This is a genomic window from Microbacterium sp. P03 (assembly GCF_043556235.1).
GTDB lineage: Bacteria > Actinomycetota > Actinomycetes > Actinomycetales > Microbacteriaceae > Microbacterium.
Genome location: NZ_JBIGIM010000001.1, coordinates 1,067,093 through 1,180,842 on the forward strand (window position 1 = coordinate 1,067,093; position 113,750 = coordinate 1,180,842).

The 113,750-nt window shown below is 68.8% G+C and carries 113 protein-coding genes and 2 tRNA genes (2 of these 115 running past the window's edge); 83 read left to right on the plus strand and 32 right to left on the minus strand.

Features of this window, described 5'->3' with window-relative positions; translation table 11 throughout:
• The 9 genes from ACFXOO_RS05175 to ACFXOO_RS05215 form a co-directional block, all read left to right on the plus strand.
• Positions 1-753 carry the end of an acetolactate synthase large subunit gene (locus ACFXOO_RS05175; protein WP_378838934.1) on the plus strand. It extends 1,050 nt beyond the left edge of the window, so 753 of the gene's 1,803 nt are visible here — the last part of the coding sequence; the start codon falls outside the window, past its left edge; its stop codon occupies positions 751-753.
• A 3-nt stretch (positions 754-756) separates the two neighbouring features.
• The gene (ilvN, locus tag ACFXOO_RS05180) at positions 757-1,266 is read left to right on the plus strand and encodes an acetolactate synthase small subunit (RefSeq protein WP_378838937.1); all 510 of its coding nucleotides are present in this window, start codon (positions 757-759) and stop codon (positions 1,264-1,266) included.
• Positions 1,267-1,330: 64 nt separating this feature from the next.
• The gene (gene ilvC / locus ACFXOO_RS05185; RefSeq protein WP_378838939.1) at positions 1,331-2,356 is read left to right on the plus strand and encodes a ketol-acid reductoisomerase; all 1,026 of its coding nucleotides are present in this window, start codon (positions 1,331-1,333) and stop codon (positions 2,354-2,356) included.
• 165 nt (positions 2,357-2,521) lie between these two features.
• Positions 2,522-3,673, plus strand: coding sequence for a lamin tail domain-containing protein (locus ACFXOO_RS05190; protein WP_378850864.1), 1,152 nt, complete (start codon positions 2,522-2,524; stop codon positions 3,671-3,673).
• A gap of 40 nt (positions 3,674-3,713) precedes the next feature.
• Positions 3,714-4,256 (plus strand): DNA polymerase III subunit gamma/tau, encoded by a 543-nt coding sequence (locus ACFXOO_RS05195; protein ID WP_394562941.1) that lies wholly within the window; start codon positions 3,714-3,716, stop codon positions 4,254-4,256.
• The gene (locus ACFXOO_RS05200) at positions 4,253-4,606 is read left to right on the plus strand and encodes a hypothetical protein (RefSeq protein WP_378838946.1); all 354 of its coding nucleotides are present in this window, start codon (positions 4,253-4,255) and stop codon (positions 4,604-4,606) included. The genes ACFXOO_RS05195 and ACFXOO_RS05200 overlap by 4 nt, the downstream gene beginning before the upstream one ends.
• Positions 4,607-4,802: 196 nt before the next feature.
• The gene (gene serA, locus ACFXOO_RS05205; protein WP_394562942.1) at positions 4,803-6,407 is read left to right on the plus strand and encodes a phosphoglycerate dehydrogenase; all 1,605 of its coding nucleotides are present in this window, start codon (positions 4,803-4,805) and stop codon (positions 6,405-6,407) included.
• Positions 6,408-6,753: 346 nt separating this feature from the next.
• Complete coding sequence (locus ACFXOO_RS05210) at positions 6,754-7,497, plus strand: ABC transporter ATP-binding protein (protein ID WP_378839481.1); 744 nt, start codon at positions 6,754-6,756, stop codon at positions 7,495-7,497.
• Positions 7,479-9,059 carry a transporter gene (locus ACFXOO_RS05215; protein ID WP_394562943.1) on the plus strand — a complete coding sequence of 527 codons (1,581 nt, stop codon included), beginning with the start codon at positions 7,479-7,481 and terminating at the stop codon, positions 9,057-9,059. Before ACFXOO_RS05210 ends, ACFXOO_RS05215 begins: the two co-directional genes overlap by 19 nt.
• 34 nt (positions 9,060-9,093) lie before the next feature.
• Here ACFXOO_RS05215 and ACFXOO_RS05220 read toward each other — a convergent pair whose 3' ends face one another.
• Positions 9,094-9,639, minus strand: coding sequence for a TetR/AcrR family transcriptional regulator (locus ACFXOO_RS05220; protein ID WP_378838953.1), 546 nt, complete (start codon positions 9,637-9,639; stop codon positions 9,094-9,096).
• Between the two features lie 86 nt (positions 9,640-9,725).
• Between ACFXOO_RS05220 and ACFXOO_RS05225 the strand changes: the two genes are divergently transcribed.
• The 5 genes from ACFXOO_RS05225 (at position 9,726) to ACFXOO_RS05245 (ending at position 15,695) form a co-directional block, all read left to right on the plus strand.
• On the plus strand, positions 9,726-11,282 hold the full coding sequence (locus tag ACFXOO_RS05225; RefSeq protein ID WP_394562944.1) for an MFS transporter: 1,557 nt from the start codon (positions 9,726-9,728) through the stop codon (positions 11,280-11,282).
• Between the two features lie 36 nt (positions 11,283-11,318).
• Positions 11,319-12,395, plus strand: a complete 1,077-nt coding sequence (locus ACFXOO_RS05230) for a 3-isopropylmalate dehydrogenase (protein WP_378838957.1) — start codon at positions 11,319-11,321, stop codon at positions 12,393-12,395.
• A gap of 47 nt (positions 12,396-12,442) precedes the next feature.
• The gene (locus tag ACFXOO_RS05235) at positions 12,443-13,549 is read left to right on the plus strand and encodes a branched-chain amino acid aminotransferase (RefSeq protein ID WP_378838960.1); all 1,107 of its coding nucleotides are present in this window, start codon (positions 12,443-12,445) and stop codon (positions 13,547-13,549) included.
• 101 nt (positions 13,550-13,650) lie between these two features.
• Positions 13,651-14,415 (plus strand): fumarylacetoacetate hydrolase family protein, encoded by a 765-nt coding sequence (locus tag ACFXOO_RS05240; RefSeq protein ID WP_394562945.1) that lies wholly within the window; start codon positions 13,651-13,653, stop codon positions 14,413-14,415.
• On the plus strand, positions 14,412-15,695 hold the full coding sequence (locus ACFXOO_RS05245) for an MFS transporter (protein ID WP_378838965.1): 1,284 nt from the start codon (positions 14,412-14,414) through the stop codon (positions 15,693-15,695). Before ACFXOO_RS05240 ends, ACFXOO_RS05245 begins: the two co-directional genes overlap by 4 nt.
• Here ACFXOO_RS05245 and ACFXOO_RS05250 read toward each other — a convergent pair whose 3' ends face one another.
• Positions 15,696-16,763 carry an aminotransferase class V-fold PLP-dependent enzyme gene (locus ACFXOO_RS05250; protein WP_378850840.1) on the minus strand — a complete coding sequence of 356 codons (1,068 nt, stop codon included), beginning with the start codon at positions 16,761-16,763 and terminating at the stop codon, positions 15,696-15,698.
• A gap of 83 nt (positions 16,764-16,846) precedes the next feature.
• Between ACFXOO_RS05250 and ACFXOO_RS05255 the strand changes: the two genes are divergently transcribed.
• The 4 genes from ACFXOO_RS05255 to ACFXOO_RS05270 all read left to right on the plus strand — a co-directional run bounded on the left by ACFXOO_RS05255 (position 16,847) and on the right by ACFXOO_RS05270 (position 20,514).
• Complete coding sequence (locus tag ACFXOO_RS05255; protein WP_378850837.1) at positions 16,847-17,836, plus strand: LysR family transcriptional regulator; 990 nt, start codon at positions 16,847-16,849, stop codon at positions 17,834-17,836.
• Between the two features lie 11 nt (positions 17,837-17,847).
• Positions 17,848-19,362 carry a glutamate--tRNA ligase gene (gene gltX / locus ACFXOO_RS05260; RefSeq protein WP_378850835.1) on the plus strand — a complete coding sequence of 505 codons (1,515 nt, stop codon included), beginning with the start codon at positions 17,848-17,850 and terminating at the stop codon, positions 19,360-19,362.
• 130 nt (positions 19,363-19,492) lie between these two features.
• Positions 19,493-19,564, plus strand: a tRNA-Gln gene (locus ACFXOO_RS05265).
• An 89-nt stretch (positions 19,565-19,653) separates the two neighbouring features.
• Entirely contained in the window at positions 19,654-20,514 is an 861-nt protein-coding gene (locus ACFXOO_RS05270) for a hypothetical protein (RefSeq protein ID WP_394562946.1), read from the plus strand.
• 16 nt (positions 20,515-20,530) lie between these two features.
• On the opposite strand, the gene ACFXOO_RS05275 is transcribed toward ACFXOO_RS05270, so the two are convergent.
• Positions 20,531-21,442, minus strand: a complete 912-nt coding sequence (locus ACFXOO_RS05275; RefSeq protein WP_394562947.1) for an aminoglycoside phosphotransferase family protein — start codon at positions 21,440-21,442, stop codon at positions 20,531-20,533.
• 33 nt (positions 21,443-21,475) lie between these two features.
• Between ACFXOO_RS05275 and ACFXOO_RS05280 the strand changes: the two genes are divergently transcribed.
• From ACFXOO_RS05280 to ACFXOO_RS05300, 5 genes are all read left to right on the plus strand, one after another.
• On the plus strand, positions 21,476-22,213 hold the full coding sequence (locus ACFXOO_RS05280) for a hypothetical protein (RefSeq protein WP_378850826.1): 738 nt from the start codon (positions 21,476-21,478) through the stop codon (positions 22,211-22,213).
• Between the two features lie 93 nt (positions 22,214-22,306).
• Complete coding sequence (locus tag ACFXOO_RS05285; RefSeq protein ID WP_378838983.1) at positions 22,307-23,092, plus strand: DeoR/GlpR family DNA-binding transcription regulator; 786 nt, start codon at positions 22,307-22,309, stop codon at positions 23,090-23,092.
• The gene (gene pfkB / locus ACFXOO_RS05290) at positions 23,089-24,042 is read left to right on the plus strand and encodes a 1-phosphofructokinase (protein ID WP_394563211.1); all 954 of its coding nucleotides are present in this window, start codon (positions 23,089-23,091) and stop codon (positions 24,040-24,042) included. Before ACFXOO_RS05285 ends, pfkB begins: the two co-directional genes overlap by 4 nt.
• Before the next feature lie 57 nt (positions 24,043-24,099).
• Entirely contained in the window at positions 24,100-26,196 is a 2,097-nt protein-coding gene (locus tag ACFXOO_RS05295) for a fructose-specific PTS transporter subunit EIIC (RefSeq protein ID WP_394562948.1), read from the plus strand.
• Positions 26,197-26,264: 68 nt separating this feature from the next.
• On the plus strand, positions 26,265-26,534 hold the full coding sequence (locus tag ACFXOO_RS05300; RefSeq protein ID WP_378838987.1) for an HPr family phosphocarrier protein: 270 nt from the start codon (positions 26,265-26,267) through the stop codon (positions 26,532-26,534).
• Positions 26,535-26,619: 85 nt separating this feature from the next.
• Here ACFXOO_RS05300 and arfB read toward each other — a convergent pair whose 3' ends face one another.
• Together arfB and ACFXOO_RS05310 are read right to left on the minus strand one after the other, a co-directional pair.
• Positions 26,620-27,057: an alternative ribosome rescue aminoacyl-tRNA hydrolase ArfB gene (gene arfB, locus ACFXOO_RS05305; protein ID WP_394562949.1), complete on the minus strand. Its 438-nt coding sequence runs from the start codon at positions 27,055-27,057 to the stop codon at positions 26,620-26,622.
• A 114-nt stretch (positions 27,058-27,171) separates the two neighbouring features.
• A complete protein-coding gene (locus ACFXOO_RS05310) occupies positions 27,172-27,810 on the minus strand; it encodes an MBL fold metallo-hydrolase (protein ID WP_378851312.1) in 639 nt (212 codons plus the stop codon).
• Between the two features lie 108 nt (positions 27,811-27,918).
• On the opposite strand from ACFXOO_RS05310, the gene ACFXOO_RS05315 reads away from it, so the two are divergent.
• A tRNA-Glu gene (locus ACFXOO_RS05315) sits at positions 27,919-27,994 on the plus strand.
• 90 nt (positions 27,995-28,084) lie between these two features.
• On the opposite strand, the gene ACFXOO_RS05320 is transcribed toward ACFXOO_RS05315, so the two are convergent.
• Together ACFXOO_RS05320 and ACFXOO_RS05325 are read right to left on the minus strand one after the other, a co-directional pair.
• Positions 28,085-28,546 carry a GNAT family N-acetyltransferase gene (locus ACFXOO_RS05320; RefSeq protein ID WP_378838994.1) on the minus strand — a complete coding sequence of 154 codons (462 nt, stop codon included), beginning with the start codon at positions 28,544-28,546 and terminating at the stop codon, positions 28,085-28,087.
• 4 nt (positions 28,547-28,550) lie between these two features.
• Positions 28,551-28,745, minus strand: coding sequence for a hypothetical protein (locus ACFXOO_RS05325; RefSeq protein WP_378838996.1), 195 nt, complete (start codon positions 28,743-28,745; stop codon positions 28,551-28,553).
• Positions 28,746-28,834: 89 nt separating this feature from the next.
• Between ACFXOO_RS05325 and ACFXOO_RS05330 the strand changes: the two genes are divergently transcribed.
• The 4 genes from ACFXOO_RS05330 (at position 28,835) to ACFXOO_RS05345 (ending at position 32,969) form a co-directional block, all read left to right on the plus strand.
• The gene (locus tag ACFXOO_RS05330) at positions 28,835-29,233 is read left to right on the plus strand and encodes a hypothetical protein (protein ID WP_378838999.1); all 399 of its coding nucleotides are present in this window, start codon (positions 28,835-28,837) and stop codon (positions 29,231-29,233) included.
• Positions 29,234-29,315: 82 nt separating this feature from the next.
• The gene (locus ACFXOO_RS05335; RefSeq protein ID WP_394562950.1) at positions 29,316-31,118 is read left to right on the plus strand and encodes a glycoside hydrolase family 15 protein; all 1,803 of its coding nucleotides are present in this window, start codon (positions 29,316-29,318) and stop codon (positions 31,116-31,118) included.
• 113 nt (positions 31,119-31,231) lie between these two features.
• Positions 31,232-32,440 (plus strand): FAD/NAD(P)-binding oxidoreductase, encoded by a 1,209-nt coding sequence (locus ACFXOO_RS05340; protein ID WP_394562951.1) that lies wholly within the window; start codon positions 31,232-31,234, stop codon positions 32,438-32,440.
• A 34-nt stretch (positions 32,441-32,474) separates the two neighbouring features.
• Complete coding sequence (locus ACFXOO_RS05345) at positions 32,475-32,969, plus strand: metallophosphoesterase family protein (RefSeq protein ID WP_394562952.1); 495 nt, start codon at positions 32,475-32,477, stop codon at positions 32,967-32,969.
• A 3-nt stretch (positions 32,970-32,972) separates the two neighbouring features.
• Here the strand turns inward: ACFXOO_RS05345 and ACFXOO_RS05350 are convergent, their stop codons facing one another.
• From ACFXOO_RS05350 to ACFXOO_RS05365, 4 genes are all read right to left on the minus strand, one after another.
• Positions 32,973-33,548: a hypothetical protein gene (locus ACFXOO_RS05350; RefSeq protein ID WP_378839009.1), complete on the minus strand. Its 576-nt coding sequence runs from the start codon at positions 33,546-33,548 to the stop codon at positions 32,973-32,975.
• Positions 33,545-34,384: an endonuclease/exonuclease/phosphatase family protein gene (locus tag ACFXOO_RS05355; RefSeq protein WP_394562953.1), complete on the minus strand. Its 840-nt coding sequence runs from the start codon at positions 34,382-34,384 to the stop codon at positions 33,545-33,547. Before ACFXOO_RS05355 ends, ACFXOO_RS05350 begins: the two co-directional genes overlap by 4 nt.
• Positions 34,381-35,169 (minus strand): glycosyltransferase family A protein, encoded by a 789-nt coding sequence (locus tag ACFXOO_RS05360; RefSeq protein ID WP_394562954.1) that lies wholly within the window; start codon positions 35,167-35,169, stop codon positions 34,381-34,383. Before ACFXOO_RS05360 ends, ACFXOO_RS05355 begins: the two co-directional genes overlap by 4 nt.
• A gap of 115 nt (positions 35,170-35,284) precedes the next feature.
• On the minus strand, positions 35,285-35,788 hold the full coding sequence (locus tag ACFXOO_RS05365) for a DUF4188 domain-containing protein (RefSeq protein WP_394562955.1): 504 nt from the start codon (positions 35,786-35,788) through the stop codon (positions 35,285-35,287).
• 69 nt (positions 35,789-35,857) lie between these two features.
• On the opposite strand from ACFXOO_RS05365, the gene ACFXOO_RS05370 reads away from it, so the two are divergent.
• Entirely contained in the window at positions 35,858-36,505 is a 648-nt protein-coding gene (locus ACFXOO_RS05370; protein ID WP_394562956.1) for a MerR family transcriptional regulator, read from the plus strand.
• Between the two features lie 62 nt (positions 36,506-36,567).
• Here ACFXOO_RS05370 and ACFXOO_RS05375 read toward each other — a convergent pair whose 3' ends face one another.
• Positions 36,568-40,347, minus strand: a complete 3,780-nt coding sequence (locus ACFXOO_RS05375; protein WP_394562958.1) for a hypothetical protein — start codon at positions 40,345-40,347, stop codon at positions 36,568-36,570.
• 288 nt (positions 40,348-40,635) lie between these two features.
• Between ACFXOO_RS05375 and ACFXOO_RS05380 the strand changes: the two genes are divergently transcribed.
• The 3 genes from ACFXOO_RS05380 (at position 40,636) to ACFXOO_RS05390 (ending at position 43,416) form a co-directional block, all read left to right on the plus strand.
• Positions 40,636-40,980: a DUF2200 domain-containing protein gene (locus ACFXOO_RS05380; protein WP_378839024.1), complete on the plus strand. Its 345-nt coding sequence runs from the start codon at positions 40,636-40,638 to the stop codon at positions 40,978-40,980.
• 122 nt (positions 40,981-41,102) lie between these two features.
• Positions 41,103-41,672, plus strand: a complete 570-nt coding sequence (locus ACFXOO_RS05385) for a PadR family transcriptional regulator (protein ID WP_378839026.1) — start codon at positions 41,103-41,105, stop codon at positions 41,670-41,672.
• 37 nt (positions 41,673-41,709) lie between these two features.
• Positions 41,710-43,416, plus strand: a complete 1,707-nt coding sequence (locus ACFXOO_RS05390) for an ABC1 kinase family protein (RefSeq protein WP_394562959.1) — start codon at positions 41,710-41,712, stop codon at positions 43,414-43,416.
• Between the two features lie 81 nt (positions 43,417-43,497).
• Here the strand turns inward: ACFXOO_RS05390 and ACFXOO_RS05395 are convergent, their stop codons facing one another.
• Complete coding sequence (locus tag ACFXOO_RS05395) at positions 43,498-44,490, minus strand: lytic transglycosylase domain-containing protein (protein ID WP_394562960.1); 993 nt, start codon at positions 44,488-44,490, stop codon at positions 43,498-43,500.
• Between the two features lie 236 nt (positions 44,491-44,726).
• On the opposite strand from ACFXOO_RS05395, the gene ACFXOO_RS05400 reads away from it, so the two are divergent.
• Positions 44,727-45,281 (plus strand): NYN domain-containing protein, encoded by a 555-nt coding sequence (locus tag ACFXOO_RS05400; RefSeq protein ID WP_378839034.1) that lies wholly within the window; start codon positions 44,727-44,729, stop codon positions 45,279-45,281.
• A 2-nt stretch (positions 45,282-45,283) separates the two neighbouring features.
• Here the strand turns inward: ACFXOO_RS05400 and ACFXOO_RS05405 are convergent, their stop codons facing one another.
• A complete protein-coding gene (locus tag ACFXOO_RS05405) occupies positions 45,284-45,649 on the minus strand; it encodes a DUF2834 domain-containing protein (protein WP_378839036.1) in 366 nt (121 codons plus the stop codon).
• Between the two features lie 103 nt (positions 45,650-45,752).
• Between ACFXOO_RS05405 and ACFXOO_RS05410 the strand changes: the two genes are divergently transcribed.
• The 3 genes from ACFXOO_RS05410 to ACFXOO_RS05420 all read left to right on the plus strand — a co-directional run bounded on the left by ACFXOO_RS05410 (position 45,753) and on the right by ACFXOO_RS05420 (position 48,648).
• Entirely contained in the window at positions 45,753-46,205 is a 453-nt protein-coding gene (locus ACFXOO_RS05410; protein WP_394562961.1) for an NUDIX hydrolase, read from the plus strand.
• Entirely contained in the window at positions 46,202-47,620 is a 1,419-nt protein-coding gene (locus ACFXOO_RS05415) for an amidase (RefSeq protein WP_378850803.1), read from the plus strand. The genes ACFXOO_RS05410 and ACFXOO_RS05415 overlap by 4 nt, the downstream gene beginning before the upstream one ends.
• Positions 47,621-47,694: 74 nt before the next feature.
• Entirely contained in the window at positions 47,695-48,648 is a 954-nt protein-coding gene (locus tag ACFXOO_RS05420) for an aldo/keto reductase (protein ID WP_378839043.1), read from the plus strand.
• Between the two features lie 85 nt (positions 48,649-48,733).
• Here ACFXOO_RS05420 and ACFXOO_RS05425 read toward each other — a convergent pair whose 3' ends face one another.
• Positions 48,734-49,915, minus strand: coding sequence for a DUF4349 domain-containing protein (locus tag ACFXOO_RS05425; RefSeq protein ID WP_394562963.1), 1,182 nt, complete (start codon positions 49,913-49,915; stop codon positions 48,734-48,736).
• Positions 49,912-50,475, minus strand: a complete 564-nt coding sequence (locus tag ACFXOO_RS05430) for an RNA polymerase sigma factor (RefSeq protein ID WP_394562965.1) — start codon at positions 50,473-50,475, stop codon at positions 49,912-49,914. The genes ACFXOO_RS05425 and ACFXOO_RS05430 overlap by 4 nt, the downstream gene beginning before the upstream one ends.
• A gap of 131 nt (positions 50,476-50,606) precedes the next feature.
• Between ACFXOO_RS05430 and ACFXOO_RS05435 the strand changes: the two genes are divergently transcribed.
• Positions 50,607-52,094: a hypothetical protein gene (locus ACFXOO_RS05435; RefSeq protein WP_394562967.1), complete on the plus strand. Its 1,488-nt coding sequence runs from the start codon at positions 50,607-50,609 to the stop codon at positions 52,092-52,094.
• A gap of 262 nt (positions 52,095-52,356) precedes the next feature.
• Positions 52,357-53,463, plus strand: coding sequence for a TerC family protein (locus ACFXOO_RS05440; protein ID WP_378839053.1), 1,107 nt, complete (start codon positions 52,357-52,359; stop codon positions 53,461-53,463).
• Positions 53,464-53,732: 269 nt separating this feature from the next.
• Here the strand turns inward: ACFXOO_RS05440 and ACFXOO_RS05445 are convergent, their stop codons facing one another.
• Entirely contained in the window at positions 53,733-54,623 is an 891-nt protein-coding gene (locus ACFXOO_RS05445) for a hypothetical protein (RefSeq protein WP_394562968.1), read from the minus strand.
• Positions 54,624-55,079: 456 nt separating this feature from the next.
• Between ACFXOO_RS05445 and leuC the strand changes: the two genes are divergently transcribed.
• The 6 genes from leuC to ACFXOO_RS05475 all read left to right on the plus strand — a co-directional run bounded on the left by leuC (position 55,080) and on the right by ACFXOO_RS05475 (position 61,525).
• Positions 55,080-56,567: a 3-isopropylmalate dehydratase large subunit gene (leuC, locus tag ACFXOO_RS05450; RefSeq protein WP_394562969.1), complete on the plus strand. Its 1,488-nt coding sequence runs from the start codon at positions 55,080-55,082 to the stop codon at positions 56,565-56,567.
• A gap of 2 nt (positions 56,568-56,569) precedes the next feature.
• On the plus strand, positions 56,570-57,166 hold the full coding sequence (gene leuD, locus ACFXOO_RS05455; protein ID WP_378839061.1) for a 3-isopropylmalate dehydratase small subunit: 597 nt from the start codon (positions 56,570-56,572) through the stop codon (positions 57,164-57,166).
• Positions 57,167-57,238: 72 nt separating this feature from the next.
• A complete protein-coding gene (murA, locus tag ACFXOO_RS05460) occupies positions 57,239-58,609 on the plus strand; it encodes a UDP-N-acetylglucosamine 1-carboxyvinyltransferase (RefSeq protein ID WP_378839064.1) in 1,371 nt (456 codons plus the stop codon).
• Positions 58,610-58,700: 91 nt separating this feature from the next.
• Positions 58,701-59,396, plus strand: coding sequence for a lysophospholipid acyltransferase family protein (locus tag ACFXOO_RS05465; protein WP_378839067.1), 696 nt, complete (start codon positions 58,701-58,703; stop codon positions 59,394-59,396).
• Positions 59,386-60,516 carry an NAD(P)H-dependent glycerol-3-phosphate dehydrogenase gene (locus tag ACFXOO_RS05470; RefSeq protein WP_378839070.1) on the plus strand — a complete coding sequence of 377 codons (1,131 nt, stop codon included), beginning with the start codon at positions 59,386-59,388 and terminating at the stop codon, positions 60,514-60,516. The genes ACFXOO_RS05465 and ACFXOO_RS05470 overlap by 11 nt, the downstream gene beginning before the upstream one ends.
• Entirely contained in the window at positions 60,422-61,525 is a 1,104-nt protein-coding gene (locus ACFXOO_RS05475; RefSeq protein ID WP_394562970.1) for a D-alanine--D-alanine ligase family protein, read from the plus strand. Before ACFXOO_RS05470 ends, ACFXOO_RS05475 begins: the two co-directional genes overlap by 95 nt.
• 17 nt (positions 61,526-61,542) lie before the next feature.
• Here the strand turns inward: ACFXOO_RS05475 and ACFXOO_RS05480 are convergent, their stop codons facing one another.
• Complete coding sequence (locus ACFXOO_RS05480) at positions 61,543-62,013, minus strand: DUF3515 family protein (protein ID WP_394562971.1); 471 nt, start codon at positions 62,011-62,013, stop codon at positions 61,543-61,545.
• A gap of 22 nt (positions 62,014-62,035) precedes the next feature.
• Here ACFXOO_RS05480 and thiL point away from each other — a divergent pair, with 22 nt between their 5' ends.
• Positions 62,036-63,040, plus strand: a complete 1,005-nt coding sequence (gene thiL / locus ACFXOO_RS05485; protein WP_394562972.1) for a thiamine-phosphate kinase — start codon at positions 62,036-62,038, stop codon at positions 63,038-63,040.
• On the opposite strand, the gene rsmD is transcribed toward thiL, so the two are convergent.
• A complete protein-coding gene (rsmD, locus tag ACFXOO_RS05490; protein ID WP_378839079.1) occupies positions 63,010-63,642 on the minus strand; it encodes a 16S rRNA (guanine(966)-N(2))-methyltransferase RsmD in 633 nt (210 codons plus the stop codon). The two genes, thiL and rsmD, sit on opposite strands and share 31 nt — an antisense overlap.
• Positions 63,643-63,730: 88 nt before the next feature.
• Between rsmD and ACFXOO_RS05495 the strand changes: the two genes are divergently transcribed.
• From ACFXOO_RS05495 to mutM, 6 genes are all read left to right on the plus strand, one after another.
• The gene (locus tag ACFXOO_RS05495; protein ID WP_394562973.1) at positions 63,731-65,914 is read left to right on the plus strand and encodes an ATP-dependent DNA helicase RecG; all 2,184 of its coding nucleotides are present in this window, start codon (positions 63,731-63,733) and stop codon (positions 65,912-65,914) included.
• 28 nt (positions 65,915-65,942) lie between these two features.
• A complete protein-coding gene (gene coaD, locus ACFXOO_RS05500; RefSeq protein WP_378839083.1) occupies positions 65,943-66,440 on the plus strand; it encodes a pantetheine-phosphate adenylyltransferase in 498 nt (165 codons plus the stop codon).
• Between the two features lie 122 nt (positions 66,441-66,562).
• Positions 66,563-67,078, plus strand: coding sequence for a YceD family protein (locus tag ACFXOO_RS05505; RefSeq protein WP_378851310.1), 516 nt, complete (start codon positions 66,563-66,565; stop codon positions 67,076-67,078).
• A 2-nt stretch (positions 67,079-67,080) separates the two neighbouring features.
• Positions 67,081-67,290: a 50S ribosomal protein L32 gene (rpmF, locus tag ACFXOO_RS05510; protein WP_045276261.1), complete on the plus strand. Its 210-nt coding sequence runs from the start codon at positions 67,081-67,083 to the stop codon at positions 67,288-67,290.
• A gap of 2 nt (positions 67,291-67,292) precedes the next feature.
• Complete coding sequence (gene rnc, locus ACFXOO_RS05515) at positions 67,293-68,003, plus strand: ribonuclease III (protein ID WP_378850771.1); 711 nt, start codon at positions 67,293-67,295, stop codon at positions 68,001-68,003.
• A 3-nt stretch (positions 68,004-68,006) separates the two neighbouring features.
• Entirely contained in the window at positions 68,007-68,933 is a 927-nt protein-coding gene (gene mutM / locus ACFXOO_RS05520; protein ID WP_394562974.1) for a bifunctional DNA-formamidopyrimidine glycosylase/DNA-(apurinic or apyrimidinic site) lyase, read from the plus strand.
• Here mutM and ACFXOO_RS05525 read toward each other — a convergent pair.
• The 4 genes from ACFXOO_RS05525 to ACFXOO_RS05540 all read right to left on the minus strand — a co-directional run bounded on the left by ACFXOO_RS05525 (position 68,928) and on the right by ACFXOO_RS05540 (position 71,674).
• Positions 68,928-70,019: a GNAT family N-acetyltransferase gene (locus tag ACFXOO_RS05525; RefSeq protein WP_394562976.1), complete on the minus strand. Its 1,092-nt coding sequence runs from the start codon at positions 70,017-70,019 to the stop codon at positions 68,928-68,930. The two genes, mutM and ACFXOO_RS05525, sit on opposite strands and share 6 nt — an antisense overlap.
• Positions 70,016-71,098: a GNAT family N-acetyltransferase gene (locus ACFXOO_RS05530; RefSeq protein WP_378839093.1), complete on the minus strand. Its 1,083-nt coding sequence runs from the start codon at positions 71,096-71,098 to the stop codon at positions 70,016-70,018. Before ACFXOO_RS05530 ends, ACFXOO_RS05525 begins: the two co-directional genes overlap by 4 nt.
• 22 nt (positions 71,099-71,120) lie before the next feature.
• A complete protein-coding gene (locus tag ACFXOO_RS05535; RefSeq protein WP_378839095.1) occupies positions 71,121-71,390 on the minus strand; it encodes a hypothetical protein in 270 nt (89 codons plus the stop codon).
• A gap of 152 nt (positions 71,391-71,542) precedes the next feature.
• Positions 71,543-71,674, minus strand: coding sequence for a hypothetical protein (locus ACFXOO_RS05540; protein ID WP_378839098.1), 132 nt, complete (start codon positions 71,672-71,674; stop codon positions 71,543-71,545).
• A gap of 211 nt (positions 71,675-71,885) precedes the next feature.
• Between ACFXOO_RS05540 and smc the strand changes: the two genes are divergently transcribed.
• From smc to ACFXOO_RS05555, 3 genes are all read left to right on the plus strand, one after another.
• On the plus strand, positions 71,886-75,386 hold the full coding sequence (smc, locus tag ACFXOO_RS05545) for a chromosome segregation protein SMC (protein WP_394562978.1): 3,501 nt from the start codon (positions 71,886-71,888) through the stop codon (positions 75,384-75,386).
• A gap of 58 nt (positions 75,387-75,444) precedes the next feature.
• On the plus strand, positions 75,445-76,317 hold the full coding sequence (gene ftsY / locus ACFXOO_RS05550) for a signal recognition particle-docking protein FtsY (protein WP_378839103.1): 873 nt from the start codon (positions 75,445-75,447) through the stop codon (positions 76,315-76,317).
• A gap of 71 nt (positions 76,318-76,388) precedes the next feature.
• Entirely contained in the window at positions 76,389-76,889 is a 501-nt protein-coding gene (locus ACFXOO_RS05555) for a DUF2004 domain-containing protein (RefSeq protein ID WP_378839105.1), read from the plus strand.
• Positions 76,890-76,910: 21 nt separating this feature from the next.
• Here ACFXOO_RS05555 and lipA read toward each other — a convergent pair whose 3' ends face one another.
• Both lipA and lipB read right to left on the minus strand, forming a co-directional pair.
• Positions 76,911-77,942 (minus strand): lipoyl synthase, encoded by a 1,032-nt coding sequence (gene lipA, locus ACFXOO_RS05560; protein WP_394562979.1) that lies wholly within the window; start codon positions 77,940-77,942, stop codon positions 76,911-76,913.
• Positions 77,939-78,577, minus strand: coding sequence for a lipoyl(octanoyl) transferase LipB (lipB, locus tag ACFXOO_RS05565; protein ID WP_394562980.1), 639 nt, complete (start codon positions 78,575-78,577; stop codon positions 77,939-77,941). Before lipB ends, lipA begins: the two co-directional genes overlap by 4 nt.
• 110 nt (positions 78,578-78,687) lie before the next feature.
• On the opposite strand from lipB, the gene ACFXOO_RS05570 reads away from it, so the two are divergent.
• Both ACFXOO_RS05570 and ffh read left to right on the plus strand, forming a co-directional pair.
• Positions 78,688-79,269, plus strand: coding sequence for a TetR/AcrR family transcriptional regulator (locus ACFXOO_RS05570; protein WP_394562981.1), 582 nt, complete (start codon positions 78,688-78,690; stop codon positions 79,267-79,269).
• A gap of 29 nt (positions 79,270-79,298) precedes the next feature.
• Positions 79,299-80,870: a signal recognition particle protein gene (ffh, locus tag ACFXOO_RS05575; protein ID WP_394562982.1), complete on the plus strand. Its 1,572-nt coding sequence runs from the start codon at positions 79,299-79,301 to the stop codon at positions 80,868-80,870.
• Between the two features lie 61 nt (positions 80,871-80,931).
• On the opposite strand, the gene ACFXOO_RS05580 is transcribed toward ffh, so the two are convergent.
• Positions 80,932-82,095 (minus strand): glutamate--cysteine ligase, encoded by a 1,164-nt coding sequence (locus ACFXOO_RS05580; protein WP_394562984.1) that lies wholly within the window; start codon positions 82,093-82,095, stop codon positions 80,932-80,934.
• 236 nt (positions 82,096-82,331) lie between these two features.
• On the opposite strand from ACFXOO_RS05580, the gene rpsP reads away from it, so the two are divergent.
• From rpsP to pyk, 5 genes are all read left to right on the plus strand, one after another.
• Positions 82,332-82,751 carry a 30S ribosomal protein S16 gene (gene rpsP / locus ACFXOO_RS05585; protein ID WP_378850751.1) on the plus strand — a complete coding sequence of 140 codons (420 nt, stop codon included), beginning with the start codon at positions 82,332-82,334 and terminating at the stop codon, positions 82,749-82,751.
• A 4-nt stretch (positions 82,752-82,755) separates the two neighbouring features.
• Positions 82,756-82,986, plus strand: coding sequence for an RNA-binding protein (locus tag ACFXOO_RS05590; RefSeq protein ID WP_378839121.1), 231 nt, complete (start codon positions 82,756-82,758; stop codon positions 82,984-82,986).
• Positions 82,979-83,596: a ribosome maturation factor RimM gene (rimM, locus tag ACFXOO_RS05595; protein ID WP_378839123.1), complete on the plus strand. Its 618-nt coding sequence runs from the start codon at positions 82,979-82,981 to the stop codon at positions 83,594-83,596. Before ACFXOO_RS05590 ends, rimM begins: the two co-directional genes overlap by 8 nt.
• 1 nt (position 83,597) lies before the next feature.
• Complete coding sequence (trmD, locus tag ACFXOO_RS05600; protein ID WP_378839125.1) at positions 83,598-84,299, plus strand: tRNA (guanosine(37)-N1)-methyltransferase TrmD; 702 nt, start codon at positions 83,598-83,600, stop codon at positions 84,297-84,299.
• A 78-nt stretch (positions 84,300-84,377) separates the two neighbouring features.
• Positions 84,378-85,799, plus strand: coding sequence for a pyruvate kinase (gene pyk / locus ACFXOO_RS05605; protein ID WP_378850746.1), 1,422 nt, complete (start codon positions 84,378-84,380; stop codon positions 85,797-85,799).
• A gap of 15 nt (positions 85,800-85,814) precedes the next feature.
• Here the strand turns inward: pyk and map are convergent, their stop codons facing one another.
• The gene (map, locus tag ACFXOO_RS05610) at positions 85,815-86,597 is read right to left on the minus strand and encodes a type I methionyl aminopeptidase (RefSeq protein WP_378850743.1); all 783 of its coding nucleotides are present in this window, start codon (positions 86,595-86,597) and stop codon (positions 85,815-85,817) included.
• A gap of 132 nt (positions 86,598-86,729) precedes the next feature.
• Between map and ACFXOO_RS05615 the strand changes: the two genes are divergently transcribed.
• The 9 genes from ACFXOO_RS05615 (at position 86,730) to ACFXOO_RS05655 (ending at position 94,018) form a co-directional block, all read left to right on the plus strand.
• Entirely contained in the window at positions 86,730-87,263 is a 534-nt protein-coding gene (locus tag ACFXOO_RS05615) for an MFS transporter permease (RefSeq protein ID WP_378850740.1), read from the plus strand.
• A gap of 176 nt (positions 87,264-87,439) precedes the next feature.
• Complete coding sequence (gene rplS, locus ACFXOO_RS05620; protein WP_378839135.1) at positions 87,440-87,787, plus strand: 50S ribosomal protein L19; 348 nt, start codon at positions 87,440-87,442, stop codon at positions 87,785-87,787.
• A 182-nt stretch (positions 87,788-87,969) separates the two neighbouring features.
• Positions 87,970-88,773, plus strand: a complete 804-nt coding sequence (gene lepB, locus ACFXOO_RS05625; RefSeq protein ID WP_394562986.1) for a signal peptidase I — start codon at positions 87,970-87,972, stop codon at positions 88,771-88,773.
• Positions 88,770-89,429, plus strand: a complete 660-nt coding sequence (locus ACFXOO_RS05630; RefSeq protein ID WP_378850734.1) for a ribonuclease HII — start codon at positions 88,770-88,772, stop codon at positions 89,427-89,429. The genes lepB and ACFXOO_RS05630 overlap by 4 nt, the downstream gene beginning before the upstream one ends.
• A gap of 24 nt (positions 89,430-89,453) precedes the next feature.
• Complete coding sequence (locus ACFXOO_RS05635) at positions 89,454-89,777, plus strand: DUF2469 family protein (protein ID WP_378839142.1); 324 nt, start codon at positions 89,454-89,456, stop codon at positions 89,775-89,777.
• 113 nt (positions 89,778-89,890) lie between these two features.
• On the plus strand, positions 89,891-90,253 hold the full coding sequence (locus tag ACFXOO_RS05640; protein WP_378839144.1) for a YraN family protein: 363 nt from the start codon (positions 89,891-89,893) through the stop codon (positions 90,251-90,253).
• Positions 90,250-91,776: a YifB family Mg chelatase-like AAA ATPase gene (locus ACFXOO_RS05645; RefSeq protein ID WP_378850729.1), complete on the plus strand. Its 1,527-nt coding sequence runs from the start codon at positions 90,250-90,252 to the stop codon at positions 91,774-91,776. Before ACFXOO_RS05640 ends, ACFXOO_RS05645 begins: the two co-directional genes overlap by 4 nt.
• Positions 91,773-92,984 carry a DNA-processing protein DprA gene (gene dprA, locus ACFXOO_RS05650; RefSeq protein ID WP_394562987.1) on the plus strand — a complete coding sequence of 404 codons (1,212 nt, stop codon included), beginning with the start codon at positions 91,773-91,775 and terminating at the stop codon, positions 92,982-92,984. Before ACFXOO_RS05645 ends, dprA begins: the two co-directional genes overlap by 4 nt.
• Positions 92,985-93,100: 116 nt before the next feature.
• The gene (locus tag ACFXOO_RS05655; protein WP_394562989.1) at positions 93,101-94,018 is read left to right on the plus strand and encodes a tyrosine-type recombinase/integrase; all 918 of its coding nucleotides are present in this window, start codon (positions 93,101-93,103) and stop codon (positions 94,016-94,018) included.
• Positions 94,019-94,124: 106 nt separating this feature from the next.
• Here the strand turns inward: ACFXOO_RS05655 and ACFXOO_RS05660 are convergent, their stop codons facing one another.
• The gene (locus tag ACFXOO_RS05660; protein WP_394562991.1) at positions 94,125-94,688 is read right to left on the minus strand and encodes a murein hydrolase activator EnvC family protein; all 564 of its coding nucleotides are present in this window, start codon (positions 94,686-94,688) and stop codon (positions 94,125-94,127) included.
• 381 nt (positions 94,689-95,069) lie between these two features.
• Between ACFXOO_RS05660 and rpsB the strand changes: the two genes are divergently transcribed.
• From rpsB to ACFXOO_RS05705, 9 genes are all read left to right on the plus strand, one after another.
• On the plus strand, positions 95,070-96,005 hold the full coding sequence (gene rpsB / locus ACFXOO_RS05665) for a 30S ribosomal protein S2 (protein ID WP_378839178.1): 936 nt from the start codon (positions 95,070-95,072) through the stop codon (positions 96,003-96,005).
• A 52-nt stretch (positions 96,006-96,057) separates the two neighbouring features.
• Positions 96,058-96,885, plus strand: a complete 828-nt coding sequence (gene tsf, locus ACFXOO_RS05670; RefSeq protein ID WP_378839181.1) for a translation elongation factor Ts — start codon at positions 96,058-96,060, stop codon at positions 96,883-96,885.
• Between the two features lie 100 nt (positions 96,886-96,985).
• A complete protein-coding gene (pyrH, locus tag ACFXOO_RS05675; RefSeq protein WP_378839183.1) occupies positions 96,986-97,705 on the plus strand; it encodes a UMP kinase in 720 nt (239 codons plus the stop codon).
• Between the two features lie 53 nt (positions 97,706-97,758).
• Complete coding sequence (gene frr / locus ACFXOO_RS05680) at positions 97,759-98,313, plus strand: ribosome recycling factor (protein ID WP_378839186.1); 555 nt, start codon at positions 97,759-97,761, stop codon at positions 98,311-98,313.
• A 12-nt stretch (positions 98,314-98,325) separates the two neighbouring features.
• On the plus strand, positions 98,326-99,345 hold the full coding sequence (locus ACFXOO_RS05685) for a phosphatidate cytidylyltransferase (protein ID WP_394562992.1): 1,020 nt from the start codon (positions 98,326-98,328) through the stop codon (positions 99,343-99,345).
• Positions 99,345-100,016: a DivIVA domain-containing protein gene (locus tag ACFXOO_RS05690; RefSeq protein ID WP_378839191.1), complete on the plus strand. Its 672-nt coding sequence runs from the start codon at positions 99,345-99,347 to the stop codon at positions 100,014-100,016. The genes ACFXOO_RS05685 and ACFXOO_RS05690 overlap by 1 nt, the downstream gene beginning before the upstream one ends.
• A gap of 54 nt (positions 100,017-100,070) precedes the next feature.
• Positions 100,071-100,820, plus strand: coding sequence for a lytic transglycosylase domain-containing protein (locus ACFXOO_RS05695; RefSeq protein ID WP_394562993.1), 750 nt, complete (start codon positions 100,071-100,073; stop codon positions 100,818-100,820).
• A gap of 4 nt (positions 100,821-100,824) precedes the next feature.
• Entirely contained in the window at positions 100,825-101,109 is a 285-nt protein-coding gene (locus ACFXOO_RS05700; RefSeq protein ID WP_378839195.1) for a hypothetical protein, read from the plus strand.
• A complete protein-coding gene (locus ACFXOO_RS05705) occupies positions 101,109-101,825 on the plus strand; it encodes an alpha/beta hydrolase (protein ID WP_378839198.1) in 717 nt (238 codons plus the stop codon). The genes ACFXOO_RS05700 and ACFXOO_RS05705 overlap by 1 nt, the downstream gene beginning before the upstream one ends.
• Here ACFXOO_RS05705 and ACFXOO_RS05710 read toward each other — a convergent pair.
• Positions 101,822-102,868, minus strand: coding sequence for an AI-2E family transporter (locus ACFXOO_RS05710; RefSeq protein ID WP_378839200.1), 1,047 nt, complete (start codon positions 102,866-102,868; stop codon positions 101,822-101,824). The two genes, ACFXOO_RS05705 and ACFXOO_RS05710, sit on opposite strands and share 4 nt — an antisense overlap.
• Before the next feature lie 174 nt (positions 102,869-103,042).
• Here ACFXOO_RS05710 and ACFXOO_RS05715 point away from each other — a divergent pair, with 174 nt between their 5' ends.
• On the plus strand, positions 103,043-104,875 hold the full coding sequence (locus tag ACFXOO_RS05715) for a glycosyl transferase (RefSeq protein WP_394562995.1): 1,833 nt from the start codon (positions 103,043-103,045) through the stop codon (positions 104,873-104,875).
• Positions 104,872-105,828: a tetratricopeptide repeat protein gene (locus ACFXOO_RS05720; RefSeq protein WP_378839206.1), complete on the plus strand. Its 957-nt coding sequence runs from the start codon at positions 104,872-104,874 to the stop codon at positions 105,826-105,828. Before ACFXOO_RS05715 ends, ACFXOO_RS05720 begins: the two co-directional genes overlap by 4 nt.
• Before the next feature lie 48 nt (positions 105,829-105,876).
• Here the strand turns inward: ACFXOO_RS05720 and glgB are convergent, their stop codons facing one another.
• Genes glgB through glgX form a run of 3 tightly spaced genes read right to left on the minus strand, consistent with a single transcriptional unit; the run spans position 105,877 to position 112,246 of the window.
• Positions 105,877-108,033: a 1,4-alpha-glucan branching protein GlgB gene (gene glgB, locus ACFXOO_RS05725; RefSeq protein ID WP_394562996.1), complete on the minus strand. Its 2,157-nt coding sequence runs from the start codon at positions 108,031-108,033 to the stop codon at positions 105,877-105,879.
• On the minus strand, positions 108,030-110,114 hold the full coding sequence (locus tag ACFXOO_RS05730; protein ID WP_394562998.1) for a maltotransferase domain-containing protein: 2,085 nt from the start codon (positions 110,112-110,114) through the stop codon (positions 108,030-108,032). The genes glgB and ACFXOO_RS05730 overlap by 4 nt, the downstream gene beginning before the upstream one ends.
• Positions 110,115-110,158: 44 nt before the next feature.
• Positions 110,159-112,246, minus strand: coding sequence for a glycogen debranching protein GlgX (glgX, locus tag ACFXOO_RS05735; RefSeq protein WP_394562999.1), 2,088 nt, complete (start codon positions 112,244-112,246; stop codon positions 110,159-110,161).
• Between the two features lie 53 nt (positions 112,247-112,299).
• Here glgX and ACFXOO_RS05740 point away from each other — a divergent pair, with 53 nt between their 5' ends.
• Positions 112,300-113,487 (plus strand): cysteine desulfurase family protein, encoded by a 1,188-nt coding sequence (locus ACFXOO_RS05740; RefSeq protein WP_394563001.1) that lies wholly within the window; start codon positions 112,300-112,302, stop codon positions 113,485-113,487.
• Positions 113,488-113,551: 64 nt separating this feature from the next.
• Positions 113,552-113,750, plus strand: the 5' end (the start) of a protein-coding gene (mnmA, locus tag ACFXOO_RS05745; protein WP_394563003.1) for a tRNA 2-thiouridine(34) synthase MnmA. It continues 905 nt past the right edge of the window; 199 of the gene's 1,104 nt are visible here — the first part of the coding sequence; it begins with the start codon at positions 113,552-113,554; its stop codon lies off the right edge, out of view.

The window sequence follows — 113,750 nt, forward strand, 5'->3', positions numbered from 1 at the left end:
TACCGGGCCGCTGCGGCGACAGCCGAGCCCGATATCTCGGAGTGGTGGTCCTACCTCGACGGTCTTCGTGAGGAGTTCCCCCTCGGCTACGCGCCGACGACGGACGGCCTTCTCGCACCGCAGCACGTGATCCAGCGCATCGGGGAGCTCACCGGACCCGAGGGCATCTACGCCTCGGGCGTCGGTCAGCACCAGATGTGGTCGGCGCAGTTCATCAAGTACGAGCGTCCGAACTCCTGGCTCAACTCCGGTGGCGCGGGAACAATGGGCTACGGCGTGCCCGCGGCGATGGGCGCCAAGGTGGCGGAGCCCGACCGCGTCGTCTGGGCGATCGACGGCGACGGATGCTTCCAGATGACCAATCAGGAACTCGCCACCTGCACGATCAACAACATCCCGATCAAGGTCGCGATCATCAACAACTCCTCGCTCGGGATGGTGCGCCAGTGGCAGACGCTGTTCTACGAGGGCCGGTATTCGCACACCAGCCTGAACACCGGGCACGGCAGCATCCGCATCCCCGACTTCGTGAAGCTGGCTGAAGCGTACGGGTGCCTCGCGATCCGCGTCGAGAAGCTGGAAGAAGTGGATGCTGCGATCACGCTGGCTCTCGAGACCAACGACCGTCCGGTCGTCATCGACTTCGTCGTCAGCGCCGACTCGATGGTGTGGCCGATGGTCCCTCAAGGCGTCAGCAACAGCTACGTCCAGTACGCGCGTGAACACGCCCCGTCGTTCGATCGCGAGGACTGAGCCATGACTTCGCACGTGCTGAGCCTTCTGGTCGAGAACAAACCCGGTCTGCTGACCCGCGTCGCGGGGCTGTTCGCGCGCCGCGGGTTCAACATCGAATCCCTCGCGGTCGGCGTGACGGAGGTGCCGGGTCTGTCCCGGATCACCGTGGTCGTCGACGTCGACGAACTGCCCCTCGAGCAGGTGACCAAGCAGCTCAACAAGCTGATCAACGTCATCAAGATCGTCGAGCTCGAGCCGGCGGCATCCGTCCAGCGCGAGCACATGCTCGTGAAGGTGCGCGCCGACAACGCCAACCGGTCGAGTGTGCTCGAAGTGGTGAGCCTCTTCCGCGCGTCGGTCGTCGACTACTCACCCGACGCGCTCGTCATCGAGGTGACCGGAGACCACGGCAAGGTCGACGCCCTGCTGCGCGCACTGGAGCCCTTCGGCATCAGGGAGCTCGCCCAGTCGGGCCTTCTCGCCATCGGCCGCGGCGGCAAGAGCATCACCGAGCGGGTCCTCCGCAACTGATCCCCGACCGTTCGCCGAGCGTGGCGGCACGATCATCGAACACCCCGAACGAAAGAGAAAACCAGTGACTGAACTCCTCTACGACGCCGACGCCGACCTCTCGATCATCCAGAGCAAGAAGGTTGCGATCGTCGGTTATGGATCGCAGGGCCACGCCCACGCGCAGAACCTCCGCGACTCGGGCGTCGAGGTCGTCATCGCCCTCAAGGACGGCTCGAAGTCGACCGCCAAGGCCGAGGACGACGGCTTCGAGGTGAAATCCGTCGCCGACGCGACCGCATGGGCCGACGTCATCATGATCCTCGCGCCCGATCAGCACCAACGCTCGATCTATACCGAGAGCATCAAGGACAACCTGACGCCCGGGAAGGCCCTCGCCTTCGCGCACGGCTTCAACATCCGCTTCGGCTACATCGATGCTCCCGAGGGCGTCGACGTGATCCTCATCGCGCCGAAGGCCCCCGGCCACACGGTGCGCCGCGAATTCGTCGCGGGCCGCGGCATCCCCGACATCATCGGCGTCGAGCGCGATGCGAGCGGCGAGGCGTGGGCACTCGCACTCTCGTACGCGAAGGCGATCGGCGGCACGCGCGCCGGCGTCATCAAGACCACCTTCACCGAAGAGACCGAGACCGACCTGTTCGGCGAGCAGGCAGTGCTCTGCGGCGGCATGTCGCAGCTCGTGCAGTACGGCTTCGAGACGCTCACCGAGGCGGGCTACCAGCCCCAGATCGCCTACTTCGAGGTGCTCCACGAGCTCAAGCTCATCGTCGACCTGATGTGGGAGGGCGGGATCGCCAAGCAGCGCTGGTCCATCTCGGACACCGCCGAGTACGGCGACTACGTCTCGGGTCCGCGCGTCATCTCGCCCGATGTCAAGGAGAACATGAAGGCCGTTCTCGGCGACATCCAGTCGGGCGCGTTCGCGAAGCGCTTCATCGAGGACCAGGATGCCGGAGCGCCTGAGTTCCTGGCCCTGCGCGAAAAGGGTGCTCAGCACCCGATCGAAGCGGTCGGCAAAGAGCTGCGCGGCCTGTTCGCCTGGCAGCAGACCGACACCGACTACGTCGAGGGCTCCGCAGCACGCTGACCCTCCGCTGAACCCTCGGCGCATCCCGCCGAGCCCGGCTGTCAAGAGCCACGAAGCCCGGCCCCTCACCACGGGGCCGGGCTTTCGGCACGCCCGGGCGGTCCGCGCAGGTGTGCACGACGGCGCACACGGCCTCGACCCAGCGAGCGCCTCTAGGGTGAAGAGGTGCGTCTCACCCCTCGTTCCCTCGGAGCGATCCTGGCCATAGCGTCACTGTGGGGACCGGGGACTGCAGCCCTCACACCGACGGCGAACGCCCCGACAGGGGGCTCGTCGATCGCCGTCACCGCAGAGAAGTCCGACGTCGTCATCGACGAGGTCGCCGCAGCCGGGCCGCGATCGGCAACGGACGGGTTCTTCGAACTCCGCAACGATTCGGCGGCGGAGATCGATCTCACCGGCTGGTCGGTGTCACGCTGCACCGCGGAGGGCAGCCTCGAAGCCATCCCCGACGTCGACCTTCGTGGCGTCGTCCTCGCCCCCGGTGCGCTGTTCACCGCCGAGCATTTGGGCAGCCGGCGACCCGGCCTGCGCGCTGACGCCTACTTCGCCCGGGCCATCGATCCGACCGGCTACGGGTTCGCGCTGCGCATGCCCGACGGGTCCATCGCCGATCGTGTGGCGGTCTACGCCAACACCCCCATCGCCGTGCTGACGGAATGCGGGATCGGTCCGAACCTGCCCGTCACCCTCGCGGAGGCTCTCGACGAGAGCTGGCAGCGAACGGAGGCCGGTACCTGGGTGCGGGCGAAGGCCACGCCGGGCGCCCCGAACGCGGCGCGGTCCGAACCGGTCGCCGACACCGCGGTGCGGATCGACGAGATAGCGCCTGCCGGTCGAGTCGGTCACGGCGACGATCTGGTGGAACTGCGCAACACGGGCGTCACCGCGCAGGACGTCGGCGGGTGGAAGGTGTACCGCTGCACGGCACGCGGAATCGCCAGCGAGGGCACGCTGCAGTACACCTTCCCGGAGGGCGCACGTCTGGCCGGCGGTGAGCGGTTCGTGCTGAGCGGTCCGGAGGGTCTCGGGACGATCGCGGACGCGCGCATGGAGACCTCTCTGGCAGATCGGACGAGCGGCATCCTGATCGTGACGGCGAAGGGCCTCCGCGTCGACGGCCTCACCATCTCGGCAGGGCCCGACACGGCCTGCCAGACGGGGGATGCGAAGTTCACCGACCGGCTGGATTTCCGTCGAGGTGAAAGCTGGCAGCGTCAGGCCGACGGACGGTTCCTGATCGCACGCAGCTCCCCGGGCGCGATCAACAGCCACATCGACGATCGCTACTCGCCGCGCACCTTCTCGCTCGAGTGAAGACCCGGCGGTGCCAGGGCGCGTGACCTACGCTGGAGGCATGACAGCCGGCCGCGACGACGACGCCCTCTCCTGGGACGGTGACGACGATCCGACGCTGGTGACCGGTGTCGACGAGCGGGACACCACGGCTACCGCCGCCGACGCCGCGACCGACGAGAAGGCGGCGGTCGAGGCATCCGTCCCCGTAGCCCTCCCGCAGGGCTTCGACGCCGTCGGGCGCGGGTCGGACGAGGTCGGCCGCCTCGAGCGTGACGGCACGGTGACCGCGGTGTCCGAGCCGAAGCCGCTCGGCAACGCGGCTCTCGTCGGCATCGGAATCCTCAGCGGCATCTACCTGCTCTGGACGATCGGGTGGGTCGTGGGCGGGCTGCGACTGCAGGGGACCGCGCAGTTCCTCGTGGCCCCGGTCGGTTATCTGGTCAGCCTGTGGCTGGCGATCCTCGCCCCCCTGATCTGGTTCGTCACCACGTTGGTCCTCACCCGCGGCTCCCACACGTGGGTGCGGGTGCTGTGGCTGCTCGCGGGGGCGATCCTGCTCGTGCCCTGGCCGTTCCTCGCCGTCGGGGCGGTGGGTCAGTGAGCGCGGTGCAGACGGATGCCGCGGCATCCGCACGTCGTACCCCGACGTGGCTCGTCGCCACGATCGCCGGACTGTTCGGGCTGTTCTACGCGTACGCCGTCTGGAATGCGGTGGCCTTCCTCATCGCTCAGGCGAGCGGCCCGCTGGGATTGAACGGCCTCGGATGGTTCGTGCTCATCCTGCCCGTGGTGCTGCCCATCCTCGTCTTCGCGGGCGCTCTCGCCATCGGCCGGCGGCGGACCGCGCTGCACCTGCTGCTGGTGATGCTCGCCGGTCTGACCCTTGTGTCGGTGTTCTGGCTCGACGTCATCGGGTACGCGGCCTCGTCGGGTGCGTCCCTGCTGGGCTGAGATGCACCGACGCGGGGGAGCGCGGCCGCGAACCGTCACACGGTGCGAGCCGCCGAAGCGCCCACGGTAGGCTGACAGCGATCTCGCCGCCCCCGCCCCGGGTCGTTCCGACGGGCATGCGGCGCGCTGATCTCGCCTCCACCCCGCCCCGATCGCCCCGCTCCCGCGGTGCGCGTGAACGCTCGAAGGACCCACCGTGTCGAAGCCCGTCGTCCTGATCGCCGAAGAACTCTCTCCCGCCACGATCGACGCGCTCGGTCCCGACTTCGACGTCCGCCAGGTCGACGGCACCGACCGCCCCGCGCTCCTGGACGCCCTGGCAGACGCGCACGCGGTGCTGGTGCGTTCGGCGACGAAGATAGATGCGGAAGCCCTGGCCGCAGCCCCGGTGCTGAAGGTCGTCGCCCGTGCGGGGGTGGGCCTGGACAACGTCGACATCAAGGCCGCGACCACCGCCGGCGTCATGGTCGTGAACGCACCGACGTCGAACATCATCTCGGCCGCCGAGCTCACCGTCGGCCACATCCTGAGCCTCGCGCGCCACATCCCGGCCGCCCACGCCTCGCTCGCCGCCGGACAGTGGAAGCGCAGCGCCTACACGGGCACCGAGCTGTACGAGAAGACGGTCGGCATCATCGGCCTCGGGCGCATCGGGGCGCTCATCACCGCCCGCCTGCAGGCTTTCGGTGTGCAGGTCGTCGCGTACGACCCGTACGTCACCCCCTCCCGCGCACAGCAGCTCGGAGTGACGCTGCTCTCGCTCGACGACCTGCTCGCGCAGAGCGACTTCATCTCGATCCACATGCCGAAGACCCCCGAGACCACGGGCATGATCGGCGCCGAGCAGTTCGCGCGGATGAAGTCGTCCGCCTACATCGTGAACGTCGCGCGCGGAGGGCTCATCGACGAAAAGGCGCTCTACACGGCTCTGACCACGGGCGAGATCGCCGGCGCGGGACTGGACGTCTTCTCCACCGAACCGCCCTCGGTCGACGGGCCGGCCTTCCCCCTGCTCGACCTGCCCAATGTCGTTGTGACCCCTCACCTGGGTGCGTCCACGGAAGAAGCGCAGGAGAAGGCCGGCGTGTCGGTCGCCAGGTCGGTGAAGCTCGCGCTCGAGGGCGACCTCGTGCCCGACGCGGTCAACGTCGCCGGGGGGATCATCGACCCGTTCGTGCGCCCGGGCATCGCCCTCGTCGAGCAGCTCGGGCAGTTCTTCACCGGACTCGCCGAGAGCGCGCTCACCAGCCTCGACATCGAGGTGCGCGGAGAGCTCGCGGCGTACGACGTCAGCGTCTACCGGCTCGCCGCTCTGAAGGGCATCCTCGCGAATGTCGTGAGTGAGAACGTCTCGTACGTGAACGCACCGCTGTTCGCTGAGCAGCGCGGCATCGAGACGCGACTCATCGTCGAAGCGGACAGCCCGCAGTACCGCAACATCACCATCCTCCGCGGCACCCTCGTCGACGGCTCGGTGCTGACCGTCGCCGGCACGCTCGCCGGCACGCGCATGGTGCCGAAGGTCGTCGGCATCAACGGGTACGAGATCGAGGTGCCGATCGAGCGTCACCACGTCGTGATGCGCTACGCCGATCGTCCGGGCATCGTGGCCATCTACGGGCAGGAGCTCGGCGGCGCCGGCATCAACATCGAAGGCCTCCAGGTGGCCAGACCGGATGCCACGGGCCGCGCGCTCTCGGTTCTCACGGTCGATTCACCCGTGCCCGACGTGCTGCTCGAGCAGATGCGCGTGGCCGTCGGCGCGGACATGTTCCAGCAGATCCTGCTCACCGAGGACTGATCCCGGTGATCGTTCGGTCGCCTGCCGGCCGGCCGCGAACGGTCGCGACACGCCGTTCCATCGCGAACGGGGCCGGGTGTCACGGCGTGTCGCGACCGTTCGGTGGCCGCCTGCGTGCCGCGCCAAGGTCGGCACACAGCGCACGGGTCCACTCCGGCCGCGGCGCGCCGGGCAGAGGTGAAGAGCGGGGCGGCAGCATCCGCGGGTCATACGGTAGAAGGACGCATCGTTGAGAGGATCCCTCGTGACAGACGCTCCGCTCCCACCGCCGTACACACCGCCGACGAACGGGCCCGGGTCGGCGCCCGCGACAGTAGCGGGAACGGATGCCGCGGCCGCTCCCGCGCTGCAGCTCGTCGGTCTCAGCAAACGCTTCGGTGACAAGGTGGCCGTCGACGACCTGCACTTGACCGTGCCGACGGGTTCGTTCTACGGCCTGGTCGGACCCAACGGCGCGGGCAAGACCACCACCCTCTCCATGGCGACCGGGCTTCTGCGTCCCGACGCCGGCCGTGCCTTGATCGACGGCATCGACATGTGGGCGGACCCCCTGCGCGCGAAAGCGCTCATCGGCAACCTCGCCGACGGTGTGGCGCTGTTCGACCGACTCACCGGCGAGCAGCTCGTGACCTACAACGGCATGCTGTTCGGGCTCGACCGCGCCACGGTCGCCGAACGGGTCGCCGATCTGCTGCGGCTGCTCGACCTCGAAAGCGCCGCCGGCACCCTGGTCGTGGACTACTCCGCGGGGATGACGAAGAAGATCGCCCTGGCCTGTGCCCTGGTGCACGCGCCACGCATCCTCGTGCTCGACGAGCCCTTCGAGTCCGTCGACCCGGTCTCGGCGGCGAACATCCGCGACATCCTCACGAGCTACGTGGCAGGCGGCGGCACCGTGATCGTGTCGAGCCACGTCATGGACCTCGTCCAGCGGATGTGCGACCACGTCGCCGTGGTCGCGGCAGGCCGCGTGCTGGCCGCCGGCACCATCGACGAGGTGCGTGGCGAGCAGACGCTGGAAGACCGTTTCGTGCAGCTGGTGGGCGGGCGTCACCACGCGGAGGGGCCGGAATGGTTGCGACACTCCTGAGGCTGCGGCTGCGGGTGCTGGGCAATTCGCTCACCCGCAGCACGTGGCAGCTGGTCGCGACGGTCATCGGCGGGCTGTACGGCCTCGGAATGCTGGTCGCGGTGGCCGCGGGCGCGGTCGCGCTGGGGTTGTCGGCGTCGTTCGACCTTGCGGCGACGATCATCGTCCTGGCGGGGTCCCTCCTGACGCTCGGCTGGGTGCTCTTCCCGCTGCTGCTGACCGGGATCGAGCAGACGCTCGATCCGCCGCACCTGGTGCAGTACCCGATCCCGATGCGCACCCTGCTGATCGCACTCACACTCGCCGGGGTGATCGGCATTCCCGGCGCTGTGTCGCTCCTGGCGGGGCTCGCTTCGGCCGCCGCGTGGCTGCGCTCCCCGCCGGCGATGGTCGCCGCGGTCCTCTGCGCGGTCATCGGCGTCGTGACCGCCGTGGTGGCATCGCGCGCGATGGCGGCGCTGAGCGTCGGCCTGCAGTCCAGCAGGCGCGCCCGAGAGCTGAGCGGCATCTTGATCATCATCCCGCTCCTGCTGCTCGGGCCCATCATCATCGCGCTCACGCAGGGAATCAGCAGCTCTGCCGGCGCGCTGCCGAACCTGGCCTCGGCACTGGGATGGACCCCACTCGGTGCGGCATGGGCCGTGCCTGGGGCCATCGCCCTCGGCGACATCGGGGGAGCGGGCCTCCGGCTGCTCATCGCGCTGGCGACCCTCGTGCTGCTGTACATCGTGTGGCGCGGAGCGCTCGCCCGGGCCCTGTTGACACCCGCCGTCGCGACGAACCGGTCGGTGTCGCGCGGCAAGCTCGGCGTGTTCGCGCGCGTGCCGCAGACGCCCGCAGGCGCGATCGCTGCGCGCTGCCTGACCTACTGGCGGCGCGACCCCCGCTACGCGCGTCAGCTCATCTCGGTGCCACTCATTCCGGTCCTGCTGTGGTTCTACTCGATCCTCAACGACGCGCCGATGCTGGTCATGTGGACGGGCCCGCTGCTCGGCTTCACGTTCGCGCTCACGCTGGCCTCGGACATCTCCTACGACGGCACGGCCTTCGCGACCCATCTGATCGACGGGGTGCGGGGGAGGGACGATCGCCTCGGCAGGCTCTCGGCCCTAGCCGTCTTCGCGGTCCCGATCACGGTGCTGGCGGCGGTCGGCGGAGTCGCGTTCGCAGACCAATGGCAGCATCTCCCCGTCATCCTCGCCCTGTCGATCGGGACGATGCTCACCGGCATGGGAGTCGTCTGCATCTCGTCGGCGAGGTTCGTCATGCCGGTACCGCGCGCCGGCGACAACCCCTTCAAGTCGGCTCAGGGCTCGAGTTTCACGACGGGACTGCAGGTGTTCGCCGTGTGGGGCATCGTGCTCGCCCTGATGATCCCGACGGGCGTCCTCGCAATCATCAGCTTCGCATCCGGCTCGGCGGTCTTCGGTTGGAGTGCGCTGGCGTGCTCCGTGGTCATCGGTGTCGCGGTGCTCATCATCGGCATCCGCGGAGGTGGTGCACTCCTGGACCGCACCGGCCCGACGCTCCTCATGCAGCTCCGGCGGCTCCGCGGCGCGTAGGCGGCTCTGCGGCGCGTCCGTTCCATCCGGAGCGTCAGCGCGCCGCTGCGGAGAGCACGAGAGCGATCAGCGCGTCGAGCTCTTCATCTCTCGGAACGGGGCCGGGAACCGACCCGCCGTTGAGCGCATTGTTGAAGTACAGGCCGTCACTCACCAGCATCACGAGGTCGAGGGCGGTCTCGTCCTTCGCGTGCGGGCGCAGCGCCCCCGCCCAGTGCTCCCGGACCGCCCGGAGCGCCTCGGACGCCACCGTGTTGCCGCCCTGAGCGAGACGTGACACCCCGATGAGCGCGCGGTCCAGGGGGTCGTTCTCCATCACCGAGGAGCGCAAGAAATAGGCGATGGCGCCCTCAGGTGCGGTGGTGATGAGCGCGATGTCGTCGTCGACGAGGCGCTCGAGGCGTTCGATCAGCCCGTTCTCCAGCGCGTCCTTCGAGGCGAAGTGATAGAGCAGACCGCCCTTGGAGACCCCGGCAGCGCGGGCGGTGGCATCCATCGTCGCCGCGCGCTCGCCCTCGGCGATCAGCAGATCGGAGAACGCATCGAGCACGGACTCGCGGGCGCGCGGCGGTCGGCTCATGGTCTCGATGGTATCGACGTGGACGTCACCCGTCTGATACTATACCGGCTGGACGGTTTACTTATTCCGTCGAAACCGAGGACACCATGAGCACCACCTACGAACGCATCCCCACCGAAGCCCTGACGACCTCTCCGCGGGTCGGCTGGCGCGGCTGGACCGCTCTTGCTGTGCTGATGCTGCCGGTTCTGCTCGTCTCGGTCGACAACACGGTTCTCAGCTTCGCCCTGCCGCAGATCGCCCTGCACCTCGAACCCACCAGCACCCAGCAGCTCTGGATCATCGACGCCTACCCGCTGGTGCTCGCGAGCCTGCTCGTGACGATGGGCACGCTCGGCGACCGCTTCGGTCGGCGACGGATGCTGCTCATCGGTGCGACCGGATTCGGAATCGTGTCCGTGCTCGCGGCGTTCGCACCCAGCGCCGCCCTCCTGATCGCCGCCCGCGCCGGCATGGGCGTCTTCGGCGCGATGCTGATGCCCTCGACTCTCTCGCTGCTGCGCTCGATCTTCCGCGATCGCGAACAGCGCCGCCTCGCGATCGCGATCTGGGCAGCGGGCTTCTCCGCGGGTATGGCCCTGGGCCCGATCGTGGGCGGTCTGCTGCTCGAGCACTTCGCCTGGGGCTCGGTGTTCCTCCTCGCCGTGCCCGTGCTGGTGCCGCTGCTGATCCTCGTGCCGCTGCTCATCCCCGAGAGCCGCGACCCCAAGCCCGGCCGCATCGATCCGCTCAGCATCGCGCTGTCTCTCGGCGCCATGGTGCCGTTCGTCTACGGCATCAAGTCGCTCGCGGTCGAGGGCGTTGCGGGCCCCGCGCTGCCGCTCATCGCCTTCGGCATCCTGCTCGCGGCGCTCTTCGTCCGTCGCCAGCTCAAGGCCGAACAGCCGATGCTCGACATGGCTCTGTTTCGGCACGCGCCGTTCTCGGGCGCGATCCTGGTCAATCTGCTGAGCGTCATCTCGCTGGTGGGCTTCCTGTACTTCGTGGCTCAGCACCTTCAGCTGATCCTCGGACTGAGCCCGATGGACGCCGGCCTCGCCCTGCTTCCCGGTCTCGCTGTCATGATCGTCGCCGGGCTGCTCATCGTGCCGGTCGCCCGCCGCGTCGCGCCTCGACTGCTCGTTCCGTCGGCGCTCGTGCTGTCGGTGCTGGGCTACGTGATGGTCGCGCTCACCGCCGGCGAGGGCTCGCTGTCCCTCCTCGTGATCGCCTTCATGTCGCTCGGAGCGGGTATCGGCATCGCCGAGACCGTCTCGAACGAGCTCGTGCTCAGCAGCGCGCCGGCGGCGAAGGCCGGTGCGGCATCAGCCGTCTCCGAGACCGCGTACGAGCTGGGCGCCGTGCTCGGCACGACGATCATGGGCGGCATCCTCACCGCCTACTACCGTGCCACGCTGCAGTTGCCCGCCGGGATCCCGGCCGACGCGGCGTACCAGGCGCGCGAGACGCTCGCCGGCGCGGTCGCGTCCGCCGACCAGCTCGGCGAGCCCCTGGCGACCGCCCTGCGCGACGCGGCGGCTCACGCTTTCGACGGAGGCGTGGTGATCACCTCGCTGATCGGCGCGGGTCTGGTGGCCATCGCCGCGGTCATCGCGGCCGTTACCCTGGGGAAGTCCCGTCCCACCGCAGCCGCCGAGCACTGATCCGTCCGCTCCGCCGCTGCCCCGTCAAGGAGTTCCATGTCGCAGGTGCAGCAGGTGCCCGAGTCCCGGACCGTGAAACTCGCCGTGATCCCCGGCGACGGCATCGGCCCGGAAGTCGTCGCCGAGGCCGAAAAGGTGCTGGATGCCGCGACCGCAGGTTCCGGCATCCGGTTCGACCGAACGCGCTTCTCGCTGGGTGCCGCGCGGTTCCTCGAGACCGGTGACACGCTCACCGACGAAGACCTCTCGTCGATCGCCGGTCACGACGCGATCCTGCTCGGAGCGGTCGGGGGCGTGCCGGGAGACCCGCGTCTCGCGGACGCCAACATCGAGCGGGGTCTGCTGCTGAAGCTGCGGTTCGAGCTCGACCACTATGTCAACCTGAGGCCGTCCAAGCTCTATCCGGGTGCACCGGGGCCCCTCGCCGACCCCGGAGAGATCGACTTCGTCGTCGTGCGCGAGGGCACGGAGGGTCCGTACGTCGGGAACGGCGGCTCCATCAGACGTGGCACGCCGCATGAGGTGGCCAACGAGACGTCGGTCAACACCGCCTTCGGAGTGGAGCGGGTCGTGCGCTACGCCTTCGACCTCGCGGAGCGGCGCCGCCGGAAGCTGACACTCGTGCACAAGACCAATGTGCTCGTCCACGCCGGAGGCATCTGGCAGCGGATCGTTAATGCGGTGGCGAAGGAACACCCCGGTGTCGCCGTAGACTACCTGCACGTCGACGCAGCAACGATCTTCCTGGTCACGAACCCGGGCCGCTTCGACGTGATCGTCACCGACAACCTCTTCGGCGACATCCTCACGGACCTGGCAGGCGCCGTCACCGGTGGCATCGGCCTCGCCGCATCGGGCAACATCAACCCCGACGGCGCGTTCCCCTCGATGTTCGAGCCCGTGCACGGTTCGGCGCCCGACATCGCAGGCCGGCAGAAGGCCGACCCCACGGCTGCGATCCTCTCCGTCTCCCTGCTGCTGGACCACCTGGGGCTGCGGGACGAGGCGGCACGCGTCACCCTCGCGGCCGAAGAAGACATCGCAGCCCGAGACGGCTCGCCCCGCACCACCTCCGAGATCGGCGACGCGATCGCGGCACGGCTCCAGGCGTAACCTGGAACCCCGCTCGCACCGCCGGCGACCCCACCGTAGGACGTGACATGACTCTCATCGATTCCAACCCCGACACCGACCTCGATCCGCTCGAGTTCGCCGTCACCCGCAACCTCGCCGCCAAGACCGCCGCGCAGCGCGAAGAGATCTTGAAGAACCCCGGCTTCGGCCAGTCCTTCACCGACCATATGGTCGACATCTGCTGGTCGGTGCGGGGAGGCTGGCACCGTCCGCGCGTGCAGCCCTACGGCCCGATCACCCTCGACCCCGCCGCCGCGGTGCTGCACTACGGGCAGGAGATCTTCGAGGGGATCAAGGCTTATCGCCACGCGGACGGTTCGGTCCACACCTTCCGCCCCGACCAGAACGCCCGTCGCCTGCAGCGCAGCGCCCGTCGGCTGGCCCTGCCCGAACTGCCCGCCCCGTACTTTTTGCAGTCCCTCCGCGAGATCGTCGCGATCGACGGCGCGTGGGTGCCGTCGGGCGAAGACCAGAGCCTCTACCTGCGGCCGTTCATGTTCGCGAAGGAGGCCTTCCTCGGCGTCCGTCCGGCGCACAAGGTCGCGTACTACGTGATCGCTTCACCCGCGGGCGCGTACTTCAAGGGCGGTGTGCAGCCGGTATCCATCTGGCTGAGCGAGGACTATGCACGCGCCGGCAAGGGCGGGACCGGCGCAGCCAAGACCGGCGGCAACTACGCCGCCTCGCTGTTGCCGCAGTCGGAGGCCTACGAGAACGAGTGCGATCAGGTCGTGTTCCTCGACCAGGACGGCAACGTCGAAGAACTGGGCGGCATGAACGTGGTGTTCGTGTACAAGGACGGCACGATCGTCACGCCGCAGTCCGACAGCATCCTCGAGGGCATCACGCGCGACTCGATCCTGCAGCTGGCGGTCGACCGCGGGCACAAGGTGCAGGGCCGGAACGTCTCGCTGACGGAGTGGCGCGAAGGTGTGGCATCCGGCGACATCGTCGAGGTGTTCGCGTGCGGGACGGCAGCGGTCGTGACACCGATCGGGCTGCTGAAGGGCAAGAACTTCTTCGACGAGCAGCCGACCGGCACACTCGCGCTGTCGTTGCGCGAGGAGCTGACCGACATCCAGTACGGCCGCCGCGAAGACCGTCACGGCTGGCTGACGCGACTGGACGCCTGAGCCGTTCTCCGCGGCAGAGTGGGTGGGGCGAAGGCACCGGTGCACGGCCGGGCGGGCGACGCGACCGGGTGCGGATGCTGCGGCCTGGGTAGGCTGAGCGGGTGAAGATCGCCCGATTCAGCCACCAGGACAGCATCCGCTTCGGCATCGTCGACGACCGCGACCTGGTCGTGCTCGACGGCGATCCGATGTTCGCGGGTTTCGAGACCACGGGCGAGCGCGTGCCCCTCGTCGATGCGGTGCTGCTGGCACCGGTGATCCCACGTTCGAAAGTGATCTGCGTCGGTCGCAACTACCGCGAGCACGCGGCGGAATTCGGCAACGAAGCGCCGACCGAGCCGATGCTGTTCCTCAAGCCGAACACCGCGGTGGTGGGACCGGGCGATGCCATCGTGCGGCCGCCGCAGAGCGAGCGCACCGACTTCGAGGGCGAACTGGCCGTCGTGATCGGCTCGATCGCCAAGAACGTGGCCGTCGAGCGGGCTGCCGAGGTCGTCTTCGGATACACGATCGGGAACGATATCACCGCGCGTGACCTCCAGAAGCGCGACGGCCAGTGGGCCCGAGCGAAGGGATTCGACACCTTCTGCCCCCTGGGACCGGTTATCGAGACCGAGTTCGATGTCGCGTCGGCCACCATCGAGTCGCGCCTCAACGGCGAGGTGCGTCAGCACACCCCGTTGAGCGACATGGTCCACTCCGTCGCGGACATCATCGCCTACGCCTCGGCCGCCTTCACCCTCCTCCCCGGAGACGTCATCCTCACCGGCACACCGGCCGGGGTCGGACCATTCACCGCGGGCGACACGCTCGAAGTCGAGATCAGCGGACTGGGAGTACTGACCAACACCGCACGCAACGCGTGACCGATGTCGAAGACCCGGCGCCCGCCGAGCTGCAGCGTATTCAGCGGCGCACCGTCGGCGTCCTGAGCGCCGGGCAGGTGCTCGGTGGTCTCGCCTTCGGTGCCACCATCTCGCTCGGCGCGGTCCTCGCCCGCGAGCTCTCCGGACAGGACGCGCTCTCGGGACTCGCCACGGCCGCCATCACGCTCGGAACGGCGATCTTCGCCGTGCCGCTCGCGCGTCTCGCGCGCCTTCACGGACGCCGGCGCGCCCTCACGCTCGGCATGCTCGTCGCCCTGGCCGGCGTCGTGGTCGTCCTCGGTGCGGTGAGCATCGACTCCTTCCCCCTGCTCCTGGTCGGATTCGGGCTCATCGGGTCGGGACAGGCCGCGAACCTGCAGTCGCGCTTCGCCGCTGCCGACCTGGCGACGGATGCCACGCGAGGCCGTGATCTGTCCCTGGTGGTGTGGGCCACCACGGTGGGCGCCGTGCTCGGCCCGAACCTCGTCGGTCCGGGCGAGGTGATCGGCGACGCGCTCGGAATGCCGGCGCTCACGGGCCCCTACGTCTTCACGCTGGTGGCGCAGCTTCTCGGAGTGGCCCTCTATCTGAGCGCCCTCCGACCGGATCCTCTCCTGCTGGCCAGGCGCGTGGCGGCGGTCTCGGCGGCCGCCGGTGCATCCGCGATCGCCCGAGTCGACCAGCCGCTCGTCGCCCGGTACGCCATCATCGCGATCGCCGGCGCCCACGGTGTGATGGTGGCTGTCATGGCGATGACCCCGGTGCACCTGCTGCATCTGATGGGCGGGGCAGGAGACGCGGCATCCGTCACGATCATCGGCTTCACGATCAGCCTCCACATCGCCGGCATGTACGCGCTCTCTCCGGTCTTCGGGCTGCTGGCCGACCGGTTCGGTCGGGTGCGCACCATCCTGCTCGGCCAAGGGCTGCTGCTGGCGTCGCTGCTGACGGCGGCTTTCGGCGAGGCCGACACGACCGCCGTGACGATCGCTCTCGTCCTGCTCGGACTCGGGTGGAGCGCCACCACCGTTGCGGGCTCGGCGCTGTTGACCGAGGCGTCCGGCGAACACCTGCGCACCCGTCGGCAGGGACGCAGCGATCTCACGATGAGCCTCGTCGCGGCGATCGGCGCGGTGCTCGCGGGCCTGGTGCTCGGATGGATCGGCTACGGGGGGCTCGCCCTCCTCGCGCTGATCGTGGTGATCGTGGTCGTGGGCTTCGCTCCGCTCACCCGGGCACGGCCGGTGGCATCCGTAGAGCCGCGTCGGCCGGGACGGTGATCAGCCGATCAGCGCCGTCGCGGCGAGACCTACGTCATCATCGTCGTTGAACACGTGGAATGCGACGCGGGCTCTGCCCGCCCGACCCGAGGCGGACACTCCCGCAGCTCCCAGACGAGCGAGGTCGCACCCGCTCGCATCGGACCACGTCACGATGGCGCTGGGACGTGGGGGAGCGGGGATGCCCATCCGGTCCCGGAACGCCGCGGCCAAGCCGGTGGTGTGCGCGTGGGCCGCTGCGCGGTCCATGTCCGCGAAGAGCGCCAGCGCGGGTTCGGCGCCGACGAACGCCTGCCACGCCGGTGAGACGTCGAAGCGCGAGGCGTCCTCCGCCAGCACCACCTCGTGGCCGTAGCACGACGTCCAGGGATCCGCCCCCGCGTACCAGCCGGCGAAGATCGGCGGAACGAGGTACTGCAGCTGCGCGGAGAGGGTGAGGAAGGCGACACCCCGCGGGGCGCAGAGCCATTTGTACGTGTGGCACACGAGGGCGTCGAACGCCCCCGCGTCGACCGGCAGCCAGCCCACGGCCTGGGTCGCGTCGCAGAAGGTGCGCGCGCCCGCGCGGTGTGCGGCGGCGACGATGGCGTCGGCGTCCGCCACCTCGCCCGTCGCCGACTGCACGATCGAGAACGCGACGAGCCACGTCCGCTCGGTGATCGCGTCGGCGAGTCCCGCCAGGGGCGCGATCCGTACACGAATCCCTCGACCGGCGTGCACGAAGGGCAGCATGATCGAGGAGAAATCGCCCGCGGCGCACAGCACCTCGGCGTCGTCCGGCACGGACGCGGCGATCAGGGCGGCCAGGACCGAGGTCTGCGAGCCGACCGCGACCCGGTCGGCGCTCACGCCGACGAGGTCGGCGAAATGCCGACGACTGCTTTCCACCAGCGCGGAGTAGGCGACCGGATCGGGTCGACCTCCCGCCGAGGCATGGGCATCGACGATGATCGCGTCGCGTGACGCCCGCGGCGTGAGACCCACCGTGCAGGCTGCGAGGTAACCGCGGCCGCCCGCGAACTCCGCGCGCACCGACGCGAGTGAGGCGGGCGAGATCGGAACGGTCACCCATCCAGGGTGCGGGACGCTCCACGCATTCGTCTACGGCACGTGTGAGATGCGACCCATGCGTGCGCATTATGATTCCGATCGTGGCCGATGCGCGGGATGAGTCTCCGGAGTTCGATGTGCAGACGCTCCGGGTGGTGAAGGCGATCGCCGACGGCGGCTCGATCACCGCCGCCGCAGACCTCCTGGGACTCAGCCAACCGGCCATCAGCCAGCAGATGAAGCGCCTCGAGCAGCGCCTCGGCGTGCCTGTCATCGAGCGCGCCGGTCGTCGGGTGCGACTCACCGAGGCCGGGCGCATACTCGCCCGCCACGCGCCTTCCGTCACGACGGCGTTGGATGCGGCCACGGAGGAGCTCGACGAGCTGCGCGGCCTGCGGGTCGGTCGCGTGCGCCTCGTGGGGTTCCCTTCCGCCTCGCCGTCGCTGGTGCCCCGACTGCTCGCCGACCTCGCGGTGCGCCATCCCGGCGTCGTCCTGACCTACGTGGAGGCCGAGCCGCCCGAGGCGGTCGCGGCGATCCGCGACGACCGTGCCGACGTCGCCTTGACGTTCAGCTACGCCGGCGACCGCGAAGATCCGCACCGCTCGAGCGCGCGAGGACTCGCGGTGCGCACCGTCGGCACCGACGACCTGCTCCTCGTGCTGCCCGCGGCACATCCTGCTGCCTCGCGCCCGCGTCGCGGCGACGTCGCGTCGCTCGCCGGGCTCGCAGGGGAGAACTGGATCGCAGGCTGTCCGCGCTGCCGGGGACATCTGCTCGAGCTGTGCGGTCGTCATGGCTTCGAACCTCGGATCACCTTCGAGACCGACAACTTCGTCGCTGTGGAGGGCCTCGTCGCGCAGGGCATCGGCGTCGCCACCCTGCCGCGCATGGCCGTCGAATCGTTCCCACAACTTCCGGGCATCGTGACGCGCCCCCTCCCCGCGGCCGAAGCGCGCACGCTGCACGTCGTCACCGCGCTCGGCGCCGAACGCGTTCCCTCCGTACGCGCCACCCTGAGCGCCCTCACGCGTGTGCTGCCGCCGTCCTCGGCGGTCGAGGCCACGGTGGCCGGGGGACGGGCGAACTAAGCTGGTGGGTGATGTCCTCCTCACCCGATTCCCGCACCACCACCGCCACCGGCGCCGACGTGCGCGTGCGCTTCTGCCCCTCACCGACCGGACTGCCCCACGTCGGGCTCATCCGGACGGTGCTGTTCAACTGGGCCTACGCCCGCCACAACGGCGGCACGCTGGTCTTCCGGATCGAAGACACGGATTCGGCGCGCGACAGCGAGGAGAGCTACCAGCAACTCCTCGAGGCGTTGCGGTGGCTGCGCATCGATTGGGACGAAGGGGTGGAGGTCGGCGGTCCGCACGCGCCCTATCGTCAGTCGCAGCGCCACGACATCTACCTCGACGTGCTCGACAAGCTTCGCGCGACCGGTCTCGTCTACGAGTCGTACTCGACCGCCGAGGAGATCGACGCGCGCAATACGGCGAACGGCCGTGCGAAGCAGCTCGGTTACGACAATCACGATCGCGATCTGACCGACGAGCAGAAGGCCGCCTACCGTGCGGAAGGACGAGAGCCCGCCTTCCGCCTGCGCGTTCCCGACCACGACCTCACCTACGACGACCTGATCCGCGGCGAGGTGACGTTCCCGGCCGGTTCGTTCCCCGACTTCGTGCTCGTGCGAGCCGGCGGCGTGCCGCTCTATCCCTTCGTCAACCCGGTCGACGATGCGCTGATGGGAATCACGCACGTCATCCGTGGCGAGGACCTGATGCCGTCGACGGCTCGCCAGTTGGCGCTCTATTCCGCTCTCGTCGAGGCCGGTGTGACGACGTTCATCCCGCGTTTCGCGCACATGCCTCTCGTGCTCGGCGACGTCGGCAACAAGAAGCTCTCCAAGCGCGACCCCCAGGCCGACCTGTTCCTGCAGCGCGAGAGGGGTTTCATCCACGAGGGCCTGCTGAACTACCTCGCTCTCCTGGGGTGGTCGATCGGCCCTGATCGGGACGTCTTCTCGCTCGACGAGCTGGTCGCGGCGTTCGACATCGTGGACGTCAACCCGAACCCGGCGCGGTTCGACCAGAAGAAGGCCGAGGCGATCAACGGAGACCACATCCGGATGCTGCAGCCCGCCGACTTCGCGGCTCGGCTCGTGCCCTACCTGACCGCGGCGGGTGTCGTGGCCGATCCCCCCACGGCCGACCAGCAGGCCATGCTCACAGCATCCGCGCCCCTCGTGCAGGAGCGGATGCAGCTGCTGGGCGACGCCCCCGCGCTGCTGGGCTTCCTCTTCACGAACGCGATCACGTATGCCGATGATGCGCTGGCGACGCTGCCTGCGAATGCGAACGAGGTCATCGTCGCTTCGGTCGCGGCACTCGAACTGGTGCCGGAGGGGGAGTTCACCGCAGCCGCAGCTCAGGAGGCTCTGGCCGCTGCGCTCATCGAAGGGCTCGGACTGAAACCTCGCGTCGCGTACGGTCCGCTGCGCGTCGCGCTGAGCGGCCGCCGGATCTCGCCACCGTTGTTCGAGTCGATGGAACTGCTCGGCAAGCGGGAGAGCATCCGTCGGCTGGGCGCACTCGTGGAACGCGCCTCCTGACTCCGCGTGGGTGTCGCGCGCCGATGCCCGCGTTCGCGGACACCTCCGGATGGTCACGTGGTGCCCGGTTTGGCTCACGCGTCCCCGTCGACTAGAGTTGACCCTCGGCACGGACTTCTGTCCAGCGCCTTGGGGTATGGTGTAATTGGCAACACGGAGGTTTCTGGTACCTTTGTTCTTGGTTCGAGTCCAGGTACCCCAGCAAGTGGAAAACCCCCGCTCAGCGGGGGTTTTTGCTTTTTCCCGATGACTCCGAGGCCCGTGGGCCGAGGGCAGTCCGATAATGGACACATGGATGCTTCACCGTCCGTCGCGACCGAAGCCGACTCGTCGATCGATGAGCTGACGGCCCTTCGGAAGCGGGCGTACGGGCCCGACGCCGACATCCTCCGAGATCCCCGTGCTCTGCGCCGTTTGACGGAGCTCGAAAGCGCCGACCGCCGGACGCGCGCGGTGCCACCCGTCCGTCCTGCTCCCGCGGGGCCCCACCAAACGGCCCCGGCGAACGCGGCAGACCCCGAGGGTGCGCGAGACGAATCCACGGCGCCGTCCGGTCAGGGGCGGTCCGCGGCGGTCGCGGATCGCGCCCGACCGTCGGAACGCGTCGACGATCCCGCTTCCCGCGTGGGAGCTGACCCCTCCCCGTCCGGTACACCGGGTACGCCGTGGCGACGCGTGCGAGGCGGCGTGCTCGCGCTCAGCCGGAAGTGGTGGGCCGTCGCCGCGGCGAGTGTCGTCCTCACCGCCCTCGCGATGTGGGGTCTCCAAGCCGCCACCGACCGGCCGGACGCCCTGCTCGCGCCGATCGCGTCGACGCCGGCCGAGCGCGAGGCGGTCGATGTGCCCGGGTCTCTGGCCGGCTACCGTGTCGACGATGCCGAGCTGCAGCGCTACGAGTCCTATGGTCGACTGCGGGTGTGGAGCGGTGAGAGCGCCGACGGCCGGCGCTGCCTGTTGCTCGAGACCGAGAGGTACGGCGTCTTCAATGCGGGCTGTGTTCCGGTCGGTCTCGACCCGGTCGTCGACTTCACGGTCTACGAGGGGATGCCCGCGGCGCTCCGCGGGGATCTGCCGGTCGGCAGCGTCGTGCGGTTCGTCCTCGTCGGAACGCAGGTGGAGGTGTCGGCCGCCACCGCGACCACGACCGCCTGAGGCTGATGCCCGGCTGTCATCCCCTGATCTCTTCGAGGGCTTCGATTCCTGCGGTCAGGTGATCCGGCATGTCGTCGCTGTGTGCGACGAGCAGCAGCGCCATCGCCGCCGCCCATCCCTCAGCACGGATCCACGTGGCATCGTCGTACACGTCGGCCAGCGCGGACCGGAACAGGGCTCTGCCATCGCTGTCGAACGCGAGCCACGCGGCTGCCAGATCGTAAGCGGGGTCGCCCGCCGTCGCGTCGCCGAAGTCGACCACGCCGACGAGCCGACCGGCGAGCACGACGAGGTTCGCCGCGTGCAGGTCGCCGTGGATCCAGACGGGCGGTCCGCCCCACGGCGGCTGCATGAGCGCATCGGCCCAGCGCGCGGCGGCCGAGGCCAGCAACGTGTCCTCGATCGCGCCGGACCGCCGCAGCATCTCCAGCCGCTCGTCCACCGCCGCCTTCCGCTCGACGAGCGGCACCCCCCTCACCGGATTGTGCGGAGCATCTGCGGGCGCCTCGCGGTGCAGTGCACCCATGACGGAGGCGAGAGTCCGAGCCCATCCGGCTCGCATCGCGCGGGGGACCGTGAGGCCGGAGGAGCCCTCGATCCACGGCACGACCGACCATTGCCACGGGAACGCGCCGCCCGGCGAGCCGACGAGGAGCGGCGCAGGTGTCTGTACGCCGACGGTGTTCAGACTCGGGGCCAGGACGCGAAGGGCCTTCTGCTCGTGAGCGATGAGCGGCGCGGCGAGAGCGCGACGGGGGAGGCGCACGGCAAGCTCATCACCCCACCGCCAGATCTCGCAGTCCCAGCCCTCTGCGACCTTGCGGAGCGGATCGGTCGCCGGTTCCCCGAAGCTCGTGGCCTGCTCGGCGAGCAGGGAACGGACCACGTGCTCATCGATCAGCACTTCGGATGCGGGCTTATCGGTCACCCGTAAACCTTCACACGGATCGATAATGGGCGAGTGGATGCGTCACCGATGCCGCCCGCGCTCCTTCGCGAGCTGTCCGATCTGCGTCGCCAGGCCTATGGGCCCGACGACGGCGCCGCGATGGAGCGCGATGCCCTCCGCCGACTCGGAGAACTCGAGGCGATGCTGCATCCACGTGGCGCGTCGGGCGAGACGCGAGCGCTTGCCATCATCGAGCTGCCCCCCGCCCTCGTGCCCCCGCGAGTCGAAGACTTCCTGCCTGCCGCGCCCGGCAGCGGCCCCGCGCCACGCCACCTTCGATCGCCTTCGCAGATCCGCGGGCTGCTGCAGAGCGGCGCCGTCGTCTCGACCATCGCCGCCGTCGTCCTGGCCACCGGCATCGCACTCGTCGCGACCGCTCCGCACGGCGAAGCCCTGCTCGTCGCGACTCCCGCGACGGGACTCGAGCGTCAGCAGCTCGTGGACGCGGTCGATCTGGAGTCATTCGGGCTCATCGGCGCACGCCTGCAGCAGTACGAAGACTTCCGCGGACTTTCCGTGTGGTCCGCGGCGACCGCACGTGGTGTGACCTGCCTGCTGGTGGGCTCGGATGCCGGGCGGCCGATGGGAGCCACCTGTGCGCCGTCACCGCTCAGACCCTCCTACGACTACACGATCTCGGACGACACCCCGCGGGGAGTGTCCGCGGGTCTCCCGCGAGGGAGCGTGATCCGCTTCACCTGGGACGACCAGACCGTGGGCGTCTGGATCGCCGAGGCGGCCGTCTCGTGAAGACGCGCCCGCAATGTGGATGTCCACGAATTGACCCTTGTGATTATGTTGTTCTGTGTTGTAGTCTGTGGGAATCGGCGAAGGAGCAGAAGTATGTACGCAACGGAGCGGCAGGAGCTCATCGAGCGCATCCTGATCGACGACGGACGCGTGGGTGTGCTCGATCTCGCCCGCCGCTTCGACGTCACCACCGAAACCGTGCGCCGCGACCTCCTCACCATGGAGCAAGGCGGCACACTCCGACGTGTGCACGGTGGCGCGGTCGCCTTGGAGCGGCCGAGCACCACCGAGCCGTCGATCGCCGATCGCAGCCACCGCCGCAGCAGTGCGAAGCAGGCCATCGCCCGCCGCGCGATCGAGGCGATCGGCGAAGGGTTCACCGGTTCGGTGTTCTTCGACGCGGGAACGACGACGGCCGCCGTCGCCGACCAACTGCCGTTGCGACTGGCGGCCGTCCGCGGCGCCGCCGAGGTCGTCACTCACTCGCTGAGCATCGCTCACGCGCTCGCCGACGTGGACTCGGTGTCGCTGTCGATCGTCGGCGGCCGCATCCGCGGCGTGACCGCGGCCGCCGTCGGCGCCGACACCGTGCACGCCATCGAGACGCTGCGACCCGACATCGCCTACGTCGGGGTGAACGGCCTGTCGCACGCGTTCGGGGCGAGCACGCCCGATCCCGAGGAGGCTGCCGTCAAACGCGCGGTCGTCCGCTCGGCCCGCCGCGTCATCGTGGTGGCGGACCAGACCAAATTCGGCCGCGAGCTGCTCGTCAGCTTCGCGGCACTGTCCGCCATGGACGTTCTCGTGACGGATGCCGCGCCCACGGCGCCGCTCGCGTCGGCGCTCAACGATGTAGGAGTCGAGGTGTGGTGCGCGTGATCGTCACCGTGACCGTCAATCCGTCCCTCGACCGGGCGGTACGCCTGGCCGCGCCCATCGAGCCGGGTGAGGTGCAGCGCGGCCTGGACGCCCGAGAGGATGCGGGGGGCAAGGGCGTGAACGTCGCACGAGCTCTGCGCGCCGCGGGGGTGGGCACCCTGGCCGTCGTCCCCTGCGCGCAGGACGATCCCTACCGGCTGCTCCTGGAGCACGACGGCGTTCCCGTCCTGCGGATCGAGGTGCAGGGGCGCACCCGCGCGAACCTCACCATCGCCGACCCGCAGGGCGCCACGACGAAGATCAACATGCCGGGGCCCCAGCTGTCGCAGGCCGAGGCATCCGCCCTCGTCGACGGCGTCGTCGCTGCTGCGGAAGGCGCTGACTGGGTCGTGCTCGCAGGGTCGCTGCCCCCCGGCGTCGGGGACGACTTCTACGCTGAGATCACGGCGGCGGTGCGTGCCCGTTGGGGTGCCGAAAGCCCGAAGATCGCCGTCGACACATCGGGTGCAGCCCTGGCGAGCGTCGTCGCGACCGCGCGTCCCGACCTGATCAAGCCGAACGACGAGGAGCTCGCCGAGCTGGTGGGCGCCGGCGCCTCGTCGGGTGATGATGACGTCATCGCCACCGCCATCGCGCACGCCAAGGACCTCGTGCCGGAGCGCGTGGCGGCAGCGCTCGTCACTCTGGGTGCCGCCGGTGCACTTCTGGTGACGGCCGATGGCGTCCTGAGGGCCTCGGCCCCCAAGATCATCGTGTCCAGCACGGTCGGTGCCGGCGACAGCTCGCTCGCGGGGTATCTGATCGCCGCCGCCGAAGGCCAGGACGACACCGGACGTCTGCGCCGCGCGGTGGCGTACGGTGCCGCCGCCGCATCGCTTCCGGGGACGCAGATCCCCGGTCCTGCCGACATCCCGGACTGGGACATCCCCGTCGACTCCCTCTTGCCCTGACGAACAGCCTCGCTCCACCACACTGCAGTGCCCGAAACGACCACGGAGGTCATCGAAATGTCCCAGACCATCACCCCGGAGCTCGTGTCACTCGACACGGACCTCGGCACTGACAAGGCCGCGGTGATCCGTGCCCTCGCGGCACGTGTCGTCGCGCAGGGCCGCGCCACCGACGCCGACGCGCTCTTCGCCGACGCATGGGCGCGCGAGCAGAAGGATGAAACCGGGCTGCCCGGTGGCATCGCGATCCCGCACGCGAAGAGTGCCGCGGTCACGACCCCGTCGCTCGCGTTCGCCCGTCTGACGCCCGGCGTCGATTTCGGCGCTCCGGACGGCCCGGCCGACCTGGTGTTCCTCATCGCTGCGCCCGAAGGAGCCGCCGAGGCACACCTGGCCGTGCTCTCGAAACTCGCGCGAAGCCTCATGCAGTCCGACTTCACGCAGAGCCTTCGCGCTGCGCTCACCCCGACCGAGGTCGTGGGCATCGTGAACAACGCGATCGGCGAGGGCGATGCCTCCGCCGCCCCCGCGCCGGCTGGTTCGACGGCGCCGGCCGCAGCCGCACCAGCCGCGGCAGCCGCCGCCGCCGCGGGCTCTGAGCTCTCGGTCGACGGTCATCCGGCGCGCATCGTGGCGGTCACCGCGTGCGCCACCGGAATCGCGCACACCTTCATGGCAGCAGATGCTCTGACGGCAGCGGGCAAGGACGCGGGAATCGATCTGATCGTCGAGCCGCAGGGTTCCAGCGGCTACCAGGCACTGCCGCAGTCGGTGATCGACAACGCGGACGCCGTCATCTTCGCCGTCGATGTCGACGTGCGCGAACAGCAGCGATTCGCCGGCAAGCCCGTCATCCGGTCGGGTGTCAAGCGCGGCATCGAGCAGCCGAAGCAGATGATCGCCGAGGCCGTCGCCGCTGCGAAGAACCCGAACGCCGCGCGCGTGTCAGGTGACGCCGGCGCCGCCGGCGCGACCACGGCCGCTCCCGTGTCGTTCGGTGCACGCATCCAGCGCATCCTGCTCACGGGCGTCAGCTACATGATCCCGTTCGTCGCCGGCGGCGGCCTGCTGATCGCGATCGGATTCCTCCTCGGCGGATACCTCGTGACGCAGGATGCCGCGACCGTCATCGTGAACAACTCGCTGTGGGATCTGCCTACCGAGAACATCACGTCGGACTTCGGACCGCTGGGTCAGTACCTCGGCTCGGTGTTCTTCATGATCGGTGCCACCTCCATGGGCTTCCTGGTCTCAGCCCTGGCCGGGTACATCGCGTTCGCGATCGCCGACCGACCGGGTATCGCTCCCGGCTTCGTGGCGGGTGCGGTCGCGGTGCTGATGCAGGCCGGCTTCATCGGCGGCATCATCGGCGGTCTGCTCGCCGGTGTCGTGGCCTGGTGGATCGGCCGCCTCAACGCTCCGCGCTGGCTGCGTGGCCTCATGCCGGTCGTCATCATCCCGCTCGTGGCGTCGATCGTCGCATCGGGTCTGATGATCCTGTTCCTCGGTCGTCCGATCGCGACGCTCATGCTGTGGCTCACCGACTGGCTGACCAGCCTCACGGAGTCGGGCGGCGCGGCCATCGGTCTGGGCGTCATCCTCGGTCTGATGATGTGCTTCGACCTCGGTGGTCCGATCAACAAGGTGGCGTACTCGTTCGCCGTCGCCGGGCTCGCTGCCGGGTCGGCCGACAACCCCGCGCCGCTGCTGATCATGGGTGCCGTCATGTGCGCCGGCATGGTTCCACCGCTCGCGATGGCTCTCGCCTCGACGGTCCTCGCCCGCCCGCTCTTCACCGCGGTCGAACGTGAGAACGGCAAGGCGGCCTGGCTGCTGGGTGCGTCCTTCATCTCGGAGGGTGCGATCCCGTTCGCCGCCGCCGACCCGCTGCGCGTCATCCCGTCGACGATGGTCGGTGGTGCGGTCACCGGCGCCCTGTGCATGATCTTCCAGGTGCAGTCGTATGCGCCGCACGGGGGCATCTTCGTCCTGTTCGCCATCAACCCGATCTGGGGCTTCCTCATCGCCCTCATCGCCGGCACGGTCGTCTCGGCTTTGCTGGTCGTCATGGCGAAGCGCTTCATCGCGCCGAAGGAGCTGAAGTCGGCCGAGACGTCGTCGACGTCCGTCGCGCCGGTGGCCGTCACCGCCTGATCGCTGGTGCAGGCACCGCGCATGCGGAATGCTGAAGAATAGTTCCACACACTCACGAAGGAGTACTCATGGCAGAGCGCACGGCTACCATCGCAAGCAGCTCGGGGTTGCATGCCCGTCCGGCGAAGCTGTTCGTCACAGCGGTACAGGAGAAGAAGATCCCCGTGACGATCGCGGCCGAGGGTGGTCCCGACCTCAACGCCGGCAGCATCCTGTCGTTGATGGGACTCGGCGCGGCGAAGGGCACCGTCGTCACTCTGAAGGCGGAGGGCGAAGGCGCCGATCAGGCGCTCGATGAGCTCGTCACCCTCCTCGAGACGGATCTCGACGCCGAGTAATCGCGCACGACACGACAGCGGATGCCGCGGACCCCAGGGTCCGCGGCATCCGCTGTCTCATCGTGCGGAGAACGCCGCGCCTTCCTCAGTCGGTGGGAGGTCGACGCAGGCGCTTGACGTCGGTGCGCTGCTGCTTCGCCTGCAAGCGACGCTCCTTCGCGCCGCGGCTGGGCTTCGTCGCACGACGGTTCGGCGAGGGCGGCCGGAGCGCGTCTTCGACCACGGCGACGAGCCTCGCGCGCGCCGCATCCCGGTTGCGGAGCTGCGCGCGGTGCTCGGATGCCGCGATCGTGAGCACTCCTCTCACAAGACGACCTTCCAGCCTGTCCAGAAGTCGCTCACGCTGGATCGGCGACAGAACCGTCGAACCCGACGCGTCCCACAGCAGCTCCACGCGCGAATCCGCCGTGTTCACGCCCTGCCCACCCGGACCGGACGACCGCGAGAACCGCCACGCGAGCTCGGACTCGGGGATGGTGATCCCCACGGCGGTCCGGAGCCCGGGGCGGTGAGGAGTGGCCATGCACCCATCTTCGCCTCCGCGCGGCGGCGAGAACAGCGCGAGGGCCGGCTCCGCTGACGAACACGGATGCTGCGATCCCCGCGGATCGCCGCATCCGTCCGTACAGTCGCGTCTCTACAGATCGGTCACATCGTTGGGGTCCAGCGCGAGGAACTCGCCGCCGCCCTGCTCGGTGGCCCACTTCAGCCGCGCACGGTGCATGTCGCGTCCGATCACCGACAGAGTCATGTCGTGCGTGCCGAATGCCCGCTTCGGTGCCACGGCGAGCACGAAGTCCATCGCTTCGCCGATCTTCAGCCACGGCGCCCCGATGGGCGCGGCGAGAAGCTGCACTTTGGCGCCCTTGGGAACCGTGTAGGAGTCTCCCGGGTAGTAGAACTCATGGTTGATGAGGACCCCCACGTTGTCGACGACGGGCATGGACTCGTGGATGACCGCGTGCTTCCCGCCGAAGAACTCCAGCGTGAACGGGTCGAGATCGACGGTGTCGCCGGGGTTCACAACGATGACGTCGTACCCCGCGGCCGCGTCGGCGAATCCCTGCGGACCGTAGATGGGCGTCCCCGGCACGGCCTTCAGGATGCGGTCGAGATGCTCTGCCGTCCAATGGTCGGGGTGTTCGTGTGTGATGACGATGCCGATGGTGTTGCCGATGTCGACCAGCGGAAGGGTGAAGGCTCCCGGATCGATGATCAGTGCCTTGCCGGCTTGCTCGATCGTGAGCGCGGCGTGTTCGTGCTTGGTTACTCGCATGACCCGAGTCAACCCGTCGGCGGATGCCGCGGCAAGCGCCACGCCCATCCTCGTCTCGATTTGTCGACTCCGGGCGCGCCGTGGCATAATCGTAGGGTTGTGCTGATCGGCCCCATCGTATAGAGGCCTAGTACGCCGCCCTCTCACGGCGGTAACGCGGGTTCGAATCCCGCTGGGGTCACCATCGAGAAATGCCCGTCCACCGGACGGGCATTTCCTGTTCCGGCGCGTCGAGTGGCTGAGATCTCGATCGCGGTGGACGAGGTTGCAGCGCTCACCGCAGACGTTTGCGCAGATACACCAGCTCCACCTCGGGCAGCACGATCCGTCCGGTCTCGACGTAGCCTTCTCGGCGATACAGGCGCAGATTCGGCTCGCTGAGAGAACCGGTGAACAGCTCGGCCTCCAAGGCATCCGATCGTGCCTCGACCGCCGCGAGAAGGGCTGTTCCGATACCTCGCCCCTGCATATCGGGGGCGACCGCGAGCCGGCTGATCAGCAGCAGATCGCCATCGGTTCTGGCGCGCACGGATCCGACGATCCTGTTCCTGATCAGCGCCACCAGACCGCCACTGGCAGCGAGCTCGCTCTCGAGGTCGCCCAGCGACTGCGTCAGCGCCGGGATGTCCACCGTTCGGTAGAGCTCCGCTTCCTGCACGAACGCGGCGCGCTGCAGAGTGAAGATCTCGCCCGCGTCTCCCGCCGCGATGGGGCGGATGAGGAGGTCGCCCTGCACGCCGTCAGGCTTTCGGCCGTCGGATCAACCACACGATCACCGAGACGAAGATACCCACCGCCATGCCCATGCCGACCCCGAAGCCCACCCCGATCGACGGCACGAGGATACCCAGCAGGACACCGACCAGCAGTCCCGCGACCACCCCGCCGACCACATATCGAGCCATGCCGGCGTCGGAGTTCTTCTGAGTGCTCATGGACACACCGTAGCGGTGCGCTCGACGCACGCGTCGGTCGGCTCACCGGGGCCGTCCCCGATGTCGGAGACCCGTGTGATCATCGCAGCATGAGCCGCTTCGCCATCGACGCACCGACCGCGCTGAGACTTCTCGAAGACGGTCGCCAGGTCGCTGCAGATCATTCGCTCGTAGCCCCGTCGCTTCTGCGATCGCACGTGCTGTCTCTGCTGTACCGCGCATCGCGAGCGGGTCAGCAGGAGGAGTCCGAGACACGGAAGGCCCTGGAGGGTCTGGCGGAACTCAAGATCCGTCTCCTGGGTGATCGCGTGTCACGGGCCACCGCCTTTCGACTCGCCGCAGATCTCGGCTGGGACGACACGCCCCTCGCGGAATACCTCGCCGTCGCCTCGCTCCAAGCCGATGCGCTGGTGACCGATGACCCCTCACTCCGCGAGGGAGCACGGGGCCTCGTGCCACTGGCCGACTTCGGTGATCTTTTCGCATGACGCCGGTGGCGGCGCCCGTAGCGCGCCGCCCCCTCGCACGCAAGCCTCAGCGGCGCCGGGACTCTCCTCGTAACGTGGGACCGTGACGGCGGAACGCGAGCAACCGGGCGAAGACCTCAGGTCGTACGCACCCATCGGCGACGGTCGAACCGTCGCCCTGATCGGACTGCGTGGACAGGTCGATTGGATGCCGGTGCCCGACCTGGACTCGCTCCCGATCTTCGCTCGCCTCCTGGACGACGCGGATGGGGGATTCATCGAGCTCGAACCCGCGGTCGCCTACACCGTCCGGCGGCGGTACCGGGCGAATACGAACGTGCTCGTGACCACGTTCACCACCGAGACCGGTACGGCGAAGGTGACCGACGCGATGGTGACCGGGGTCGCGGGGCGTCTGCCCTGGGCCGAGCTCGCCAGAAGGATCGAAGGAATCGAAGGCACCGTTCCGTTCGCGTGGCAGGTGCAGCCCGGCACCGGCCTGCAGACCGCCTCGCCGTGGCTCGACGACACCGAGCGCGGCGTCATCATCCGTTGCGGGCGCACAGCGCTCGCCGTCGTCGGATCGGAGCACGGGCCCGACAAGCCCGACTCACGCGGAACCCGTCTGAGCGGCGCGTTCACGACATCGAAAGGGTCGCGGCACATGCTCGTGGTGGCGGCGACCCACGGCGAGCCACTCCATCTGCCGGAAGCCTCCAACGTCGACCGGGGCATCGATCGCACGATCGCAGGCTGGCGGGCGTGGTCCCGGGAGTTCGACTACGAGGGGCCGTGGGCGCCCGACGTGCGACGCAGCGCGCTGGCGCTGAAGCTTCTCATCTTCAGCCCGAGCGGTGCCATCGCGGCCGCGGCGACGACATCCCTGCCGGAGTCTCCGGGTGGCCGCAAGAACTGGGACTATCGGTACGCGTGGGTGCGCGACCTCGCCTACACGGCCCACGCCCTCGTGTGGTTCGGACTGCGCGAGGAGACCCACGCCGCCATCTCCTGGATGCTGCGCACGATCCGCGAGAACGGTCCCGATCTCAAGGTGTTCTACACGCTGGACGGACGCGTCGACCGTGAGACGCAGGAATACGAAGTCCCCGGGTGGCGAGGAGTCGACCCGGTCGTGACCGGCAATCCTGCGCACGGTCAGCTGCAGCTCGGTGTCTTCGGCGACCTGTTCGCGATCTGTCGGACATACGTCGACGCCGGGAACATCCTCGACATCGACACCGGCCAGATGCTGTCAACCGTGGCGGACCGCGTCTGCGATCTGTGGCGCCGTCGCGACTCCGGCATGTGGGAGCTGCCCGACGAGCAGCATTACACGTCCTCGAAGATGGGATGCTGGCAGGCTCTGAACGATGCGATCATGCTGCATGAGGCCGGGCAGATTCCGGGCGGCATCGATCGGTGGCGGGTGGAACGCGACCGCATCAAGGACTGGGTCGATGCGGAGTGCTGGTCGGACGACCTCGGTGCGTACGTCATGTATCCGGGCACCGACAGGCTCGACGCATCCGTTCTGCTGCATGCACCGAGCGGCTTCGACCGTGGAGAGCGCATGAGCGCCACGATCGACGCGATCGCGGAAGATCTCGGTGCCGGCCCGCTGCTGTACCGCTACACGGGGGCAGCCCGCGAAGAGCACACCTTCGTGGCGTGCGCGTTCTGGCGAGCGACCGCGCTGGCCTGCGTCGGCCGCCGAGTCGAGTCGATCGCCCTGATGGACGCTCTCGTCGATCTGGGCAACGACGTCGGAATCTACGCGGAGATGATCGCGGCGGACGACAACGCATTCTGGGGGAATCTGCCGCAGGCGCTCAGTCATCTCGCGCTCATCAACACCGCCCTCACGCTCCGTCAGCTGGCCGAACCGGAAGAGATCGACGGACACTGAGCTCCGGTGCGGGCGGACGGCCATAACCCGCGATCGCGGCGGTGGCAAGCCCCCGCCGAGTGCGACGGATCGCCGTACGTTTGCCCGACGACGTATCGACAGGGAGATCCACGATGGCGTACAAGACGCACCATTCGGTAGTGGTGATCGGTGGGGGCAACGGGGGAGTCTCGATTGCGGCTCGCCTCCGACGCGAGGGTGTCGAGGACATCGCGATCATCGAGCCGCGGTCGCAGCACTACTACAAGCCGTTGTTCTCGCACGTGGGCGGAGGCACCGCGCGGCGCAGCACAACGGTGCGGTCGCAGGCCTCGGTCACACCGAAGGGCGTCGACTGGGTCCGCGACGCCGTCGTGTCGATCCACCCCGGTGAGAACGCCGTGGTCCTCGGCAAGGGCACGCGCCACACGTACGATCACGTCGTCGTCTGCCCCGGCATCCAGCAGAACTGGGAGGCCGTGCCCGGTCTCGTCGACGCCCTCGCCACTGACGCCGTGGCATCCCACTACGACTTCGACCTCGTGCCGAAGACGTCGCAGCTCCTGCACGACCTCACGCACGGCACGGTCGTCTTCGTCCAGCCTCCGGGACCGTCCTCGTGCGCGGGCGCCGCGCAGAAGCCCATGTACCAGGCGTGCGACTACTGGCGGGCCACGGGCGTGCTGGCGGACATCCGGGTCGTGATGGTCGTGCCCGACCCCTCGATCTTCGGACTCGACCACATCGATCGTGAGCTCGAGCGAGTGATCGCGGAGTACGGGATCGAGGTGCGCACATCCACCGCGCTGCGTGAAGTCGACGGCGGATCGCGTGTGATCACGCTCGGTGCCGTCGAGGGCACAGGGGAGAGCGAGCAGCTGCATTACGACGTGCTCAACGTGGTCCCGCCGCAGTCCGCACCGGACTGGCTGAAGGGGTCCGACCTCGCCGCGGCCGACGACGACGGCGGGTTCGTGGAGGTCGACACGCGCACGCTGAGACACCCTCGATACCCGAACGTGTGGGCGATCGGCGATGCCGCGGCCACCACCAACTCCAAGTCGGGTGGCGCCCTGCGGGACCAGGCGTTCGCCCTGGCGAAGAACCTCACGTCGGTGATGCGAGGCGGCCGTCCCACGGAGCTGTACGACGGCTACTCGGTGTGTCCGTTCACCGTCTCGCGGTCCACGGTCGTGTTCGCGGAGTTCGACGACCAGGGCAATGCCGAACCGACGATCCCGTTCTGGAAGTCCATGTACCGGGAGAATCGCGTCTCGTGGATCTTCGACAGGCACATCCTGCCGTGGGTGTATTGGAATCTGATTCTGAAGGGTCGCGCGTGAGGAGACCCGGACGGGCGCGCGTCATGATGAGCGCATGACGACTCGACTGCTGGTCATCTCGGACACGCACATCCCCGGCCGCGCGAAACGGCTGCCCGACGCCGTCGAGCGTGCCGTCGGCGAGGCCGACCTCGTGATCCACGCCGGAGACTGGGTCGCGGCATCCGTCATCGACGCCCTCGAAGCGCACGCACCCGTACTGGGCGTTCACGGCAACAACGACGGACCCGACGTGCGCGCGCGACTGCCCGAGGTCGCGCGGCGGACTCTCGAAGGAGTGCGCTTCGCCGTCGTGCACGAGACCGGCGATGCGAAACGTCGTGAGGTCAGAATGGATGCCGCGTTCCCTCAGGTCGATGTGCTGGTGTTCGGTCACAGCCACATCCCCTGGGACAGCACGACTCCGCGCGGCCTTCGGCTGTTGAATCCGGGGTCGCCGACGGACCGTCGACGTCAGCCCGCCCACACCATGATGACGGTCGTGGTCGACGACGGCGCGCTGGTCGACGTGCGGCTGCACGAGCTCTGAGCTCTACGCGGCTCGATCGAGCCGCACCGAGGCGAGGGCGCATCCGGCAAGCACAGCGCCGAGTCCTCCGACGGCCATGTCACCGATCGTGTCGGTGTAGGTCACGAAGATCTGATCGCTGATGAACGTGAACCCGAACCACTCGACCATCTCCCAGAGTGCGCTGATGGCCAGACCGATCGCCGGGACGATCACCCAGGGCACGCGTCTGCGGAAGCCGCTCTCCTGCGGCGAGGGAACCACCCCCCATCGACTCAGGAGAAGGTAGAGCATGGCTGACAGCACACCGGTGGCGGTGAAATGGACGATGAGATCCCAGCCGGCGAGCGAGGTGTACAGATCGAGGACGTTGCTCCACGCCGCCACGAGCACGGTGATGCCGAAGAAGATGTCGAACCACGGTCGGACGCCGACGAACCGGGGGACCAGCAGCGCGGGGAGCGCGAAGGCGAGGATTCCGGCATCGGTTGCGGTCCAGCCCACCGCGGCCACGATGATGCCGACGACGCCGAGCACGCGTACCGCGTCGGCGATGTACTCGGCGGCGCCGCGAGGGCGGCGGAGGAAGTTCTCGATCACGCCGGTGTGCCATCCGGTGCGAAGAGCACGACGGCCTGAACGGGGAGATGGTCCGACGGCCACCCGCCGCGGTACCTCCGCGCGTTGATGGCGATGCGGTCCACGACCAGGCCGGTCGACACAGCGATGAAATCGATGCGTCGAGTGCCCACTCTCGGACGTCGATAGGCGGCATAGGTCTCCCACTCGGGAGTGAGGCGATCGGCTGCCGTATCCCATGCGTCTCGCATCACACCGCCGTCCCACAGCGCGCGCACCTCTGACGACGCTGCCGGCGCGTTGAGATCGCCCATCGCGATGACAGGGGTCGATGCCGCGGACACAATACCCCGGAGCTGCTCTGCCGCACGAAGCCGAGACGCGCGCGAGAACGGATCCCAGTGGGTGTTCAGCGCGGTGAACGTCGCGCCCGATGACCGATCTCGCAGGACCGCGCGCACGATCACGCGGGGGACGGGATTGCCCCACGTGCGCGATCCGGCGACGGCGGGGTGATCCGACAAGGCCTGTTGGGCCCAGTCGAGCAGCTCGAAGCGCTGATGGTCGTAGTAGAGCGGACACCCCTCGCCCGAGCGCTGGGCGCTCCGGCCGTACCCGACCGACCGGAAACCCGAGCCGAGGACGTCCTGCAGGAAGGCCGCCTGGTCGGGCATCGCCTCCTGTACGCCGAGCACGCCGGGTCGCTCGGCATGCAGGAGAGCCTGCACACGCGGGGCACGAGCGGACCACCGATCGGCAGCAGGCCACGACAGCCGACCCATGCGTCGGCGGACGTTGAAGGTCATCACGTGCAGTGCCGGGGGCCCGACGTGCCCGACGAGATCATCTCCGGTCACCGCGCGACCACCCGGAACGTCCGCGGGCCGATGGTTCGCCGCAGAATGAGCTTCGCCCAGCGCACCGGAGGGAAGTCCTGCGGCCAGTGCACGACGACGGTGCGGAAGCCGTTCGCGACCCGGCGAGCGAAGGCCCGCCGATCGGCGAAGGGGCGCATGGACATGCCGACGGCGGCCCGTGGCAGCAGGCGGATCCGGTACCACTCTCCGAGGTGATACGAGAGGTCCAGATCATCGTGCAGCTCTGTATCGCGGCGATGCACCCGGGAGCGGATGCTGCGCCATGCGGTGCGACGGAAACCCATGTTGGAACCGAACAGGGGGAGGTGGCCGAGCGCGGGGAACATCGCGGCGGCGTATGCACCGAGGTAGACCGCGGCAAGAGGCGCCCGCAGGAGCCGCGGACCATCGACGAAGCGGGCGCCGCCGGTGAACGCGGCCACGTGAGGGTTCCGTTGGAACGCCTCGACCATGACCGCCACCCATGTCGTGCTGGGCAGGCAGTCCGCGTCGAGCCGCAGCACGATGTCGCCGTGCGCGAGGTCGTACCCCTGGGCGCTGGCGGCGGAGATCCCGGGGGTGACGCACTGGACGACGGTGGCGCCCGCCTCGCCGGCGACGCGGGCGGAAGCATCCGAGGAACCGTTGTCGACGATGAGGATCTCGTCCGCACGACGAGTCTGCAGCGCGAGCGCGCGCAGGCAGCGGCGCAGCTGGCGGGCGTCGTCCTTCACCGGAATGACGACGGTCACGGTCGGATGCGGGAGTCCGGGTGCACTGATCATCGCATCGCACCGTCCACCCCCTCAAGCTAGCCGCGCCGGTGTCCGCTCACGCGCCGGTTGACATCGACCGGCGAGCCGGATAGCCGACCGCGTGAGGTGTGCGTCCGACCGGGGATCACTCCGCTTCGGGAACTGTCGCGATCATGCGGCCGTCGGCGATACGCGCCCGTGCCCGATCATGGTGGCGGGTGATCGGGACCGCTTCCGTGGCGGCCGGCAGGCCCATGGGCTTGGTGGAGACGAAGATGCTCTCCGCACGCTCCACCACGAACGTCTCGTGCCAGATGCCCACCGCCCCGGGTGCCTTGCGCGCGGTCTTGTTGAAGCGTGCCCACGCCGGGCGATGCTCCTGGGAAGGATTGGACGCGTATGCGTAGAGCTTCTCCGCCGACGACCAGTACTGCACGACGTACGGACCGCCGGATCCGAGCAGCAGCGTGTAACCGAGAAACCCCGACCCGGGGTCTGCGCTCAACTCGCGGAGCATTTTCGGCATGGCTGCGAAAACCGGCAGCCAGAGGTCCGGCCGCCACGGTTTGTTGATCTGCATGCCGATGTGGAACACCACCAACTCGCCCTCGTAGCGGTGGGTCATTCTCCCTGCGACGACTCTGCTCATGTCCGGCTCCTATGGATAGCAATGCTATCCAGTCTGGATAGCGTTACTATCGATTGTCAAGGGGGCGCGATGAGAATGTCTGAGCTCGCAGAGTCGACGGGGGTGTCCGTCGCCTCCATCAAGTACTACCTGCGCGAAGGACTGCTCCCCGAGGGCGCCCGACGCTCAGCGACCCAGGCGGAGTACGACGACGCGCACGTGCGCCGGCTGCGCGTCATCCGTGCGCTCATCGATGCGGGCGTCAGCGTCGCCGAGACGAAACGCGTGATCGCCACCCTCGATGATCCGCCCGCGCGCGGGCACGACCTCCTGGGCGCGGCTCACGCCGCCGTCACACCGCTCGTGGGCGACGGCATCGATGTGAGCGCCGCAGAGAAGCTTGTGACGAGGATCGGCTGGCAGCCGGGCATGTGCGACCCTCGCGTGCTCGGCTCGGTGGCCGCCGCACTGCAGGGTCTCGAGCGCGCCGGTTTCACGCCCCCGGGAGAGGTCATGACGGTGTACCTCGAATCGATACAGCGGATCGCCCGGGCTGAGATCGAGGGTGTCCCCACCGAGTCTCCGGAGGCCGCCGTCAACTACGTCGTCCTCGGCTCCGTCCTCGTCGAGCCTCTGCTGCTGGCACTGCGTCGAGTCGCCGAGCAGATCGCCTCGGCCGAGAGGTTCGGCGACGGCCGACCGACGACGCGGACGGACGGCGACGTCAGCGACCGCTGACCGCGGAGAAAGACAGCGGGCCGCCGCAGAGCGACGACCCGCTGCCCGGGCAGTGGCGGTGCTCAGCGGACGATCACCGTGACCGGCTTCGACGCGGTCTCGCCGTTGCCATTCACGAAGACCGCCGTCAGTGTGTGCGCACCCGCCGCGACCCCCGCCAGGGCGAGCGACGCGCGCTGCGCGGAAGGTGAGGACGCGCGGAGCTCACCGGACCCCACGACGACGCCATCGAGCTCGAACCGGTACGACGTCGCGTTCGTTCCCCACCACAGGTCGGCGGTCGCGCGGAACGAGCCATCGCCGTCCCAATTGTCGTGCGAGACCACAGGCACGGCAGGCGCTGCATGGATGACGGTGACGGTCGTCTTCGTCGTGGCGGTCGCGCCCTTCGTGTTGATCAGCTCGGCCGTGTACACGTAGGTGCCGTCGGGCTTGTCTGCGAAGCTGACGCCGGTCGTCTGTGACATCCCGGTGGTCCCATCGAGCACCCGCGTCGTCACCAGGGCTCCGTTCTCGTACAGCCGGAAGATCGTCCCGGGAGTTCCCCACCACAGATTCATCACCACGTCGTAGTCGCCGTCGTGCAGACCATAGGCTCGCCCACTCGTGTTCGACAGGGTCCCACGTCCGGGCGCCGATGCGGCGCCGCTCGCCGGGACGACGAGCACGGAGGTGGTGGCGGTCGTGACGAGCCCAGCGTGATTCGTCGCGGTCGCCACGACGGACACGTCGCCGGCGAGGCCGAGCGCCGCGAGATTGATCTCCGCATCCGCGGCCACCTCGGCCCCGTCGACGCTGACGGTCAGAGAACGGATGCCGCTCTCCGGGTCATCTGCCCTGATCGCGAGCTGCAGAGGCCGGTCGGCGTTCACCGGGCCTTCGGGCAGCCCGGAGATGATCGGTCCCGACTCGTCGACCGCCGGAGCCGCGACGTAGCTGATCGACGCCGGCGGCGGCACCGCCATCCCGGTCCCGATGAAGAACGAGGGGTTCGGCGGTTGGTTGTACGCGGAGTTCTGTCCGGCGACGCCGACCCGGTACTGAGAATCGTGCATGAGCGTCGGCAGACGACTGTCCGTGGCATCCGTCGTCGTATAGATCCGGATGCCGGTGCCGTCCGCGTGTCGAACGGCGACCTCTTCCCGCCAGTCGCCGAACAGGTCGGCCTGCACGACGGGGTTGCCTTTCGTGGTGTTGTTCGTCGACGTTCCGTCCATTCTGAGCAGCTCGGTCTCCGTTTTCGTCGCGGCATCCCATTTCGAGATCGTCGGCACTCCGGTCGACGTCGCCACGTCATAGTCGTGGTCGGTGATCTCCCGCGACAGGTCGCCGTCCCACCACGTGACGAAGTTCGCCGCGGGGATGTCGGTCGACAGCTGGTCACCCGTGGCCGATTTCAGCGAGCCGACGGGCGAGTTCCAGGCAGCGTCTCCGCCGATGTTCCACGCTTCGGCCCCGGGACTCGTCGGGTCGATGTCCGCCGCCACTCCTCGGCCGGTGTCTTTCGCTGCCGTCGTCGTCCACAGCACGCTCCCCGTCTCGGCGTCGCGGAACGATGCTCCGATCCCACCGTTGCCCGAAACGTCCTCGTGCACTCCGAACACCTCCAGGCCGGCGCGCTGCGGGTCGAAGTCGCCCACGTGCAGTGCGTCGCCGTGGAAGAGGCGCGTGTTGTAGAGCGGCGTCCCGTCGTCGTCGATCGTCATCGCCCCGAAGACGATCTCGTCGAGACCGTCTCGATCCACGTCCGCCGGCACGAACTGGTGGTTCCCCTGTCCCTCGTACTGCGTGCCCGCCTCGTCCGAATCGAAGGTCCATCGCTCCACGAGCTCGCCGCCCACCAGGTCCCAGGCCACGATGACCGTGCGCGTGTAGTAACCGCGGCTCGTCACGAGGGAGGGATGCTCCCCGTCCAGGTAGGCGACGCCGGCCAGGAAGCGATCGACGCGGTTGCCGTACGTGTCTCCCCACGAGCCGACGTCGCCTCGACCGGGTGCGTAGTCGACGGTGTCGATCGCGGCCCCGGAGCGCCCGTCGAACACCGTGAGGTATTCCGGACCGCTCAGGATGTAGCCGCCGGAGTTGCGGTGGTCCGCCGTCGGGTCTCCGATGACGGCGCCGGTACCGTCGACGGTGCCGTCCGCGGTCTTGAAGGCCACCTCAGCAGCACCGTCGGAGTCGAAGTCGAACACCTCGAGCTGCGTGTAGTGAGCACCCGCTCGGATGTTCACGCCGAGGTCGACGCGCCACAGGCTCGTGCCGTCGAACTCGACCGCCTCCGCGTAGACGTTGCCGGTGTACCCGCTCTGCGAGTTGTCCTTCGAGAGGGAGGGGCTCCACAGGAACACCAGTTCGTACTGACCGTCGCCGTCGACATCACCCACCGTTCCATCACCGGGGGAGTAGGTCACCACCTTCCCGTCCGGGAGCGTCGCATCGGCGGGTTTGCTCAGCGGGATGTCGAGATATTGCTGATCCCAGACGCCGAACTCGTCGGTCACCGAGATCTCGCGGTCACCGTCGGTCGTGGTGACCAGATACCGGGAATCCGTGTCACCGTCCGCGTCGACGAAGTTCGTGGTCTGGGTGATCGGCGCCGTGGTGATCTTCACACCGTCCCGATAGACGTCGAAGGCGAGTGCGCGATCATCCAACCCGAGCAGCCTCCACCCCAGGTAGACACCCTCTGCGGTCTGCACGGCGACGGGAGCGCGGTCGAGGTATTCGACCTGGCGGACGAGAGTCGTCGCCACCTCCGTGGCGTGCGCGGTCGGCTCCGAGGATCCGCCCGCGTTCTGCGCGACGATCTTGTAGAGATAGGGCCGCGTTGTCAGCACATCGGAATCGGTGAAGGTCGGTGCATCGACGGTCGCCACGAGTGCGAAGGGGATGTCCGCACGCGTGGACCGCAGGACCTGCCACTGCGTCGCGTCCTGGGCGTCATCCCAGCGGATGGTCGCACTGTGGCGATCGATCGAGGTCGTCTGCACACCCGTGGGGGCTGCGGGGGGCGCCACGGACGTGTCGACGACGGAGACGGTGACCTGTTCGCCCGCGCGCGAGACCCGTTCGCCCTTCACCGTGGCGACGGAGTAGGTATAGGAGGCGCCGAGTTCCACGCCGTCATCGACGAACGTCGGCGTCCCCGCAGCAGCGACGCGTGCGATTTCGGCAGGCTCGCCGCCGGAGGCGGCTCGGAGGATCGCGTAGGAGGAGGCACCGGCGACGGCCTCCCAGGAGAGATCGACCGTTTCTGCGGCGGCGTCGACGGTCGCGACGAGGGCGGCGGGTGCCGCGAGCGGCGTCTGGACCCTGACCCCGTTGATGCGGCCGTCGCCACCGGTCACCCGGATGTTGAGCTGGCCGTCCGAGACGGACACGGCGGGGAACGCCTGCTCGTGGATCTGGCCGCTCGTCGTGCGCGGCCCGCTGAACGGCGTGCCTTCGATGTCGAAGTTGGTCCCGTTGCCCGCGATCAGGTCTCCGGCCCAGGTCGTCACTTCGTAGGTCCCGTTCGGCACGTCGGCCGCGAACACCTGGCCGTTGCCGATCGTGAAGTCGCGGAGCATGGCGTCATCGCCACCGCGATCACGGAAACCGTTCGCCGCGGGAGCGGTGGTGAACCCGTACCCCCGCTCCACGGAGTACGTGGTGCCGGGGTGGACTCCCGACCAGCCGGACGCCACCGGCGTCGACGGTCCGCCGAAGTCGAAGGCGAGATCGACGTCGTCCGCCGCGTGCGCGGGAGACGAGGAGCCGGCGGCGGATGCCGCGATCAGCGCCGCGACGATCGCCGAGGTGACGACCGGTCTCGTCCGATGGGAACGACCAGTAGAGCGCACGGAATCTCCTTCGATATGTGACGCGACCCGCTTGACGACATCTTCGCCGGCCAGGAAAGCGTTTCCCGATAAAACGCTTTCTCATCCTCACCCGACCAAGGGCCCACGTCAAGGAGGCTTCGGATGAAGCCTGTCCGTCCGCAGGAGCGCACGACACATCGCCGGGCGCACGACATCGGTGCGCGACCATCGCGTGCGCCCGGCACGGACCCGCGCGCTCGGCGGTGGGCAGCGCCCGCGCGGCACCGGGGCCTGCCGTATCAGGGTCACGGTCGCTACGCTGACAGCGTGCACAGGATCTTCGCCACTCCCTTCGCCGCGGTCTACCCGCACTACGTGGCGAAAGTAGAGCGCAAAGGCCGAACCCAGGAGGAGCTCGACGAGGTGATCGAGTGGCTCACCGGGTTCGACGGCGAGGCCCTCCGGACGCACCTCGACGAGGAGACGACCTTCGAGCAGTTCTTCGCCACCGCGCGCGTGAACCCGAAGGCTGCGCAGATCACCGGCGTGATCTGCGGCATCCGCGTCGAGCAGATCGAGGACCCGCTGATGCAGAACATCCGTTACCTCGACAAGCTGGTCGACGAACTGGCCAGAGGCAAGGCCATGGACAAGGTCCTCCGCGCGAGCTGACTCGGCCGAAGGCCCCTCGCGCACGTCCGAAGAAGAGCTCTTTAGCGACCCGATCCGCCCGTCAACGATATATCGTTGTATATCGCTGAACCTTCCGACGGTCCAGCCCAAAGGAGACGATCATGAGCGGTTCATTCATGGGAGACGCGTTCGCCGGACGCGGCAAGGGCAACAGCCAGAGCTGGCCGATGGGCGGCATCTGGGAGGCCATGGAGCAGTTGCGCGGCCAGTTCGAGCAGAAGGCCGGCACCCGCGTCGGGCGCGGAGACGTGCGCGCATCGGTGCTCGCGCTTCTCGCCGAGAAGCCGATGCACGGCTACCAGATCATCCAGCAGATCGAAGAGCGCAGCGCCGGAGCATGGAAGCCCAGTCCCGGATCGGTGTACCCCACCCTGCAGCTCCTCGCCGATGAGGGCCTCATCAGTGCGCAGGAGTCCGACGGTCGAAAGACCTACTCGCTGACCGAGGCGGGGCGAGCCGTCTACGAGGCTTCCGCGGACCGCTCCGTTCCGTGGGAGACCACGGGCCACCGCGACAGCACGCGCGCGGGCGCGCTCCCGAAGGCGGGCATCGACCTGGCTCAGGCCGTCGCCCAGGTGGGCCGGTCGGGTAGCCCGGCGCAGGTGAAGCAGGCGGTCGACGTTCTGGACGAAGCGCGACGTAAGCTCTTCTCCATCCTCGCCCAGGACTGACCGAGTGCCCGCAGCACGTCGGCATCAAGGAGAATCGATGACCGACGTCGGTGACATGCGCGCCCGGTACCGCCGAATCACGCGATTCGCGGCGCGCTATCTGGTCCAGGCGTGGTGGTTCGAACTGTTTCTGCCCCGCCTGGGCCTGTCCTGGGTCTCGGCGCGCCACCGCACCCGCCGCCTGCAGAGGATCGCCCAGCGCTTCCACGTGCTCGCCGTCGATCTCGGCGGACTCATGATCAAGGTCGGTCAGTTCATGTCGTCGCGCCTCGACGTCCTGCCCCCGGAGATCACCAAGGAGCTCGAAGGACTGCAGGACGAAGTGCCGCCCGTGCCGTTCGCGGCCATCCGCCTGCTGGCGGAAACGGAGCTGGGCGTGCCACTGGAACGTGCGTACGCCTTCATCGACCCCACACCGCTCGCCGCCGCGTCGCTCGGACAGGCCCATCGTGGGCTCCTCTCCGATGCGGATGCGGCCGCGACGGGGATGACGGAGATCGTCGTCAAGATCCAGCGGCCGGGGATCGACCAGATCGTCGACGTCGACCTGCGGGCGCTGCGTCGCGTGGCCGGGTGGCTCAGCCGGGTGCGTCTCGTATCCGACCGTGTCGACATGCCCACCCTCGTCGAGGAGTTCGCGGCGACGAGCCTGGAGGAGATCGACTACCTGCACGAGGCGGCGAATGCCGAGAGGTTCGCCGCGGACTTCGCCGACGATCCGCGCGTGGGCGTTCCCGACGTCGTCTGGGAGCGGACCACTCGCCGCGTCTTGACGCTGCAGGATGTCACGGCCATCAAGATCAGCGACGTCGACGGTCTCCGCGCGGCCGGTATCGACCCGTCCGAGGTGGCTGCGGAGTTCGCCGCGGTGATGTTCGACCAGCTGTTCGCCGATGGCTTCTTCCACGCAGACCCGCATCCGGGCAACATCTTCGTGACCCCGCGCGCGAACGCAGCCGAGGGCACGGATGCCGCGGGCCGGTCATGGACGTTCACCTTCATCGACTTCGGCATGATGGGCGAGGTCCCCGAGAGCCTCCGACGAGGCCTGCGACGCCTCATCATCGCCGCCGCCTCCCGCGACGGCAAGGGACTCGTCGACGGCATCCGCGATGTCGGAGTGCTGCTGCCCTCGGCCGACACAGCCGAGCTCGAACGCGCGATGACCGCGCTGTTCGCACGATTCGGAGGAATGGGCTTCGCCGAGCTGCAGCAGGTGGACGAACGGGAGTTCCGCGCATTCGCGACCGAGTTCGGCGACGTCGTGCGCTCCCTGCCGTTCCAGCTGCCGGAGAACTTCCTGCTCATCATCCGTGCGATGTCCTTGGTGTCCGGCAACTGCAGCGCCCTCGACCCGGCCTTCAACATCTGGGATGCCATCGAGCCGTACGCCAACCGCCTCATCCGCGAGGAGAGCGGCAACGTCGTCCAGGGCTTCGTGAAGGAGGCACGTTCTGCAGCGGGTGTCGTCGCTCGCCTGCCGCGGCGTATCGACGATCTCGCGACCCGATTCGAAGATGGTCGTATCGCCGTGCAGGCACCTCGGCTCGAACGCCGCTTGGCAGGCCTCGAGCGCACCGGACGTCGCGTCATCTCGGCCGTGCTCTTCGCCGCGCTCTTCCTCGGCGGCATCCTGCTGCGCGTCGACGACGTGGTCTTCGGCACCGTCCTGATGTCGGTGTCGGCGATTCCCCTGCTGCACGCTCTGCTGGCGGGCGCCGTGGGCCGACGCGGCGCAGGCTGAACGGCGGAACGCGCACGAAGAAAGAGGCGGGTGACCGGATGCCGCAGCATCCGTCACCCGCCTCTGTACGTCAGGGGGAGATCAGTACCAGCCGACCGACTCCGAGTGGGACCACGCTCCGCACGGAGTGCCGTAGCGCCCCGAGATGTAGCCGAAGCCCCAGGCGATCTGCGTCGCTGCGCTCGTCTGCCAGTCGGCGCCGGCCGACGCCATCTTGCTGCCGGGCAGCGCCTGCGGGATGCCGTAGGCGCCGCTGGGGTTGGCTGCACGCGTGTTCCAGCCGGACTCGCGGTTCCACAACGAGACGAGGCAGGAGAACTGGTCGTCGCCCCAGCCGTAGCCGCCGAGCATGCCCCGCGCGATCGACTGCGCCTCGCCGGCGCTGGTGTTGGCGGACGCGTAACTCGGAGCAGGCGCGGCCGGAGCGGCGCTCGACGGGGATGACGATGCGGGAGCGGATGCTGCGGCCTCGGCCGCGGCAGCCTCTTCGGCAGCCCGGGCGGCGGCGGCCGCGGCAGCTGCGGCCTCTTCGGCCTCGCGCTGGGCCTTCGCCGCGGCTTCCTGCTCGGCCTTCAGCTGCACCGCGGCGTCGAGGCGTCCGCGAAGGTCAGCGGCGCGCGTCGCGACGGGGGCGACGAGCTCGCTCAGGTCCTCGGTCAACTGCGGCACGAGGGGCGTGGGCACGCCGCGCGCGGCCGCAAGGCGTGCGACGGCGGCGGCGAGCTCGGACGTGTCGACGGATGCGTCGGCGACACCGATATCGAGCCCGGATGCGGCGATGTCGGACGTGACCGACGCGGCGCCGGTGAGGGCGTCGTCCGCGGCGGCGAGGGTCTGACGGGCCTTGACCGACACCGCGTCGGTGCCGCCGCCTGTTCCGGGCACGACGGGCTGTGCAACCGTGTACGAAGCGAGCGCGAAGTGCGAGATCGAACCCGACGCGGACGGCTGCGAGGCGGATGCCGTCGCCGTGACGCCGGCCGTCGCGAGAATGCTCACCGCCAGTCCGGCGGCGATGGTCGCAGTGCGACGGCGGGTGCGGCGGGCAGGAGGAGCAGACGTGCTGAAGCGCATGAAACCGGGTTCCGTATGAGTGGCGGCGTCATCGGGCTGACGCGGCGCATCCGCTCGTGCGGACGCAAGTGGCCGAGTATTCACACCTTGTCTGAGTGATTCCCGTGTATAGCCTGAACGGCGCGGTGCGGCGGGGGGAGGCGGAAAGGCCAGATCAGAAGGCTGACCGCATCACCGATCGGCCGTTCCGCGACCGTAGACTCGCAGCACCGACCGGCGTGAGCGAGGAGCACAGGGTGAATGAACGGGTGACCTGGGTCCTGGTCGACGGGGAGAACATCGATGCCACGCTGGGCTCCTCCATCCTCGGCCGACGGCCTCAGCCCGAGGAGCGACCACGATGGGATCGCGTCAGCGCGTTCGCCGCACGGACGTGGAACCAGCGTGCGCAGGGCCTCTTCTTCCTCAATGCCTCAGCGGGAATCCCGATGACCTTCGTGCAGGCGCTGAAGGCCATGGACTACCGCGTCATCCCGCTTTCCGGAGCCCCCGATGAGAAGGTCGTGGACATCGCGATCCAGCGCACGCTGCAGGCGCTGGTGGAGCGGGACGACGACGTCATGCTCGTCAGCCACGACGGAGACTTCCTCGATGATCTCGCCGTGCTGGCGGATCACGAGCGCCGAGTCGGACTCCTCGCCTTCCAGGAGTTCCGGAACATCGGATTCTCCACGGTGCCCGGCATCCAGATGTTCGATCTCGAGTTCGATGCGCGTGTCTTCGATGCGCCTCTGCCTCGTGTGCGGGTCATTCCCATCCACGAGTTCGATCCGAACGCCTTCCTGCTCTGAGATCACGCTCCGTCGCGAGTGGGCACGGTCGCGACGCCCCGACGACGGCGCTCGAGAGCGCGCTCGCGCATCGCGAGGAACAGCGGGAATGTGAACGCGAACGCCGTCACGGCGGACAGCACGATGTACAGCCACGCACGCTTCATACCGAGCCTGCGTGCCTCGACCACGATCAGCACGCTGCCCGCCACGGCGACCACGAGCAGGTCGACACCGATCGACGAAACGGCAGGACCGCTGCCGAACACGTCGGAGAGGTAGTTGCGCGCCTCCACGACGCTCCACACGTTCAGCACGAACGTCCCCACGAGCCCGATGATCGCGAGCACCAGGTAGGCCACGGCCAGCGGTGTCCATGTCGTCTTCACCGAGTCTCCTCGCTCCGACCGCCGCGCACGCAGCGGTCACGTGCATCGTATCCGCGTGCACGGAGACAGCGGCTGCCGGACGGGCCTGGGATAGCATCGCGGCGTGCCCCCCACCGTCCGCCACACCGCCCGCATCATCGTGCTCGATGAAGACGATGCCGTGCTGCTGATGAAGACCCACTGGGACCACCGCATCCTTCCCGAACGGTGGCTGACTCCCGGCGGGGGCGTCGACCCGGGGGAGGACGTGCACACCGCCGCGGTGCGCGAACTCCACGAAGAGACGGGCCTGCGCGTCGAGTCGCTGGGGGAGCCGATCTGGCACGAGCGGCGGGCGCTTCCCGCCGGTCACGAATACGACGAGACGGATGCCACGTACTTCCTGCTGCGTGTGCCGCGATTCGAGCCCCTGTCAGAGCATTGGACCGATTCCGAGCTGGACGACATCGTCGACGTTCGCTGGTTCAGCCCGAACGAGCTCACCGCGTCCGAGGATGACTTCGACCCGGAGGACGTGAGACGGATCCTGTCGCACCTGCCGGGTCGCGCTCCGTGAACGCGGCCCCGCACGACGTCGATCCGACGCAGCGGACGGCCGCAGACCTGGTCGCTGCCGTCTCCGGGCGCAAGATCTCCGCCGTCGAGGTCGTCGAGGCCCATCTCCGGCTGATCGACCGCGTCAATCCTGACCTGAATGCGCTCACCGTCGTGTTCTCCGAGCGGGCCCGCGCCGAGGCATCCGCCCTCGATGACGCGATCGCTTCGGGCGTGCCCGCAGGACCACTCGCGGGCGTGCCCTTCTCGGTGAAGGAGAACATCGACCTGACCTGGTCGGCGACGACCAACGGATGGCGCGGACTCGCCGACGCGGTGCCCTCGCGTGACGCCACGATCGTGAGACGCATGCGGGCTGCGGGAGCCGTGCCGATCGGCAGGGGCAACATGCCGGACTTCGGCATGCGCTGGGACACCGACAACGATCTCTTCGGCCGGACGATGAACCCCTGGGACCGAGGGCGGAGTCCCGGCGGGTCGAGCGGCGGCGACGCCGTCGCCGTGGCCACGGGCATGAGTGCCGTGGGACTGGGCAACGACTTCGGCGGCTCACTGCGCCTCCCCGCCTACGCGGTCGGCATCTGCGGTCTGCGGCCGTCGAGAGGCCGGGTGCCCCGTGCGGCGGTCGCGGGGCATCCGGTCGCCCTCACGCTGCAGCAGTTCTCGGTGAACGGCCCGCTCGCGCGCACCATCGACGATCTCGCCCGCGTATTCGACATCATCCGAGGGGTCGACCTCGACGACCCCGTGTCGGCCGACGTGGTCGGGCTGCGCGCCGATCGGGTGCCACGCCGCGCAGGGGTGCTCCGTGCCGACACCGACATGGCGCCCGACGTGGCTGCGGGACTGTCGCGCGCCGCCGCGTCGCTGCGCTCCGCCGGGTGGGACGTGATCGACGTCGACGCTCCTCGCCTCGAAGACGCCGCCGCGATCTGGCGCCGGCTCGCGTGCACCGACATGCTCATCTCCCTCGATCCCGAAGTTCTGGGATTGCCGCTCGGCAGGTCTGCGACGTCGTTCCTCCGCGTGAGCACCGCTGCCGCCCAGCCCTACGAGACCGCCCATGACTACGCCTCGGCATGGGCGGAGGTCGCGGCCATCGCTTCGGAGTGGGCTCGACTGCAGCGAGATGTGCCCGTCCTCCTGGGTCCGGTCTCGACAGCACGAATGGGTCCGCCCGACTACGACCTCGGCGGTCCCCACGAGGCGACGCGCGCCTGGCACGACATCCGTCTCACGGTCGCGGTGAACCTGCTCGGGCTGCCCGCTGTGGCTCTGCCGACGGGCCAGGGTGGTGACGGCATGCCGACCGGCGTACAGCTGATCGGGCCCATGCACGGGGAGGAGGTCGTCTTCGCAGCCGCGCGCGACCTCGAGGCGGGAGTCGGTCGCGGGGCTCGGCCGACCCTCGGCTGACGGCGCCGCGGCTGACGGCGCCGCGGCGAGCGACGGCCGGGGAATAACTGCATCGCCCCCCGGTTATCGGCTTCATGACCCGTATCGGAAACAGCTCCCTCGACGTCCTTCCCCTGTCGCTCGGCGGCAACGTGTTCGGCTGGACAGCCGACCGCGAAGCCAGCTTCGAGATCCTCGATGCGTTCGTGGCCGGCGGCGGCGACTTCATCGACACCGCGGACGTTTACAGCGCGTGGGTCCCCGGGAACTCCGGGGGTGACAGCGAGCTCATCATCGGCGAATGGCTCGCGTCACGCCGACCCGAGGGTGTGGTCGTCGCAACGAAGGTGAGCCAGCATCCCGACTTCCCCGGGCTGTCTGCCAAGAACATCCGCGCCGCGGCGGAGGCTTCCCTCCGTCGTCTGGGTGTCGACACCATCGACCTCTACTACGCACACTTCGACGACCAGGACGTCCCGCTCGAGGAGACCGTCGCGGCCTTCGGCGAGCTCGTCGCGGACGGCCTCGTGCGCTACACGGCCGTGTCGAACTACACGCCCGACCGCATCCGTCAGTGGGTCGACCTGGCGCAGGCTGCCGGCTCCGCCCTCCCGGTCGCCATCCAGCCGCACTACAACCTCGTGCACCGCAACGAGGTCGAGGAGGGCATCATCCCGGTCGCCGAGCAGTTCGGGATGAGCTTGGTGCCGTATTACGCGCTGGCGAGCGGATTCCTGACCGGCAAGTACCGTTCGACGGATGCTGCGGGCCAGGGTTCGCCCCGTGCCGAGGGCGCTGCGAAGTACGCCACGCCCGCGGGCCTCGCGATCGTCGACAAGCTCGCCGAGATCGGCGACGCGCACGGGGTCTCGATCGCCGCCACCGCTCTTGCATGGCTGCGGGCTCAGCCGACGGTCGCGGCCCCCATCGCGAGCGCGTCACGGGTCGAGCAGGTCGCGGATCTCCTCGACGGAGCCCGCGTGGAACTCACCGCCGACGAGGTCCGGGCACTCGATCTCGTGTCCACCTGGGATCCCGCCCGCGCCTGAGACGTCCTCGGGCCGGTCCACGGAGGGACGCGTCGACGACGCGGCCCTCCGTCTGTCGCAGGGCGTTCGACGACTCGCTGTCAGGTCAGTCGTCGGACGGTGGCGTCGCGACGCGTGCGCGTCGACCGCGCACCGCTCGGGTGATCGCCCAGACGACGCCGCCGATGATGGCGATCACGACGAGCCAGGGAAGCAGGAAGCCGAGCGCCACCACGATGCCGTTCAGTGTCGCCACCAGCCCGTTCCACCCTGCGGCCAGCCCATCGCCGAAGCCCGCCGGATCAGCGGTCACCGCTTCCGTCGCGGGGACGACCGTGACCGTCAAGGTCGACATCTTGACCTGGCCCTGGAGGTAGTCGAGCTGCTGCTGGTACGACTCCAGAGTGGCCTGCCGCTCGGCGAGGGCGCCCTCCGCGGCGATCAGATCGCCCACGCTCGCCGCCTGAGCCATCAGGTCGGTGAGACGGGCGACAGACGCTTCACCCGAGGCGATGCGTGCCCGCAGGTCGATGCTCTGGTCGGTCACGTCCTGGCGGCTGATCGACGACGCCGTCACCTCGCCGGAATCGCCCAACGTGTCGATCAGGGCCGACAGCTCGTCCGATGGCACGCGGACCGAGATCCATCCGCCGTCGGTCGGGGCGGGTACCGGCAGCATGTCGTAAGACGCTCCACCGGAGCCGTCGATCGGCGTGACGACTCCCGATCGGCCGATCGTCATCGACTCGACGAAACCGCCCGATGCGACGGCTGCGTCACCGATCTGGCGGATCGCCACGCGGATGTCGTCGACCGCCACCGCCGCCGAACCGGTCGCGATGATCTGCCGCGTCTGATCGCCGTCGGCCGCGGGCAGACTGGCGGACTCACCGCCCGCCAGGTCCGACACCGAGGACCCGGCATCCGTCCCCGACTCAGCCCGCCCGGAAACCTCGTCCTGCCCGACGGCCGGCGCGGCCACCGACGACGCCGTGCCTGATGAGCCCGACACGGCAGTGAGCACCATCGGTGAGATCACCGCCGCCACGATGACGACGGCTGCGGCTGCGCCCACGCCGGTCCACGCGCGGCGGCGTCGACGATGACGACGCGCGGCGTCTTCGGTTGCGCTCGCCCGATCGCGGGCGATGTCGGCGAACAGCGCGGACTCCATCTCGTCGATGCGTGCGGCGCTCAGGACCGGTAGATCGGGAGTGGCCGAGGCATCCGCCCCTCGTCCCGGCCGGCCGGCCTGGGGTTCACCGTTCTCGGGATCGGACGTGTTCATGAGCTCTCCGTTTCGCTGACGACGGTCCGCAGCTGGGTGCGGATGCGGGAGAGACGATTGCGCACCACGCCATGGGTGACGCCGAGGTGGTCGGCAGCGGCTTGATAGCCGAACCCCTCGGTGGCGCACAGCCGGAAGATGTCACGATCGAGGTCGCTCAGGCCGCGTACCTCCCGCAGGATGCGTTCGGCCAGTTCGCCGTCTATGACCTGCTGCGCGACGTCCACGGTGTCCGGCACGGTGTCGTCGACGGCCGTCGTCGTGTGACGACGATCGCGCTGCTGCCGCCGGATGCGGTTGGCGCACTGGAAGCGGCAGATGGTGATCAGCCATGGCAGCGCGGACTCGCCGGCCAATTCCATGCCGGGCAGCTTCCGCCACGCCGCCAGGAACGTCTCCTGCGTGACATCCTGCGCGTCCGCGTCGTTGCCGACGAGTCCGTGCGCGAGCCAGTACACCGGACGCACGTAGGCGCGGTACAACGCGCGGAAAGCGTGCTCGCTGCCTCCGGCCGCTCGGGCCATCAGCAACGCGTCGCCACGCTCCTCGTGTACCGGCATCTCCGTCCCTCCATCGACGACCCGAGCGGAACCATTCTTGCGATTCGTCTCTCACCCGGTAAGTGTCGACCGACGACGGATCGTCTCAGTCGGCGGGCAATCCGTTCGACGGCGCACTCCGAATATCGCGTATGACCGCCAAACCCGAGGCGTCCGCGCGTCCCTCCGCGTCGAAGAAGTCCCTCTCCCGCGCGCCCAGCGGCGCGACCTCGTCTGTAGACGGGGCTCCGGCGCCCGCGCAGGGATCCAGCCGGAAACCGCCCCGGAAGACCGCCGCGAATCAGCGCGACGCGAAGAAGCCGACTCCGTCGCGTCCCGGCGCGGCCCGCGTGGCGAGCCCGACTCCGGCGACGTCGCCGTCGTCGTCGTCGTCGTCGAAACCTACGCCCAAGCCGACATCGAAGTCGGCTTCCAAGAAGCCGCCGCAGAAGCCCCGCGCATCCTCGAAGAAGCCCGCTCGGCCCCGCGTGGCCGCGGCTCAGAAGATCGACGCGACGCCGGTGCATCCGGCGCAGGATTCGCCGATCGAGCAGTCGCAGGTCGACGCGTCAGCGGTCGACGCGTCGTCCACCGTGCACGCGCCGGACCCGACGGCATCCACCGACGTTCCAGACCGCCGCGAGGGCCCTGCGCGGGCGGCTGCGTCCCCACCACAGGTCGCCGCACTTCCGCCGATCACGTGGTGGCCGGTGGATTCTTCCCGCGCCGAACCCGAGCGACCGACGACTGAGCATTCGGGTGCGTTCGTGGCGAAGAAGCCGACGGATGCCGCACCCCCGTCGAAGACCTGGCCTCGACAGAACGAGTTCGGCACCCGGCCGTCACGTGTCAAGAAGTGGCTGCCGGCGATCATCATCGCGCCCATCGTCACGGTCGCCGCGGTCGTGCTGACGATCAACGGCGCGAACGTGCCGCCGCAGCAGGCGCTGTCCGACGGCGGGTCGTCCGTGTCGGCGGGGGCGTCCGGCGATGCGGGCGCGGCGGCAGCGCAGTCATGGATCTATGACAACGTCTCGGCGAGTGAACGGGTGATCACCGATCCGTCGACCCCGGTCGCGAATTGGAGGGCCGTCGATTTCGTCGTCGCCACCGAAGAGATGCGCACGACGGGTGTGCCCGCCATCGCGCAGGCGATCCAGAACTCCTCCGTGGTCGCGGCGTTCGGGGAAGGCGCGCAGCGCGTCGAGATCCGCAGGGTGTCCCCGGAAGGCGCTGTGGTCGCGGCGGCGACGGCTGCCCGCGCGACCGCCACACGCGCGGAGTACGGCGCGGAGGTCTCGCGCAACCCCGGCCTCGCCGTCTCCGACATCGACCGCGTACTGCTGTCCGCGGGTCGCGTCGACAGCCGGATCGCCCTGATCCTCGGATCGCTGGCCGCGGGGGGCGAGGTCGTCGTCGACGGCTTCCCGGTCATCGACGGCGAAGAGGGGTCCGTCGTCAGGCAGGTCGCTGTGGCCTCGGTCGGCGGCGCTCCACTCGTGGACGCGGGCCAGTACACCGCGGCGGGAACGTCCGTGATCGACAGTCTCACGGGCGCGTTCGCCCCTTCCGAGGTGCTCGTAGACGGCGGAAACATCGTTCTGCGATATTCGCTGACCGTCGACCCGCTCGGCGACTGACCATCGATCTCCTGCTCGTCGAGGCGCCACCGGGTCCGTGCCGCGGGGCTCGCTATCGAACAATCGCGTGACGGAATCGGTCGCGACCGCGACGGATGGCGAGCGCGCGGTATCCTGAGGGCCGCGAGGGGGAGTATCCCGTCCTTGCGCGTCCGTCATCACGGACTCCGTCGTCGGGGTCCCGGGCGCGCACCGCGGCATCGCGACTCGGATGCTGCGGGGGAGAGACTCTCGATCTGCTGTGCACCCCGGAAAGGCCCGTATGGACCTCGAATTGCCCCTGTGGTTTGAGATCGGCTCGCTTGTCGTGCTGGTTCTCATTCTGGCCGCTGATCTCCTGATGATCCTGAAGCGACCGCACATCCCGTCGACGAGGGAATCCACGCTGTGGGTGGTGTTCTATGTCACGCTGGCGCTGATCTTCGCCGGGCTGATGTGGATCTTCGCGGGCGGCGAGTTCGCCGGGCAGTTCGTGGCCGGGTGGCTGACCGAGTACAGCCTGTCCATCGACAACCTGTTCGTCTTCGTCCTCATCATGGGACAATTCGCCGTACCGCGCCGCTACCAGCAGGAAGTGCTGATGGTGGGCATCATCATCGCCCTGATCCTGCGCGGCGCGTTCATCCTCGTGGGCTCCGCGGTCATCGAGAACTTCAGCCCGATCTTCTACATCTTCGGCGCGTTCCTGGTGTGGACGGCCTACCGGCAGGCGTTCCCCGGGGGAGACCACGACGACGAGGTGAAGCGCGAGAACTTCATCGTCCGCCTCATCCGGCGCACCGTCGACATCAGCGATCACTACGACGGCGCGAAGATCCGGACCGTGGTGAACGGCAAGAAGATGTTCACTCCGATGATCATCGTGTTCGTGGCGATCGGTGTGACCGACCTGCTCTTCGCGATCGACTCGATTCCGGCCATCTTCGGCATCACCACGAGCCCGTTCATCGTCTTCACGGCGAACATCTTCGCCCTCATGGGTCTGCGTCAGCTGTACTTCCTTCTGGGCGATCTCCTCGATCGCCTCCGCTACCTGCACTACGGCATCGCGTTCATCCTGGCGTTCATCGGTCTGAAGCTGATCTTCCACGCGATGCACGTCAATGAGCTGCCGTTCATCAACAACGGCGAGCACATCGAGTGGGCACCCGAGATCTCGACCTGGATGTCGCTGGGCGTCATCATCGCCTCCATGGCCGTCGCGACGATCGCGAGCCTCATCGCGTCGAAGCGCGACGCCGACAAGGCTCCGGCCGCGGAACCGCCGGTGGCCCCGGCGACACCGGTGGATGCCGCGTCCTCGGTGGCGGACGAGAAAGGCACCCCGACCACCGTCGACCACCCCGACCCGTCCGGTCCGCGCGGCTGATCCCGCGCCGACCGGGGCGCCTCGCGCGCGGTCGACCTCGGCGAACGGTCGCGACGTGCCGTGTCGCGCCCCGGCAGTCCGCCCCCCGCGGCATGTCGCGCCCGTTCGCGCCGAGGACCGGTCGCTCGACCGCGCGAGAGGTCGTTCAGGCGACTCGGCACCGGAGGCCTCGCGAACGGTCGCGACGCGCCGTGTCCTGCCCCCGCGGTCCGCGACCTACGGCGTGTCGCGCCCGTTCGAGTGCCCAGGACGGGGTCCGCCTCCTCGGATCACCCCGTCCACCCGCGCACACGCAGCGCACGACGTGCGCGCGACGCGAGATCAGCATCGGGGAGGAATCGCGACGCGCGGATCAACAGCCAACCAGCCTCCGCGAGATCGTTGTAGCGCTCGAGATCGTGCGCCCACTGCCAGGCATCCGTACGGTGCTGATCCCCCTCGTATTCGACGACCACCCGCCACGAACGGAACACGAGGTCGCCGTGCACGATTCGTCGCGGCAGGACGATCTCGCCGTTGACCTCCGGTTCCGGCAACCCGGCCCGGACGATCGCCAGCCGTGCTCGACTCTCCCGTGGCGACCGCGAGCCCACCCTGATCAGCGGCATCGCTTCGTGGAGCGCAGCACTTCCGCGACGGCCGGCGTGCTCGTGAACCGCCTGCGCCAATTCCGGGCACGTGGAGATCGACACCGGTAGACCCACCAGCGCGTCCCCGATGATCACCAACTCGTCGACGGTGAGCACCGTCGACAGATCAGCCCATGTGCGGGCGGGAGATGTCGCACGGAGTGCGCCGATCGTCTCCGTCGGCGGATTGCGTGTCGTGGTGTGGCCGACCACGCCCCGACCGCGAGGGGCGCGAGCGGCCACGGCCGTCACGTGCATCCGTTCGTCCTCCCGGTGGTGCTGCGGAAGTGGCATCAGCCAGAGACGCGCGGCCGTCACGTGTGAGAAGACGACGGTCGCCGGCATCCGCGTCGCATAAGCCGCGCAGCGGGGCTGCCATCCGTCGTCGGCGATCGCGAGGCGAACGCCGCGGAAGGGGCTGATCAGGTCGCCGCGCCGCAGTCGAGACGCTGGTACGCCGCACCGCAGCGCCTCTGCGACCGAAAAGGCTCGACCGAGCTGCGCCGAGGGAAGAGGTCGGGGTCGCGGCATCGGGCGAGTCTGTTCGACTCTCCGGCCCCACACTCATGCCGTGTCGAAGGATGGGGACACGGCATCCATCGCGCTGGTTGGGGAGGAAGTGGCACAGTGCCCGGATGCTGCGGCCTTGCCCGTGCTCACGCCGACGTTCGCGCACCCCGGCCCGCCGCGAACGGTCGCGACACGCCGCAACCCGCCCGCAGCCCCCGCCGCACACGGCGCGTCGCGCCCGTTCGCCGGCGGGCCGGCGGGCGGGCGTCCGGAGGGCGCGGCGCGGAGCGTCGCCGCGAACGGTCGCGGGCACGTGGTCGCGGCGCCGATGCCGAGGCGTGCCCGGCGGCGGTGGTAGCCTCTGTGGGTGCGGATCGCTCGACTCCTTAGCGGCCGCGACGAGTCCTAGTTCCAGGCCTCCCTCGTCGCGGAGTTTTCTCGCGGGCTTGATCCCACCAGAGGAGAGCATCCAGAACAATGAGCACACCCATTCCCGAAGCATCCGTCATTCCGGACCGCCCGCTGACGTTGGCGGAAAAGGTCTGGAACGACCATCTGGTCGTGAAAGGCAGCGGCGACGAACCCGATCTGATCTACATCGACCTGCATCTCGTGCACGAGGTCACGAGCCCTCAGGCCTTCGACGGTCTCCGCGCGGAAGGGCGACCGGTGCGCCGTCTCGACCTCACCATCGCGACCGAGGATCACAACACCCCGACGCTCGAGATCGACAAGCCGATCGCTGACCTCACCAGCCGTACGCAGATCGAGACGCTTCGCCGCAATGCAGCGGAGTTCGGCGTGCGCCTGCACTCCCTCGGCGACAAGGAGCAGGGCATCGTGCACGTCGTGGGACCGCAGCTCGGTCTCACGATGCCGGGAGTGACCGTCGTGTGCGGCGATTCGCACACCTCCACCCACGGCGCGTTCGGGGCCATGGCGTTCGGCATCGGGACGAGCGAGGTGGAGCACGTGCTGGCGACGCAGACGCTGCCGCTGAAAGCGTTCAAGACGATGGCGATCACGGTCGAGGGCGACCTCAAGCCCGGGGTCACCGCCAAGGACGTGATCCTCGCCGTCATCGCGAAGATCGGGACCAACGGCGGCCAGGGCTATGTGCTCGAATTCCGTGGGAGTGCCATCCGTTCGCTCTCGATGGAGGGCCGCATGACGATGTGCAACATGTCGATCGAAGCGGGCGCCCGTGCGGGGATGGTTGCGCCCGACGACATCACCTTCAAGTACGTCAAGGGCAAGCCGCACGCGCCGCAGGGTCAGGACTGGGACGACGCCGTCGCCTACTGGCGCACTCTTCCGAGCGACGAGGGCGCCGTCTACGACGCCGAGGTCTTCCTCGACGCCGCCGAACTCGAGCCTTTCGTGACCTGGGGCACGAACCCCGGCCAGGGCGTGTCGCTGAGCGACGTCGTGCCCGCACCGGCTGATTTCGACGACCCCAACGATCGTGCGGCAGCCGAACGGGCGATCGAGTACATGGATCTCGTCCCCGGCACGCCGCTCAAAGACGTCGCCGTGGACGCGGTGTTCATGGGCTCGTGCACGAACAGTCGCATCGAAGATCTTCGCGCATTCGCGTCGATCGTCGAGGGGCGCACCAAGGCCGAGGGCGTGCGCGTCATGGTCGTGCCCGGATCCGCGCGCGTGAGGCTCGAAGCCGAGGCCGAGGGCCTCGACAAGATCTTCCTCGACTTCGGCGCCGAGTGGAGATTCGCCGGGTGCTCGATGTGCCTGGGCATGAACCCCGATCAGCTGGCGCCGGGCGAGCGATGCGCATCCACGAGCAACCGCAATTTCGAGGGCCGGCAGGGCAAAGGAGGTCGCACCCACCTGGTGTCACCGCTGGTGGCCGCCGCGACCGCGATCCGCGGGACGCTCTCGAGTCCGAGCGACCTCGAGGAGTCCGCCCCGGCGGGGCTCCCGTCCGATGCGAAGGCGGAGGTCTGATCGTGGAGAAGTTCACCACGCACACGGGCATCGCCGCGCCGCTGAAGCGCTCAGCCGTCGACACCGACCAGATCATCCCCGCCGTCTTCCTCAAGCGCGTCACCAAGACCGGCTTCGAAGACGCCCTGTTCGCGAACTGGCGGCAGGACCCGGAGTTCGTGATCAACCGGCCGGAGTTCCAGGGCGCGAGCGTTCTCGTCGCCGGGCCGGATTTCGGTACGGGCTCCAGCCGCGAGCACGCCGTGTGGGCGTTGCGCGACTTCGGCTTCCGCGTCGTCCTGAGCCCGAAGTTCGCGGACATCTTCCGCGGCAACGCCGGCAAGCAGGGCCTCGTCACCGGAACGATCGCCGAAGACGATGTGGAACGGATCTGGGCGGCGATCGACGCGCAGCCGGGCATCCGCATGACGGTGGATCTGGGGGAGCGCCGCGCCGTGATCGGCGACCTCGAGGTGCCTTTCGACATCGATGATTACACTAGGTGGCGGCTCCTCGAAGGACTCGATGACATCGGGTTGACACTGCGCAACGCAGACAAGATCGCGCAGTTCGAGGCCCGCCGCGAGGCGTGGCGGCCGCGGACGCTTCCTGTTCCGTAGCCTGATCCGACGGTCCCACGAGGACCGTCGACCATCAGCACTGCCCTCGAGACACACAAGTGAGGTCGACCTATGAAGACGCTTCTCAGCGATGGATCCACCCCCCAGGCGGGGTCGAGAGAAGTAGCAGGTGAGACTCTCGCCATCCGCGGAGGACGACCCCTGAGCGGGGTCGTCGACGTGAAGGGTGCGAAGAACCTCGTCACGAAAGCCATGGTGGCGGCGCTTCTCGGGGAGACCCCGAGCGTCCTTCGCGACGTCCCTGACATCAGCGACGTGAAGGTCGTGCGCTCGCTGCTCGAGGTGCACGGTGTGACGGTCAAAGACGGCGACGAAGAGGGCACCCTGATCCTCGACCCCGCGGGCGCGGTGTCGGCGCACTTCGAGGAGATCGATGCGCATGCCGGAGCGTCCCGCATTCCGATTCTGTTCTGCGGCCCGCTCCTGCACCTTCTCGGCGAGGCGCTGATCCCCGATCTCGGCGGCTGCCGCATCGGTGACCGGCCCATCAACTTCCACATGGATGCACTGCGGGCATTCGGGGCGGTCGTGGACAAGAGCTACGAAGGCATTCGGATCACGGCGCCGAACGGCCTGCACGGCGCCGACATCGAACTGCCCTATCCGAGCGTCGGGGCCACGGAGCAGGTTCTGCTCACGGCCGTGAAGGCGCGCGGCGTGACCGAGCTCCGCAATGCCGCTATCGAGCCCGAGATCATGGACCTGATCGCCGTTCTGCAGAAGATGGGCGCGATCATCTCCTACGAGCCGAACCGCGTCATCCTGATCGAGGGCGTCGACTCCCTGCGCGGCTACGACCACCGGGCGATCTTCGACCGCAACGAAGCCGCCTCGTGGGCCTGCGCGGCTCTGGCGACCGACGGCGACATCTTCGTACGGGGCGCGAAGCAGCAGGAGATGCTCACGTTCCTCAATGTGTTCCGCAAAGCGGGCGGCTGGTTCGACGTCCGCGAGGACGGCATCCAGTTCCGACGCGACGGCGCGCTCAAGCCGGTCGTGGTCGAGACCGATGTCCACCCTGGATTCATGACCGACTGGCAGCAGCCCTTGATCGTCGCGCTCACGCAGGCACCGGGCGAGTCTGTGGTACACGAGACCGTCTACGAGAACCGCCTCGGCTTCACCGAGGCACTCGTCCAGATGGGCGCCGACATCGTGGTGCACCCGCAGGGGATCGATTCCGCCGGACGCCGTGTCCCACGCAGGGCGCTCGAACAGGCCGCCGTCATCAATGGGCCCACCCCCCTGCATGGTGCCGACGTCGAGGTGCCCGACCTGCGCGGCGGATACAGCTACGTCATCGCCGCTCTCGCCGCCGAGGGGGAATCGATCGTCCGCAACGTCGGCATCATCCGCCGTGGGTACGAGAAGTTCTTCGCAAAGCTCGACGCCCTCGGCGCCGACTTCGACGTCATCGGCTGACACCGCGGTGGATCGCACGTCACAGGCTGACCCGCCACACGGCGGTCCCCGAGAACCTCGCCCGTTCGTCTTCTGGTTCCTGGCATCGATCGTGGTTCCGCTCGCCAGCATCCTCATGAAGATCCGCGTGCGTCCCGGGGATTCGATGCCTCGCAACGGCGCCTACGTCCTCGCTCCGAACCACTACACCGAGATCGACCCGATTGCGGTCGCCATCGCCATCTGGCGTCTCGGTCGGCCGCCCCGCTTCCTCGCCAAGGAGAGCCTCTTCCACGTGCCGGTGCTCGGATGGGCGCTGCGCGTGACGGGCATGGTGCCGGTGGCGCGAACGTCCTCGAGCGCGTCCGCCCGCAAGACACTCGACGCGTCCGAGACGCTCGTCCGCCATGGTCGAGGTGTGGTCGTCTACCCCGAGGGCACGCTCACGCGTGACCCCGGTATGTGGCCGATGCGCGGCAAGACCGGTGCGGTCCGTCTTGCTCTGGAAGCCGACATCCCTCTGATCCCGATGGCCCACTGGGGAGCGCAGAACGTGATGGCGCGCTACGGCAAGAAGGTGAGCTTCTGGCCGCCGCGCAAGCTCGTCACCGTGGCGATCGGGGCCCCGGTCGACCTGTCCGACCTGAAGGGGCAGCACGCCAAGCCCGCCGCGTTGGCCGAGGCGACCGACCGTCTCATGAGCGCCATCACGCTGCTGCTCGAAGATCTGCGTGACGAGAAGGCACCGGCCGAGCGCTGGAACCCGTCGGCGCACGGCCAGAGGGAGACGGGGCGCCTTGAGCCGTAAGTCCGATGCCGCGCTGCCACGGGTGACCGTCCTCGGCGCCGGCAGCTGGGGTACCACGTTCGGAAAGGTGCTGGCCGACGGCGGCGCCCACGTGACGATGTGGGCACGCCGGCCGGAGCTCGCGACCGAGATCAACGAGGCGAAGCGCAACAGCGAGTACCTGCCCGGCATCAACCTGCCCCGCGAGATGTCAGCCACCCACCACCTCTCGGCGGCGCTGGACGGCGCCGACCAGGTCTATCTGTCCATCCCCAGCCAGGCACTGCGTCAGAATCTCAAGGCGGTCCGGCCCCTGGTGTCGTCATCGGACTCGCCGATCGTGTCGCTGATGAAGGGCGTGGAACGCCGTAGCGGCCTGCGCATGAGCCAGGTGATCGAGCAGGAACTGGATTGCGACCCCGACCGGATCGCCGTGGCATCCGGTCCCAACCTCGCTCTCGAGATCGCGCGGGAGCAGCCGACCGCAGCCGTCATCTCCTCAACGAGCCAGGAGACGGCCGACGCGGTCGCCCGCCGCGCGCGCAATCACTACTTCCGCACCTTCGTCAACACCGACGTCATCGGCACTGAGTTCGGCGGCGTGCTGAAGAACCTCATCGCCGTCGCGATCGGCATCGTCGACGGCGTCGGGTACGGCGAGAACACGAAGGCGTCGATCATCACCCGCGGCCTCGTCGAGATGACGGACTTCGCTGTCGCTCAGGGCGCGCAGGCCGAGACGCTGCAGGGTCTGGCCGGACTGGGCGACCTGATCGCGACGTGCCAGTCGCCGCTGAGCCGCAACAACACGGCGGGCCGTCTGCTCGGCCAGGGTTACAGCTTCCAGGATGTCGTCAAGCAGATGAACCAGACCGCGGAAGGCCTCGCCTCCGTGGCACCCATCCTGCAGCTCGCCCGCGAGAGCGGGGTCGCGATGCCGATCGTCGAGCAGGTCAAGCGTGTGCTCGACGGCCAGATGAATCCGCGGGAGATCGCCCCGCACCTGACGACAGACGATGATCGGCCGAAAGGCGAGAGGACTCAGAATGGACAAGCCGGCGGTGGTGGTGCTCTTTGGAGGTCGCTCCAGCGAACACTCGATCAGTTCCGCCACGGCGGGGGGAGTGCTGCGCGCGATTGATCGCGAGCGGTTCCGCGTCATCCCCGTCGGCATCACCCGGGAGGGGGCCTTCGTCCTCGAGGAAGACGACCCCGACAAGTTCACTCTCGACCCCGCCCACATGCCCGAAGTCGCCGACAACGGCACGCGGATCCTGTGGCCGGAGGCGGCCGGCGAGCACGGTCTGCGCGTGCGGCAGGTGGACGGCGCCATCGACGATCTCGGCGACGTCGACGTCGTTCTGCCGATCCTGCACGGACCGCACGGCGAGGACGGCACGATCCAGGGCTTCTTCGACACGCTCGAGCTGCCCTATGCCGGCGGTGGTGTGCTCGATTCCGCGCTGTGCATGGACAAGCATTTCATGAAGATCGCGCTGCAGGCCGCCGGCGTCCCGGTCGCTCCGTGGGTGACGGTCCGCAAGCGCGAATGGTCGGGAGATCCGGATGCCACGGCCGACGTCGCCCGTCGTGCCGCCGCGTTCTCGTTCCCGTGGTTCGTCAAGCCCGCGCGGGCGGGTTCGAGCGTCGGCGTCTCGAAGGTCCATGGTCCCGAGGAACTCGCGGCGGCTCTGGAGATCGCGTTCGCCGAAGACGACAAGGTGCTCGTGGAGGAGGGCCTGCGCGGGCGTGAGATCGAGGTGGGTGTGCTCGAGGGCCGAGGCGGGGCATCCGACCGCGCCTCGCTGCCCGGAGAGATCGTCCTGACCACGCGCGAGTTCTACGACTTCGAGGGCAAATACCTCGGCGGCGACGGTGTCGACGTCGTCTGCCCGGCGGAGCTCGCGGGGTCGGAAATCGATGCGCTCCAGCGGATGGCGCTCGAGGCGTTCGAGGCGGTCGCCGGCCAGGGGCTCGCGCGCGTGGACTTCTTCCTGAGCGAAGACGGCCCCGTCGTCAACGAGCTGAACACGATGCCCGGGTTCACGCCGATCTCGATGTTCCCGAAGTGCTGGATCGCGAGCGGGCTGACCTACTCGGCGCTGATCTCAGAGCTCGTCGACACCGCACGGGAGCGCGGCGCGGCCTGACGGGCTCCGACCGGCGCTCAGCTGGTCGGGCGGGCCGTGCATACGCTGCCGTCTGTGGGCAGTGTCGAGACGGCGCTGCTGAGTTCGGACAGGGTGTCCGCACCGCCGACGACGTCGTAGTCGAGGTAGACCTCGACCGCCGGCGATCGACCGAACGTCGTGAACCGGTACTTCGGGGCATCCGCGTCGTCGATCAGCCAGTCCACGCCGCCGACCGTCTGGCACGGCAGCGTCGAGGGGCCGGGAGGCGCGAGCCCGCAGGTCAGGATGACGGCGGCCGGATCACCCCATGCGCCCGTGGCCTGGGCGTCCGTCCACCGACGGGCTTCTCCGCCGACGGTGGCCGGAAGCCGCACGGAGACGTCTGCGCACGCAGGGTCGTTCGCCGACGCGGCGGGTTGCAGCGATACCGTCGCGGCGCAGCCCGAGACCGAGAGCGAGGCGAGGAGCACGAGCGCCGCGGCAAGGGGACGGACGAAGCGGCGCACCACTCCAGGCTACCGTGGGGCTATGAGCACGAGGACCGGGCGGACGGGCGATCCCGTCGTCGGCGAGCTCACCGAGGGCGCGGTCCTGCGCGCGATCCTGAACGTGTTCGGTCCCTCGGACGCGGAGGTCGGCCCGGGAGACGACGCCGCCGTGATCGCCGCGCCCGATGCCCGGGTGGTGGCGACCACCGACACCCTCGTCCACGGCCCCGACTTCCGGCTCGCCTGGTCGAGCGCGTTCGATCTCGGCTGGAAATCCGCCGCCGTCAATCTGGCCGACATCGCCGCGATGGGCGCGAGGCCGACCGCTCTGCTGGTGGCGCTGGCGATGCCCGAGACCACGCGACTCTCCTTCGTCACCGGTCTGGCCGAGGGCCTGCGTGCCGCGTGCGAGGCGCTGGCACCCGGATGCCGCGTCGAAGGGGGCGACCTCACCGTTTCGCACACCCTCACCGTCGCGGTCACTGCTCTCGGAAGTCTCGACGGGATCATGCCCGTCCGCCGGAGCGGAGCACGAGTGGGCGATGTCGTGGCCGTCGCCGGCGACATCGGTCGCGCTGGACGCGGCCTCGCGCTGCTGTTCGGCAGGTTCCGGGACGCCTCGTCCCAGCCGGTGCCTGTCGATGTCGATGCCCTCGACGCCGAGCAGCGGGCCGACCTGGCCGCTCAGCTGCGTCCGACGCCGCCTCTCCGCCTCGGGCCGGTGGCCGCTCGCGCGGGCGCGACCGCCATGATGGACGTGTCCGACGGGCTGCTGCTGGACGCGACACGGATGGCCGAGGCATCCGGAGTCACCCTGGATCTGATGAGCGACGCCCTGGGTCCCGACATCGACGTCGCTCTCTCCGGGGGAGAGGACCATGCGCTGCTGACGACGTTCCCCGCGCACGCACCCCTGCCCGCCGGCTTCCGAGTGATCGGCGCGGTCCGCGCGACCGCGACGACACCCGTCCTGGTGGACGGTGCGCCCTGGGCCGGGCGGGACGGGTGGGACCCCTATCGCGACTGGGACTCGTCGTCGGGCTGACTCCGGTCGAGCGGAACCGTGGCGCCCTCGCGCCGCTCCGATTCCGACGGGTGGACCCACCACAGTGTGGTGTCCCCGTACCGCTTGTGCCGCGCGTGCGTCAGGCTCTCCGGCAGCGAGGGCGAACCCGATCGGGTCGCGCGCTCGACGATGACGGTCGCCGCGGGCGTCAGCGAAGGGCCGAGCAGCCCGAGCGCGTCCCTCAGTGCCGCGTCGTCCAGGTCGTACGGAGGATCGAGGAAGACGATGTCGAAGGGTCCGCGCGGGATCGCCAGGTACGCCGCGACCGCCGCCCTGTGCACGCGGACGATCCCTGTTCGACCGACGGACTTCGCGACCTTGTCGGCGTTGCGCTGCGCGACGGTGGCGGCGTGCGGGGACTTCTCGACGAGATCCACGGATGCCGCGCCGCGGCTCAACGCTTCCAGCCCGAGCGCTCCCGTGCCGGCGTACAGGTCGAGCACCGCGGCCGAGCGCAGCGCCTCCGCAGACTCGAGCGCCCCGAACAGCGATTCGCGCACACGATCGCTGGTGGGGCGGGTGCCGGCGTCCGGGACTTCCAGCGGGATGGAGCCCGCGCGGCCGGCGATGATGCGAGTCACCCGTTCACGATAACCGAAGCGGTCGTCGCGGGACCCGGCCGGGCCATGACCGGACACCGCCGTCGGCGGGTCTGCCTAGACTCGGAGGATGCCGGGTTTCACTCTGGAGTCGCGTCTGGACGGCGTCGTGGGCGGCAAGACCGCGGCCCCGCTCCAGCGTGCCTTCGGCATGCATACGGTGGGTGATCTTCTCGCGCACTACCCGCGGCGCTACGTCCTGCGCGGGGAGCTCACCCCGATCAGCTCGCTCCCCGTCGGTGAGACGGTCACGATCGTCGCGGAGGTCACCCGCGCCTCCGAGCGACGGATGCAGAACCGCAAGGGTTCGCTCATGGAGGTGGCGATCAGCGACGGCAACGGTGAACTCACGCTCACCTTCTTCGGTCAGGCCTGGCGCCTGCGTGAGCTGGCTCCGGGGAGACGCGGCATCTTCTCGGGCAGGGTGGGGGAGTACCGCGGGAACAAGCAGCTCGCGCACCCCGACTACGAGCTGTTCGAGGACGAAGCCGAAGCGCGGATGAACGCCGAAGCGTACGCCCGCCTGCCCATCCCGATCTACCCGGCGACCGGTGCGCTGCCGAGTTGGCAGATCTCCAAGATCGTGCGGCACGTCCTGGACGGTCTCGGTCCGGTGCCCGACCCCCTTCCCGAAGCCTTTCGCGTGCAGCGCGGTCTTCTCGACGCGCGCGCTGCCATCGAGCGCATCCACCGTCCCGATTTCGAGGACCAGATCGCGCCTGCGCGCGCCACGCTCCGCATGCACGAGGCCCTCGTTCTGCAGGTCGCCCTGCTCCAGCAGAGGCAGTTCGTGCGGGCGCTGTCGGCGACCGCGCGGCCCGCGCACGCCGGCGGGCTGCTCGAGCGGTTCGATGCCGGTCTTCCCTTCGATCGCACCGACGACCAGATCGGCGTCGGCGCGCAGGTCGCCCACGATCTCGTCGGCGACTGGCCGATGAACCGGCTGGTGCAGGGCGAGGTCGGTTCCGGGAAGACGCTGGTGGCACTGCGCGCGATGTTGCAGGTGGCCGAGTCGGGCGGTCAGTCCGCCCTCATCGCGCCGACCGAGGTGCTCGCCGGCCAGCACGTGCGGTCGATCGCCCGGATGCTGGGGCCCCGTCTGGCGCCGGAGGTCATGCCGATCCTCCTGACGGGGCAGATGCCCGCGGCGGAGCGGCGGAAGGCGGCGCTCCGCGCGGCATCCGGCCAAGCACTCATCGTCATCGGCACGCACGCTCTGCTCAGCGAGACGACGACGTTCGCCGATCTCGGCCTGGTCGTGGTGGACGAGCAGCATCGCTTCGGAGTGGAACAGCGCGAACTGCTTCGCGCGAAGGGGATGGCGCCGCACGCTCTCGTCCTCACCGCCACACCGATTCCGCGGACTGTCGCGATGACCGTTTTCGGTGACCTCGACGTGTCGACCATCCGCACGCTGCCGGCGGGGCGTGCAGGCATTCAGACCTTCGTCGCCCCCCTCGCCGAGAAGCCCGCGTGGTTCGGGCGCGTGTGGGAGCGCATCGCCGAAGAAGTAGGCAAAGGCCACCAGGCCTTCGTCGTGTGCGCGGCCATCGACGCCGATGCCGGCGGCAAGGACGGGCCCGTCACCGACGACGCCGTCGGGCCGCTCCCGGCGCCGGTCGACGGTGAGACGCCCGCGACGCGATGGGGGGTCGTCCAGGCGGCGGACTCCCTCTCACGGCATCCGGCCTTCACCGACATCCGTGTCGAGATCCTCCACGGCCGCATGCCGTCCGACGAGAAGGACGCCGTCATGCAGGCGTTCGCCCGCGGCGAGATCGACGTGCTCGTGGCCACCACGGTCGTCGAGGTCGGCGTGGATGTGCCCAACGCATCGACCATGGCCATCCTGGAAGCGGACCGATTCGGCGTGTCTCAGCTCCATCAGCTGCGCGGTCGCGTGGGCCGCGGGGGAGTGCCGGGGCTCTGTCTGCTCGTGACCGAAGCCGCCGCGGGAACGCCCGCCCGCGCTCGCGTCGATGCCGTCGCCTCGACGACGGACGGCTTCGAGCTGGCAGAAGTCGATCTCGAGCTGCGCGGCGAGGGAGATGTCCTGGGTGACGCGCAGTCCGGCGCCCGTTCCTCCCTGCGTCTTCTGCGGGTGGTCAAGGACGCCGATCTCATCGCCGAGGCGCGCGCCGAAGCCGAGACCGTGCTCGCCGAGGACCCCGCCCTGACGCGGCATCCGGGACTCGCGGAAGCGATCGAACGACGCGTGGGCATGGAGGAGCGCGCGGCGCTCGCGAAGAATTGACGTCAGGCGGCATCTGTAGGCTGTCGGCATGAACAGCCGGATCGCCGTCGTACCGGGATCCTTCGATCCCCCCACGCTGGGCCACCTCGATGTCATCCGTCGAGCCGCCGGCCTGTACGACCAACTGCATGTCCTGGTGGTCCACAATCCCGGCAAGGAGGCGATGCTGCCCATCGCGCAGCGCCTCGCTCTGCTGCAGCAGTCCATCGAGGAGGACGGCATCGACGGCGATGTGGTGATCGCGTCGTGGAGCATGGGCCTTCTCGTCGACTACGCCACCGACGTGGACGCGGGCGTCCTCGTGAAAGGCATCCGCTCCCAGGTCGACGTCGCGTACGAGACCCCCATGGCGATCGTGAACCGTCATCTCGCGCATGTCGAGACCGTCTTCCTGCTTCCCGACCCCTCTCATGCCCTCGTGTCCAGCTCCCTCGTCCGCCAGGTCGCGTCGCTGGGCGGCGATGTCTCGCCGTTCGTGCCGCCTGCGGTGGCACGCTTCCTGGACACCGGCGCCCCCAGGGACTGATCGGGCTGCGCCACGCTCGGGTCCCGTTCAGCGCATCGCCGGTACGATTGATCCTCGTGAGAAAGCAGAGACCAGGTCCGTTCGCATTGCAGGTGCGCGACATCGTCCACCTTCCCGGCGAGATGCGGGAGTTCACGCTCGATGTGCCGTCGCCCGAGAAGCTCGGAGAGGGTCTCGTGTCCGTCCCTGAGGGCGCCGAGATCGCGATCGACGCTCGGGCGGAGTCGGTCCACGAGGGCATCCTCGTCTCGGGGATGGCCTCGACGAACTACACCGGCGTCTGCGGTCGTTGCCTGAACGATGTCGACGCGCCCGTCGAAGTCGAGTTTCAGGAGCTTTTCGCGTATCCTGAGAAGGAGACAACTGACTTCGAGGTTCAAGACGACCACGTGGATCTTGAAACTCTGGTCAGAGATGCGATCGTCCTATCGCTTCCGTTTCAGCCGGTATGCCAGCCGGATTGCCCCGGCCTTGATCCGGTCACGGGTGAGCGCCTGGCCGTCGGCACCGAAAAACCGCAGCGCGAGAACATCGATTCTCGCTGGGCTGCGCTCCAGGACTACACACCAGACCACGACGACGTCGGACCGCGCCTTACGGCGGATCGCGTTCGCGTCGAGAACACAGAAGAGAGCTAGCCATGGCAGGTAACCCCCCGAAGCGGAAGGTCTCCCGCTCGAACACCCGATCGCGTCGCGCGCAGTGGAAGGCAGAACCCACCACGCTCGTCAAGACCGTCGAGAACGGCAAGACCGTCTACAGCCGCCCGCACCAGGCGAAGGTCGTCACCGACTCGCAGGGCACCGAGCTGTTCCTCGAGTACAAAGGCCGCAAGGTCGCCGACGTCTGATCGTGAGTGACGTCGCATCGCTGCACGCGGTGCTCACCGACAAGCTCGGGGTCGACATCGACCCCGAGCTTTTGTCGCTGGCGCTGACTCACCGTTCCTACGCCTACGAGCACGGCCAATCCCCGCACAACGAGCGCCTGGAGTTCCTCGGCGACTCGGTGCTCGGCCAGGCGGTGACCGTGCGTCTGTTCACCGCGCATCCCGAGCTCGAAGAGGGCGCGCTCGCCAAGCGGCGGGCCAGTGTCGTCTCGACGGTGGCCCTCGCCGAGATCGCCCGGGGGATCGGTCTGGGACAGTTCATCCTCCTCGGCCGCGGTGAGGACCAGACCGGCGGGCGTGACAAGGACTCGATCCTCGCCGACACCATGGAGGCGATCATCGGTGCGACCTTCCTGTCCACGGGACCGGATGCGGCGACTGCACTCGTTTTGCGACTCGTGGAGCCGCTCCTGGCCAATCCCGAGCGCTACGGTGCGGCCATGGACCCGAAGACGAGCCTGCAGGAACTCGCCGCCCACTCGGGGGAGCACCCTCCGACGTACACCGTCACCTCCTCCGGCCCCGACCACGACCGCAGGTTCACGGCGACCGTGAACGTCGGCGCGACCTCGGCCCAGGGGTCGGGTTCGAGCAAGAAGCAGGCGGAGATGGCCGCGGCCCTGACGGCGTGGTACGAGTTGACCTCGGTGTCGACCGCCCTCCCGGCTGACTGATCCATGCCCGAGCTACCCGAGGTGGAGGTCGTCCGCGCCGGCCTCGCACCGGCGGTCACCGGCGCGGTCATCACGGGCGTCACCGTGCGGGACGAGCGGGCGCTCACGCGGCACGCGGGGAGTGGTCTGCATTTCGAGGGTCTGCTCACGGACCGCCGCATCGTGGGGGCCGCTCGCCGAGGCAAGTTCCTGTGGCTGCCGCTCCACGATGCCGTCGGAGCGCGGCCCTCTGCCATCGTCGCGCATCTCGGCATGAGCGGGCAGATGCTTCTCCGGGAAGCAGACGCCGCCGTCGAGAGGCACGAACGCGTGCGAGTGAATATCGAGCACCCCGATCACGGGGAGCTCGCGATCGTCTTCGCCGACCAGCGCACCTTCGGTTCGCTGGCCGTGGACGAACTCGTCCCCACCGCTGACGGCGCGCCCGGCGGCCGGGGTACCGACGTGGCCGCTGTTCCGACACAGGTCGCCCACATCGCCCGCGACCCCCTCGATCCCGCTTTCGACGACGCGCGGCTGCGCTGCGCGATGGCCAAGAAGGGCTCGGCCGTCAAGCGGGTCCTCCTCGACCAGACGACGCTCAGCGGTGTCGGCAACATCTACGCGGACGAGGCGCTGTGGGCCGCACGCATCCATCCCGGAACACCGGCTGCCGCCCTCTCCACCCGCGCCGTCAACAGGCTGTTGAGCGAAGTCCGCGGTGTGCTCGAGCGAGCGCTCGCTGAAGGCGGCACGAGTTTCGACGCGCAGTACGTCAACGTCAACGGCCAGGCGGGCTACTTCGCCCGCTCCCTCCATGCCTACGGCCGCACGGGTGCACCCTGCGACCGATGCGGTCGGCCGATCGTGCGTGTGTCGTTCATGAACCGGTCCAGCCATTACTGCGCCTGGTGTCAACGGATGCCGCGGGTCGCGGCATCCGCTCTATGACAGCACCTTCTTCCAGGCGCCCGCATACGAGGCCGGTACGAAGCCGATGGCCTCGTTGATGTCGAGCATCGAGCGGTTCTCCTCGGCATTGAAGGTGGAGACCCGTGGAGATTCGGGCACCAGGTCGTGCCAGCGCAGCAGATTCGCGCACTTCACGATCGTGCCGAGGCGGTGGCCGCGATGCTCCTTCACCACCAGGGTTCCCCATTGGTGCGTGGTGCCGGAATGGTCGGCGCCGATCATCAGCTCATTGAACGCCACGATGCGACCGGTCGGAGCGTGCGATACGGCTGCAACTGACATCGTGTTCCCGGCGGCGAGCAGCCTCCCGTCACGGCGGGCGACACGCGCGGCATCCCACGTCTCCTCCTCCCACACCATCCCGCCGCTGGGGACGTCGGTCGCCATGCGTGAGAGCGTGTAGGCGAAGCCATCGGCGTACTCGGGCGGTGTCGGTGCGGCCCACGTCAGCAGACGATAGTCCGGACCGGCGAAGGCGATGGCTTCCTGCAGAGCGTCCGCGACCGATGTCAGATCTCCGTGCAGATCGAGGGTCGAATTGCGTTCGACCTGCTCGAAGGCGAACCCGTGGGCCGACAGGAACAGCGCGTGAGGATCGTCGGAAGGGATCGCGCCGTACCCGGTCGGCGGAGTGAGCGTGTCGCCCACGGCGTCGCGACGGTGCAGAGTCCAGGTCTGGATCACCGACCGCTGGTGCTCGCGCGCCGCCTTCTCGACCACGTCGAGGAGCGTGTTCCACACATCTTCGCCGCGCAGCGCCGGCTCGACCATGAGCTCGAATTCGAGCGTCGATGCACCCGGCTCGTTCGGCAGGACCAGAGTGGCGATCCCCGCCACCGACCGGTCGTGCTCGACGATGAACCCCAGATGGGTGTGGTCCGTCTGGTCCTGCCAACCGGGCAGGACCTCTTCGACCGTCTGATCGAAGAACGGGTGACCCGCGTCGTGGCGGTTGACGGCGTTGCCGAGCCGCACGAGCTCGTCCATGTCACCGCGCCGGGGGTCGTCGCCGGACCTCGGCACCACCAGAGGGCGGACCGTGAGCGTCGGTGGGGTCCGGCTCATGTGAGCACCTTCTTCCACGCGCCTTCGTAGGCGATCGGCGCGAAGCCGATCGCCTCGTTGATGTCGAGCATCGGACGGTTCTCCTCGGCGTTGTAGGTGAGCACCCGGGGCGAGAGCGGCGCGATGTGCCGCCACTCCAGCAGACCGGCGCACTTCACCCGCATCCCGAGCCGGTGGCCCCGGTGCTCCTTGAGGACCAGCGTGTCCTCCTGGTGAGTGGCTTCGGTGCGGTCGTTCCCGATGACGAGCTCGTTGAAGGCGCACAGCTCCCCGCTGTCGATGTGCTGAGCTGCGGTGACCAGAAGGGCTCGTCCCGCGTCGAGATAGGGCCTCTCATGGCGGGCGAGACGCGCCGCGTCCCAGACCTCCTCGTCGAATTCGATCTCGGCCGACGGGGCATCGGTCACCATGCGCGACTTCATCCACGCGTATCCCGCCACGAACTCCGGCGGTGTCGGCAGCTGCCAGCTCACCACGCGGTAGGCGGCGGATGCCTCGGCGGCGGTCTCGAGCAGGTGCTCGAGCCTCGGCGCGGCGTCGGCGAGCACGAGGGCGCTGTTGCGCTCGACCTGCTCCAGCGTGTACCCGTGGCGGCGGGCGAAGCGCGCGGCGTGGTCGTCGGGGATACTGCCGAAACCGGTCGGCGCCATGATGCGCGGCCCTTCTCCGGCAGGATGTGCGGTCCATGCCTGCAGCACCGTGCGCCCGTGCGCCCGTGCGGTCTGCTCGATGAGCTCCAGGACGGCGCTGCCGACGCCTCGACCCCAGATGGCGGGCAACAAGTCGATGTACCAGAAGGCGAGGATCGAACCGTCCTCGTTCGGGATGTCGACGCCGGCGCGGCCGACGGCCACGCCGTCGAGGAGCACCAGCCACAACGAGCGCTGCTGATACTCGTCGGGCTGGAACACCGCGAGAAGTTCCCGGGGTGTGATGCTCTCGTCGGCGTGACCGTTGACCTCGGCGAGCACGGCGTTTCGAACCTGGACCATGGCGACGAAATCGGCCGCGTCAGGCGAGTCGATCGTCGGCACGATGGAGACGGGCCGGATCTCCAGGCCCTGCGGTGCGTGTGTCATCTCTTTCTCCGTTCGGTCGGTCTCAGCGCCAGGCCCGTGAGGACTGCAGCATCTGGACGTGCGCGGCTTCGCGTTCGTGAATGTCGAGGATCGCCCGATGAGCAGCGCTCCTGGCTCGTTCGAGGCGTTCGGCTGATGCGACGCGGCGGCGCTCGGCGCGCAGCAGCAGCCACAGGCCGAGGCGCAGCTCGAGGCGATCGCCGAGACGCTGCGGCGTGCCCTCGGCGGGCAGTCGTATGTCGATGTGTTGTTCGTACCGCTCTGCGGCACGCACAACCGTGGAGGTATGCATGGTTCTTCTCGTTCCGGGAAGGAGGGAGGGTGGTGGCCTGTGCGGCCGGAGTGCCGAAGCCGCGCTCGGGTCAGAAGACCGGACGAGCGCGTCGGCGGGAGGCAGACGGGGGACGGAGTCCGCACACAGGGCGGAGTCCTCCTGAGCAGCTGCTACGCGGTGGCAGGCGTGGCTGCGCGCGCGCCCAAAGAGCGGGTCACCCCGCCGACGAGTCCGTTGACGGACGCGTAGGCGATCGGCGCGACGACGGGACGGGTGTCCGCGGTGCCGGTGATGGTGTGCATGAGAATCATGTGGGGTGACCTCCTTTCGACTTCTGACGCGAACAGTGACGCTAGCGCGCCGACGGTGTGTCCGTCAAGCGTTCTCCCAGAATCGCCGGTCGCCCGGGCGTGTCGGGTCCGCGCGACCGCGCCTTCCGGCTCGCCTACACAGCGCTCGCCACCTCGTCGGGTAGCGTTGCGGGCGTATCGATCGGGGCAGAAGGGCGCAACCATGCACCTGAAGAGCGTGACGCTCAAAGGGTTCAAATCCTTCGCGCAGCCGACGACGTTCGCTCTTGAGCCCGGGGTCACGGCCATCGTCGGCCCCAATGGGTCGGGCAAATCGAACGTGGTGGACGCACTCGCCTGGGTGATGGGCGAACAAGGCGCCAAGACCCTGCGCGGCGGGAAGATGGAAGACGTCATCTTCGCCGGCACCGCGACGCGCGGGCCGCTGGGGCGTGCCGAAGTGCAGCTCACGATCGACAACAGCGATGGCGCGTTGCCCATCGACTACGCCGAGGTCACGATCAGCCGCACGCTGTTCCGCAACGGCGCGAGCGAATACGCGATCAATGGAGAGACCTGTCGGCTCCTAGACCTGCAGGAGCTGTTGAGCGACTCCGGTCTCGGCCGCGAGATGCACGTCATCGTCGGGCAGGGACGACTCGACGGCGTTCTCCAGGCGACTCCCGAGGACCGCCGCGGCTTCATCGAGGAAGCGGCGGGCATTCTCAAACACCGTCGCCGGAAGGAGAAGACGCTCCGCAAGCTCGAGGCGATGGAGACCAACCTCACGCGGCTGAGCGATCTCGCGGGAGAGCTGCGCAGGCAGCTCAAACCGCTGGGCAAGCAGGCCGAGATCGCCCGCGAGGCTGCGGGGATCGCGGCTGTCGTGCGCGATGCGAAGGCACGCCTGTATGCCGATGAGCTGATCGATCTCCGGGCGCAGCTCGACGGCCACGCTCGCAGCGAGCAGGAACGCCACGCCGAGCGGATCGTCCTCCAGGACCGTGCTGACACACTGCGACGGCGCATCGCCGACCTGGAGGCCGATCAGCGGTCCGACGCCGTCGATGCTGCGCGCAGCACCGCATTCGCGCTCGAGCGCGTGCAGGAGCGTCTTCGCGGTCTCTACACCCTCGCCGGACAGCGGCTGGCGCTCCTGGGCGCCGACGATGACGTGGCCCCCGATCCGCACTCGGTGTCTTCTTCCGCGATCGACGACGCGCGCGGCGAGATCGGCGCGATCGCGGCGGGGCTGGACGAGGCACAGGACAAAGCGGCCGCCGCCACGCGCGAGGTCGTCCGCGCACGAGCCGAACTCGATGCACTCGACACCGACATCGCCGCGCAGAGCGCTCTGGTGTCGGCCCACGATATGACCATCACGGCGTTGCGGGGACGAGCCGAGGCGGCGGCATCCGCTCTCGGGGCCGTCCGCACCGCGGTCGATCGTCAGCAGCGGGCGCTGGATGCCGCCACCGCTCGTCGCGCCGAGACCGAAGAGATCCTGGCGGGTCTCGATCCGCAGGTCGTCCCCGAAACCTCTTCGGCCGAGCATGCCGCCGAGTACGACCGCGCGCAGAAGGCCGCAACGGAGGCCGAGGCCGATGTCGCCGCTCTGCGCGATCGCCTGCACGGGGCGGAGCGCGAGAGTGAAGCACTGACCGCACAGACGCGTGCCCTCGGTCGTGCCCTGGACGTGCGCAACGGTGCCACCGAGTTGGTGGAACGCGGGGGAGCGGGCATTGCGGGAGTGGTGGGCGACGCGATTCAGGTGACGCCCGGCTACGAGGCGGCCATCGCCGCGGTTCTCGGCCCGCTGGCCGAAGCAGTGCTGATGGATCATCGTTCCGACGCCCTCGACCTCGCCGACGCCGTCCGCGGGGGCGATGTCGGCGTCGTCGACCTCGTGATCGCGGATGCGACGGGCTCGTCCGGCACCCTGCCCGTGGTCGACGGTCTCCGACCGGCAAGCGATGTCGTGACCGGCCCGGCAGGTGTGGTCGCGCTGCTGTCATCCGTGCTGATCGCGGAAGATCTGGCCGCCGTGCGTGATGCGGGCGAGGCGCTCTTCGCCCGCGATCGCGCGGTCACAGCCGTCACCCGCGCCGGCGAAGTCGTCACCGCCTACACGCTCCGTGCCGGTTCGGGTTCCACCCGATCGCGCCTCGAACTCGCCGCGGAACGCGACGCCGCCCGCGATCGGCTGGCCGAGATCACCGTCATCGTCGACAGTCTGCGCGAGTCCCTCGCTGAGCGGGTGGAGGCGCTCGGGACGGCTCGGCGTCGCACGACCTCGGCGCTGGACACGCTGCGCGCCCACGATGCGGCGTCGGCCGCGCATACCGAGAAGCTCAACCGGGCCACGGTCCGGCACGAGGCGGCCGTCGCGGAATGCGAGCGTCTGGCGCTCGGACTCCGCCAGGCCGAAGGAGCCGTCCGCGATGCCGAAGAGGCGGCTCACGTTGCCGAAGAGCGTCTGCTGCGCGCGCGTGAGGAGCCCCGACCCCTGTTTGATGCATCTGCGCGAGACGGCGCGCTGGAGGCGTTGGAGGCTGCGCGCGATGCCGAAATGCGGGCGCGCCTCGACGTCGAGACCCTGCGCGAGCGGGTTCGAGCGGGTGAGGCGCGGGTCATCGCGCTCGAGCGGCAACGCGAACGGGAGCGCGCCGCGGCCGAGGATGCCGCCCGGCGAGCGGTGATCCGCCGACGACACCGCGCGCAGGCCGCCGATGTGGCAGGTCAGCTGCCCGCGCTCATGGATTCGGTGGATCGCTCGGTGAGTCAGGCGCGCGTCGAACTCGTCACGGCGGAGTCGGCTCGCACGGCGATGAACGCCGAGCTCGCCGATCTTCGGCGCGAGGAGAACGCGGTTCGCGAACGCCTCGGGAAGCTCACCGACTCCGTCCACGGCCTCGAGCTGCAGATCCACGAGAAGCGGCTGCACGTGACGAGCCTGCTCGAGCGTGTCGCCTCCGAGCTCAGCCTGGACGAGAATATTCTCGTCTCGGAATATGCTCCTGCGTCTGCCGATGGCACGGCGGAAGAACCCCACATCCCGTTCGATCGCGCCGCCGAGCGACGACGACTGCAGGATGCCGAGAGGAAGCTCGGACAGCTCGGCCGTGTGAATCCGCTGGCGCTCGAAGAGTTCGCCGCGCTCGAGCAGCGGCATGCCTTCCTCACCGACCAACTCGCCGATCTCGCACGGACCCGTGCCGATCTCCTCACCATCATCGACGAGCTCGACGAACGCATGCAGACGATCTTCCTCGCGGCGTTCGAGGACACTCGCGTGGCCTTCGGCGAGGTGTTCCCCGTGCTCTTCCCCGGTGGCACGGGCAGCATCTCGCTGACATCTCCGGACCAGCCGCTCACCACCGGCATCGAAGTCATGGTGCGACCCGTCGGCAAGAAGATCGAGCGGCTCTCGTTGCTCTCGGGTGGCGAGCGATCTCTGGCCGCGGTGGCGCTGCTGACCGCGATCTTCAAGGCTCGACCCAGCCCGTTCTACATCCTGGACGAGGTCGAAGCGGCGCTCGACGACGCCAACCTCGGCCGTTTGCTGGGCGTGTTCGAGCAGTTGCGCGAGAACTCCCAGCTCATCGTCATCACCCACCAGAAGCGCACGATGGAGATCGCCGATGCGCTGTACGGGGTGTCGATGCGCCAGGACGGAGTCTCGGCGGTGGTCGGCCAACGGGTCGTCCGTCGAGAAGCGAGCTGACGCCGACGAAGCGTGCGGAGCCCGCGGGCGTCTCGCGCGCCGCCGGTAGGCTGACGGCATGGCAGAAAGCTCCTGGTCGCTCGGACGAGCGCTGCGCAACGTCTTCGTCAAGCCGACGATCGACGAGACCACGTGGGATGACCTCGAAACCGCTCTCATCGTCGCCGACTTCGGCCCTGACATCACCGAGCGCATCGTCGACGAGCTCCGTCAGAAGGTCGACCGATACCGGACGACCGACCCGCGGGACCTTCAGCGCATGCTCAAGGAGACCCTCGAAGAACACTTCGCCAAATTCGACACGACCCTCCGTCTCTCCGAGCGGCCGGCGGTCGTGCTCGTGGTGGGCGTGAACGGCGTCGGCAAAACCACCACGATCGGCAAGTTCGCCAAGTTCCTGCAGCGATACGGACGCTCCGTCGTGGTCGGCGCCGCCGACACATTCCGTGCGGCGGCGGTCGATCAGCTGGCCACATGGGCGGAGCGCGGGGGAGCGGCGATCGTGCGCCCGCAGCAGGCCGGTCAGGATCCGGCATCCGTTGCCTTCCAGACCATCGAATACGCGAAGAAGACCGGCACCGAGATCGTGCTGATCGACACGGCGGGACGACTGCACACCAAAGGCGGTCTGATGGACGAGCTGACGAAGATCCGCCGCGTGGTCGAGAAGCAGGCGCCGATCAGCGAGGTCCTTCTCGTGCTGGATGCCACGACGGGACAGAACGGGGTGATGCAGGCGCAGGCGTTCCTGGAGCATGCGGGTGTCACCGGGCTGGTCCTGACGAAGCTGGACGGTTCGGCTCGTGGGGGCTTCGTGCTCGCTGTGCAGGAGAAGACCGGCATCCCGGTCAAGCTGCTGGGTCAGGGCGAGGGAATCGGCGACCTCACGGGCTTCACCCCGCACGTCTTCGCGGCGTCGCTCGTCGACTGATCCGCACGCGGATCCGCGGACACGCGCACGCGGACTTCCGCCGCGAGCCGCACGCTGGTTTCATGGGAGGCATGGCGATCGAGCACGACTACTTCGGACTCCTCGAGTCCGGACCCGACGGATCGATCTTCTGGTCGGAGAACATCGAGTTCGGCGACCAGTCGGTCACCGTCGACCTGACCGCGCCCGATCAGGACGACGTGTCGCAGGCTGCACTCGATGTCGCCGCCGCAATGGTCTCCTCGCTCGAGGAAATCGACATGACCGCGCGCAATGCGATGGTCAACGAGCTCGACGATCGCACCAGCGAGGTCACGGAATACCTGCTGCAGCAGCAGGCGACCTTCGGCGATGACCTCGAAGCCCTTCTCGTCGACATTTCGGGCGACACCCACATCGACATCATCCGGTCGCTGCAGCTGATGAGCATGACGATCCTCGCCGACGAGCACGGCGGCACCGATCCGTTCGCCGTCCTCGAGTACGCCCTGGACCCGGATGCCACCGACGACGTGCTGCTCGTCAATCTCGCGTCCGACGGCGCCGTGCAATCGGTCACCAGCGCGGACTGACGCTCCGCTCCGCGCCGAACCTCAGACCGCCTGAGCGAAACCCGCCTCGACGTGGACGTCGGCGGCGATATGCGCCAGATGCGGCGGGATGTCACGGCCTTTCGAGATCATCGACTGCGCCCACAGCCGTCCGGCACGGTACGACGAGCGCACCAGTGGCCCGGCGAGCACGCCGAGGAAGCCGATGCGCTCCGCCTCCTCCTTGAACTCGACGAACTCCTGCGGCTTCACCCACCGTGCGACGGGCAGATGCCGCGGTGTCGGACGCAGATACTGCGTGATCGTGATGATGTCGGTGCCGGCGTCGTGCAGATCCTGCAGCGCCTGAACGACCTCGGCCGGCTCCTCGCCCATTCCGAGGATGAGGTTCGACTTGGTGATGAGGCCGGCATCCCGCGCCTGCGTCAGAACATCGAGCGAGCGCTCGTACCGGAACGCCGGGCGGATGCGCTTGAAGATGCGGGGCACCGTCTCGACGTTGTGCGCGAACACCTCGGGACGCGAGGCGAAGACCTCGCCGAGGAGGTCGCGGTTGCCCGAGAAGTCTGTGGCGAGGATCTCCACGCCCGTCCCCGGATTGTCGGCGTGGATGCGTCGCACGGTCTCGGCGTGCAGCCACGCCCCCTCGTCGGGTAGGTCATCTCGGGCCACTCCCGTCACCGTGGCGTAGCGCAGACGCATGCGGGTGACGCTCTCCGCGACGCGACGGGGCTCATCGGTGTCGTAGTCAGCCGGTTTCCCGGTGTCGATCTGACAGAAGTCGCACCGGCGTGTGCACTGCGACCCGCCGATGAGGAACGTGGCCTCGCGATCCTCCCAGCACTCGAAGATGTTCGGGCATCCCGCCTCCTGACAGACGGTGTGCAGTCCCTCCTCTTTCACGAGGTTGTGCAGTTCCCTGTACTCGGGGCCGAGCTTGGCTCGTGTCTTGATCCACTCCGGCTTGCGCTCGATCGGGTTCTCCGCGTTGCGGATCTCCAGGCGCAGCAGCTTGCGGCCGTCGGGAGCCGCGTTCTGTCCGGCCGCCCCCGCCGACGTGCCGCACGCGCTCACGCGGCGACCCCGGCGGACTCGGCTTCGAAGACGCGAGTGATCGTGTCGACGATGTCTGCAGGAGCGGTGTCGACGCCGACGATCTCCGAGACCGTCGTGACCCCGGCATCCGTGATTCCGCACGGGATGATGCCGCGGAACCCCGACAGACTGTTGTCGCAGTTGACGGCGAACCCGTGCATCGTGACACCCTTCTCCACCCGCACGCCGATCGCGGCGACCTTGTCCTCCGAAAGCGGGCGGCGGACCCAGACACCGCTTCGACCCTCAACCTGGTATCCGTCCACGCCGTGTTCCCGGAGTGCCGCGATGAGCAGTCGCTCCAGTTGCCGCACGTGAGCCACGACGTCCATCGGCTCGGGAAGGCGGACGATGGGGTACCCGACGAGCTGGCCCGGTCCGTGCCAGGTGATCTTGCCGCCGCGATCGACATCGACCACGGGCGTCCCGTCGGTCGGGCGCTCGTGCGGCTCGGTGCGCTTGCCCGCGGTGTAGACCGCTTCGTGCTCGAGGACGATCAGTGTGTCGGGCCTCGTGCCCGAGACGACACCGGCGTGCACCTCTCGCTGGAGGGCCCATCCTTCGAGGTAGGGCACATACGCCGGTGCGAGACCGGCGGTGACGATGTCGAGCATGGGTCTCCCGGGTCGAGCCAGTTGTTGGATCGCGTTCAACAATACGCCGCCGGTGCCCCCACCGCGTTCCGCACGGCGTCATGCCTGTGGCGCGTCTTACGCTGGTGGCCATGACCTCCCCGTCGCGCAGCGGCCGGCCGCGCGCATCATCGCGCGAGACGCTGGCCGAGGCTGCCTGCGAGCTCTTCCTCGAGCAGGGGTACGAGTCGACATCGGTGCTCGACATCACCACGCGCGCGGGCGTCAGCCGGTCGAGCTTCTTCAACTACTTCGCATCCAAAGCCGACATCCTCTGGGCGACGTTCGACGAGCGCCTGGAGGCGGTTCTGACCGCTCTCGCAGACACCGCTGATCCTCGGGGCGTCCTGGTCGCGCTCGCGGCCGACTTCGAGCCGGACACCCTGGCCCTCGGCATCACCCAGGCGACGGCGATGGGCATCTCCGACGAACTGGAGCGGGAACGGGCGGTTCGGCAAGGACGCCTGGCTCAGTCGATCGCCGCGAGACTGCGCGCCGGGGGCGCGGACGGCCTTTTTGCGGACGTGGGCGGCGCGTCGCTGAGCGGCGCCCTCTTCGCCGCCATCTGGCGATGGGCCCAGGACGGCGCGGGCCGTACGGATCTCCGGCCGATCCTCGAGCGCGCCCTCCGAGCCGTCGCGGCGACGTCGCCCGAGCTCCGCGCACCGGGATGACTCGCGTGCTCGCGTAAACTGGACGGATCATGGCGACTTTCGGCACCCTCTCCGACCGGCTTACCGAGACCTTCCGCAACCTTCGCAAGAAGGGGCAGCTCACCCCGGCGGATGTCGACGGCACCGTTCGCGAGATCCGGCGCGCGCTGCTCGACGCCGATGTGGCGCTCACCGTGGTGAAGGACTTCACGGCCAAAGTGCGCGAACGTGCGCTCGGGGACGAGGTCAATCGAGCGCTGAATCCGGCGCAGCAGGTCGTCCAGATCGTGAACGAGGAGTTGGTCGCGATCCTCGGCGGTCAGCAGCGGCGCCTGCAGTTCGCCAAGACCGCGCCGACGGTGATCATGCTCGCCGGCCTCCAGGGGTCGGGTAAGACCACGTTCGCCGGCAAGCTCGCCAAGCTCCTCGAGAAGGAGGGGCACACTCCCCTTCTGGTCGCCGCCGATCTGCAGCGGCCGAACGCTGTCAACCAGCTCCAGGTCGTCGCCGGCCAGGCAGGCGCGGCGGTGTACGCGCCGCAACCCGGCAACGGCGTCGGCGACCCCGTGCAGGTGGCGCGCGACGGCGTCGAGGTCGCTCGTCGCCAGCAGCACGACGTCGTCATCATCGATACGGCGGGCCGACTCGGCGTCGACGCCGAGCTCATGAAGCAGGCTTCCGACATTCGCAGGGCCGTCGACCCCGACGAGGTGCTCTTCGTCATCGACGCGATGAGCGGACAGGACGCCGTCAACACCGCGAAGGCCTTCCAGGAGGGTGTCGACTTCACGGGCGTCGTGCTCTCCAAGCTCGACGGCGATTCGAAGGGTGGCGCTGCGCTGTCGGTCACCTCGCTCACCGGTCGCCCCATCATCTACGCGTCCACCGGCGAAGGCCTCGACGACCTCGAGCCCTTCCACCCCGACCGCATGGCTTCGCGCATCCTCGACCTCGGCGACATCCTGACCCTGATCGAACAGGCGCAGTCCGCCTTCGACGAGGCGGAGGCGCTCAAGGTCGCGGAGAAGTTCGCGACCGACAGCTTCACCCTCGAGGACTTCCTCGAGCAGATGCAGCAGATGAAGAAGATGGGCTCGATGAAGAAGATGCTCGGGATGCTCCCGGGCATGGGCCAGATGAAGCAGCAGCTCGATGACTTCGACGAGAAGGAGATCGACCGCACCGAAGCGATCATCCGCTCGATGACGCTCGGCGAACGCCGTAATCCGAAGATCCTGAACGGCTCCCGCCGCCTGCGCATCGCCCGCGGTTCGGGGATGACCGTCACCGACGTGAACGCCCTCGTCGGGCGGTTCGACCAAGCGGCGAAGATGATGAAGACGGTCGCCCGAGGCGGCGTGCCCAACATCCCCGGCATGGGACCCGTCCCCGGAGCCAAGCCCGGCGCGTCCGCCAAGCGGGGCAAGCAGGTCAAGTCGAGAGGCTCCCGATCAGGCAATCCCGCGCGCCGGGCGGCCGAGAACGCCGGTATCGCGGCGACGACCCCCGCCGCGCCGACGGGTTCGGGTTTCGGTCTGGGCGGCGCGGGGCTGGGTGCAGGCAAGGGTGCGCCGAGCGAGGCCGACCTCGCCGAGCTGCAGAAGCTCCTCGGCAAGGGTTGACGCTCGACTGCAGAGCACACCGGAGGCCGATGTCCGGCGACGCAGGTGATCAGCTGTCCCGTCAGTGGCCGAGGGCGGCCAGATGTTCCCTCAGCGTCGGCCCGGCCCGGAACTCCCGGATGAGGTGCTGCACGACCTCTCGAAGATCGCCGTCCGCGGCATCCGCCACCAGCACTTGACGTGTCGAGCTCGCACCCTGCGTGAGGATGGATTCGAGGCCGGCGAACTCGCGCGCGCATTTCAGCTCGGCGGCGGTCTCGGCGAGGCGGTCCATGGTTTCGCGAAGGTGCTGCTGCACGCCGGCCTCCGTGCCGTCCCGACTGACGATCACGCGCGCGTCGAGTCCGTATCTGGCCGCACGCCACTTGTTCTCACGGACGAACCACGGCTGGATCGTCGGCAGCTCCCGCCCGGCATCCAGCTCACGGGAGAAATGCTCGACGAGAACCTGCACGAGCGCCGCCACCGCGGCGAGCTCGGGGAGCGTGGACATCCCGTCGCACGCACGGACCTCGATCGTGCCCCACCGCGGCGCCGGACGGATGTCCCACCGCACTTCGGAGGAATCGGCCATCACCCCGGTGCGGGCCATGTCGTCGAGGTAACCCTCGAACTGGGCCCAGTTCTCGAGCGGCCACGGCAGGCCGGCGGTGGGCAGCTGCTGGAAGACCAGGGATCGGTTGGAGGCGTAGCCGGTGCGCTCGCCCGCCCAGAACGGGCTCGACGCCGACAGAGCCTGCAGGTGCGGAAGGTAGACCGACAACGCGTTGATGATCGGGAACACCTTGTCGACGTCATCGACGCCGACGTGCACGTGTATTCCCCAGATCATCATGTTGCGACCCCACCACTGGGTGCGCTCGATCAGGGTGTGGTACCGCGTCTTGTCGGTGACGGTCTGCTCGTACCACTGCGCGAACGGGTGGCTGCCGGCGCACAGCAACTCGATCCCCATCGGGTCGGTGATCGTGCGCACCGAGGCGATGGCGTCCGCGATGTCGTCGACGGCGGCGGCGACCGTGTCGCCGATCCCGCTCGTGACCTCGACGGTGTTCGTGAGGAGCTCTCCCGTGACGGTGTACCGCTCCAGCTGCGTGCTCTCCTCCAGCGCGTCGATGACGTCCGGACCCCTGGGCACGAGATCTCCGGTCTCACCGTCGGCAAGCATGATCTCCCACTCGATACCCACAGAGGACCGGGCGGATGTCGCAAAGGGCACCGTCATCCGCACATTGTGACACGCGGATGCTGCCCGGCCGCGTATCCGCGCGCGGGCCGGGTCCTGCGATCTGGCGGGCCGGGTGTTCGCGGGGGGTCCTGCGATCTGGCAGAATAGAGGGTCGGACGTGGTGCTCGACCCTCTATCCAGCGCCGCTGTCCTCCTTTCGAGCTTCCGCCGGGTGTGCACCCCACTCTCCAGGCGATCAGTTCCTTCCGCACAACACACCATTCAGGAGAATTGTGGCTGTCAAGATTCGTCTCAAGCGCCTCGGCAAGATCCGCGCCCCCTACTACCGCATCGTCGTCGCCGACTCGCGCACCAAGCGCGACGGTCGTGTCATCGAGGAGATCGGCAAGTACCACCCGACCGAGGAGCCCTCGTTCATCGAGGTCGACTCGGAGCGCGCCCAGTACTGGCTCTCCGTCGGCGCTCAGCCGACCGAGCAGGTCGCTGCGCTGCTCAAGCTCACGGGCGACTGGGGCAAGTTCCAGGGCGACCCCGACGCCGTGTCCACCGTCAAGGTGGCGGCCCCGAAGGCCCCGTTCGAGGTCGATGCCTCGAAGAAGTCGGTCATCCAGCCCAAGGCTGAGAAGAAGACCGCCCCTGTCGAGGAGTCCGCAGACGCCACGACGAGCGACTCCGCCGCCGACGCGGAGTAGTCCGTTGCTCTCCGCCGCGCTCGAGCACATCGTCAAGGGGATCGTCGATCACCCCGAAGATGTGACCATCCGATCCTCCACTTCGCCTCGAGGCGACGTGCTGGAGGTTCGCGTGCACCCCGACGACCGGGGACGCGTCATCGGGCGCGGCGGACGCACGGCCAAAGCTCTTCGCACCCTCATCGCGGCCCTGGCCGACGGGCGGCGTGTCCGCGTCGACGTCACAGATGACTGACGTGGCCGCCAAGAACCAGCTGCGCGTCGGACGCCTCGTCAAGGCCCACGGCCTGAAGGGCGCCTTCAAGCTGGAGCTGTACACAGACGACCCTGACGGTCGTTTCACACCCGGGTCCGTCTTCACCCTGCAGGTTCCCGATTCCTCTCCCTGGCATGGCAAGACGCTGACGGTCCGCGAATTCCGCTGGATGAACTCGCACGCCGTCGCGTTCTTCGAGGGCATCGACGACCGTGATGCCGCCGAAGAGCTCATCAAGGCGATCCTGTGGATCGACGAGGACACCTCCGCCCCCGCGGAAGACGACGCGTGGTACGACCACCAGCTGGTCGGACTCGACGTCGTGCGCGACGGCGAGGTCATCGGCAAGCTGATCCGGATCGATCACCTGCCCGCGCAGGACCTGCTGACCGTTCGCGTCGCCGGGGACCGCGAGGTGCTGGTTCCCTTCGTCAAGGCGATCGTCCCTGTCGTCGACGTCGCGGGCGGCAAGGTGGTGGTCACGCCCCCCGCCGGCCTGTTCGAGGACCTCCCGGACAGCGACGACGAGGGCGCCTCGTCCGACCCGCGGCCCGTGGCCGTCGCCGAGGACGCGCCGCCGGAGAACTGACGTGCGCATCGACGTCGTCTCGATCTTCCCGTCGTTCTTCGACGTGCTGGAGGTCTCCCTGCTCGGCAAGGCCCGTGGCGCCGGTCTGCTCGATGTCCGCGTGCACGATCTGCGCGACTGGGCGTACGACCGCCATCGCACCGTCGATGACACGCCGTACGGGGGCGGCGCCGGAATGGTGATGAAACCTGCCCCGTGGGGCGAGGCGCTCCAGTCGATAGCGACGGATGCCGCGGCATCCGGCACCGGCACGCCGACCTTCATCTTCCCGTCACCGGCCGGAGCGCTGTTCACCCAGGGCACCGCGCGCGAGCTCTCCGAGCGATCGCACCTCGTGATCGGATGCGGAAGATACGAAGGCATCGACGAGCGGGTCTTCGACTACGCCGCGACCCTCGGCGACGTGCGACTCATCAGCCTGGGCGACTATGTCCTCAACGGCGGAGAGGTCGCCGCCATGGCCATGATCGAGGCGGTCGGCCGGTTGATCCCCGGTGTGGTCGGCAACCCGCAGAGCCTCGTCGAGGAGTCGCACGAGGACGGTCTGCTGGAATATCCGTCGTACACCAAGCCCGCGTCGTGGGAGGGGCGCGACGTCCCCCCCGTGCTCCTGAGCGGCAATCATGGCGCGATCGCCGCCTGGCGTCGCGATCAGCAGATGGAGCGCACGCGGTCGAGACGACCCGATCTGCTGGACACATGAGCGTTACCTGCGGGCAACCATCGCGACGCCCCCGGCGGGCAGACTGAACTGGTCGACCCGCGACGAGAGGACTTCCTGATGCGCCGTGCCAAGATCGTCGCGACCCTGGGCCCGGCGACCTCTTCCTACGAGTCGATCGAGGCCCTCGTGCGCGCGGGGATGGACATCGCCCGCCTGAATCGCAGTCATGGCGACTATGCCGATCACGAGCAGTGGTACGCGAACGTCCGCCGGGCGAGTGAGAGCACCGGACGAGCGGTGGGCGTGCTCGTCGATCTGCAGGGGCCGAAGATCCGTCTGGCCCGCTTCGCCGACGGGCCCCACAGGTTGGAACCCGGCGACGTCTTCACGATCACGACCGAGGACGTCGTGGGCACGAAGGACATCTGCGGCACGACCTTCCCCCAGCTGGCGGCGGACGTCGCGGTCGGCGACGCCATCCTCGTCGACGATGGAAAAGTGCGCCTGCGTGTGGTGGACACCGACGGCGTGCGCGTGCGGACCGAGGTGGTCGTCGGCGGTCTGGTCTCCAACAACAAGGGGTTGAACCTCCCGGGCGTGGCCATCAGTGCGGCGGCGCTCAGCGCGAAGGACGAGGAAGATCTTCGCTGGGCACTGCGCCTAGGCGCCGACATCATCGCCCTCTCGTTCGTCCGCAGCGCCAAGGATGTTCACCGCGCGCGCGTGATCATGGCCGAGGAAGCTCGCCATGTGCCGGTGATCGCCAAGATCGAGAAACCCGAAGCGGTCGAGCACCTGCAGGAGATCATCGACGCCTTCGACGGGGTCATGGTGGCCCGAGGCGACCTCGGCGTGGAGCTGCCGCTGGAAGCGGTCCCGATCGTGCAGAAGCACGCGATCGAGCTCGCGCGTCGATGGGCCAAGCCGGTCATCGTCGCGACGCAGATGCTCGAGTCGATGATCGTGAACCCGGTGCCCACGCGCGCCGAGACATCCGACGTCGCGAACGCGGTCATCGACGGAGCAGATGCCGTCATGCTCTCCGGCGAGACGAGCGTCGGCGAGCATCCCGTGACGGTGGTGGAGACCATGGCACGCATCGTGCGCTCGACGGAGGAGCACGGTCTCGAGCGCATCCCGAAACTCGGCACGAGACCCCGTACGCAGGGCGGGGCGCTGACGCTCGCGGCAGCCACGATCGCCGACTTCGTCGGCGCCAAATACGTCTGCGTGTTCAGCCAGTCCGGCGATTCCGCTCGGCGAATGGCCCGTCTGCGTCACGCGGTTCCGATCATCGCGTTCACGGATCTGCCCGTCACCCGATCCCAGCTCGCGCTGACGTGGGGGGTGGAGGCGTTCCTGGTGCCGCGGGCGGGCAACACCGACGATCTGATGGCTCTGGTGGACGACACACTGCTGGCCACCGGTCACGTGCAGGCGGGCGACAAGGTGATCGTGACCGCAGGGGCGCCTCCCGGGATCGCCGGATCGACCAACAACGTGCGCGTGCACACGATCGGCGCCGAGGTCGGCGCCTGAACTGCCGTCGCCCGGTCAGTCGACGCCGAGGAAAGACCGATCCGTCAAGATGATCGGTCCGTCGTCGGTGATGGCGATGGTGTGCTCGGAATGCGCGCCGCGGGAGCCGTCGGCGCTGCGGAGCGTCCAGCCATCGGGGTCGGTGACGAGTTCATCCGTGGTGGCCAGGAACCACGGCTCCAGCGCCATGACGAGGCCGCCCCGGAGCGGGTACCCGCGGCCGGGTTTGCCGTCGTTGGGGACGTGCGGGTCGCCGTGCATGACCCGTCCGACCCCGTGCCCGCCGAAGTCGGTGTTGATCTCGTAACCGGCTCCGTGCGCGACCTGCGCGATCGCGGAGGAGATGTCGCCGATCCTGTTGCCCACGGTGGCCGCCGTGATCGCGGCGGCGAGGGCGCGCTCGGTCGTGTCGATGAGGGCGAGGTCCTCGTCTCGAGGCGTGCCGACGACGAACGACACGGCGGAGTCTGCGACCCACCCGTCGACCGATGCGGCGAAATCGAGCGAAACCAGATCGCCGTCACGCAGCGTGTAATCGTGGGGGAGCCCGTGCAGCACGGCGTCGTTGATGGAGGTGCAGAGCACCTTGCCGAAGGGGCTCGCTCCGAACGAGGGGTGGTAGTCGATGTAGCAGGATTCCGCGCCGGCGCGGCGGATGAGTTCGTGCGCGCGACGGTCGATCGCGAGCAGGTTCATCCCGACCTTCGTCTCGGCGCGGAGCGTCGCCAGCGTCTCGGCGACGAACCGACCCGCTGGTCGCATGGCGTCGATCTCGGCGGGTGTGCGCAGCTCGATCATGGGGTTCCTTCCCTTCTCTTCCATTCTGTCGGATGCGTCGGCGCCAGGTTCACTCGCGAGGCCCTGTGAATAGCCCCCGGGTCCTCTGCGACGGCTCCCTTGCGGACGGCGCGGCGGCGTACCATCGGGGCTATGTGGGTACGACGTGTCTTCTATGGATGGCTCTTCCCTGCGGCTTTCGTGCTTCCCCTGTGGCTCTTCGTGGGCTGGGGGATCTTCCAAGCCGGGGGATGGGCCTTCCTCTGGGTCCTGTTCATCGCCATTCCCTCGGTGTTCGTCGGTCAGCTGGCCCTCACGCTCCTGGTGCGCGCTCGGGGAACGGTCCGCGCACAGCGGGCGGTCTCATGGTGGGATGTGCTCGGCTTCACGGTGTGGCACGTGCTGACGATCTCTCTGGGCTTCTTCAACCAGAGCTGGTGGGCGCCCGTGATGGTGGCGACGGTGATCGTCGGACTCGCGCTGTTCTGGATGGAGCTCTGGCAGCTGTGGCGCGAAGCGCGAGGATCGGCGGCGCTCGTGCTCAAGACGAACGAAGGGCTGGCCTACCTGCCCCCCACTCGCGAGGAGCGGGTCCGCGCGAAGGCGGACGAGCACGCGGAGGTGTTCGTGATCAGCGAGGGCGGCGGGCCGCAGACGGGCTACCCCCATCCGGGCAACGGGCGCTGACACGTCTGCGGGCCGCGTTTTGGCGCGGCATCCGATCCGTGGCAGAATGGCTCATTGTGCCTGACTCGGCTCTGCCTCAGGGGAGTCCACCGTTCGACTTGTCGGCGGCGCCTGCACACCTCAACCTCAACAACTCTTCGCGGTCGACCTGTGGCGGCTGCAGGAAGTGATCGACCATGCACATCCTCGACTCCGTCGACGCGGCATCGCTGCGTACCGACATCCCCGAGTTCGCCCCCGGCGACACCGTCAAGGTGCACGTCAACATCACGGAGGGCACCCGCTCCCGTATCCAGGTCTTCCAGGGCATCGTGATCGGCCGCTCGGGCGACAGCGTTCGTGAGACGTTCACGGTTCGCAAGATCAGCTTCCAGGTGGGCGTCGAGCGCACCTTCCCGGTACACAGCCCCGTGATCGACCACATCGAGGTCGTCACCCGTGGCGACGTCCGTCGGGCGAAGCTCTACTACCTCCGCGCCCTGCGTGGCAAGAAGGCCAAGATCAAGGAGAAGCGCGACCGCTGAGTCGGCTCACGCCGACGCGGAGCATCCGCTCTCTGAAAAGCCCTGCGACCTCGGTCGCGGGGCTTTTCCCGTTGCCGGGCGCTCCTGCGCTGCGCATCGACGCGGCGCGCGTCACGGTGACACGAGTGTGGGATCCTTTATCGTGGCACTCCCGACGGGCGGCGGGCCACGTGAAGGAACTGATGACGACCGACCAGACGCCACTCGCGTCGCCCACTCCCGCGGATTCCGATCGACGCGTGCGGACCGGCTCCCGCAAGCGCGGATGGGCGTCGTTCCTGCGGGACGTGCTCGTCATCGTCCTGATCGCGATCGTCGTGTCGTTCCTCGTGAAGACGTTCCTCGTGCGTTCGTTCTACATCCCCTCGGGATCGATGGAGAACACGCTGCAGGTCAAGGACCGCATCCTCGTCGACGAGATCACGCCGCGGTTCGGTGAGTACGGCCGTGGGGACATCGTGGTCTTCCGCGACCCGGGAGGATGGCTGCCTCCGGCCCCGCCGTCCGATCAGCCACCCGTCGTGCAGGGCATCGACTGGGTACTCTCCCTCGTGGGCCTGTCGACCTCCGACAGCGACGATCACCTCATCAAGCGCATCATCGGCACCCCGGGCGACCACGTCGTCTGCTGCAACCCGATCGGTCAGATCACGGTCAACGGCGTTCCGATCGACGAATCGTCCTACCTCAAGGTGAACACGGGAGACGCCGCGTCGGCCATCCCGTTCGACGTGACGGTGCCGAGCGGCTCGCTGTGGGTGCTCGGCGACAACCGCAACCAGTCGAAGGACTCGCGATACAACACCGAGGAGCCGGGTCGCGGCTTCGTCCCGATCGAGAACGTCGTCGGCCGGGCCTTCCTCATCACCTGGCCGTTCGACAGGTTCGGGATGCTCGACTTCCACCACGAGGTCTTCGCGGGGGTGCCGACGGCGGACGCCGTACCCGCTGCCGCGGACGCGACGCGGGCGTCGGCCGGTCCGTGACCGTCATCGAGCCACGGCTGACCATGGAGCGTCGCATCCTGCGCGATCGGCCGATGATCATCGCGTGCGACGAGGTCGGCCGCGGAGCGCTGGCGGGGCCGGTCGCCGTCGGGGCCGTGATCGTCGACGCGCCCCGCGCGCGGAAACGAGTGCCCACGGGCCTGCGTGACTCGAAGCTCGTTCCCGAGGCTCGCCGCGCGGATGTCGCCGAGCGGGCTGCGTCGTGGGTGAACGCGAGCGCGGTGGGGTGGGCGAGCTCGGCGGAGATCGACGACGTCGGCATCATGCGTGCACTCGGCAATGCCGCACTCAGGGCGATCTCAGAGCTCCGGGGCGTCCTCACCGTGCCCGTCGACGCACTGATCCTCCTGGACGGCAACTACGACTACATCACCCCGGCCGGCTCCACCGGCCTGGCCGTCCAACCGGTGATCAAAGCCGATCGCGACTGCGCGAGTGCGGCCGCGGCATCCGTCATCGCGAAAGTCGCGCGAGACGCGCTCATGACGGGTCTGCATGTCGATGAGCCCGTCTACAACTGGGCTCGCAACAAGGGGTACGCGAGCGCCGATCACCGCCAGGCCATCCGCGCGCACGGCCTGAGTCCGCACCACCGCGCGTCCTGGGCGATCACGGATGCGCCGACGCTCTTCTGATCCCGCCTCTAGGATGGAACCACCATGGACGACGAGGTATTCGAAGACTACGACCGTGAGCTCGAGCTCGCCCTCTACCGCGAGTACCGCGATGTCGTCTCGCAGTTCCAGTACGTGATCGAGACCGAGCGTCGTTTCTACCTCGCGAACGAAGTGAATGTCGTCCGCAAGGACACCGAGCATGACTTCTACTTCGAACTCTCCATGACCGACGTCTGGGTCTGGGACATCTACCGCGCCGACCGGTTCGTGAAGTCGGTCAGGGTGCTGACCTTCAAGGATGTGAACGTCGAAGAGCTCACGCGACGTGACTTCCACCTGCCGGAAGAACTGTCGCTCGATTCCTGACTGGTCTCAGTCCGCTCGCTCACAGGCGAGACGAAAGAAGATCTTCCCGCATCCATCCCCGATCGGATCGATCGGCCCCGCGGTGGCCCGTGCCGCCTTGCGACGATGCCGGTATGGCAGACAAGGACGAGTTGGGGCGTGCGGGGGAGGACCGCGCCGCCCGCTACCTGGAGACCCTCGGCTTCACCGTGCTCGATCGCAACTGGCGCGCGAGCGACGGCGAGATCGACATCGTCGCAGGCAGTACGGACGTTCTCGCCGTCGTCGAGGTCAAAACGCGACGGAGCGAAGGGTTCGGCCACCCGTTCGAGGCGATCGACGCGCGCAAGCGCCGCCGGCTGCGGCGCTTGGCGTTCGCCTGGCTCGCCGCTCACCCCGAGGCCGCCCAGCACCGATGTCTGCGTATCGACGCGATCGGCGTGACCGGCCCGGAACCGGCCGACGCCCGGATCGAGTACATCAAGGACATCGCGTGACCGTCGCGCGCACGTGGGCCGTGGCGCTCACGGGACTCGACGGCGAGATGGTCGACGTCGAGGCCGATCTGTCGCAGCAGCTTCCGGACTTCAAGATCATCGGGCTGGCCGATCGGGCCCTCGGCGAGGCCGTCCAGCGCGTCCACAACGCCTGCGCCAACAGCGACCTGCCACTGCCTCGTCGGCGACTGACCGTCAACCTCTCACCCGCGAGCCTGCCCAAACAGGGTTCGGGATTCGACGTCGCCATCGCGGTGGCCGCGCTGGCGACAGAAGTGCCGATGGATGCCGCGTCCGTCGCGTCGACCGTCCACATCGGCGAGCTCGGTCTCGACGGGCGCCTGCGACCTGTGCCCGGTGTGCTGCCGGCCGTGGCCGCGGCCGTGCGCGCGGGGTTCACCCGCATCATCGTGCCGTGGGCCAATCGCCGGGAGGCGGCACTGGTCTCGGGAGCGGACGTCCTCGGCGCCGTCGGCCTCATCGACGTCGCTCGTCGCCACGGCGCCGACCTCGAGGCGCGGGAGCTCGCACCCGTGCAGGCACCGACGCTGGAGATGCTCGAGCCTCCGCAGCTCGAGCTCGCCGATGTCATCGGACAGCGCGACGCCGTCGAAGCCCTCGTGGTGGCCGCGGCGGGCGGTCATCACCTCCTGATGAGCGGGCCACCGGGCGCCGGGAAGACCATGCTGGCCCGCCGCCTCCCCGGGATCCTCCCGACACTCGACGACGAGGCCGCTCTCTCGGCCGCATCGATCCGATCGTTGTCCGGCGAGCCGATCGTCGGCCTGTCGCGCATTCCGCCGTTCGAGGCACCCCACCACAGCGCCAGCGCGGCTGCGCTCGTCGGCGGTGGCAGCAGGGTGATCCGCCCCGGCGCGATCGCCCGGGCGAGCGAGGGCGTGCTCTTCCTCGACGAAGCGGGGGAGTTCGCCTCGCACGCGCTCGATGCCCTCCGGCAGCCGCTCGAGACGGGGACGATCGTCATCCACCGGGCGGGTGTGAGCGCGGCATTCCCCGCCGCATTCCAGCTCGTCCTCGCCACGAACCCCTGTCCGTGCGGCAACTACGGCGTCCCCGGCGGCGCGTGCGTGTGCCCGGCGCAGGCGATCCGGCGCTACCACGCGAGGCTCTCGGGCCCGCTGATCGATCGCATCGACATCGAGCTCTCGCTCACGCGCGTGTCGACGACACACGCGGGGGCGCTCGGCGCAGGTACCTCGACCGTGCAGGCGCGCGCCCGCGTCGTCGCGGCCCGTGAGCTCGCCCGCGAACGGCTTCGCGGTACCGGGTGGCACCTCAACGCCCAGGTATCCGGAACCTGGCTGCGACAGGGTCCCCGGGCGCTCGCGCCGGTGGTCCGCCGACCTCTCGACGCCGCGTTGCACCGAGGCTCGCTCACTCTCCGCGGTTACGACCGTGTGCTGCGCGTGGCGTGGTCGCTCGCGGACCTGGCCGGCAGGGATGCGCCGAGCGTTCACGACGTCGGTCGCGCGCTGTACCTGAAGAAGGGCATCGCCTCGTGAACGCACTGGACCTGCGACCTGACACCGCGAGATCCGCGCTCAGTGGTCTCGTCAGGCGACGGGGAAGCGACGACGACGTCGTCGAGCGCTACGCCCGCGCGCTCTGGAGCACGCTGACCGAGCCCGGCGACGGCATCGCCGCGCACGTGATCGCCCACGAGGGCGCAGCGCACGGCATCCGCCTTCTCGAGGGGTGGTGCGCGGGGGTGCAGGCGGCCGTACCGGGCGTGTCCGACGCCGACTTCGTCGCCGGCTGCAAGCGGTGGGCGCCTCGCCTCGCGGCCGCCCCGATCTCTGTCATGGCACCAGCCGCGCGCGCCGCGGGCGTGCAGATGATCGTGCCCGCCGATCCGTCATGGCCGCACTCGCTCGACGACCTCGGGATGCACGCTCCGCTGTGCCTGTGGGTCCGTGGCGACGTCGACGCGCTGAATCGTCTGCAGCCGTCCGTGGCCCTGGTGGGTGCGCGCGCCGCCACCGGCTACGGGGAGCTCGTTGCGGCGGACCTCGCGTCCGACCTCGCCGGGAGCGGGGTGCCGATCGTCTCCGGGGCCGCGTACGGCATCGACGGTGCCGCCCATCGCGCGGCGCTCGCCGTCGGCGGCCTGACCGTCGCACTCTTGGCCGGAGGCGTTGACCGCGCCTATCCCGCCGGTCATGCAGACCTCCTCCGACGGATCGCCGACAACGGCGCCGTGGTGAGCGAAGTCCCGTGCGGCGCTGCTCCGACGAAATGGCGGTTCCTGCAGCGCAACAGGTTGATCGCCGCCCTGAGCGACGCCACCGTCGTGGTCGAGGCGGGATGGCGCAGCGGTTCGCTCAACACCGCCGGTCACGCCGCCGCGCTGTCCCGCCCGTTGGGAGCCGTTCCGGGACCGATCACTAGTGCAGCTTCTGCCGGCTGCCATCGTCTCCTGCGGGAGTACGACGCGCGCTGCGTGACGAGCGCAGCGGACGTCCGCGAGCTGATCGGGCGAGGAGGGCTCGACACGCGGCAACCGGCCGGCCCGTTCCCGACTCACGGCGAATCGGCCACAGACGACCGCTCCCGCGTGCGTGACGCTCTCAGCACGCGCACGTGGCGCGGCACCGACGACATCGCTCAGCGCAGCGGCATGAGCCGCGACGATGTGGAGATGATCCTGGGCTTCCTCCGTCTCGACGGGGAGGTGCGTTCGAGTGCCGACGGCTGGCGCCGGGCGACGTGAGCGCCTGCGGATGAGGTCGGGAGCCGGATGCCGGTCGGGAGGATTGAGCTCGGCGGCTCCGATTCCCGCCGCGTGGCGGCGGAGGCGGGCGGGCGGGGGCACGGCATGCTGGTGACGTGCGTATCGATGAGGCGGTGCTGGCCTGGCGGAACCACCTCGCCGACGTGCGTCGACTCTCGGCCGCCACGGTGCGAGCATACGGCGCCGACCTCGCCGACCTGTCCGAGACCATCGGCGTCATCCCCCTCGAGGAGGTCGACCTGGAGCACCTCCGCCAGTGGCTCTGGGCGGGCACGAGCGCGGGGCGCGCCCGGTCCACACTCGCGCGCCGGGCGGCGGCCGCGCGGGCGTTCTTCGGCTGGGCAGCCGAAAGCGGGCTCGTCGCAACCGATCCGAGTCTGCGGCTGATCGCGCCCAAGCGCGGCCTGACCCTCCCCAGGATCGCGACCGCGGATGCCCTGACCCAGGTGCTCTCGGGCGCTGCCGCCGCAGCGGCCGGCGGAGACCCGGTCGCCCTTCGAGATCATGCTGTCCTCGAGCTTCTCTACGGATCGGCGGTCCGCGTCTCGGAGCTGTGCGGGTTGGATGTCGGCGATCTCGACACGGCACGGTCCACTGCCCGGGTGATGGGCAAGGGGTCGCGGGAGCGGGTGGTGCCGTACGGCGTTCCCGCGGCGCGCGCCGTCGAAGCGTATGCGGCCCACGCGCGGCCGGTACTGCTGGCCCGCCGTCGAGAGGCCGCCACCTCTGTCGGCGAGCACGCGCTCTTCCTGGGCGTCCGGGGCGCGCGACTGGGCGCGCGATCCGTGTACGACCTCGTCGCGCGCACGATCGGACCGACGGTCGGTTCCGGTGCGGTCGGTCCGCACGCACTGCGGCATTCCGCCGCCACCCACATGCTCGACGGCGGCGCGGACCTCCGCGCCGTGCAGGAGATGCTCGGGCACGCGAGCCTCGGAACGACCCAGATCTACACGCACGTGTCGAGCGAGAGGCTCGCGGCGGTGTACCGATCGGCCCACCCGCGGGCCTGATCCCGCCGGGCCGAGCGGCGCCTGTCACCCGACCGCGGCGCCGCACCGGCGTTGTCCGACCGCGGGCCGACCCGCGCCCGGGTCGCTGCGCGTGCAACGCGACGTGTCAGCAGCAGGGGAGCAGCACGGCGCGCGGCACCCCGCCGAGCAGAACGAGCGGATTGATGTAGCGACCGTCGAGTCGGACGCCGAGATGCAGCGCACCGGCGGGCGTATGACCGCCCGCCGCCAGCGTCGCGACCTCCTGTCCCCCGTCGACCGCCGTGCCCGCGACGAGCTCGGATGCCACGGGTTCCAGCGTGGTCACGAGTCCCGCTCCGTGGTCGATCGTCACGATCCCGCGGCCCGCGATCGCCCCCGAGAACGCGATGACCCCGCTGTCCGGCGCGCGCACCGCGACGCCCGAGCCGCCTAAGAGATCGATTCCACGATGTCCCGGGCCGTACGCGTGCGCAGGCGCGGCATACGGTCTTTCGATCCGCGCACCGGCGATCGGCCACACCCACCGCGCAGCGTCCGGCGCAGAGGCGGAAGCGCCGACCATGCCGACGTCGACCGAGACCACGGCGTTCGCCGGCCCCGCCACGCCCACCGCCCCCGCGGCACAGATGACCGACAGAACCGCGGCATGCCACCCGGTCGCCGATCGGCACGCGCGAAGACGAAGCATCCGTCCAGGATCGTCCGCCCGGCCATCGCGTGGGAGCGGCGCAGGCCCCAGGCGTGGGAAGTCCGTGCTCCTCGCGGTCCGCCGCCCGCGGGGGAGGAAGGGACGCGCGCCCTCGACCCGAGCGCGATGCCGCGACGGCGTCGGCGCCCTGGTAGACTGAGACAGCACCTCGCTTGTCGGGGTGACTACGCGTGCCTTCAGCACCCGCACCCGTTCCGGCTCTCCGAGTCCGATCCGGGTCAGCGTGCGGCATCCACTCCCATCGGTCTGCTCGAGAAATTGGGCGAGCGGGAGTTCGTCAGGCACCAGGATCGCCGGTCATTCGATACGGCGGAAGAAACCGCAAAAGGCGTGCGTGCGCGCCAGAACAGGAGTACGGCCATGGCCGTCGTCACCATTCGCCAGCTGCTCGACAGCGGCGTCCACTTCGGACACCAGACCCGTCGGTGGAATCCGAAGGTCAAGCGCTTCATCCTCACCGAGCGCAGTGGCATCCACATCATCGACCTGCAGCAGTCGTTGGGTTACATCGACAGCGCTTACGAGTTCGTCAAGGAGACGGTCGCCCACGGCGGCACGATCCTCTTCGTCGGCACGAAGAAGCAGGCTCAGGAAGTCATCGCCGAGCAGGCGACGCGTGTGGGCCAGCCGTACGTGAACCAGCGTTGGCTCGGCGGTCTGCTGACCAACTTCCAGACGGTCTCCAAGCGCCTGGCGCGCATGAAGGAGCTCGAGGAGCTGGACTACGAAGACACCGCATCCAGCGGCTTCACCAAGAAGGAGATGCTCATCAAGAAGCGCGAGCTGGACAAGCTCCACAAGTCGCTCGGTGGCATCCGCAACCTCACGAAGACCCCGTCGGCCATCTGGGTCGTCGACGCCAAGCGCGAGCACCTCGCCATCAACGAGTCGCGCAAACTCGGCATCCCCGTGATCGGCATCCTCGACACGAACGCCGACCCCGACGAGTTCCAGTACCCGATCCCGGGCAACGACGACGCGATCCGCTCCGTGGGCCTGCTCACGCGCATCATCGCCGACGCCGCAGCCGAGGGACTCATCCAGCGCCACCAGCCGACCGACGAGGCGGCCGAGTCCGAGCCCCTCGCCGACTGGGAGCGCGCACTGCTCGAGCAGAACACGGAAGAGCAGGGCTCCGCCGAGACCGAGAAGGTCGCCGACGAGGGCATCGCCGCCGCGGACGCCGCGGATGCCGTCGACGTCGAGGCCGAGACGATCGCCGCCACGGAGTCCGAGGCAGATGTCGCCGGCGCCGAGGCACACGACGAAGCAGTGGCCGTCGAGACCGCCAACTGACCATCCTCATCACCCGCTGATCACCCGTATCACCAGCAAGGAGCCACCACCCATGGCCAACTTCACCATCGCCGACATCAAAGCGCTGCGCGAGCAGCTCGGCACCGGAATGGTCGACACCAAGAAGGCGCTCGAGGAGGCTGACGGCGACGTCGAGAAGGCTGTCGAGATCCTGCGACTCAAGGGCGCGAAGGGCAACGCGAAGCGTGCCGATCGTTCCACGAGCGAGGGCCTCATCGCCGCTCGTGAGGGCGACGGCAAGGTCACGATCATCGAGCTCGCGTGCGAGACCGATTTCGTCGCGAAGAACGACCGCTTCATCGCACTGGCCGATAAGGTCGCGGATGCCGCGGCCGCTGTCTCGGCCGACTCGGTGGAAGCGGCACTTGCCGCCCCCGCCGGCAACGGCACCGTCGAGCAGCTCATCTCGGACGAAGCAGCGATCATCGGCGAGAAGGTCGAGCTGCGTCGCGTGCGCACCCTCACGGGTGAGCACTTCGAGGTGTACCTCCACAAGACGAGCAAGGACCTCCCGCCCCAGGTCGGAGTCGTGCTCGCCTACACCGGAGCCGACGCCGAGACGGCACGAAGCATCGCGCAGCACATCTCGTTCGCCAACCCGTCCTACCTGACGCGCGATGAGGTTCCCGAGGCGGACGTCGATCGTGAGCGCGAGATCGTCACGGAGATCTCACGCAACGAGGGCAAGCCCGAAGCGGCGCTGCCGAAGATCGTCGAAGGCCGCGTGAACGCGTTCTTCAAGCAGGTGTCGCTCCTGGACCAGGACTACGCCAAGGACAACAAGCAGTCCGTGGCGCAGGTCGCCAAGGCCGCAGGCATCACCCTGACCGGGTTCGCCCGCTTCAAGGTCGGCGCCTGACTCAGGCGATGAGGCCCGCATCGGTGACGGTGCGGGCCTTTTCCGTGCGCGGGCCACGCCCGCCTTCGATAGCTTTGTATCAGCGATGAGAGGACACCTCGTGACCAATGGATCGAGTGGGCGCCGACGCGTGCTCCTGAAACTGTCCGGAGAAGCATTCGGCGGGGGCCAGCTCGGGGTCAACCCCGACGTCGTGGGCCAGATGGCGAGGGAGATCGCCGCGGCGGTGGACCAGGTCGAGATCGCCGTGGTCGTGGGCGGCGGCAATTTCTTCCGCGGTGCCGAACTCAGTCAACGGGGAATGGACCGCGGCCGCGCCGACTACATGGGCATGCTCGGTACGGTGATGAACGCGCTGGCCCTCCAGGACTTCCTCGAGCAGGCGGGCGCGGCCACACGCGTGCAGTCGGCCATCGCCATGACGCAGGTCGCCGAGCCCTACATCCCGCGTCGCGCGGAGCGCCACATGGAGAAGGGTCGCGTCGTGATCTTCGGCGCCGGCGCCGGTCTGCCGTATTTCTCCACCGACACGGTCGCCGCTCAGCGCGCACTGGAGATCGGTGCATCCGAGGTGCTGGTCGCCAAGAACGGGGTCGACGGGGTCTACACCGCCGACCCGAACAAGGACGCCTCGGCCACGCGCATCGATCGCATCACCTACATCGACGCACTGCAGCGCGGATTGAAAGTCGTCGACTCCACATCGTTCAGCCTCTGCATGGACAACGGCATGGACATGCGCGTCTTCGGCATGGAGCCGGCGGGCAACGTGACACGGGCTCTTCTGGGCGAATCCATCGGCACGCTCGTCACGGTGTGACGGACGGTCGCCGACTAGACTGAACGCTGCAGGATCTACCGAATGGAGTCACCGTGATCGCCGATGTCCTGGCTGATGCCGGAACGCGCATGGACCGTGCCGTCGAGGCTGCGAAAGAGGATTTCGCGACCGTTCGCACGGGCCGGGCCAACCCTCAGCTCTTCCAGAAGATCCTGGTCGACTACTACGGCACGCCCACGCCGCTCGCGCAGCTCGCGTCGCTGAACAACCCGGAAGCCCGGACCATCGTGGTGACGCCGTACGACAAGTCGGCGCTGAAGGCCATCGAGCAGGCGATCCGCGACACCCCCAATCTCGGCGCGAACCCCACGAACGACGGCTCGCTCGTCCGGGTGACCCTGCCGGAGCTCACGCAGGAGCGCCGCAAGGAGTTCGTCAAGATCGTCCGCGGCAAGGGCGAAGACGCCAAGGTGCACGTCCGCGGCATCCGTCGCAAGTCGAAGGACGATCTCGACGCGCTCAAGAGCGATGTGGGTGAGGATGAGCTCGGCCGTGCCGAGAAGGAGCTCGACGCTCTCACCCGTGTGCACGTCGACGCCATCGACGAGGCGCTCAAGCGTAAAGAGACCGAACTCCTCGAAGTCTGAGGCCGCGGGCTCATGACCGACGCATCCGGCGGTCCGCCGGTCGGGGATCGTCCCGGCGAGGGCGAGGCCGGGCCTCCGCCTCCGGGAGACCCATCCCAGGCGTTCCAAACGCATGTGCGGGCCGCGCGCGCCGAGTTCGAGAACCAGGTGGCGCACGCCCGCGCCGAGTTCGACCAGGCGAACGAGCGACTGAAAGAACGCACGGGCCGCGATCTGGTCGTCGCCATCCTGATCGCGCTCGGCATCGGTGCCGCCCTGCTGGCGTCGCTGATCTTCTTCAAGTGGGTGTTCGTCGTCTTCGCGCTGGGAGCCAGCACGCTCGCGCTGTTCGAGATCACCCGCGCCATGCAGGCAGCGGGCCGCCGTGTCGATCTGGTGCCGCAGCTCATCGCCGGCACCCTGCTCGTCCTCGGCGGTGTCTTCCTCGAGCTCTGGCTGCTGTGGGTGGCGATCTTCGCCGCGGTCGCGTTCGTCATCGTCTGGCGGATGGTCGGGCAGATGTTCGACGGCGACGGTCGCACCTACGGCGAGGTGCTGCGGGATGTGCTGACAGCGGGTTTCATCCAGCTGTACGTCCCGTTCTTCGCCAGCCTGTGCGTGCTGCTGGTCCGGCAGGAGGGCGGGGAATGGTGGGTTCTCGCGTTCATCATCGTGACCGTCGCATCCGACACCGGCGCCTACGCCACCGGACTCTCCTTCGGCAAGCATCCGATGGCCCCCCGCATCAGTCCCAAGAAGACGTGGGAAGGGTTCGCGGGAGCGGCTGCCGCGTCCCTCGTCGCCGGCGTCCTCCTGGCACTGTTCATGCTCGGGCTGCCCTGGTGGACGGGCCTCGTGTTCGGCGCCGTCATCCTGGCGACGGCCACCGCAGGAGACCTCGGAGAGTCGATGGTCAAGCGCGACCTCGGCATCAAGGACATGAGCTCCTGGCTGCCCGGCCACGGGGGAGTCCTCGATCGTCTCGACTCGATCCTTCCCTCGACCGTGGGCGCCCTCGCCCTGTACTACCTGCTCACCCCTCTGGCGGCCTGATGACCATCGACGAACAAGACGACCGCGACGACGCCGTCGCCGCGCAGGACCCCCAGTACGCGCTGTTCGCGGTGACATCCGGGCGCACGAAGGGCTATGAACGACGCGCCGTGGACGCCTTCATGGCACAAGCGCGCGCGGCATTCGAATCGGAGGAGCACGCGGATCGTGCACCTGAGCAGGGTGGTACGGATGCTGCGACCACCGGCGCCGACGAAAACTCGGGGACCACGACGCTGTTCCGTGCCGAGCTCGTGCGCCGGGTGGCGTTCCCGCTCGTGCGACACGGCTACGCGATTGCGGCGGTGGATGCCGCCCTGTCGCGCATCGAGGACGCTTTCGCCGCTCTCGAACGCGAACGCGTCGTGACCGCGGTCGGCCCGGCCGAGTGGGTGGGTGCGACGCGGGCCACGGCTCAGGTCGTACTGGACCGCCTCAGCCGCCCACGGGGGCAGCGGTTCGAGAAAGTCGGTGTGATGCGCTACGGGTACCGCGTCGACGAGGTCGACCTCGTCGCCGACAAGATCGCGCGCTACCTCGCAGCGGGGGAGACGGTGACGGTCGAGCAGGTCCGGGCGGTGGCGTTCCGCATGCAGCGCGGCGGGTATCGCGAAGCCCAGGTCGATGCCGTGCTGGATTCCGTCGTCGAAGTGATGCTCGCCGTCGCCTGAGCGCACCGCGAGCGGATGGCGTGCCCGCGGGCGCCCCGGTAGACTCGGGCCACTGTGACCCCCGGCGATGAGATGACACCCGGCCCGTCGCGCGCCGTGCGCCGGGCCGCGGATGCTCCGCCCCTGCGCAGCGAGGTCGGACGGACTCGGCCGCGGTGGTCTCGCAGCCGCGGTGTGCTGAGTGTGTTCGCCGCGATGGCCGCTGTCGGCTTCGTGGCTGCGTACGTCGGACCCATCGGGGTCTCCCTCTCGAAGGCCGAAGCCGTCGAACCGCCCGCGACGCTGTACTCGATCACCCTCGGCGACGCGCAGTCGCTGCGGGTCAGCGGCACCGCCGCAGAGGCAGACGGACCCGAGCTGGCGCGGGGCAACTACGAGGTGTACGTCACACCGACGCCGACCCCGACCCCTACGCCCACGAAGAAGGCGACCGGCACGTCGTCGTCCGAGTCCGAGCCGGAGTCGGAGTCGAGCTGGACACCGCCGTTCGCGTCACCGGACCCCGGGAGCGCGCAGTCGATAGCCTTCGACATGGTGATGGCCCGCGGATGGAGCAACGACGACTTCTCCTGCCTCGTCGCGCTCTGGAACCGGGAATCCGGATGGCGCGTCAACGCCTACAACGCCGGCAGCGGAGCGTATGGAATTCCGCAGGCGCTTCCCGGCAACAAAATGGCCAGCGCGGGCGCGGACTGGGAAACCAGCGCCGCGACGCAGATCGCCTGGGGCCTGGGCTACATCGGCGGTCGCTACGGCACGCCGTGCGGGGCGTGGGCGCACTCGAACAGCTCCGGCTGGTACTGAGCTCGTGCCGCGGTCGAACCGCCGTCATCCGTCTCCCGAGGACGATGACGCTCTGACGAGGATGATCGCGGGGTGGAAGCGCACCGAGGTACGCCGTGGTGTCGAGTGGGTGGTGCAGCCCGTGGCCGCATCACGGGCGCAGAAGTCCTACGTCTGCCCCGGTTGTGGACGCAACGTCGAATCGGGCGCGGCGCACGTCGTCGCGTGGCGTGCGGACGGTGTGCTCGGCGACACGGCAGACCTGGCCGCACGGCGCCACTGGCACACGCACTGTTGGAGGATTGCCTGATGGAGATACGTGGACCCCGACTGCTTCCCGCCCACCGGGAGGACATCGAGCTCACCACCGTGGACGGGCTGACCCTCGTCGGCGAGCTGGCGACCCCGCGGGACGTCGAGCCGGTGGCGACCCTGGTCACCCTGCACCCCCTTCCGACCGCAGGTGGTTTCATGGACTCGCACATCCTGCGGAAGGCTGCCGCACGTCTTCCGGCACAGGCCGAGGTGGCGGTCCTCCGATTCAACACACGCGGCACCGTCTCACCGCGAGGGACGAGCGAGGGCTCGTTCGACGGCGGTCGCGCCGAGGCGTTCGACCTGGCCGCGGCGATGGACTTCGTCCGCGAGCGCTCGCTCCCGCATCCGTGGCTCGTCGGATGGTCCTTCGGCACGGAGATCGCCCTCAAGTACGGGCGCGATCACGATGCGGAGGGGGTGATCCTGCTCTCGCCGCCGCTCCACCGCGCGACTCCGGAGGAGGTGGCGGCGTGGGCCGGGGATCCCCGTCCCCTCATCGCGTTGATCCCCGAGTTCGACGACTATCTCCGGCCGGCGGAGGCCGTCGCCCGCTTCTCGACCGTTCCCGGCGCCGTGCTCATTCCCATCGAGGGCGGACGACACCTCTGGGTGGGGGAGACGCAGACGCGGCGGGTGCTGACCGAGATCGTCGCTGCGGTCAACCCCGACGCCCTGCCGCTGGCCACCGAATGGGCGGACGAGGCCTAACGCTCGTTCATCCGCGGGATGACGACCTGACGGTAGATGATCAGGATGCTGGCCGCCACCGGGATCGCGATCAGTGCGCCGAGCAGACCCAGCAGCGAACCGCCCGCCAGCGCCGCGATCACCACCACAGCGCCCGGCACGGAGACGGCCCGGTTCATGATGCGCGGCGAGATCACATACGCCTCGATCTGCATGTAGATGAGGTAGTAGATCGCCGCGATGAGGGCTGTCGTGGGCGAGCCGAGTCCGAGACACGTCAGGACGATCAGCGCCGAACCGGTCAGGGTGCCGACCAGCGGGATGAGGGAGAAGAAGAACGCCACGACGGCGAGCACGGCCGGGAACGGCGCCCCGATGATCGTGAGGAAGATCGCGCTCAAGATGCCGTTGATGACACCCATGCTCACCTGGCCCATGACGTAGTAGCCCACGGAGTCGGTGATCTGCTCGGACAGGTCGATGAAGCGCGAGCGCTTCGACGCGGGCACGAGCTGGTAGATGGCGGCCTTCAGGTTCGGAGTGGAGGCGGTGAAGTAGATCGTGAGGATGACGACGATGAACGTGCCGGTGAACCCCGCGAGGATGGATGCGCCGACCGCGATGATGCCGCCGCCGATCGAGCCGTAGTCGAGGGTGGCGACCCAGTTCTGCAGATACTTCGTGACCTCATCGAGGTTCAGGTTCGGGAAGGTCGCAGTGAGCCAGTTCTCGACGTCCTTGAGGAAGGTCCCCGACTGGGCGATGTCGGTGATGGTGCCGACCAACTGGGTGATCTGCGACGCGATGATCGGCACGACCATCAGCACGATGCCCGCCAGAACGAGGAGCACCGCGAGCAGGGTGATCAACACCGCCGCCCATCGGGGGAGCTTGCGACGCTCGAGGAACGACACCACCGGTTCGAGGCCGAGGGACAGGAACAGCGCTGTGCCCACGTAGAGGAGAATCGTCGACAGTGTCTGGATGCTGCCGATCAGCAGGAGTCCCACGCCCACGCCCAGTGTGGCGACGAGCGCCACACGGAACGGATTTTGAATCTTCACGATGCTCCAGACTTTTCCGGCGAGGTCCCGACGGGTGTGTGGCAAGGATACTGACAATGCACTCGCAGACCGTTTCCGCGGTGCTCTCTGGGGACTTTCAGGAGATCTTGGCTAGTCTGTAACGTCGAGTCAAAGGTCTGTCGTCACATCGGCGGGCCCCGAGGAGTGTATTTCGTGCGTTTCGTGTGGGCGGTCGTGGCATTCGTTCTCGCCGCGGTGATGATCGGTGCCGGCATCGCCCAGCGCACCATCTTCCAGGGGCCCAAGACCGAGACCGCATCGATCTCCGTGACTCAGGACGCGCCGTACACCCTGATCGACGGGGCCGTACTCAACGCCCTCCCCGGTGCCCAGACGCTGCGCGCCGCAGGGTCCGGGGCGGTGTTCGCTTCGTACGGTCGAACGGCCGACGTGAAAGCTTGGCTCGCGGACGTCCCCCACAACGAGGTGAGCCTCGCGTCGGACGGGACGATCACGACCTCGCCCATCGAGCCCGATGCGGACTCCACGGCAGCCCCCGAGCCCGCAGACGGCACGGAGGCGGGTGACACCACGACTGCCGAGGCCACGGCCGTACCGCAGAGTCCTATCGGCTCGGACCTCTGGTTGGACGAATTCCAGCAGGAGGACGAGCTCGTGGCGCCCCTTCAGCTGCCCGACACCATGAGCGTGCTCATCGCCAGTGACGGCACCGCGCCCGCACCCGCAGACATCTCGATCTCGTGGCCGGTGGCCCGCAGCACGCCGTGGGCGGGCCCGCTCATCGTCGGCGGTGCCATCCTCATGGCGATCGGCGTCTTCCTCTACGTCCTGGGAATCCGCCACGCGCGGCGTTCGCGCGGTCCTCGTCGCAAGGGCCTCCCGGTGGCGGTCACCGAGCCGATCGACCTCGCTGTGGAGGGCGCCGAGAAGGGCGTGATCAGTTCCGGCTCCACCCGTCGCAGCCTTTCGCGAGGCAGGCGTGCCTTCGCCGTCGTGCCCGCGATCGGCGTGTCCGCACTGCTCTTCGCCGGGTGCACCGCGGATTCATGGCCGTCGCTGGCAGGCAGCCCGACGCCGAGCCCCTCGGCGACCGTCATCGTGCCCGAGGGCCAGCAGGCGCCCGCCGTCACGGAGGCCCAGGCCGAGCGGATCCTCACGCGCATCGCGGACACGGTCGCCGATGCCGACGCGAACCGCGACCCTGCACTCGCCGCCACACGACTGGACGGCGCGCCGCTCGCAGAGCGCTCCACCAACTACACCCTCGGTGCGGCCGTGCCCGACTATGCCGCCATGCCGGCGATCCAGACCTCACCGCTGAAGATCGTGCTGCCGCAGGCTTTCGATTCGTGGCCTCGCACCGTCATGACGGTCGTCGACGACCAGGACGACAAAGTCTCGAGCATCATGCTGATGACGCAGCAGGACGCCTGGTCGCCCTACAAGCTGTCGTACCTCGCGAACCTCGAAGCCGCCACTGAGATGCCCGACCTCGCGGCGTCCTACGTCGGCGCCACACAGGTGGCCCCCGACTCCCCGTTCCTGGTCATGACCCCCGACGAGCTGGCAACCGCGTACGCGGACATCCTCACCAACGGTGACCAGAGCACGTACTTCGCACAGTTCGACACCGACGGCGACCAGTTCCGCGTGAGTGTGGCCGCCGACCGGCAGCGGCGGCTGGACGAGTTCAATCAGACCGCAGCGTCGACCGGCTCCCTCACGTTCTCGACAACGCCGGGTGCGGAGAGCCCGCTCGCTCTGGCGACGCTCGAGAGCGGCGCGATCGTGGCCGTGAACCTGAACGAGACGGACACGGTCAAGCCGACGAACGCTGAGGCCGTCATCAAGTTGACCAACAACGCCACGGTCAAGGCCCTCGCCGGCGCGGAGCAGTCCTCGACGGGCTTCACGACCACGTACAGTGATCAGCTGTTCTTCTATGTGCCCTCGCAGGGCTCGACCGAGAAGATCCGCTTGCTCGGGTACTCCTCGAACATCCTCGACGCGAAAGTGATTCCGTGACCGATCCCGCACCCGGTGCCGTCCTGCGCGGCGCCGTCGACCTGTCCTCGCTGCGCAACCGGCCGGCCGCGCCGGTGTCGGCACCCCCCTCAGCCGACGGTGGCGCCGGCGCCGCGTCATCCGTCCCGTCGCTCGTCATCGATGTGACGGACGCGACGTTCCCGCAGGTGCTCGAGCTCTCGCGGACCGTTCCCGTCGTCGTCGACCTGTGGGCCGAATGGTGCGGGCCGTGCAAGCAGCTGAGCCCCCTCCTCGAGAAAGTCGTCCGCGAGCTCGCAGGCAGGGTCGTCCTCGCCAAGGTCGACGTCGACGCGAACCCGCAGCTCGCGCAGGCGTTCCGCGCCCAGTCGATCCCCATGGTCGTAGCCCTCCTCGCAGGGCAGCCGGTGCCGATGTTCACCGGAGCAGTCCCCGAGCAGCAGGTGCGCGACGTGTTCACGCAGCTGCTGCAGCTCGCGCAGCAGAACGGCGTCACCGGCTCTGTGGACGTCGATGCGGATGACTCGGCACGTGCCGACGAGACCCCGGCGGAGCCCGAGCTCCCTCCGTTGCACGCGGCCGCGTTCGCGGCGATCGAGGCCGGCGACTACGCCGCGGCGGCCACCGCCTACGAGCAGGCATTGACGGAGAACCCGCGCGATGAGGATGCGCGTGCGGGGCTGGGTCAGGTGCGGTTGCTCGACCGGGTCCAGCACCTCGACCTGCAGGCCGTCCGGTCGGCAGCCGCGGCGAACCCGCTCGACATCCCCGCCCAGCTCGACGCGGCCGACCTCGATCTCGCGGGCGGGCACATCGAGGATGCCTTCGGTCGACTGCTCGAGCTGTTCGGCTCGCTTGCCGCCGACGAGCGGTCGCCGGTGCGCGATCGACTGCTCGAGCTGTTCGGACTCGTCGGCGATGCGGATCCCCGCGTGCTCGTCGCCCGTCGCCGGCTCACGTCGCTGCTGTTCTGACGGGCTGGGGTCGAGCCCGGACAGGGCCCGACCCACACGCGCGAATCGCTACGCGCCGGCCTCGTGGCTCAGCCAGATCACGCCGAGCGGAGGCAGCACCATCCGGGCAAAACCGCCGTCGCCGGCGTGAACGGTACCGAGGTTGCCGACGCCTGAGCCTCCGTACTCCTGCACGTCGCTGTTGAGGATCTCCCGCCACACCCCGGCCTCGGGCAGTTCGACTTCGTAGTCGTGCACGGGCACGCCCGAGAAGTTGCAGATCACTGCCACGACGTTGCCGTGCCAGTCCCGACGTGAGAATGCGCTGACGTTCGGATTCCAGGTGGGCGCGCCCAGGCGTGCGAATGCATCACCGTCGCTGTCCCGCGCCCACAGGGCCGAATGGTCGCGATACGCGCGGTTCAGGGTGCCCACGAAGGACTGCAACTCGGCGTGCGCGGGCTGATCGAGCATCCACCAGTCGAGGCCCCGGGACTCGGACCACTCCGACATCTGACCGAACTCCTGTCCCATGAACAGCAGCTGCTTGCCGGGGTGACCCCACATGTAGGCGAGGAAGGCGCGCATGTTCGCGAGCTTCTGCCAGTGGTCGCCGGGCATGCGGGTGAACAGGCTGCCCTTGCCGTGCACGACCTCGTCATGGCTGATGGGGAGCACGAAGTTCTCACTGAACGCGTACACGAACGAGAACGACAGCTCACCCTCGTGGTGCGAGCGGTACATGGGGTCGCGGGCGAAGTACTGCAAGGAGTCGTTCATCCACCCCATGTTCCACTTGAACCCGAAGCCCAGCCCGCCCTGGCTGGTGGGCGCCGTCACACCGGGGAAGCTCGTCGATTCCTCGGCGATCATCGCGATGCCGGGATAGCGCTTGTACGCGGTGGCGTTGACCTCCTGCAGGAAACGCAGTGCTTCCAGGTTCTCGCGGCCGCCGAACTCATTCGGGGCCCATTCGCCCTCCTCGCGCGAGTAGTCGAGGTACAGCATCGAGGCCACGGCATCCACCCGCAGGCCGTCGACGTGGAACTCCTCGAACCAGAACAGCGCGTTCGCGACGAGGAAGTTGCGCACCTCATTGCGCCCGTAGTCGAAGATCAGCGTGCCCCAGTCCTTGTGCTCGCCGCGGCGAGGATCGGGATGCTCGTACAGCGCCTCGCCGTCGAATTGGGCGAGGGCGAAGGCGTCGCGGGGGAAATGGCCGGGTACCCAGTCCATGATCACGCCGATGTCGGCCTGATGGAGCCGGTCGATGAGGTATCGCAGATCGTCCGGGTGGCCGAACCGACTCGTCGCGGCGTAGTAGCCCGTCACCTGGTATCCCCAGGATCCGCCGAACGGATGCTCGGCGAGAGGGAGGAACTCGATGTGCGTGAAGCCCTGCGCGGTCACGTACTCGATTAGCTGATCAGCCGCGTCGCGGTAGGTCAGCCCGGGACGCCACGATGCGAAGTGCAGTTCGTAGACCGACATGGGCTGCGAGATCGGTGTGGAGACGGCCCGCCGATCCATCCAGGCGCGGTCCTCCCATTCGTAGTGGGACTCCGTCACGACCGATGCCGTCGCCGGCGGGACCTCCGCCTGACGAGCCATGGGGTCGGCCTTGAGGATCCACCCGCCGTTCCGCGTCAGCAGCTCGAACTTGTAGGAGGCACCGGCGCCGACGCCGGGGATGAACAGCTCCCACACCCCGGACCCGCCCATGGAGCGCATCGAGTGCGCCTGCCCGTCCCACTCGTTGAACGAGCCCACGACGCGCACCGCCCGGGCATTCGGCGCCCAGACCGTGAAGGCCGTGCCGAGCGACCCGTCGTGATCGCGCACATGCGCACCGAGGACCGTCCACAGCTCCTCGTGACGACCCTCGCGGATGAGGTGGAGGTCAAGCTCTCCCAGCGTGGGTCCGTGACGATACGGGTCGTCGACGCTGAAGGACGGGGCATCCGCGTACGTGGTCTCGATGACGTACCGACCCGGGTCACCGGAGTGCGCACCTTCCCAGATACCCCCTCGGAGGTGATCGAGACCGACGCGGGTACCGTCGTCGAACACGGCGGTCACCGTGTCGGCGAGTGGACGACGAGCGCGGACGACCCAGGGAGCGCCCGTGTCATCACCGCTCCCACGGTGGAGTCCGAGTACGCCGTGCGGATCGTGATACGAACCCGTCGCGATCGTGTCGAGGGTGCGGTCGTCGATCGTGGTCATCGTGTTTCCCTGACGTGAAGGATGTGGACGGGTTCGGTGAAAGCGTCGAGTCGCACGAAGTTGTGATCGGACCAGGTCCACACAGCACCGGTCACGAGGTCCTCGACATCGAACGGCGTCCCGGGGGCGACGCCCCAGACGCGCGTGTCGAGGTGGACCATCGTCTGACGGACCGAGTGAGCGTCGACGTTCGCGATCACGATGATCGTGTCCGATGTCCCGTCGGGGGAGAGCGCGGCATCGAGATGCTTGGAGAACACGAGGATCGCGTCGTCGTCGCTCCAGTGCACGTCGATGTTGCGCAGCTGCCGGAGCGCGGGATGCGCGCGTCGGATCTCATTGAGTCGACGGAGGTAGGGAGCCAGCGAGTCGCCCCGCTCTTCGGCGCCCTCCCAGTCCCGCACCTTGTATTCATACTTCTCGTTATCGAGATTCTCCTCGGAGCCCGGTCGGGCCACACTCTCGTACAGTTCGTATCCGGCGTACACACCGTAGGTCGGGGCGCCGGTGGCGGCGAGCGCGGCCCTCACCTTGTAGCCGGGGCGCCCTCCGTACTGCAGGTACTCCGTGAGGATGTCGGGAGTGTTCACGAAGAGGTTCGGGCGCAGGAAGTCAGCGGTGTCGGTGGCGAGACCCGTCAGGAACTCCTCGAGCTCCTCCTTCGTGTTGCGCCACGTGAAGTAGGTGTAACTCTGCTGAAAGCCCGCCTTCGCAAGACCCTGCATGACAGCGGGCCGCGAGAACGCCTCGGCGAGGAAGACGATGTCGGGTCGTTCCGCGTTCACCGTGCGGATGAGCCACTCCCAGAACTGCAGCGGCTTGGTGTGGGGATTGTCGACGCGGAAGATCGTCACGCCCTGGGCGATCCAGTGCCTGACCACCCGCAGCGCCTCGGCGTAGATTCCTGCCGGATCGTTGTCGAAGTTGATCGGATAGATGTCCTGGTACTTCTTCGGCGGGTTCTCCGCGAAGGCGATCGTGCCGTCCGGAAGGGTCGTGAACCACTCCGGATGCTCTGATACCCACGGGTGATCCGGCGCGGCCTGCATCGCGAAGTCGAGGGCGATCTCGAGGCCCTCCGCGCGAGCGGCGCGCACGAACGCACGGAAGTCGGCGATCGACCCGAGATCGGGATGGACGACGTCATGACCGCCCGCGGCGGAGCCGATGGCCCACGGCGAACCCGGATCGCCGTCCTTCGGATCGAGGCTGTTGTTCGGACCCTTGCGGTTGATCGTGCCGATGGGGTGGATCGGGGGCAGATAAAGAACATCGAACCCCATCGCCGCGACCGCCGGCAGTCGCTTGGCAGCCGTGCGGAACGTCCCGCTCTTGATGGAGCCGTCCTTCTGCCGCTTCGCGCCCTCCGAGCGGGGGAAGAACTCGTACCACGCTCCCACGCCGGCGCGCTCCCGCTCGACGAGGAGTTCGTACGTCGGACCGACAGTGTGCAGGTTCGTCACCGGCCGTACGGCGAAGAACTCGGCCAGCACCGGATCCCCGACGATCACCAGGGCGGACTCGTCGCTGATCGCCGTGTCGCGCAGCGCGGCGGCAGCGCCCTGGAGCGCGCGGCGTTCGGCGGCATCCCGATCCTTCTCCTGGGCGGCGCGGCTCAGAAGCAGAGCGCCCATCTCCCGCATGAGCGGAGCATCGACGCCCGCCGCGATCTTGAGCTGGGCCGCGTGCTGCCACGTCGCGAATTCGTCGCCGAAGGACTCGAAACGGAAGGACCAGATGCCCTCTTCGAGCGGCGCGATACTCGTGCGCCACCGGTCGAAGCCGTCGCCGAGCGGTGTCAGGCGATGCAGCGATTCGTCGCCGCCGGGGGCGAAGAGCCGCACGTGGACGCCGATGCTGTCGTGCCCCTCGCGGAACGCCGTCACCTGGAACGGGATCACCTCACCGGAATAGGCCGACGGCCGGAACAGGCCGTCCGGTACCGAGGGCGACGGCTGGAACAGCGGAATGCGCCCCGTGATCGTTTCCTGCTCGGGCTTCCCGGGCTGTGCAGCGCGGAGGGGGATGGGGGATGCGGCGCGCCAGGGGCGCGCAATCGCGGTTCGCGTCGTCGTGGCCACGTGTCGAACCTACCCCGCGCACCTGCCCGCCGCGTGCCGACCCGTCACTCCGCGCGAAACAGATGCATGGAAGTGCCGACGAGTTCGACCACATCACCGGGAGACAGCGTGGCCCGCTCCTGCAGGGGTGCCTCCTCGGCGCTCGACCAGAGCGAGACATAGTGCCTCACGCCCTCGATGACGGGAAGGACGACGGAGGTCGGGTGCTCGTTGCCGTGCACCATCAGCAGGATGCGGTTGAGCTTCTCGTGCTCCGGAGTGGATGTGGCGACGTACTGCAGTGTGCGGTGCTCGGGGCTGGTCCAGTTCTCGCCCGACATCGTGTTCCCGTTGCGGTCGTACCAGTCCATGACCGAGGAGTTGGGCACCCGCAGCTCCTCGTGGGCGAACCGGCTGGGGCGCAGCGCGGGGTTGGCCTGGCGCGCACGGATCAGCTGTGCGACGTGCGCACGGAGATCCTCCTGCCAGGGCGCGTGGTCCCAGGTCAGCCAGGTCAGGGCGGAGTCGTGGCAGTAGGTGTTGTTGTTCCCGCGCTGCGTGCGGGCGAACTCGTCGCCGGCGGTGATCATGGGGATGCCCGCCGACAGCAGCAGCGTGCCCATCAGATTGCGCATCGCCTTGCGTCGTGTGGCGAGGATGGCGGGGTCGTCGGTGGGGCCCTCGGCGCCGTGGTTGAACGAGCGGTTGGTGTCGGCGCCGTCCCTGTTGTGCTCGCCGTTGCCCATGTTGTGCTTGACGTCGTAGCTGACGAGGTCGCGCAGGGTGAACCCGTCGTGGGCTGTCACGAAGTTGATGCTGGCGAGCGGTCCTCGCTCGGCGCTGAAGGTGTTGGCCGAGCCCGCCAGACGATTGGCGAAGCCACCGATGCCGACGGGTGAGGTGGAGGCGCGACGGGCGTAGTCCACGTCGCTCAACCAGAAGTTGCGGACACGATCGCGGTAGCGGTCGTTCCATTCGTGCCAGCCGTCGCCGAAGTTGCCGGTCTGCCAGCCCCCCATCCCGACGTCCCAGGGCTCGGCGATCATCTTGACGCCGGCCAGCGCCGGGTCGTCGATGACGGCGGTGAGCAGGGGGTGCTCGGGATCGAAGGTGTGCTGGGCGTCGCGACCGAGAGTGGCGGCGAGATCGAAGCGGAACCCGTCGATCTGCACCTCGTTCGCCCAATAGCGCAGCGAATCGAGCACGACGCGGGCTGCGGCATCCGTCGACGTGTTGAGCGAATTGCCGCACCCGGTGACGTCGATGTACGCGCCGTCTTCCTGCTGCCGGTAGTAGTTGCGATTGTCGATACCCCGGAAGCTCGTGCGCGGTCCGCCCAGACCCTCTTCGGCGGTGTGGTTGTAGACGACGTCGAGGATCACCTCGAGCCCTGCTTCGTGCAGCAGCTTGACCATCCCCTTGAACTCGCGCAACACCGCTTCGGGCCCTTCACGGCGGTTCACGGCGCTGGCGTAACCGGCGTGCGGGGTGAAGAAGTTCAGCGTGTTGTAGCCCCAGTAGTTCGTGAGACCGAGCTGCAGCAGGCGCGGCTCGGACGCGAAGGCGTGCACGGGGAGCAACTGCACCGAGGTGACGCCGAGGGTCAGCAGGTGATCGACCATCGCCGGGTGGGCGAGACCCGCGTACGTGCCGTGCAGCGCGGGCGGGATCAGCGGGTGGCGCTTGGTCATCCCCTTGACATGACCTTCGTAGATCACCGTCCGGTCGAGGGCCACCGCGGGCTTGGACACTCCGCCCCAGTCGAACGCACCGTTCACGACGACGGAACGCCAGTCCTCGTATCCCGCGCTGACGAGACCCCGCGCATACGGCTCGATCAGGAGGGTCCGCGGGTTGAAGGTGCTGCCGGTCGTGTGGTCGCCCTCGACCCGCACGGCGTAGCGGGCGCCGGGGCGCAGGAGAGGCGTGGTCACGCTCCAGACACCGTCGCCGACGGGGGCTAGCGGGGCGGAATCCGTGATCCAGTCGAGATCGGTGTCGTCGAAGATCACCAGCTCGACACTCGTCGCGTGACCCGACCACAAGCGCAGCGTTCCTTCGCCGTCGTGCAACGTCACCCCGAGCCCGTCGAGATGCGGACTCAGCAACCCGGGACCGGGGGCGGCGACGGTGGCGGGTCGGGCGCTGGGCATGCGCTCTAGAGTAGTGAGCACAGGAGTCGATCTCGTTACGGAGGGCCCGTCCCATGCGCGCCTATCTGGACCATGCGGCAACCACCCCACTGCGTGCCGAGGCGCGTGACGCCTGGCTCGCAGCGACCGAGACGGTCGGGAACGCCTCGTCGATCCACGGCGGCGGACAGGATGCCCGCCGCCTCTTGGAGGAATCCCGGGAGCGTCTCGCCGTCGTGCTCGACTGCGATCCGGTCGAACTCGTCTTCACCTCCGGCGGGACGGAGTCGGTCAACCTCGGCCTGAAGGGCCTCTGGTGGTCGCGACCCGCAGACCTTGACACGGTGGTGCTGCCTGACGGCGAGCACCACGCCACGCTCGACTCGGTCGACTGGCTCAGGGCCCACGAGCATGCTCGGGTGAGGCCGGTCGCCCTCGACGCGCAGGCCCGCATCGATCCTGCGCGCTTCGCCGAAGCCTGCGCCGCGCCGGGGGTGGCGCTCGCGACGGCATTGGCCGCCAACAACGAGGCGGGAACCATCAACGATGCGCGCGCGCTCGCGGACGGCGCGTCGATCGCCGGGGTCCCCCTACATCTCGACGCGATCGCCGTGCTCGGTCATGCTCCGCTCTCCTTCCGCCGGTGGCGGGCGGATGCCGCGAGCGCGACGGGCCTCGTCGCCCTCAGCGTGTCGGGGCACAAAGTCGGCGCCCCCGTCGGCATCGGCGCGCTCGTCGTCGCGCGCTCGGTCACTCCGGCCGCGCTCCTGCACGGCGGAGGGCAGCAGCGCGGCCTGCGCTCGGGAACCCAGGACGTCGCGGGGGCGGCGGCTTTCGCCGTCGCCGCCGAGCTCGCGGAGGCCGAGCGCGAGGCCGAAGCCGAGCGCCTCGGTGGACTGCGGCGATCGTTGTGGCGCGGCATCCGCTCGATCGTCCCCGCCGCCGAGCTCCTGGGCGACCCCGTCGACCGGCTGCCGGGCAGTGTTCACGTCCTCTTCCCGGACGCGGCAGGCGATGCGCTGCTGTTCCTGATGGATCAGGCCGGCGTCGCGGTCTCGACCGGGTCGGCCTGTCAGGCCGGTGTGCCCGAGCCCTCGCACGTCGTCGTGGCCATGGGGCGCGGTGAGGCGGCCGCGCGTTCCGTCCTGCGCGTGACCCTGGGGCGCACGAGCACCGCAGCAGACGTCGAAGCCTTCCTCGCCGCCCTTCCCGACGCCCACGCCCGCGCGAGCGGCGCCTCGGCACGCGCCGCCGCACGCTGATCGTGTCCGGCCCGCCCGGGGCCGGGGCCGAGGCCGCACGGAGAGGCGCGCGTAGACTGGTGGCATGCGTGTTCTGGCGGCCATGAGCGGCGGAGTGGACTCCGCGGTGGCAGCTGCGCGCGCCGTCGACGCCGGTCACGACGTCGTGGGAGTGCATCTCGCGCTGTCCCGCGCGGGGGGCACCCTGCGCACCGGCAGCCGCGGCTGCTGCACGATCGAAGACGCGATGGACGCGCGCCGTGCGTCGGACCTGCTCGGCATCC

Bases quoted from the DNA above. Each gene is read 5' to 3' on its own strand.
- ACFXOO_RS05475 (WP_394562970.1), top strand. From the start codon at position 60,422: ATGGACAAGCCGGCGGTGGTGGTGCTCTTTGGAGGTCGCTCCAGCGAA.
- ACFXOO_RS05495 (WP_394562973.1), top strand. From the start codon at position 63,731: ATGCCGGGTTTCACTCTGGAGTCGCGTCTGGACGGCGTCGTGGGCGGC.
- ACFXOO_RS05360 (WP_394562954.1), bottom strand. From the start codon at position 35,169: ATGATCAGTGCACCCGGACTCCCGCATCCGACCGTGACCGTCGTCATT.
- lipB (WP_394562980.1), bottom strand. From the start codon at position 78,577: ATGCTCGACATCGTCACCGCCGGTCTCGCACCGGCGTATGTGCCCTAC.
- ACFXOO_RS05505 (WP_378851310.1), top strand. From the start codon at position 66,563: ATGCGGGAGTTCACGCTCGATGTGCCGTCGCCCGAGAAGCTCGGAGAG.
- ACFXOO_RS05430 (WP_394562965.1), bottom strand. From the start codon at position 50,475: ATGCCGGTACACGAGGAGCGTGGCGACGCGTTGCTGATGGCCCGAGCG.
- ACFXOO_RS05705 (WP_378839198.1), top strand. From the start codon at position 101,109: ATGGAGATACGTGGACCCCGACTGCTTCCCGCCCACCGGGAGGACATC.
- rimM (WP_378839123.1), top strand. From the start codon at position 82,979: ATGACTGACGTGGCCGCCAAGAACCAGCTGCGCGTCGGACGCCTCGTC.
- ACFXOO_RS05325 (WP_378838996.1), bottom strand. From the start codon at position 28,745: ATGAGCACTCAGAAGAACTCCGACGCCGGCATGGCTCGATATGTGGTC.
- ffh (WP_394562982.1), top strand. From the start codon at position 79,299: ATGGCGACTTTCGGCACCCTCTCCGACCGGCTTACCGAGACCTTCCGC.
- murA (WP_378839064.1), top strand. From the start codon at position 57,239: ATGAAGACGCTTCTCAGCGATGGATCCACCCCCCAGGCGGGGTCGAGA.
- ACFXOO_RS05440 (WP_378839053.1), top strand. From the start codon at position 52,357: ATGGACCTCGAATTGCCCCTGTGGTTTGAGATCGGCTCGCTTGTCGTG.
- ACFXOO_RS05555 (WP_378839105.1), top strand. From the start codon at position 76,389: ATGGCGATCGAGCACGACTACTTCGGACTCCTCGAGTCCGGACCCGAC.
- leuC (WP_394562969.1), top strand. From the start codon at position 55,080: ATGAGCACACCCATTCCCGAAGCATCCGTCATTCCGGACCGCCCGCTG.
- map (WP_378850743.1), bottom strand. From the start codon at position 86,597: ATGATCGAGCTGCGCACACCCGCCGAGATCGACGCCATGCGACCAGCG.
- ftsY (WP_378839103.1), top strand. From the start codon at position 75,445: ATGGCAGAAAGCTCCTGGTCGCTCGGACGAGCGCTGCGCAACGTCTTC.
- ACFXOO_RS05615 (WP_378850740.1), top strand. From the start codon at position 86,730: ATGTGGGTACGACGTGTCTTCTATGGATGGCTCTTCCCTGCGGCTTTC.
- ACFXOO_RS05285 (WP_378838983.1), top strand. From the start codon at position 22,307: ATGTACGCAACGGAGCGGCAGGAGCTCATCGAGCGCATCCTGATCGAC.
- ACFXOO_RS05295 (WP_394562948.1), top strand. From the start codon at position 24,100: ATGTCCCAGACCATCACCCCGGAGCTCGTGTCACTCGACACGGACCTC.
- mutM (WP_394562974.1), top strand. From the start codon at position 68,007: ATGCCCGAGCTACCCGAGGTGGAGGTCGTCCGCGCCGGCCTCGCACCG.
- ACFXOO_RS05420 (WP_378839043.1), top strand. From the start codon at position 47,695: ATGACCCGTATCGGAAACAGCTCCCTCGACGTCCTTCCCCTGTCGCTC.
- ACFXOO_RS05345 (WP_394562952.1), top strand. From the start codon at position 32,475: ATGACGACTCGACTGCTGGTCATCTCGGACACGCACATCCCCGGCCGC.
- arfB (WP_394562949.1), bottom strand. From the start codon at position 27,057: ATGGCCACTCCTCACCGCCCCGGGCTCCGGACCGCCGTGGGGATCACC.
- ACFXOO_RS05330 (WP_378838999.1), top strand. From the start codon at position 28,835: ATGAGCCGCTTCGCCATCGACGCACCGACCGCGCTGAGACTTCTCGAA.
- ACFXOO_RS05340 (WP_394562951.1), top strand. From the start codon at position 31,232: ATGGCGTACAAGACGCACCATTCGGTAGTGGTGATCGGTGGGGGCAAC.
- ACFXOO_RS05395 (WP_394562960.1), bottom strand. From the start codon at position 44,490: ATGCGCTTCAGCACGTCTGCTCCTCCTGCCCGCCGCACCCGCCGTCGC.
- ACFXOO_RS05635 (WP_378839142.1), top strand. From the start codon at position 89,454: ATGGACGACGAGGTATTCGAAGACTACGACCGTGAGCTCGAGCTCGCC.
- ACFXOO_RS05540 (WP_378839098.1), bottom strand. From the start codon at position 71,674: ATGCACACCATCACCGGCACCGCGGACACCCGTCCCGTCGTCGCGCCG.
- ACFXOO_RS05435 (WP_394562967.1), top strand. From the start codon at position 50,607: ATGACCGCCAAACCCGAGGCGTCCGCGCGTCCCTCCGCGTCGAAGAAG.
- glgB (WP_394562996.1), bottom strand. From the start codon at position 108,033: ATGACCACGATCGACGACCGCACCCTCGACACGATCGCGACGGGTTCG.
- ACFXOO_RS05690 (WP_378839191.1), top strand. From the start codon at position 99,345: ATGACCATCGACGAACAAGACGACCGCGACGACGCCGTCGCCGCGCAG.
- lepB (WP_394562986.1), top strand. From the start codon at position 87,970: ATGACGACCGACCAGACGCCACTCGCGTCGCCCACTCCCGCGGATTCC.
- glgX (WP_394562999.1), bottom strand. From the start codon at position 112,246: ATGCCCAGCGCCCGACCCGCCACCGTCGCCGCCCCCGGTCCCGGGTTG.
- smc (WP_394562978.1), top strand. From the start codon at position 71,886: ATGCACCTGAAGAGCGTGACGCTCAAAGGGTTCAAATCCTTCGCGCAG.
- ACFXOO_RS05640 (WP_378839144.1), top strand. From the start codon at position 89,891: ATGGCAGACAAGGACGAGTTGGGGCGTGCGGGGGAGGACCGCGCCGCC.
- ACFXOO_RS05530 (WP_378839093.1), bottom strand. From the start codon at position 71,098: ATGACACACGCACCGCAGGGCCTGGAGATCCGGCCCGTCTCCATCGTG.
- ACFXOO_RS05525 (WP_394562976.1), bottom strand. From the start codon at position 70,019: ATGAGCCGGACCCCACCGACGCTCACGGTCCGCCCTCTGGTGGTGCCG.
- ACFXOO_RS05230 (WP_378838957.1), top strand. From the start codon at position 11,319: ATGTCGCAGGTGCAGCAGGTGCCCGAGTCCCGGACCGTGAAACTCGCC.
- ACFXOO_RS05660 (WP_394562991.1), bottom strand. From the start codon at position 94,688: ATGCTTCGTCTTCGCGCGTGCCGATCGGCGACCGGGTGGCATGCCGCG.
- rplS (WP_378839135.1), top strand. From the start codon at position 87,440: ATGCACATCCTCGACTCCGTCGACGCGGCATCGCTGCGTACCGACATC.
- ACFXOO_RS05365 (WP_394562955.1), bottom strand. From the start codon at position 35,788: ATGAGCAGAGTCGTCGCAGGGAGAATGACCCACCGCTACGAGGGCGAG.
- ACFXOO_RS05580 (WP_394562984.1), bottom strand. From the start codon at position 82,095: ATGACGGTGCCCTTTGCGACATCCGCCCGGTCCTCTGTGGGTATCGAG.
- ACFXOO_RS05270 (WP_394562946.1), top strand. From the start codon at position 19,654: ATGGATGCTTCACCGTCCGTCGCGACCGAAGCCGACTCGTCGATCGAT.
- ACFXOO_RS05740 (WP_394563001.1), top strand. From the start codon at position 112,300: ATGCGCGCCTATCTGGACCATGCGGCAACCACCCCACTGCGTGCCGAG.
- ACFXOO_RS05235 (WP_378838960.1), top strand. From the start codon at position 12,443: ATGACTCTCATCGATTCCAACCCCGACACCGACCTCGATCCGCTCGAG.
- ACFXOO_RS05370 (WP_394562956.1), top strand. From the start codon at position 35,858: ATGAGAATGTCTGAGCTCGCAGAGTCGACGGGGGTGTCCGTCGCCTCC.
- rpmF (WP_045276261.1), top strand. From the start codon at position 67,081: ATGGCAGGTAACCCCCCGAAGCGGAAGGTCTCCCGCTCGAACACCCGA.
- ACFXOO_RS05685 (WP_394562992.1), top strand. From the start codon at position 98,326: ATGACCGACGCATCCGGCGGTCCGCCGGTCGGGGATCGTCCCGGCGAG.
- ACFXOO_RS05535 (WP_378839095.1), bottom strand. From the start codon at position 71,390: ATGCATACCTCCACGGTTGTGCGTGCCGCAGAGCGGTACGAACAACAC.
- ACFXOO_RS05195 (WP_394562941.1), top strand. From the start codon at position 3,714: ATGACAGCCGGCCGCGACGACGACGCCCTCTCCTGGGACGGTGACGAC.
- thiL (WP_394562972.1), top strand. From the start codon at position 62,036: ATGAGCACGAGGACCGGGCGGACGGGCGATCCCGTCGTCGGCGAGCTC.
- ACFXOO_RS05310 (WP_378851312.1), bottom strand. From the start codon at position 27,810: ATGCGAGTAACCAAGCACGAACACGCCGCGCTCACGATCGAGCAAGCC.
- pyk (WP_378850746.1), top strand. From the start codon at position 84,378: ATGCGCCGTGCCAAGATCGTCGCGACCCTGGGCCCGGCGACCTCTTCC.
- ACFXOO_RS05225 (WP_394562944.1), top strand. From the start codon at position 9,726: ATGAGCACCACCTACGAACGCATCCCCACCGAAGCCCTGACGACCTCT.
- ACFXOO_RS05390 (WP_394562959.1), top strand. From the start codon at position 41,710: ATGACCGACGTCGGTGACATGCGCGCCCGGTACCGCCGAATCACGCGA.
- ACFXOO_RS05570 (WP_394562981.1), top strand. From the start codon at position 78,688: ATGACCTCCCCGTCGCGCAGCGGCCGGCCGCGCGCATCATCGCGCGAG.
- ACFXOO_RS05445 (WP_394562968.1), bottom strand. From the start codon at position 54,623: ATGCCGCGACCCCGACCTCTTCCCTCGGCGCAGCTCGGTCGAGCCTTT.
- ACFXOO_RS05425 (WP_394562963.1), bottom strand. From the start codon at position 49,915: ATGAACACGTCCGATCCCGAGAACGGTGAACCCCAGGCCGGCCGGCCG.
- ilvN (WP_378838937.1), top strand. From the start codon at position 757: ATGACTTCGCACGTGCTGAGCCTTCTGGTCGAGAACAAACCCGGTCTG.
- coaD (WP_378839083.1), top strand. From the start codon at position 65,943: ATGAACAGCCGGATCGCCGTCGTACCGGGATCCTTCGATCCCCCCACG.
- rpsB (WP_378839178.1), top strand. From the start codon at position 95,070: ATGGCCGTCGTCACCATTCGCCAGCTGCTCGACAGCGGCGTCCACTTC.
- ACFXOO_RS05215 (WP_394562943.1), top strand. From the start codon at position 7,479: ATGGTTGCGACACTCCTGAGGCTGCGGCTGCGGGTGCTGGGCAATTCG.
- ACFXOO_RS05220 (WP_378838953.1), bottom strand. From the start codon at position 9,639: ATGAGCCGACCGCCGCGCGCCCGCGAGTCCGTGCTCGATGCGTTCTCC.
- gltX (WP_378850835.1), top strand. From the start codon at position 17,848: ATGTCCTCCTCACCCGATTCCCGCACCACCACCGCCACCGGCGCCGAC.
- tsf (WP_378839181.1), top strand. From the start codon at position 96,058: ATGGCCAACTTCACCATCGCCGACATCAAAGCGCTGCGCGAGCAGCTC.
- ACFXOO_RS05300 (WP_378838987.1), top strand. From the start codon at position 26,265: ATGGCAGAGCGCACGGCTACCATCGCAAGCAGCTCGGGGTTGCATGCC.
- ACFXOO_RS05385 (WP_378839026.1), top strand. From the start codon at position 41,103: ATGAGCGGTTCATTCATGGGAGACGCGTTCGCCGGACGCGGCAAGGGC.